Here is a 115,343-nt window from a genome sequence, read left to right on the forward strand (position 1 = left end):
TGGGCCCGGCGGGCTCCCCGCTGGAGGCCGTGGCGCTGCAGGCGTCGGCCGTCTACGTGCCGGTGCCGGTCACCGGGCAGTCGCGGTCCAACCTGTGGCTGCTGAGCGTCCCGCCCATCGTGGCGGCCGCGGCGCTGCGGCTGGTGCAGGCCGACGCCGACCTGTTCGAGCGGGTGGCGAGGTCGCTCGAGGACATCGCGCACCGGTGCCGGCCCTCCAGCGAGTCGTTCATCAACCCCGGCAAGTCGCTGGCCCTCGACCTGGCCGAGACCGTGCCGATGGTGTGGGGGGCGTCGCAGGTGGCGGGGGTGGCGGCGTACCGGATGGTCTGTCAGCTCGCGGCGAGCGCGAAATATCCCGCAGTGCACGGCGAGCTGCCCGAGGCCGGCCACCATCAGGTGGCGGCGTTCGACGGGCCGCTGGCCGAGCGCGACATCTTCGCCGACACCTCGGGCCGCACGCTGAGGCTCGTCGTGCTGCGCGACGTCGAGGAGCATCCGCAGGTGACGCGGCGGCGCGAGGCGGCGCTGCGGCTGGCGGGCGAGCGCGACGTGCCGGTCACCGAACTGGCCGCCGAGGGCGTGCATCCGCTCGAACGTCTCGCCTCTCTCATCGCGTTCGGCGACTACGCCAGCACCTACCTGGCGCTGGGATATGACGTCGATCCCGCGGCCGTATCCGCAATCACTGAGGTCAAAGCGAGAATTACCCCATAGGATCCTCTTCCAAGAGTTTGACGTGATCTTATGAGTGGAGAAGATCGGTGAGCGCGAGCGGCGGAACTAAAGCAATCATCGCGGCATTGTCCGCGAACTTGGCGATCGCCGTGGCCAAGTTCGTGGCCGCGGTCTTCACCGGTTCCTCGTCGATGCTGGCCGAGGGCATCCACTCGGTCGCCGACTCGGGCAACCAGGTGCTGCTGCTGGTCGGCGGCAAGCGGGCGGCCAGGGCCAGCACCCGCGAACATCCCTTCGGCTACGGCCGCGAGCGCTACTTCTACGCGTTCGTGGTGGCCGTGGTGCTGTTCACGATCGGCGCGGCGTTCTCCCTGTACGAAGGCATCCACAAGATCTCCGACCCGCACCAGGTCGAGTCGCCGATCTGGGCGTTCGCGGTGCTGATCTTCGCGATCATCGCCGAGACGCTCTCCTTCCGTACGGCGGTCAAGGAGTCCAACCCGCTGCGCGGAAACCAGTCCTGGATCAGCTTCATCCGGCGCTCCAAGTCGCCCGAGCTGCCCGTCATCCTGCTCGAAGACCTGGGCGCGCTGCTCGGTCTGATCTTCGCGCTGTTCGGCGTCACGATGGCGGTGGTCACCGGTGACGGCGTCTGGGACGGCATCGGCACGCTCATGATCGGCGTGCTGCTCGCCATCATCGCGGTCGTGCTGGCCATCGAGACCAAGTCGCTGCTCGTCGGCGAGGGCGCGTCCCCCGAGATGGAGACCCGGATCAGGGCCGCGCTGGAGAGCGCGCCCGAGGTGGAGCGGGTCATCCACATGCGTACGCTGCACCTCGGCCCCGAGGAGCTGCTGGTGGCCGCCAAGATCGCGGTGGAGCACAACGACACGGCGGCCGACGTGGCGCGCGGCATCGACGAGGCCGAGCGGCGCATCCGCGATGCGGTGCCGATCGCCCGGGTGATCTACCTGGAGCCCGACCTCGACCGGGCTCGCAGCACGAGCAACTCCTCCAGCTGACCCGCGGGTCAGCGGCGGGGCCTGGGGCCGAGCAGGCGCAGGGCCTTCTCCTTCTCGAAGTCGAGGGCCCGGCGCGGCGCCTGGATGCGCCCGATCCGCACCCCCAGGTCCCGTACGGCCGCCGCCACCGCGGGCTCGCTCAGCACCCGGAGCGCGAACGCCAGCTCGGCCGGCGAGACGTCGAACCGTTTCTCCAGCTCCACCCCCTGCGCCACGGCGGCCAGCTCGTCGGGGCCGAACCGTCTGTGCGCCCCCTGCTCCCTGACGGGCGGGAGCAGGCCGAGCGCCTCCCGGTATCGGAGCATTCGCGGGGACATGCCGAGCCGCTTGGCCGCTTCGGTGATGCGCATTCTTACATTCTTACGTCAGATTCGGCCTCCCCGGCGTGCATCGGCGTACGAGCGCCGCCTAGACTCGTCGGCGTCAACCATCCCGTGACGCGAGGGGACACCCGATGGACTTCAAGGTCGCCGACCTTTCACTTGCCGACTTCGGCCGTAAGGAAATCCGGCTCGCCGAGCACGAGATGCCCGGTCTCATGGCAGTACGCAAGGAATACGCGGCCTCCCAGCCCCTTCGCGGCGCGAAGATCATGGGCTCGCTGCACATGACGATCCAGACGGCCGTCCTCATCGAGACCCTGGTCGCGCTCGGCGCCGAGGTGCGCTGGGTGAGCTGCAACATCTTCTCCACGCAGGACCACGCGGCCGCCGCCGTGGTGGTCGGCCCCGACGGCACCGCCGAGGACCCCAAGGGCGTTCCGGTGTTCGCGTGGAAGGGCGAGACGCTGGAGGAGTACTGGTGGTGCACCGATCAGGCGCTCACCTGGCCTGACGGCACCGCCCCCAACATGATCCTCGACGACGGCGGCGACGCCACGCTGCTGGTCCACAAGGGCGCCGAGTACGAGAAGGCCGGCGCCGTGCCCCCGGCGACCGCCGACGACCCGGAGGAGTGGCACGTCATCATCGACCTGCTCACCCGCACGGTCGGCGCCGACAAGAAGTGGACGAAGATCGCCGAGAGCATCAAGGGCGTCACCGAGGAGACCACGACCGGCGTGCACCGTCTCTACGAGATGCACAAGAACGGCCAGCTCCTCTTCCCGGCCATCAACGTCAACGACTCGGTCACCAAGTCGAAGTTCGACAACAAGTACGGCTGCCGCCACTCCGTCATCGACGGCCTCAACCGCGCCACCGACGTGCTCATCGGCGGCAAGGTGGCCGTGGTCTGCGGCTACGGTGACGTCGGCAAGGGCTGCGCCGACGCGCTGCGCGGCCAGGGCGCCCGCGTGATCGTGACGGAGATCGACCCGATCTGCGCGCTGCAGGCGGCCATGGACGGCTTCCAGGTCACCACGCTCGACGAGGTCGTCGGCATCGCCGACATCTTCGTCACCTGCACGGGCAACTTCAACATCATCACCGCCGACCACATGGCGCGGATGAAGCACCAGGCGATCGTGTCCAACATCGGCCACTTCGACAACGAGATCGACATGGCCGGCCTGGCCAAGCTGCCCGGCATCGAGAAGCGCAACATCAAGCCGCAGGTCGACGAGTGGGTGTTCGCCGACGGCCACTCGATCATCGTGCTCGCCGAGGGCCGGCTGATGAACCTGGGCTGCGCCACCGGCCACCCCAGCTTCGTCATGTCCAACTCGTTCACCAACCAGGTGATCGCGCAGATCGAGCTGTTCACCAAGACCGAGGACTACCCGCTCGGCGTCTACACGCTGCCCAAGCACCTCGACGAGAAGGTGGCGCGGCTGCACCTCGACGCGCTCGGCGTCAAGCTCACCGAGCTGACCAAGGAGCAGGCGGCCTACATCGGCGTCCACGTCGAGGGGCCGTACAAGTCCGACCACTACCGCTACTGAGCGACCCCTTTCCTGAGCTCCGGGAGGTCCCCGCGCCTCCCGGAGCTCCCTGTTTCTTCGCTTCCGAGGCTGGCCATGGATCTCAGTGAAAGCGGCGAGCGGCAGATCTCCTGGGCCGCTCGTTCGATGCCGGTGCTGACCGCGATCGGCGAGCGGTTCGCGCTCGAACGGCCGCTCGACGGGCTGAAGATCGCGGCCTGCCTGCACGTCACCGCCGAGACGGCGGTGCTCATGGGAGCGCTGCAGGCCGGTGGGGCGGAGATCGCGCTGGCCGCGTCCAACCCGCTGTCCACGCAGGACGACGTGGCCGCGGCGCTGCGGTCGTACGGGATCGGCGTGCACGCCAGGGCCGGCGTCGACCGGGCGACCTACTACCGGCACATCCACGAGGCCCTCGACGTGGGTCCCGACCTGGTGCTCGACGACGGCTGCGACCTGGTCAACATCCTGCACACCGAGCGGCGCGACCTGCTCGACGGCGTGAGCGGCGGCTGCGAGGAGACCACGACCGGCATCATCCGGCTGCGCCAGATGGCGGCCGAGGACGCGTTGCGCTTCCCCGTGGTCGCGGTGAACGACACCCGGACCAAGCGCATGTTCGACAACCGGTACGGCACCGGGCAGTCCACCTTCGACGGCATCATGCGGGCCACCAACACGATGCTGGCCGGGCGCACGGTCGTGGTCGCCGGATTCGGGTTCTGCGGGCGCGGGGTCGCCGAGCGGGCCAAGGGGCTCGGGGCCCGGGTGATCGTCACCGAGATCGACGCCGTGAAGGCGCTCGACGCCACCTTGCAGGGGTACGAGGTGCGGCCCATGGCGCAGGCGGCGCTGATCGGCGACGTGTTCGTCACCGTCACCGGCAACCGCGACGTGATCAGGGCCGAGCACCTGTCGGTCATGAAGGACGGGGCGATCCTGGCCAACGCGGGGCACTTCGACGTCGAGATCGACGTGCGGGCGCTGGACGAGCTGGCCACCGAGGTGCACCGGGGGGTGCGGCCCAACACTGACGAGTACGTCATGCCCGACGGGCGCCGCCTCCTGCTGCTGGCCGAGGGCCGCCTGGTCAACCTGACGGCGGCCGAGGGGCATCCCGCGGCCGTCATGGACATGTCGTTCTCCGCCCAGGCGCTCGCCGTGGCGTGGCTGGCGGCCGAACGGGCGGGCCTCGCGCCCGGTGTCTACGACGTGCCCGAGGAGATCGACCACGAGGTGGCCAGGCTCAAGCTGGCAGCGGCCGGCATCGGCATCGACCTGCTGACGGCCGAACAGGAGGACTACCTCCACAGCTGGCGCGTCGGCTCCTGAGCGCGCTTACAGGGCGGCTTGCATGTCCTGCATGCGGCGGATCTCCGCTGCCTGGGTGACGCTGACGTCGCCGGCCAGCTCCTCAATTCTGATGTGGGTGCCGTTTGTCAGGACTTCCTCGGACATTTTGATCGCGCCGAGGTGGTGGTTGATCATGAGTTGCAGGAACTGGCGGTCGAAGTCCTTGCCCTTGGCCGCCTTCAGGGCGTCCATCTGTTCGGGAGAAGCCATCCCCGGCATGTTCTCGTGGGACGCGTGATGGTCGGGGACCTTCTGCTCCTGCTCGTGCAGCCACGTGGTCATGAAGGCGATCTCCGGCCCCTGCGCCGCCTTGATGCGGTCGGCGAGCGCCTTGAGCTTGGCCGACTCGGCGCGGTTGGGGGCGAGCAGGGCCATGTCCACGGCCTGGCGGTGGTGGACGACCATGTCCTGGACGTACTTGACGTCCGCCGCGTTGGGGGTGGCGGACGGTACGGCGGTGGCGGCCTCGCCCGGTGAGAGCGTCCTGGCCTGCTCGCCGGGCCGTCCGGGAGCGAGGACCGGAGCCGTCGAGTCAGCCCTGGGGGCCGGTGGGGTGGTGGAGCCGGCGGTGCACCCGGTGAGGGCCGCGATCAGGCCCACGATGACGACGAGCGCAGCGCGCACCCGACCTCCTGACTGATCTGGTCCAGATTGCGCACTCTAGGCGAAAAGTCCCGAGATGAGAAGGGGTCGAAGCGCAATAAAATTTGACATCTTGGACGCTGGTCAGGTCAGGCCCGAAAGGGTGAGGATGACGTAGATTTATGCCCCCTTTATTCGGAGGTTCCTCCGTGTTCTCCCTCCGCAGACCCCTCATCCTGGGTGCGGCGCTGATCGCGCTGGCAGGCGTCGTAGCGCCGGCCCAGGCTGCGGACATCCCGGCTCCCGGCGAGATCGTCATGAGCCCGAACATTAAGCACGTCACGAACGTGCCCAAGCCGGAAGCCCTGGCCGACATCCACACGGACATGGCCTTCCAGGGCGACTATGCCTATGTCGGCAACTACTCCGGCTTCTCCATCTACGACATCAGGAACCCCAAGAAGACGTCGCTGGTCAGCTCCGTGGTCTGCCCCGGCGGCCAGATGGACGTCTCGGTCTACGGAAACCTCCTGTTCGGATCGGTCGACTCCTCGCGCAGCGACGACTCCTGCACCAGCACCTCCCAGAGCGCCACGATCAAGGAGTCGTGGGAGGGCATCCGCATCTTCGACATCTCCGACAAGACCAACCCGCAGTACATCAAGTCGGTCGAGACGAACTGCGGCTCCCACACGCACACGCTGGTCCCCGACCGCAAGCGGCAGAACGTCTACCTCTACATCTCCTCCTACAGCCCGAGCGAGACGTTCCCCGACTGCAAGCCGCCGCACGACCTGATCTCGATCATCAAGGTGCCCCTGCGCGACCCGACGGCCGCCTCGGTGATCGCCACGCCCAACCTGTTCCCCGACGGCGGCTTCCCCGGCGTGCCCGGGTCCTACCCCGACGGCAAGTCGGCCACGACCGGGTGCCACGACATCACCGCCTACCCAGAGAAGGACATCGCGGCGGGCGCGTGCATGGGTGAGGGCGTCCTGCTCGACATCCGCGACCCCGAGCGGCCCCGCGTGACCGCGACCGCCAGGGACGAGACGAACTTCGCGTTCTGGCACTCCGCCACCTTCAACAACGAGGGCACGAAGGTCATCTTCACCGACGAGCTGGGCGGCGGCGGCGCGCCCACCTGCAACGAGGCCATCGGCCCGAACAGGGGCGCCGACGCGTACTACGACATCGTCCGCGGCGAGCTCGTCTTCAGGGGCTACTTCAAGATCGCGCGTCACCAGGACGACACCGAGAACTGCGTCGCCCACAACGGCTCGCTCATCCCGGTCAAGGGCCGCGACATCATGGTCCAGGCGTGGTACCAGGGCGGCATCTCGGTGATCGACTTCACCGACTCCAGCCGGCCGAAGGAGATCGCCTTCTTCGAGCGCGGGCCCGACAACACCGCTCCCGCGCTGTCCGGCGGGTTCTGGTCGGCGTACTACTACAACGGTTACATCTACGGCTCGGACTTCAACCTGGGCCTCGACGTCCTCAAGATCAACGACCCGCGGACCAACAAGGCCAACGGCGTCAAGACGGACCGGCTGAACGCCCAGACGCAGACGTCGTACCCCGAGCGCGGGCACGGCCACGGCTACTGACCCCCTCCAGGCGGCGGGGAGCCTCGGCGAGGGGCCCCGCCGCTTCCCCGTTCTCTCCGGTGACCCAGAAATCCCCGTTCAAGGAGGCTCCCGAGTGTCCCTTTCGCGCCGTTCCATCGTGGTGGCGGCAGCGGCCACCGTCTTAACGCTGGCGGGACTGCCCGCCGCCGCCGCGGACATTCCGCCCGCCGACGCCGTGGTCCACAGCCCGAACGTGACCCACGTGCTGAACATCCCGAAGCCCGACCCCATCGCCGGCACCATCAACACCGACATCGCCTTCCAGGGCGACTACGCCTATGTCGGCAACTACGGTGGCTTCTCCATCTACGACATCAGGAACCCGAAGAAGGCCAGGGCGGTCAGCTCCGTCGTCTGCCCCGGCGCCCAGATGGACGTCAGCGTCTACGGCGACCTGCTGTTCACCGCCGTCGACTCCTCGCGCAACGACGACTCCTGCAACAGCACCGGGCAGAGCGCGACGGTCAAGGAGTCGTGGGAGGGCGTCCGCATCTTCGACGTCTCCGACAAGACCAACCCGAAGTACATCAAGTCGGTTGAGACGAACTGCGGCTCGCACACGCTGACCCTCGTGCCGGGCAAGGGCCGCGACAAGAACAAGAACGTCTACATCTACGTCTCGTCGTACCAGCCGGCCGCGAACTTCCCCGACTGCGCGCCGCCGCACGACAAGATCTCGATCATCAAGGTGCCGCTGCGCGACCCGGCCGCCGCCGAGGTCGCGGCCACGCCCGTCGTCTTCCCCGACGGCGGCAACGAGACGCAGCCCGGCCTGCTGCTGCCCACCAGCGGCTGCCATGACATCACGGTCTACGCCGAGAAGGACATCGCGGCCGGCGCCTGCATGGGTGACGGCGTGCTGTTCGACATCAAGGACCGGCTGAACCCGAAGGTCACCGCCAGGACCACCGACCCGAACTTCGCGTTCTGGCACTCGGCCACCTTCAGCAACGACGCCAGGAAGGTCGTCTTCACCGACGAACTCGGCGGCGGCGGCGCGCCCACCTGCAACGAGGCCACCGGGCCGAACCGGGGCGCGGACGCCATCTACGAGATCGTCCGGGGCAAGCTCGTCTTCAAGAGCTACTTCAAGATCTCCCGCTACCAGGACGACAGCGAGAACTGCGTCGCCCACAACGGCTCGCTCATCCCCGTCAAGGGCCGCGACATCATGGTCCAGGCGTGGTACATGGGCGGCCTGTCGATCTGGGACTTCACCGACTCCAGGCGGCCCAGGGAGATCGGCTACTTCGAGCGCGGGCCGCGCTCGGACGGCGGCGGTGGCGGCATCTGGTCCGCCTACTACTACAACGGTTACATCTACGGCGCCGACTTCAACGAGGGGCTGGACGTCATCAAGATCGACGACCGGCTCACCGACAGCGCCAAGCACGTTCGTTTCGACCGGTTGAACACGCAGACGCAGGAGTCGTACAAGGACGGGCACGGGCACGGCCACTGGTGACGCCCCGTCCCTGACGTCAGCTGATCGCGCTCACTGAGGGGGCGCGAACCCGCCCGGAGTCGCCTGCGGCGGCTCCGGGGCGGGTGGCGGCGGCGGCGGAGCCTGCCGCTCGGCCGGCGCCATCGGCCCCGGTTGCGGGAACGGCGGCGCCGGCTGCGCGTATGGCTGCGGCTGCATGGGACCGGGCTGGGCCGCGTAGGGCGGCTGCGGCGCAGCGTACGGCTGCTGGGCGAGGCCCATGCGCTGCGTGAAGCGTTCCTGCTCCCGCCGCCGGCGCTCGGCCAGGACGGCGCTCAAGTAAGCGTGCGGCGGCACCCCGGCAGGGGCGGCCGGCGAGACGTAGGCCGCCGTCTGGGTGGCGATGCGCACCCCCATCTCGTGCTGGACCTGCGGCGACAGATCGTGCCATCGCGCCAGGTATTGCCGGGCGGCATGGGCCACCTCGTCCGGCAGCTGCGACAGCTCAAGCGTGGCGGCCCAGGCCGCGAGCTGCGGCGGCATCATGACCTGCTGCGCCCGGTCGCGCGGGGGCCGGTCGGAGATCACGATCGTGCCCGCGAAGATGTCGCCGAGCCGCTTGCCCCGCTGTGAGATCAGCGACGAGATCAGCGCGGGCGCCCCCGACAGCAGCCAGAACTCCAGCACGCCCGCCAGCCCCCTGAACAGCGCCTGGCGGAACCGCACGGGGCTGCCGTCGTCGCCGACCACCCGCAGCCCGAGTATCAGCTTGCCGATGCTGCGCCCCCTGGTGAGCGACTCGACGGTCACCGGAAAGCCGACGAGCACCAGCACCACCAGCGTGATCATGGCGGCGCCGAACATGGCGAAGTCGGTCACCGCGGCGAACATGCCCAGCAGCGAGTAGGCGGCGACCAGCAGGAGGACCTGCACCACCAGGTCGATGATGATCGCCAGGGCGCGCGTGGGCATCTGGGCCACGCGTACTTCGACGACGACGGCATCCCCGGTTACGACCTCGGACATATGTGGAGCCTAACGGCTCATCCGCGGTGATCGAGCGGCCAGAATGGTCGGGTGGACATCGATGCGTTCGTCACGGCACACCGCCCGGTCTGGGACCGGCTCGACCATCTGGTCAAGCACCGCTCGTCGCTGACCGGCACCGAGATCGACGAGCTGGTCGAGCTCTACCAGCGGGTGGCCACGCATCTGTCCATCGTGCGCTCGTCGTCCACCGACGCCATGCTCGTGGGGCGGCTGTCGGCGCTGGTGGCGCGGGCCAGGTCCGCGGTGACCGGCGCGCACACCCCCGCCTGGCGCGAGCTGACCCGCTTCTTCACCGTCTCGTTCCCCGTCGTGGCCTATCGGGCGCGGTGGTGGTGGCTGGCGAGCTCGCTGGCGTTCCTGGTGGTCTCGTGGGTGATCGCGGCGTGGGTGGCGGCCAACCCCGGCGTGCAGGCCACGATCGGCAGCCCCGACGAGATCGCCCAGCTGGTCAACGAGGACTTCGCCGACTACTACTCCGAGCACCCCGCCGCCTCGTTCGCGGGCCGGGTGTGGACGAACAACGCCTGGGTGTCGGCCCAGATGATCATGTACGCGTTGGTGCTGGGCCTGCCGATCCCGTACGCGCTCTACGCCAACGCCGAGAACGTCGCCGTCTCCGCCGGGCTCATGGCCTCCCGCGACAAGCTCGACATCTTCTTCGGCCTGATCCTGCCGCACGGCCTGCTGGAGCTGACCGCCGTCTTCCTGGCCGCCGCCGTCGGCATGCGGCTCGGCTGGACCGTCATCGACCCGGGCCCGCGCCGGCGGCTCGACGCGCTGGCCGAGCAGGGCAGGGCCGTGATGAGCGTGGCACTGGGGCTGGTCGTGGTGCTGTTCGTGTCGGGGCTGATCGAGGCGTTCGTGACGCCGTCAGGGCTGCCCACGTGGGCGCGCGTCGGCATCGGCGTGCTGGCCGAGGTCGCTTTTCTCGCGTACGTGATCGGCTTCGGCCGGCGCGCCGCCCGCCGCGACGAGACGGGCGACATCGAACGCGCACCCGACGTCGCCCCCACCGCCTGACCCTTCCTGACCGCCTGACCCTCCTAGAGGCGGCCGGCGGCCTTCAGCGCCAGGTAGGCGTCCGCGAGCGCGGGGGCGATGTCGTCCGGGGGCGCGTCCACGACCTCGACCCCGTGCCTGCGCAGCCGGGCCGTGATGCGCCTGCGCCCGAGCCTCGCCTGCTCGGCCGCCGCCGCGTCGTAGACCTGCTCGGCCGTGTCGCGGCGCTCGGCCATGGCCGCCACGCTCGGGTCGGACACCCCGGCCACCAGCACGAGGTGCCGCGAGGAGAGCTGCGGCAGCACCGGCATGAGCCCCTCGTCCATCGCCGCCGGGTTGAGGTCGGTCAGCAGCACGACCAGGCAGCGCCGCTTGGCCCGCGCGAGCACCGCCGCGACCATGCCTTGGGCGTCGGCCTCGACCAGCTCGGCCTCGATCGGCGCCATCACGTTGACCAGCGACGACAGCAGCTCGGTGCGGGACGCGCCGCTCACCCAGGCGCGTACGGCCCGGTCGTAGGCCAGGAAGTCCACCTGGTCACCGGCGCGGGCGGCGAGCGCGGCCAGCAGCAGCGCGGCGTCCATCGACCAGTCGAGGCGGGGCCAGCCCGGCGCGGGCGGCGCGTCGGGGCGTACCAGCAGGCCGCCGCCGCCCGGCTGCTCCCCGGCCAGCGGCACGGGGGCGGCGCCCACCCGGCCCGCCGAGGTGCGTCCCGTGTCGAGCACGATGAGCACGCGCCGGTCACGTTCGGGCCGCCACGTCCGTACGACGACGTCGTGCCGGCGCGCGGTGGCCCGCCAGTCGATCGAGCGCACGTCGTCGCCCACCACGTATTCGCGCAGGGAGTCGAACTCGGTGCCCTGGCCGCGGACGAGCGCCGGGTGCTGCCCGTCGAGCTCGCGCAGCCGGGCCAGGCGGGAGGGCAGGTGCTTGCGCGACAGGAACGGCGGCAGCACGCGTACGGTCCAGGGGGACTGATGGCTGCCCTGGCGGGCGGCCAGCCCCAGCGGGCCGACCGAGCGCACGGTCACCGCCACCGACGACCGGTCGCCGCGCCTGGAGGGGGAGAGCGTGATGGTGATCTTGCGGCGTTCGCCGGCCGGCACGTCGAGGGGCACCACCCGGGGAGCCGCGCCCGCGGAGGGCGGCCAGGCGTCCCTGAGCGCGCCGCGCACCCGCCGGCCGCCCGGGTTCTCCACCACCAGCTCCACGGTGGCCCGCTGGCCGAGCCGCAGCAGCGTGTCGCCCGAGCGGTGGAAGCGCAGCGGGCGTACGGCGCCGGCGAAGGCCAGGTCCACCACGATGCCGGCGGCCAGCAGCAGGCACACCCCGGCCAGCGCGGCCCCCGGCTGCGGCGCGAACAGCACCACCACGATCCCGATCGCCGCCAGCAGCCCGGCACGTCCGGTCAACGCCATCGGCACACCCGCCCTGCGAGTCCGGTGGCCGGCATCAGCGCGGGACCGGGACGGAGGCGAGGATGCCGTCGAGCAGGCCGTCGGCGGTCGCGCCCTCCAGCTCCGCCTCGGGGCGCAGCTGCACGCGGTGCCGCAGCGCGGGCCTGGCCAGCGCCTTGACGTCGTCGGGCGTGACGTAGGCGCGGCCTGACAGCCACGCCCACGCCCGCGAGGCCGCCAGCAGCGCCGTCGCGCCTCGGGGTGAGACGCCGAGCTGCAGCGAAGGGGAGCTCCTGGTGGCGCGGGCGACGTCCACGATGTAGCCGAGCACCTCGGGCGCCACGTGGACGGCGGCCACCGCCTCGCGCCCCGCCGCCAGGTCGGCGGCCGACGCGACGGCCTTGACCTGCGACAGGTCACGCGGGTCGAACCCGAGCGCGTGGCGTTCGAGCACCGCGATCTCCTGCTCGCGCGGCGGCAGCGGCACGGTCAGCTTCAGCAGGAACCGGTCGAGCTGGGCCTCGGGGAGCTGGTACGTGCCCTCGTACTCGACGGGGTTCTGCGTCGCGCACACCACGAACGGGTCGGGCAGCTCGCGCGCCGCGCCCTCCACGCTGACCTGCCGCTCCTCCATCGACTCCAGCAGCGCCGCCTGCGTCTTCGGCGGCGTGCGGTTGATCTCGTCGGCGAGTAGCAGGTTCGTGAACACAGGACCCTCGCGGAACTCGAACCGCGCGGTCTTCGTGTCGTAGATCAGCGACCCGGTCACGTCGCCCGGCATCAGGTCGGGGGTGAACTGCACGCGCTTGAAGTCGAGCGCCAGGGCGGCGGCCAGCGTACGGACCATCAGCGTCTTCGCCACGCCAGGCACGCCTTCCAGCAGCACGTGCCCCCGGCACAGCAGCGCGATGACCATCCCCGTCACCACCGCGTCCTGGCCGACCACGGCCTTGGACACCTCGGCGCGCAGCGCGCTCAGCGCCTCCCTGGCCGAGTCGCCGCCCTGCTGTGGCGCGCGGTATGTGCTGTCAAAGCTCACTGACGGTCCTTTCGATGGAGTCCAGATAGCGGGCCAGCGCCACCAGCCCCGCGTCGTCCTTTGGCGGCGGGCCGTAGAGCGCGTCGCCGACCAGGTGGGCGTCCTCGCCCGTACGGGCCGCGAGCGCGGCCACCACCTCGTGCCTGCCCGCGCCCGATGCGAGCCCCAGCCGGGGCGTCAGCCGGTCGATCGTGCCCGCGCGCAGGGCGTCCGCCGCGCGTTCGCGGGCGCGCCTGGCGCGGTAGAGCCGGCCCCTGCCCTCCACGGTCTCGGCGGCCCTGACCACGACGGGCAGCTTCTCCGCCACCACCGGGCCGAGGCGGCGGCCCCGCCAGAACGCGGTGACCAGCACCGCGATGGCCGTCATGTAGATGGCCCAGCGGATGCTGCCCGGCATCAGGTCGTACATCGAGGCGCCGCGCTCGCCCGGCAGGGCGGACGGCGGCGGGGTCTCCGGGCGGACGACCCAGATGACCGGCTTGCCGGTGCCGACCAGGTTGAGCGCCAGCGCGGCGTTGCCGTCCTCGGCCAGGCGCTGGTTGGTCATGAACGAGCCGTCGCCGACGACCGTGATCGTGCCGCCGCCGTACGGGTAGCGCACCAGCGCGTGCCCGTCGTCGGCCGGGTAGCAGGCGGTCGCGCCCGAGGGGCCGCGCAGCCGGAGACCGCCCAGGTAGGCGCTGCCCGCCGCGGTCGCCGCCGGCAGCCCGCACTCGGGCTCGCGCGACCTGGTGCGGGCCGCTTGGCCTGGCTCGACCTGGATCCCCGGGGCGAGCGCGCTCAGGCCCGGCACGGCGCCGACGATCACCCGGTCGCCTGGGACCCTGGCCAGGGCGTACTGGTCGATGTAGGTGGTGTCGGTGACCAGCAGCAGCCGGTCGCCCGCCGCCCCCTTGGCGGCCGCGGCCTGCGCGGTGTCGACCCGCTCGACGGTCACCCCCTGCTTGCGCAGCAGCTCGGCCAGCGCCTTGGAGCCGGAGAGCGAGGTGTCATCGGGGTCCAGCGGCCGTGACGGGCCCGAGTCGCCGGACAGCAGCACGGATAGCACCCCGAAGAGCACCGCGATGACGCCGAGCAGCACGAACAGCCGCCCGGCGCGCCAGGCGGAGCGCGCGGTCGGCGAGGTGGAGTAGGACGTGCCCGTGGTGGTGAGGCTCACGGGCGGGCCCCCGTCGGCCCAGCGGGGCCCTCAGGGCCGGTGGGGCCCATGGGGCCAGGGCCGGCGGGGCTGTCAGGGCCGGTGGCGGCCGTCACCAGGGGGACCGGGCGGGCTTGGCGGAGGCGGTCGTCCAGGCTCGCCATCGTCTCGTACGCCTCCCTGGTGCCCGCCGCCCCGCCGTAGGTCACGTCGTCGAACGAGCGGGCCGCGGCGGCGAGTTCCCCGGCGAAGCCAGGAAGCGCCTGGGCCGCTTCAGCCGCGAGCTCGTCGGCCGTGCGCCCGGGCAGACCGTCGACCAGCGCGCGTTCCTCCAGGTCGCGGGCGATGGCGCGGAGCCGCTCCTGCAGAGCCTCCGTCCAGCGGCCCTCCGCAGCGAGGCGCTCGGCGGCCTGGCGGTGCTGGGCCGCCGTCATGGCCTGCGCGCCGAACAGGGCGCCGTCAGGCGCCGCGTTGCGGCGGGAGGACTTGCGCAGCCGCCAGCCGATCAGCGTGATCGCGCCGAGGATGATCGCCGTGATCACGATGGCCGCGATGACGCCGCCCGTCGTGCCGCCGCCGGTGGCGACGTCGATGATGTCGCCGAGGAACTGCGTGACCCGCCGGTAGATCAGGTCGAGCAGCGGCTCCCTCGCGTAGTCGGGGTGGAGGAGCTCTTCCGCGGCCCGCCGCGCTGCCTCCTCCCGATCGATCGGGCTCACGACCGCGCGGAGTTGCTCGGGTGCCACAGCTCGTCGGCCGAGTCGTGCACCCAGCCCTGGCGCTGCTGCTCGATGGCCGCCGTCTGCAGCACGAGGTCGAACGCCTCACTGCGCATGCGGCGGTCGGCGTACAGCAGGCCGGACACGCCGGCTTCGAACGGGTAGGTCAGCATCGAGCCCAGCATGGTGCCGAGCGCCAGCAGCACGGCGGCCAGGACGGTGGTCGCGATCGAGTCGGCGCCGAGCATGCCGAACAGGGTGCCGGCCATCGTGAACGGCACGGTCAGGATGCCCGCCACGAGCCCGACCAGCAGGGTCGTGAGCAGCAGGATGCCGAACACCCGCCAGAAGTCGCCGGTGACGAGCTGCCACGAGCGGCGCATGGCGTCGATGGGCCCCCGGCCCTCCAGCACCACGGCGGGCGAGGCGAGCGCGAAGCGGGTCCTGAAGAACAGGTAGTAGCCGACGTACAGGATGAGGAACAGGATCGTCGCCCCGAACAGCCACCCGAGGTCGGACGCGCTGGCGTTGAGCGCGAGCGCCACCATGATCAGGGTGAACACGATCAGCGGCACGAGCATGATGACGGCCATCAGCCCCACCACGCCGAACAGCGCGGGCACCCGGCCCTTGACGAGCCGCCACGCCTCGCCGGCGCTGAGGTTGCCGCCGAAGACGGCCCGGCCGAGTATGCGGGTCAGCACGCCGGTCAGCAGCGTGACCACGACGAACTGCACGGCGTAGGAGATGAGCGTGCCGCCGTATTGGCCGATGACGCCGTAGACGCTGTTGAGCTGGGCCTCGGCGGCGCCGGTGGGGTCGTCGAGCGCGACGCGGGTGGCGTCGATCACGAACGCCTGCCCCACGGCCAGCGGGACGGCGGCGATCAGGGCGGCGATGGCCGACAGGCCGAGCACCGCCTTGGGGTTGGACCTGATCAGCTTGATCGTGCCGTCGAGGATGTCGCCGAGCCCGAGCGGGCGCAGCGGGATGATGCCGGGCCGCAGCGCCGGCGGGTGCGGCATGGGAGGGCCGTAGGGCGGCTGCTGCCCATAGTGCTGCCCGTGCTGCTGCCCGTGCTGCTGGTACGGCGGGGGCGGTGGGTAGGGGGCGTGCGGCCCTTGCGGCGCCTGCCGGTGCGGCGGGCCGCCATAGGGCCCTTGTTGCTGCGAGCCGGGCGCGGTCCAAGGGGAGGCCGGCGGGGCGCTGTAGGGCGGGGGCTGTTCGGCCGACCAGCCTGATGGCGTCTCGGGCGTGGGACCGTGACCGTCTGACATATCCCAATCCTGGCATGCTGGGCCGAGGGTTGCGTCACGGAGCGGAATCGCCGCCTCATCTTGACCGCATTGGTTGAGGAATCGGGGCAAGGTTCGCGTCCAGGGATGGCCGAAAGTCGCCTTGTTACCGCAGACTGAGATTGCGGTCGCGGGGGCGGACCTAAAATTCGCCTTTTGCAGGGCTCAGGTCACACTCATGGGCCGACCAAGGGTAACCTTCAGCGATCGTGCGGGTATGTCCCACAATGCGTAGAACGAATGAGGGGCCATGAAAGGTCGCGTGCTGGTCGTCGACGACGACGCCGCTCTCGCCGAGATGCTGGGGATCGTGCTGCGAGGGGAAGGCTTCGAGCCGTCATTTGTCTCCGATGGCGACAAGGCCCTCGACGCGTTCCGGGATACACGCCCGGACCTGGTGCTGCTCGACCTGATGCTGCCGGGAGCCGACGGCATCGATGTCGCGCGCAGGATCAGGGCGGAGTCGGGGGTTCCGATCGTCATGCTCACGGCGAAGAGCGACACGATCGATGTGGTGCTCGGCCTCGAGTCGGGCGCCGATGACTACATCGTCAAGCCGTTCAAGCCGAAGGAGCTGGTCGCCAGGGTGCGGGCGCGGCTGCGCCGCACCGATGAGCCGACCCCCGAGATCCTGCAGATCGGCGACATCACCATCGACGTGGCGGGCCACTCGGTCAAGCGCGGCGAGGAGACCATCAACCTCACGCCGCTGGAGTTCGACCTGCTGGTGGCGCTGGCCCGCAAGCCGCGCCAGGTCTTCACCCGCGAAGTGCTGCTCGAGCAGGTGTGGGGCTACCGCCACGCCGCCGACACCCGGCTGGTCAACGTCCACGTGCAGCGGCTCAGGGCCAAGATCGAGAAGGACCCCGAGCACCCCGAGATCGTCGTGACGGTCCGCGGCGTGGGCTACAAAGCCGGCCCGGCCTGACCCTCGTTCCGCTCCGCCATGCCCCCGACGACGAGACGTAAAACCCGCAGACGGACACTTCGCCAGATCCTCGGCGGCGTCCGCCGGCGGGTTCGGCGTGCGGCGGGCAGGACGCGCAGCGTCTGGCGGCGCTCGCTCCAGCTCCAGGTGGTCACCAGCACACTGGTGATCTCGGTGGTCGTCGTGGTGGTGCTCGGCACCTTCCTGTACGGCCAGATCTACCGCTCGGTCGTCGACAGCAGCACCCAGTCGGCCACCAACGAGGCGTTCACCGACCGGCTGCAGATCGCCGACGCGCTGGCCCCCGAGACCGACGACCCCGCCCAGTCCACCGACTCCGGCAAGCAGGGCGTGGTCAACCGGCTCGACGAGGTCATGAACACCGTCGCGGGCACCGGCGAGGACGGCTCGGGCAAGCGCTACGACGTGCTGATACTCAACCTGACGACCCCGGGGGAGTCGCGGGCGTCCGGCAACGTCGTGCCCGCCAACGTGCCTGAGGGGCTGAAGCAGAGCCTGCGGCGCAACATCAAGAACCACCGCTTCGACAAGACGGTCGCGTCGATCCAGACGATCAAGTTCTCCGGCGAGAGCCAACCGAGGCTCACGTTCGTGGTGGTCGGCGCCGTGCACCAGCCGGACGGCCGCAACTACGAGGTCTACCACTTCTTCCCGATGACCGAGGAAGAAGAGATGCTCTCCAACGTCCGGCTGGCCATCGTCGTGGTGGGGCTCGGGCTGGTGATGCTGCTCGCCGCCATCGCGTACCTGGTGGCCAGGCAGGTCGTCACCCCCGTACGCCTGGCCCGCCAGGCCGCCGAGCGCCTCGCCGCCGGCAAGCTGGACGAACGACTCAAAGTACGCGGCGAGGACGACCTGGCCAGGCTCGCGAACTCGTTCAACGAAATGGCCGCCAACCTCGCGCTCAAGATCCACCAGCTCGAAGAGCTCTCCCAGGTGCAGCGGCAGTTCGTCTCCGACGTCTCCCACGAGCTGCGCACCCCGCTCACCACCGTCCGCATGGCCGCCGACCTGCTCTACGACGCCCGCGAGGACTTCGACCCCATGGCCTCGCGCTCGGCCGAGCTGATGCAGGCCCAGCTCGAACGCTTCGAGTCGATGCTGGCCGACCTGCTGGAGATCAGCCGCTACGACGCCGGCGCCGCCACCCTCGACCTCGACCCCGTCGACATCCGCGACGTCGTGCTGCGCGCCATCGGCGACTCCGAGGCCCTCGCAGAGCGCCACTCCACCCGCTTCGAGCTGCGGCTGCCCAACGAGCCCTGCATGGCCGAGATCGACAACAGGCGGGTCGAGCGCATCCTGCGCAACCTGCTGTTCAACGCCATCGAGCACGGCGAGGGCCGCGACATCGTGGTCACCGTCGGCGCCGACCGCGACGCCGTCGCCGTCGCCGTACGCGACCACGGCATCGGCCTCAAGACCGGCGAGGAGACGATGGTGTTCGACCGGTTCTGGCGGGCCGACCCGTCGCGGGCCCGCACCATCGGCGGCACCGGGCTCGGCCTGGCCATCTCCCGCGAGGACGCCACCCTGCACGGCGGCTGGCTCCAGGCGTGGGGCCAGCCCGGCGAGGGCTCCCAGTTCCGGCTCACGCTGCCGCGCACGGCCGGGGCCGACCTCAAGGGCTCGCCGCTGTCGCTGGTGCCGCCCGAGATCGAGATGCGGCGCACGTGGCGGACCTCCATGACGCCCGTGCTCCTGCCCGCCTCCGCAGACGGGGCCGGTCATGACGAGGACTAGACGGCTGGCCGCGGTGGCCCTGCTCGCGGTCGTCGCCGTGCTGGCGGGCTCCGGGTGCTCGGTCATCCCGCCGAGCGCGCCGTACACGGTGAACGACGAGGGCGCGGGCGACCCGCTGACCAAGCCGTTCCAGCGCATGATCGCCATCGGGCCGCAGCGGGCCTGGGGGGCCATGGAGACGTTCAGGGGCCTGCAGAGCGCCATGGCCGCCTACCCCGAGGACCCGGCCGTCCTGCAGCAGTACCTGACGCCGCAGGCGCGGCAGAAGTGGAGCGCCGCGGGCCCTGTGACGGTCATCGAGGACCTGTACGAGGTCGTGCCGCCCGCCTCGATGGACGGCACCGAGCCCGCCATGAAGATCACCGTCAAGGGCCGGTGGGTGGCGCAGATCAACGAGGACGACTCGTACAAGCCGACCGCCGGGCCGTGGTCGCAGGACTTCGAGCTGGTCAGAGACCCGGGCGGCGGCTTCCGGGTCAACAGCCTGCCCCAGGGGCTGCTGCTGACCGCCGCCGACGTCGCCCGCGCGTACCGGCCGACCAACCTCTACTACCTCGGACGCGACGGGCAGCCGCCGCTCGTCGTCGACCGCGTACGCCTGCGGCTCAAGACCACGGAGACCTACGCGCAGACCGTGCTCAAGCGGCTGCTCAAGCCGCCGACCGAGGCCCTGCGCGGTGCGGTCACCACCGGTTTCCCGCCCGGCAGCGCGATCGAGTCGATCCGCTCGGGCGAGGAACGCGTCGTGATCAACCTCTCCGGTGACTTCGACGTGCTCGACCTGAGCGCCGAGGACGCCCTGCGCGCCCAGATCAGGCACAGCCTCAACAACAACGAGATCGCCAAGGGCCGCATCATCGAGGTCCAGGTGGACGGCGAGCCGTACATCACCGACCGCCCCAACACCGAGGACAGCTGGCTCGGCGACGGCGGCGAGCGAGCCTACTACGTCAGCCGCGGCGCCCTGCACTACCTCGGCCAGGACGGCGCCGCCGGCGCCGTCGCGGGGGCGGCGGGCGAGCAGCGCGACGGCTACTCCGACTTCGCCGTCTCCAAGGACGCCGGCGGCGTCTCGGTCGCCGCGCGCACCTCCACCGGCGTCTCGGTCGCCGGGCTCAGCCCCGACGGGCGCTGGCAGCAGGTCATCCAGGGCGGCGACCTCACGCCGCCGACCTGGCGCAGAGACGGCACCCTATGGACGTACGACCGCAAGAACGCCAACCTGCTGCGCTACGACCCCAAGAGCGGCCGGGGCCCCGACGTCGTCCCCACGCCCAAGCAGCTCGTCGGCCTGAACATCACCGGGCTGCGCATCGCCAGGGACGGCGTGCGCGTGGTGGTCACCATCGACGACGAGACCGTCCAGATCGGGGCGCTCATCGGCGAGGGCGGCGGGGTGGAGCTGGGCAACCTGCAGTCCTTGACCACCACCGAGGGCAGCGACCAGATCACCGACGTGGCCTGGGCCGACGACCTGCGGCTGCTGGTGCTGGTGGAGAGCAAGGCCGGGCAGATACTCAACGAGATCAACGTGGGCGACGGGCAGACCAGCGGCGTGCCGCTCAAGGACCGCGTCACCTCGCTCGCCGCCCTCAACGATCGGATCCTGGCGGCGGTCGGCAGCGGCGGCGACGCCAAGATCCTCGAGCTCAACCAGGACCGCCAGACGTGGACCGCCAAGATCGAGTCCGACGCCGCCGAACCCCTGTTCCCCCTGGGCTGACGACGCGCTGCCCGCAGCGGAACTGTCGGTGGCGGGGGGCATGCTGGGCCGCGTGCTGAGCGACGTACTCGATCTGGTGTTGCCCGCCTCCTGCGTGGGGTGCGGGGCGAAGGGGGCGTCGTGCTGTGCCCGCTGCCAGGCCGCGCTCACCGTCGCGCCCGCGCGGCGGATTCCCGTGCCGGCGCCGGCCGGTCTGCCCGACTGCTGGTCGGCGGCGCCGTACGACGGGGTGGTCCGCAGGATGATCCTGGCCTACAAGGAGCGGGGGGCGGTCGCGGTGGCAGGTGCGCTGGCCGACGCGATCGCGCTCACGGCCGTGATGGCGCTCGGGAGGGTGCAGGGCGGCTTCGCGGTGGTGCCCGTGCCCAGCTCGCGGCGGGTGCGCAGGGGAAGGGGGCACGACCCCGTGGGGCGGCTGGCGGTGCTGGTGGCGGCCCGCCTGCGGGCGTCCGGGCTGGCGGCCGAGGTGTGGACGGGCCTGGGGCAGGCGCGCGGCGTGACCGACCAGGCGGCCCTGAGCGGCACGGAGAGGGCCGCCAACCTGGCGGGGTCCCTTGAGGTCATGCACGCCGCGAAAACGCCTCCAGGAGCCTTTGCGCTGCTCGTGGACGACATCGTCACGACGGGAGCCACACTCGCCGAGGCGGCGCGGGCATTACGAGCGGCGGGCGTGCGACCGCCGCTGGCCGTGACCGCCGCCGCGACACGCCGAAGATCTTGAGGATTATTACGGTCACCGTCCGTGAGAAAAGATCGTTTTCACCAACTGTCCACGAGGTCACATGTCTCTGTCCTGTCACCCCTGTGCTCCACTTCGGACACACCGGACCTGCCTCCGCACAAGGGATCCCGACCGGTTGGCCGCCGCATCGCACGTCGCTTACCCACCCAGGGGAAATCACGGAAAGTGATCCTTCGGGCAGGGCTCCGGCTGACATTCGTGCTGGATGCGGATAGCGTTCTGACATGGCACCCGTTCGGGTCCGTGGTTGCGCAGGGTCGGGGTCCCCGGCTCTGCTAGCCGATGCCAGCCGCAGGCAAAACGGTCCACGTAAGGCGACTCTTTGTCGACCGATCACGGTGCGGCTTAGGGGTAAGTCCTGCCTTCCCGGGGGTCCAGATGTCCCCCGTCAGAAGAGAAGGGCAGTAGTGGCGACAGCGCTGCGAGACCCTCAGCAGGCGAATGTGGGGTCGAAGACCAGGTCGGCCGGGCGGGTGCCGCCCGAGAACCCGGTGACGCGACGTCGGAAAGGGGAACGGTGGGAGAAAGGCGAACAGTGCACCCCGTCCGGCGCACCCGTCGTCGGGCGCTCTTGCTCAGTCGTTAGACCGAAGGGGGGCTGTTGCATGGACATCATCGTCAAGGGCCGGCACACAGGAGTGAGTGAACGGTTCCGCGACCACGTGACGACCAAGCTGGCCAGGATCGAACGTCTGGACAACAAACTCATCCGGGTCGATGTGGAGGTGTCGAAGGAACGCAACCCGCGTCTCGCAGGACAGCGCGAGCGCGTGGAGCTCACCATTCACTCGCGAGGGCCCGCGATCCGCGCCGAGGCGTCGGCCGACGATCGCTTCGCCGCCCTCGACCTAGCCCTCGACAAGCTGGAAGGCCGCCTCAGGAGGCTCGCCGACCGGCGCAAAGTCCATCACGGCAACCACTGCCCGCCCTCCGTGGCGGAGATCACCAGGACACTCCCAGGCGCCGTCGAGCCGGCGCCGCGCGCCCAGACCGCCGTCCCCCAGCAGGCCGAGGCCGAAGAGGACGAGCGGCAGGAGAAAAGCGATCAGCTCTACGACGACATCGTCCCGATCGAGATGGACGGCGACGGGCCGCTCATCGTCCGCGAGAAGTTCCACCGAGCCGAACCCATGACCATCGACCAGGCCCTGCTGGAAATGGAGCTGGTCGGACACGATTTCTACCTGTTCCGTGACAAGGAGAGCGGGCAGCCGTGCGTCGTCTACAACAGACGCGGGTACAACTACGGCGTGCTGCGGCTCGTAGAGCCCTGATCGTGCGCTGAAAGATCTTCTCGACCACCCGAGAACCGCCGGGTACATGCCATCATGGCGGTCCAACGGCTCTGGCCCCCCGACGAGGAGGAGACGTGAGCGAGCTCAGTCAGGCGCAGGTGAGCGAGCGAAACGAGGGAATGTCAGGCGCGAGGCGGATCAAGGAGGCCTCGTGACCGAGTCTGACGAGTCCCGCACACAGGCGAGCGAGCCGATCCGCGTGCTGATCGTGGACGATCACGAGCTGATCAGGCGGAGCCTGGCACTGGCGCTGGCCGCGGAGCCTGACATCGAGGTGGTCGGTGAGGCGAGCGACGGGCAGGAGGCGGTCGAACTGGCCGATCGCCTCATGCCCGACGTCGCGCTCATGGACGTGCGCATGCCCCGGCAGGACGGCATCGAGGCCACGAAGGGCATCAAGGCCTCCGTCCCGAGCACTCGGATCATCATGCTCACGGTGAGCGACGAGGAAGAGGACCTCTTCGAGGCCATCAAGGCGGGAGCCACCGGCTACCTGCTGAAGGACGTCCAGATCAACGACGTACCCGCCGCGGTGCGGGGCGTGCACGAGGGCCAGTCGTTAATCAACCCGGCGATGGCGGCCAAGCTGATCAGCGAGTTCGCCAACATGAGCCGCAAGGAGGCCGAACGCCCGCCCCAGCTGCCGGTCCCCCGGCTGACCGACCGGGAGATGGAGGTGCTGCGGCTCGTCGCCAAGGGCATGAACAACCGGGAGATCGCCAAGCAGCTGTTCATCTCCGAGAACACGGTGAAGAACCACGTCCGCAACATCCTCGACAAACTGCAGCTGCACTCGCGGATGGAAGCCGTGGTCTACGCAGTACGCGAACGCATGCTGGAAATCACCTGACCCCACCCGCCACCCCCACCCCCTGTGACCAGCAGCCGAACGATCAACCTCCGGCTGGCGCACGGCGCCTGCACTCCGAGCTCGTGTGCAGCGAACGCCGCACCATGGCGTGTGCGTGCCAAAGGCCGCCCCAGGAGCCAGGCGCAGCGAACACCGCCTCCCGGCCGGCGTGTGCAGCCGCCGCACCCCGGCGGTGTGCGGAACGTACCGCACCTCGGGTCGTGCGCGGCCGGCGTCGCACCGGTTCGCGGCTCCCGCCCTTGCGGCTCGGCTCGTCCGGCTCTTGCACGCGTCCCCATCGCGTCTGCTGAGATCTCGTTGTGCGTTGCTGGTGTAACCCGCCTGTGCGCCCTCGCCGTGGGCCTCGCCCCGCAACGTCGATGAACCGACGCTTGCCATGGCCCGTGGTGCAGCCCAGCCCTTGAGGTGCGGCTGTGCAGCACACGGCCATGCCGTCCTATCCGTGGCGCGCCACTGGGCCCGGCCCCGGCGTGCGGTGCCGGCGGGCCGGGTCAGGGGGTGTTGAGGAGCGGGAGGAGCTCTGGGGGGTCGGCGCGTTCGACGCGTACGTTGTCGCAGCCGACCCATGAGGCCGCTGACCACAGGGCCTCGCGCATGGCGTCGGCCCACTTTCCTGCCGAGAGGCCCGGTTCGAGGCTGAGCCGGCGAGCCACCAGGGTCGAGCCTTCACGTGCCGGGTCGACTCGGCCGATCAGGCGGCCGCCGGCGAGCACGGGCATGGTGAAGTAGCCGTGGACGCGCTTGTGCTTGGGGACGTACAGCTCAAGGGTGTAGTTGAAGCCGAAGACCCGCTCGGTGCGGCCCCGATGCCAGATCAGGGAGTCGAACGGCGACACCAGCGTGGTGCGGTGGCGGCCGCGGGGCTCGGCGGCCAGGGCGGCCGGGTCGGCCCAGGCGTTGGGCCGGCCGCGCTTGCCCGGCCAGCCGGCGACGGTGACCGGCACGAGGCCGGCCGCGCCGCTGTGGAGGGCCTCGTCGAGGATCTCGCCGAAGCGGCCTCTGACGCGGATGAAGTCGGTGAGGTCAGTGCGGTTGGCGACGCCGAGGCTGCGGCCCGCGATGGCGGTCAGGCGGGTGATGCACTCTTCGTCGGACGGCTCCTCGGCCAGCAGCTCCGGCGGGACGGCGCGTTCGGCCAGGTCGTAGACGCGGCGCCAGCCGACGCGCCGGGTGCAGACCAGCTCGCCGATGTCGAGCAGCCACTCCAGGCCGATTTTGGAGTCGGACCAGTCCCACCACGGGCCGCCGTTCTTGGCGCCGCCCACGTCGGACGTGGTCAGCGGGCCGAACTCGCGGGCCTGGTCGAGCAGCTTCTCGACCCCGTCGGGGACCTCGTGCCAGCGCTGTTTACGCGCGCGGAAGGCCCGGCGGCGGAACGAGTAGAGGGGCCAGTGCTCGATGGGCAGGAGGCAGGCGGCGTGGCACCAGTATTCGAAGCTGAGCGCCGGGTCGTGCCAGTAGGCGCGCTCGACCGCAGGCCGGCCGACCGCGCCGAGCCTGGCGTAGGCGACCAGCTCGTGGGAGCGGGCGAGCACCGAGATGGTGTCGAGCTGCACGGCGCCCAGCCTGCGGAGCATGGTGTGCACCCCGCCCTTGCGCGCGTCGGCGCCGATCAGGCCCTGCGCGCGGAGGATGACGCGCCGGGCCTCGTCGGGGGTGAGGTCGGTGACGTCGCTCATGTCAGCGGGTCCGTACGGCGATGCATGCGAGCAATCTAGCGGCGGCCACCGACAAAACCGCCCGCCCCTGCACGGCTTGCCCCACGGCCCGGCCCCGGCTCAGGCGCTCGTGGGAGGCAGGACCTGCTCCCTCGCCGGTTCACTCCCTGAGAGGGCGGAGCCCGCTCATCGGGCGATCCTCCTGGCGCCGCCTGGGCGAGTGCCGCTGGTTGCCCAGGTGGAGCGGGGCCGGACAGCGCGGGTTGAGGACTCGCCGGAGGCGTATTCGGGGGGAATGGGGTGGTTTGGGGTAGGGGACACGCCCGGGTGTAGACGTAAAGGTCAGGATAGGGAAACGGCGGGCTACCCGGTGATCGGGCGCCCGCCGGTCGATGCCTGCGTCAGCGGTGGTCCTCGGCGCGCATCCCCACCCGGGGCGCGTCGATCACGACGTCGGTGAAGATGTCGAAGACGAGGGCGAGGATTCCGCCGACGACGAACACACCGGCGCCGATCCAGACGACCGTCCAGTTGTCGGCCGTCAAGCCGAAGCCGGCGACGACCGTTCCCACCAGCATCACGGTCACCGCGAGCCACGAGGACGCGCGCCCGCCGTGGCTGCCGAGATGCTCGGTTTGCTCCGACTTCTTCCCCTCAACCATGACTAATCCTTCCTTTGCCGGAAATCCCGCAATTGGTGCGAGCCGGCTCTCCACCGGCATACCCTCTGCCTTCCCCCCATTCTCCCAGACCCGTTCCGTGCCCTCGTCGGCACGGTGGCTGTGTCTGGTTGCGGAACCGCCTACGATGGCAGGCGGGGAAGTTTGTCTCGGCCTCTCCTCCTGGCGGCGCCGCCGGGGTAGACCTGCGAGGAGCTTTACATAAAGTGGCAGCCATTCTCGACAAGATCCTACGTGCCGGCGAAGGCAAGATCCTGCGCAAGCTCAAGCGGATCGCAGACCAGGTCAACTCCATCGAGGACGACTTCACGAGCCTGTCCGACGCGGAGTTGCGCGCACTGACGGACGAGTTCCGCCAGCGCCACGCGGACGGTGAGAGTCTCGACGACCTCCTGCCCGAGGCGTTCGCGACCGTGCGCGAGGCGGCCCGCCGCGTGCTCGGCCAGCGGCCCTACGACGTGCAGATCATGGGCGGCGCCAACCTTCACATGGGCAACATCTCCGAGATGAAGACCGGTGAGGGCAAGACGCTGACCTGTACGCTGCCGTCCTACCTCAACGCGATCGCGGGCAAGGGCGTCCACGTCATCACGGTCAACGACTACCTGGCCAAGCGTGACGCCGAGACCATGGGCCGCGTCCACCGCTTCCTCGGCCTCGAGGTCGGCTGCATCGTCTCCGGCCAGCAGCCCGACGAGCGGCGCAAGCAGTACGAAGCCGACATCACTTATGGCACCAACAACGAGTTCGGCTTCGACTACCTACGCGACAACATGGCCTGGACGCTCGACGAGTGCGTGCAGCGCGGCCACTTCTTCGCCATCGTCGACGAGGTCGACTCGATCCTCATCGACGAGGCCCGCACCCCGCTGATCATCTCCGGCCCCGGCGAGCAGTCGGGCAAGTGGTACCAGGAGTTCGCCAAGATCGTGCCCCGCCTGCGCAGGGGCGTCGAGGCGAAGAACCCGGGCGAGGAGAGCACCGGCGACTACATCGTCGACGAGAAGAAGCGCACGGTCGGCATCCTGGAGTCGGGCGTCGAGAAGGTCGAGGACTGGCTCGGCATCGACAACCTCTACAAGCCGGAGCACACCCACCTGGTCGGCTTCCTGAACAACGCGCTCAAGGCGAAAGAGCTGTTCAAGAAGGACAAGGACTACATCGTCGCCGACGGCGAGGTGCTCATCGTCGACGAGTTCACCGGCCGCATCCTGCACGGCCGCCGCTACAACGAGGGCATGCACCAGGCCATCGAGGCCAAAGAGGGCGTGAAGATCAAGGACGAGAACCAGACGCTCGCCACGGTCACCCTCCAGAACTACTTCCGCCTCTACGAGAAGCTGGCCGGCATGACCGGTACGGCGACCACCGAGGCCAACGAGTTCCACCAGACGTACAAGCTCGGCGTCGTCCCGATCCCGACCAACCGGCCGATGATCCGCAAGGACCAGCCCGACGTGGTCTACAAGACCGAGGACGCCAAGTTCAACGCGGTGGTCGAGGACATCAAGCAGCGCTACGAGGCCGGCCAGCCGGTGCTCGTCGGCACCACCTCGGTCGAGAAGTCCGAGCGGCTGTCCAAGGCGCTCAAGCGGCGCGGCGTGCCGCACGAGGTGCTCAACGCGAAGAACCACGCGCGTGAGGCGTCGATCATCGCCGAGGCGGGCCGCAAGGGCGCCGTCACGGTCGCCACCAACATGGCCGGTCGAGGCACCGACATCATGCTCGGCGGCAACTCCGAGTTCCGCGCCGACCTGGAGCTGCGCCAGCGCGGGCTCGACCCGGTCGAGACGCCGGAGGAGTACGAGAAGGCCTATGCCGAGGCGCTGGAGAAGGCGCGGGCGGCGGTCAAGGCCGAGCACGACGAGGTCACCAAGCTCGGCGGCCTCTACGTCCTCGGCACCGAGCGCCACGAGTCGCGCCGCATCGACAACCAGCTCCGCGGCCGTTCCGGCCGTCAGGGCGACCCCGGCGAGTCGCGCTTCTACCTGTCGCTCGGCGACGACCTCATGCGCCTGTTCAACTCGGCCAGGGTCGAGATGATCATGACGCGGCTCAACATCCCCGACGACCAGCCGATCGAGTCCGGCATCGTCTCCAAGGCCATCGCCTCCGCCCAGCACCAGGTCGAGCAGCAGAACTTCGAGATCCGCAAGGACGTTCTGAAGTACGACGAGGTCATGGACCGTCAGCGCAAGGTCATCTACGCCGAGCGCCGCCGCGTCCTCGAGGGCGCCGACCTGCACGAGCAGGTGCGGAGCTTCATCGGCGAGGTGATCGAGGGCTACGTCCAGGGCGCCACCGCCGAGGGCTTCGCCGAGGAGTGGGACCTCGAGAAGCTGTGGAAGGCGTTCGGCGAGCTCTACCCGGTCACCGTCCGCATCGACGACCTCATCGAGGAGGCCGGAAACCGCGAGGAGCTGACCGCCGAGCTGATCAGCGAGCGGATCAAGGCCGACGCGCTGGCCGCCTACGACCGGCGCGAGGAGGAGTTCGGCCCCGACACCATGCGTGACCTCGAGCGCCGGGTGATCCTTTCCGTCCTCGACCGCAAGTGGCGCGAGCACCTCTACGAGATGGACTACCTGCGCGAGGGCATCGGCATGCGGGCCTACGCGCAGAAGGACCCCAAGATCGAGTACGCCCGTGAGGGCTTCGAGATGTTCTCCGCCATGCTGGAGGGCATCAAGGAGGACTCCGTCGGCTTCCTGTTCAACCTCGAGGTCGAGGTCCAGGAGAACCCGATCGTCGAGGAGGAGGACGCCGCCATCGCGGAGACGCGCTCGATCATCGCGCGCGGGCTGCGCGGCCCGCAGCGGCCGGCCGAGCTCGAGTACACGGCGCCGGGTGAGCAGGGCGACGTCGAGCACGTGAAGGTGCGCACGACCTCCGAGGAGCGGGCGGCGTACGGCAACGTCGAGCGCAACGCGCCCTGCCCCTGCGGGTCGGGCAAGAAGTACAAGCGCTGCCACGGCGACCCGAAGAACGCCGCCTGAGCCGGTAAGGCGACTGCAGAACCCCCGCTCTCGCGAGAGCGGGGGTTCTCGCGTTCTCCGGCGTTTGGATGTCGGTGCGGGCCCGCTGCGCGCTGCGGTGTTCTCCGGCATTCGGATGTGGTGCAGGCCCGCTGGGCGGCGTTTCAGGCGGGTTCGACGTCGGTGCGGGCCCGCTGCACCTCGTGGCGTTTTCAGGCGGTTTCGACGTCGGTGCAGATCCACTGCATGCCGCGGCGTTCCAGGCGGAGGGCGAGGACGTGGTCGCGGGTGGTGCAGTGGATGACCGTGCACAGTTCGAGGGCGCCGTCGCGGGGTTCGGTCAGGTGGACGCGGCCGGCGAACGGCGGGCGGTCGCTGTTGTACATGCGGCCCGCCTTCACCAGGCCGCGGTAGGCGCTGTCGGTGAGCCGGTCGGCGACGCTCCCGGGCGGGCGGCGGCCGGCCAGCACCTCGGCCACGGCCTGGCTGAGGTGGCGCAACCGGCGCTCGTCGGGCGGCGTGCCCGCCGGGCCCCACACCATCGGAGGGCGGTCGAGGGCCAGGGAGCCGTGGGTGCTGGGGCCCTCGTCGTACGGCGCTGCGGCGATGGGGCTGAGGGCCATGCGAAACCTCCAACTCAACGGCGAAGAAAGAATCGTTATAAGGAGTTTTCGGTCCGGCCGAAGAATACAAACGGCACCAACTTCGGCGGGTGGGGGCGAGGTATGTCCGCCGATGCGGCGGAAGTCGGCAGGAAGTTGGAGTGGTCTTGGGTGGGCTTGATCATTTGCGGGCGGCGGCCCCGGTGTTTTAGAGCGTCCCCAAAGGTTTGGGGCAAGCAAATCAGGGAGTTTGCGCGGTGTCCTTATCCGGGGTGTCCGGTTCGCGGCCGGGAGTCGGCAGGTCGAGACGGCGGATGAGGACCGCGAAGAGGGCGTAGTAAAGGACGAAGTAGAGCACGCCGAACGCCAGGATCAGCGGCACGCCGTGGGTGTTGGACTTGGTGGCGTTCAGGGCCAGGTCGATGGCGCCGCCGGAGAACGTGAAGCCGAGCCTCGCGCCCAGCTCGGCCATCAGCGCCATCGACAGGCCGGTCAGCAGCGCGTGCAGGACGAACAGCACGGGCGCGACGAAGATGAACGCGAACTCCAGCGGCTCGGTGATGCCGGTGACGAACGCCGTCAGCCCGGCCGACAGCATGATGCCGCCGACCGCCCTGCGGCGATGGGGAGGCGCGGCCCGCCACATCGCGATGGCCGCGCCCAGCAGGCCGAACATCATGACGGGGAAGAAACCGGTCATGAAGATCCCGGCGCCCTGCTCACCGGCGAAATAGCAGTTGAGGTCGCCGGCCGCGTCCCTGGTGGCGCCGTGCACGCCGGCCCGGCACTCGGGGAGGGTGAACCAGACGATGGTGTTGAGGAAGTGGTGCAGGCCGATGGGGATGAGCAGGCGGTTGGCGACGCCGTAGATGCCGGTGCCGGCGGTGCCGTTCGCCGACAGCCAGTCGCCGACGTGCGAGAGCCCGTCGCCGATCGGGCGCCACGCCAGGCCGAACGCGACGCCGATGAGCAGCGCGGCGACGGCGGTGATGATCGGTACGGCCCTGCGCCCGCCGAAGAAGGCCAGCCAGGATGGCGGCTTGACGCGGTGGAAGCGCTGCCAGAGCAGGGCGGCGGTGAGGCCGATGACGATGCCGCCGAGGACGCCGGTCGGGTTCTGGGCGCCCAGGTCGAGCGCGGGGGTGCCGTCGTGCAGGGTGACGGCGACCTTGGTGTAGACGGCGCCGTGGCCGGCCTCGAAGAACAGGGTCTTGGTCACCCGGTCGAACACCAGGTAGCCGACCAGGGCCGCGAGGGCCGTGGAGCCGTCCGACCTGCGGGCGAAACCGATGGCGACGCCGACGGCGAACAGCAGCGGCAGGTTCTCGAACAGGGCGCCGCCGGCCGCCGCCAGCACGCCGGCCACGGGGAGGAGCCAGGGCAGGGTGCCGCCGAGGCCGTCCGCGCCGAGCAGGTCGGGCTGGCCGAAGCGGAACAGCAGCCCCGCGGCCGGCAGGACCGCGATGGGCATCATGAGCGAGCGGCCGATGCGCTGCAGCACCGCGAACGCCGCGGACGACCAGGCGGGCGGCACGGCCGTCGATCACCCCATTTCCCGCACCGGGCCGTACGCGCCCGGCGACGTGTCGCGGGGGATCGCCGGTTACCTCCCCTCGGCGAAGGCGAGGAAAACGCCGCCGCCCCTCGCGGCGTCGAGGTCGGGCTCGGGGTGCGGGGACGTGCCGTCCCGCGTTGGGCCGGGGGGAGCGCGCCGGGATCTGGGTGCCGGGGACATGCCGTCCCGGGCTGGGGTCAGGGACGGGCCGTCCCGTGGCGGTGTCAGGTTTCGCCGGAATCCACGTCGGGCTCGGGTTCGCGGCCGGGGGTCTGGATGTTGAGGCGGCGGATGAGGAAGGTGAAGACGGCGTAGTAGAGGACGCCGTAGACCGTGCCGATCGCCAGGATGCCCGCCAAGTTCTCGGTGTTCGACTTGCTGGCGTTCAGGAGCAGGTCGAGCAGGCCGGCGGAGAAGCCGAAGCCGAGCTGGCCGCCGATCAGGGTGGTCACCGCCATCGCCAGCCCGGTCAGTACGGCGTGGACCACCAGCAGCAGGGGCGCCACGAAGATGAACGCGAACTCGATCGGCTCGGTGATGCCGGTGACGAACGAGGCGAGCGCCGCCGACAGCATGATGCCGCCCACGGTGGCGCGCCGGTGCTTGGGCGCCGCCCGCCACATGGCGAGCGCGGCGGCCGGGAGGGCGAACATCATGATGGGGAAGAACCCGGCCATGAACTCGCCGGAGTGCGGGTCGCCGCCGAAGTAGCAGTTCCAGTCGCCGCCGAGGACGCGGCCGTTCACCTCGCACTGCGGCACGACGTACCAGACGACGGAGTTGGCGAAGTGGTGCAGGCCGAGGGGGATGAGCAGCCGGTTGATTAGGCCGTAGACGCCGGTGCCGATGGGACCGATGGAGGCGAGCGCCTCGCCGGCGTGGCTGATCCACTCGCCGATCACCGGCCACAGCCAGCCGAAGAGCACGCCGATGAGCAGCGCCGCGATGGAGGTGACGATCGGGACGAAGCGCCGCCCGCCGAAGAACGCCAGCCACGCCGGCAGCTTGATGCGGTGGAAACGCTGCCAGAGCAGCGCCGCGAGCAGCCCGATGACGATGCCGCCGAGCACCCTGGTGGGGTTCTGGAGGCCGTAGTTGATCATCTCTTTGATGCCGTCGGGCTGGACCTCCTTGATCAGGACGGTCTCTCTGATGTCCGAGCCGGCGAACATCACCTTCGTCACCCGGTCGAAGACGAGGTAGCCGACGACGGCGGCGAGCGCGGTGGAGCCGTCGGACTTGCGGGCGAACCCGATGGCGACGCCGACGGCGAACAGCAGCGGCAGGTTCTCGAACAGGGCTGCCCCGGCGGCCTCCAGCACCTCGGCGACCTGGCTCATCCAGGCCAGCCCCGCCACGTCGGCCAGGCCGCCCGGCTCGGCGCCGTTGGCGCCGAGCATGTCGGGCTGGCCGAAGCGCTGGAGCAGGGCGGAGGCGGGCAGGGCGGCGATGGGCAGCATCAGCGAGCGGCCCAGCCGCTGGAGCACGCTCATCGTGCGGGCGAACGGCGATGGCCGGGCGGCGGTGGTCTCGTTCACCGGGCGTTCCTCCGGGGGCATCTCTGCCGGGGACTGGGGGGTGTACGGCGCGGCGAACCCGGGCCGGCGTCAGCCCCGGCGGGCCGGCCCCTCCAGGAGGGTGCGCAACTGGTAGCGGTCGGCCCGGTAGGTGGACACGCCCAGCTCAGCGCACACCCCGCCGGAGAACGACCGGCGCTGCAGCAGCAGGACGGCGCCGCCCCGGGGGAGCTTCAGCAGGTCGGCGTCGCTGGGGTCGGCCAGGCCGCCGTCGATGGTGAGCTCGCCGGCGTCCATGACGAGCCCGTAGCGGCGCTCCAGCAGCTCGTACAGTGATTTATCCGACAGATCGTAGTCTGCCAGGTCGGGTGCGAGCTTGACCGGGATGTGCGCCCGCTCGATGGACAGCGGCTCGCCGTCGGCCGTCCGCAGCCGCTCGATGAAGTGCACCTCCTCGCCCGGCTGGATGCCCAGCTCCTTGGCCAGGTGGGCGCTGGCGCGCACCACGCGGCGGTCGAGGTCGCGCGAGCCGGGGATCATGCCGCGGGCCCGCATGTCGTCGGTGAACGAGGTGAGCTGCAGGGCCAGCTCGATCTTCGGCCGGGCGACGAACGTGCCCTTGCCCGGCACCCGGTGCAGCCGGCCCTCGGAGACGAGGTGGTCGACGGCCTGGCGTACGGTCATCCTGGACAGGCCGAAGCGCTGGCAGAGCTCGCGCTCGGACGGGATGGCCGCGCCGATGCCGAACTCGTCGCTGTCGATGAGGTCCAGCAGGATCTCGCGAAGCTGGAAGTATTTGGGCACCGGGCTGTCCGGATCGATGTGCGCCACGGATCCTCCCCTCGTCTCCGTCTGGGCTATGAGCTATGGTTCGTACTGGTCTAGTCCGGACTAGACCACCATAAGACGCAAAAGACGGTCAAGTCTGAAACCGCATGAGTTGAGGGAAGAGCGCGAGATGACCACCAAGATGCGCAGCGAGATCGCCGAGCAGCCGACCGCGTTGCGGAACACATTGGACTCCCTGCTCCCCAAGGCCGGCGAGATCAAGCCTCTGGGCGAGCAGACCCGGCAGTTGCTGTTCATCGCGCGCGGCACTTCCGACAACGCCGCAGTCTACGGGCGCTACCTGGTGGAGGCGCACGCCGGGCGGCTGGCGGCGCTGGCCGCGCCGTCGATCGCGACGACGTACAAGCGCCGGCTCGACCTCGACGGGGTGCTGGCCGTCGCGATCTCGCAGTCGGGACGCACCGAGGAGATCGTCGAGACGCTGAGCTGGGCCAAGGACTGCGGGGCCAAGACCGTCGCCGTGACGAACGGCGGTGACCAGAGCCCGCTCGCGCAGGCCGCCGACGTGGCCCTGTGCACCGTCGCCGGCGAGGAGAAGGCGGTGCCGGCGACCAAGACGTACACCACGCAGCTCGCCGCCCTCGCGGTGCTCGCCATCGGGCTGGGCGCCGACGTGGACGTGGACGACCTGCGGCGGGTGCCCGAGGCCGTCGAGAAGCTCATCGCGGAGCCCGGCGACCTGGACGCCGTGGTCGAGGGGTTGCTGGACAAGCCGGGCGTGGTCGTCTCCGGGCGCGGCCTGGCCTTCTCCACGGCGCTGGAGACCGCGCTCAAGCTCAAGGAGGCCTGCTACCTGCACGCCATGGGCCTGTCGTACGCCGACCTGCTGCACGGCCCCATCGCGGTCGTGGACGAGGACACCCCGGCGCTGCTGGTCGCCGCCGAGAACAGCCCGACCCTCCAGGGCACCGTGGCGCTGGCCGAGCGGGTGGTGGCCGCGGGGGCGGCGGCGTACACGATCGGCGGCGGCAGCGCGCTGGCGCAGGCGGGCACGGCCGCGCTCAACGGCCCCGACCTGCCCGAGTGGGTGGCTCCGATGGGCCTCATCGTGCCGGGGCAACTGCTCACCGAGGCGCTGGCCCGCCGGCTCGGCGTCGACCCCGACGCGCCGCGCGGCTTGAACAAGGTCACCCAGACCGACTGATCTAGCCTGGTCGGAGAGGTGACCCGAGGGAGGACCTGATGGCGGCGGACGTGAACGCGATCATCGCCGCGCTGGGCGGCGCCGGCAACATCATCGACATCGAGCCCTGCATCACCCGCCTGCGTACGGAGGTGCACGACGCCTCGAAGGTGGACCAGGCGGCGCTCAAGGCCGCCGGCGCGCACGGCGTGATGGCCACGGGCAACGTGGTCCAGGTCGTCGTGGGGCCGGAGGCGGACACCATGGCCAGCGACATCGAGGACATCATCGGCTAAGGGCGAGATCATGATGACTGTTCTCGCCCCGGTCGAGGGGGAGGCCGTGGGGCTGGCAGCCGTGCCCGATCCGGTGTTCTCGGCGGGCATGGTCGGCCCGGGAACGGCGATCGACCCGCTCAGGGGGCCGGGCGAGGCCCTGGCCCCCATAGCCGGAAAAATTATGAAACTGCATCCGCACGCGTACGTCATCGTCGGCGACGACGGCAAGGGCGTGCTCGTGCACCTGGGCATCGACACCGTGCAGCTCAAGGGCGAGGGTTTCGAGCTGCTGGCGTCGGAGGGCGACCGGGTCGCGGCCGGTCAGCCCGTGGTGGCCTGGGATCCCGCGGTCATCGAGGCGGGCGGCCGGTCGCCGGTCTGCCCCGTCGTCGCGCTCGACGCGCTGTCCGGCGCGGTCACCGGGGTCACGCTGGGGGCGGTGCACGCCGGTGACCAGCTCTTCGAATGGGCCTGAGCGCGCGGTTTCAGGCTTTAAGCGCAGTTTCGCGCCCATTAGGGGAATAAGAGCGGTCCGGGGGAGATGAACGGTCGTCGGCGGGGTCGCCGGACCCGTCACAATATTGTCGGTCGTCCGTTTTGGTGGCGATCGTACGAAGGTCCGGCTGGTCTGGACCGGCACAGAAGGAGGAACGACGACAATGGGTGAACGCAAGGTCACCGTGGCGGCGGAGGTAGGGCTGCACGCCCGGCCCGCGGCGACGTTCGTCCAGCGGGCCAAGCAGGCGCCGATGGAGATCACGGTCGAGAAGCCGCACGGTGGCGGGCCGGTCAACGGCAAGAGCATTCTCGCGATCATGGCCCTCGACGTCAGGCAGGGCGAGACCGTGGTGATCTCCGCTGAGGGCGAGGGGTCGGAAGAGGTGCTCGACGAGCTGGCCGCGATCGCCAGTACGCCATGAACCTGCGGGGGGTGGGGGTCAGCCCGGGCATCGGGCACGGACCCTCTTTCGTTCTGACCGTCTCCGTGCCCGAACCCCCCGAGGGCGCCACCTACACCGGTGAGGCGGAACAGGAGAAGGAGCGTGCCATGGTCGCGCTCCAGCAGGTCGCGGGCGAGCTGGAGGCCCGCGGCAACCAGGCGGGCGGCGAGGCCGAGGAGATACTCAAGGCCCAGGCGCTGATGGCCGAGGACCCCGGGCTGGTCGTGAAGGTGCGCACACTGATCGACCGCGGCCTGGCCGCCCCCAGAGCGGTCTTCGAGGCCTTCTCGAAATACCGGGACGTGCTGGCCGGATCCGGCGGATACCTGGGCGAGCGGGCCGCCGACCTGAGCGACATCAGGGACCGCGTGATCGCGCTGCTCTACGGGCAGGCGCTGCCCGGGCTGCCGGTGGCGCCGGAGGAGCCGTACGTGCTGGTCGCGAGGGACCTCGCGCCCGCCGACACGGCGCTGCTGTCCAGGGACGACGTGGTCGCGTTCGTCACCGAGGAGGGCGGCCCGACCAGCCACACCGCCATCATGGCCAGGTCGATCGGGGTGCCCGCGGTCGTGGCCTGCCCCGGCGCGACCCGCATCCCGCCGGGCGTCGAGGTGATGGTGAACGGCACCTCGGGCGAGGTCCGCGTGGCGCCGGAAGAGGCGGACGTGGCCGACGCGGTCGGCGCCGCCTCCGCCCGCCAGGCCGCGCTCGCGACGTGGACCGGTCCAGGCGCCACCGCCGACGGCCATCCCGTGCCGCTGCTGGCGAACATCGGCGGCCCGGCCGAGATCGACGCCGCGCTGGCCGCGGGGGCCGAGGGCATCGGCCTCTACCGCACCGAGTTCCTCTTCCTCGACCGCGCCGAGCCGCCGTCGATCGAGGAGCAGGAGCGGGCCTACCGGGCCGCGCTCGACGCCTTCCCCGGCGGCAGGGTCGTGGTGCGCACCCTCGACGGCGGCGCGGACAAGCCGCTGCGCTTCCTGCCCACGCCGGCCGAGCAGAACCCGGCGCTCGGGGAGCGGGGCCTGCGCCTGTTCAGGCGCGCGCCCGAGGTGATGGACGTCCAGCTCCGCGCCCTGGCCTCGGTCGCCGTCCCCGAGCTGCAGGTGATGGCGCCGATGGTGGCCACGGCCGAGGAAGCCACCTGGTTCGCCAGGGAGTGCGCCGACAAGGGCCTGCTCGACGTCGGCGTGATGATCGAGATCCCGGCGGCCGCGCTGCGCGCCGCCGACGTGATCTCCCAGGTCGACTTCGTCTCCGTCGGCACCAACGACCTCAGCCAGTACGCCTTCGCCGCCGACCGCGGTCTGGGCGCCGTCAGCGGGCTGCACGACCCCTGGCAGCCGGGGCTGCTCGACCTCGTCGCCCTGGTCGCCGAGGCGGCCTCGCGGGCGGGCAAGCCGTGCGGCGTGTGCGGGGAGGCGGCCGCCGACGCGGCGCTGGCCTGCGTACTGGCCGGGCTGGGGGCCTCGACGCTGTCCATGGCGCCGTCGGCGCTGTCCGGCGTACGCGCCGGGCTGGCCGCGCACACCGTGGAGCAGTGCCGTACAGCGGCGCAGGCGGCCAGGGCGCAGCCGTCGGCGGCCGACGCTCGCGCGGCGGCCCGCGTGCACCTGCCGGGGCTCGCCAGGCTCGGGTTGTAGCTGCGCTGAGAGCGAGCGCGGGGTCCGGGCGCGTCGTCGGATGGATACCTTTGGAGTCATGCTTCGACGGATCGGTACGACAGGGCTCCTGGTGATCGCGCTCACCGCGTGCGGCGGTGGCGGCGGAACGGCGGGGGCCGAGCCGACCGGAGGCAAGGCCGCCCCGCCCGCGCGCACCACGTCCGCGGTCCCGTCGGCGGCCCCGACGCCCGCTCAGAGCGAGGTCCAGCGGGTCCTGGCGCGGCTGACCACCGAGGAAAAGGTCGGCCAGCTCTTCATGCCCGTCCTCTACGGCACCACGGCCGGCTCCGCCTCGGGCGAGAACCAGGCGCGCTACTCCGCGCGCACCCCGGCCAAGGTGATCGCGAAATACCACCTGGGCGGCGTGATCCTCTTCCCCCACAACGTCAAGAGCACGAGCCAGGTCGTCGGCCTGACCAACGGCCTGCAGCGCGCCTCGGCGAAGGTGCCGCTGATCATCGGCACCGACCAGGAAAACGGTCTGGTGTCGCGCATGTCGGCGCTGATGACGAAGTTCCCCGGCGCGGGCGACATCGGCGACACCAAGGACACCGACCTGGCTCGCCAGGTGGCCAAGGCGACCGGCGAGGAGCTGCGGGCGCTCGGGGTCAACCTCGACTTCGCGCCCGTCGCCGACGTCAACGTCAACCCGCGCAACCCCGTCATCGGCCGCCGCGCCTACGACGACGACCCCAGGAGGGCGGCCAAGATGGTCGCGGCGGCGGTCAAGGGCTTCGGTGAGGCGAAGATCGCGGCCACCGCCAAGCACTTCCCCGGCCACGGCGACACCAGCGTCGACAGCCACACCGGGCTGCCGATCATCAAGCACACCAAGGCGCAGTGGGAGCGCCTCGACGCGCCGCCGTTCAAGGCCGCGATCGACGCGGGCGTCGACGCGGTGATGAGCGCCCACATCGTCTTCCCCAAGCTCGACCCGTCGGGTGACCCGGCCACGCTGTCCAAGCCGATCCTGACCGGCCTGCTGCGCGAGAAGCTCGGCTTCAAGGGCGTGATCTCCACCGACGCGCTCAACATGGCGGGCGCGCGCAAGAAGTACGACGACGGCGAGGTCGCCGTGCGTGCCGTGCTGGCCGGGGCCGACCTGCTGCTCATGCCCAACGACCTGCCCAAGGCCTACAAGGCGGTGCTGGCGGCGGTGAAGTCGGGCCGCATCTCCGAGCAGCGCCTCGACCAGTCGGTCACCCGGCTGCTGACGCTCAGGCACAAGCGCGGCTTCCTGGCCGAGGCGCCGGTGGCCTCGGCGGCGAAGGCGTCCGACGTGCTGCGCTCGTCGGCGCACCGCAAGCTGGCCGCCAAGGCAGGCGACTGACCGGAGTTATCGGGCTTTTCCGGACGCTCTACCCTAGAACGATGGTTACGGGTGTGCTCATCGACTGGGGTGGGGTGCTGACCACCAGCCTGTCCGACTCCATCGCGCGCTGGATCGCCGCCGACCGCATCGACGCCGACCGCTACTACACGGTGATGCGCGAGCTCATCGACCACGCCTACCGGGGCGGAGACGGCGACAACGTCGTCCACGCCCTCGAAAGGGGCGAGATCGACGGCGCCGCCTTCGAGCGCGACCTGGCCGCCCGGCTGCTCACCGTCGACGGCGTGCCGCCGGTCGCGGAAGGGCTGCTGGAGCGCATGTTCGCGGGCTTCGATCGGGTCGAGGCCATGTACGACATGCTCCGCGACGTCCGCGGCAACGGCGTGAAGACCTGCCTGCTGTCCAACTCGTGGGCCAACACCTACCCCCGCGACGACTGGGACGACCTCTTCGACGCCGTCGTCATCTCCGGCGAGGTCGGCATGCGCAAGCCGGAGGAGCGCATCTTCCGCCACGCGCTCGACCTCATCGGCCTGACCGGCGCCGACTGCGTGTTCATCGACGACATCGAGGCCAACATCACCGCCGCCGGCGCGCTCGGCATCAACGGCATCCACCACCGCGACGCCGCCACCACCATCGGGCAGCTGGAGGGCCTGCTGCGTCTCACCTTGCGGAAGTAGCCCATCACCACCGTCGTGACCAGGGACCATGAGTAAGGTGGCGATCGGGCTCCCGCCTGAGCGAGCCCCGCACGTTTGGAAAGGTTCGTCATGCGCGTCTATCTGCCGTGTACTCTCCCGGCGCTGGCTTCGGTGCTGAAGGCAGGAGAGGTGGGCCCGGCCCCGCTGACCGGCTACGCGGTGACCCCCGCGCTGATCGAGTGGTACGCATCGGGCGACACCGAGGAGCTCGAGTACGTCGCGCTCACCGAGGCCGCCCGTGCCTCGCTGCGGATGCTGGCCGCCGACCGCGCCGACGGCGTCGACGCCCCCGCCCGGCGGGTGGTGATCGCCGCCGAGGTGCCCGAGGGCGCCGTATCCGCGGGCGCCGCCCTGGAGGAGCGCGGGCGCGTCCGCCTCGCGCAGCCGGTGCCGATGGCCAAGGTGGCCGCCGTGCACATCGACGACCACGACGCGGTGCCCGACATCGAGGCGGCCATCGCCGCGCTGCCCGCCTCCGACGCGGGCGACGACGACGCCCGTTTCACCGTGGACGGCGCCGAGGCACACGAGCTCATGTGGTACGCGACCCAGGAAATTCCCGACCTTCTCGGTTGATAACGGAGAGATCACGGCTCGTGCGGCTCGCGCCTAGGTGTCGTCACGTCACGCTAAGGTCACGACGCAGCACAGTATGTCGCACTGAAGGAGTCGGTTCCACGTGAAGCGTCGAGTCTTGGCGGTCGCCATCGGAGCGATGGCCGTCCTGGCCGGCTCACCCGCAGCAGTCCAGGCGGCGTCCTACGACCACAAGGACCCGTACAAGTCGGGGTGCGGCACCACGGCCCGCGCGGTCCGCACGGCCACGATCTCCAGCCGCGTCCACGGCGAGGTGGGCACGATCAAGCTCATGTGGTCGAGCAGGTGCCAGACGAACTGGACGGAGATCAAGACGGGCACGTCCATGACCGGCACCGTCAAGGTCTACACCGCCGACGGCCGCACCGACTCCTTCCGCTTCAAGGCCGGCAACGGCGGCCGCCACTGGGGCAACATGCTCAAGGCCAGGCGCATCTGCGCCTGGGGCAGCGTGAGCGTCCAGTGGAACGGCGGCAGGGGCGGCCAGAACGCCCAGGGCACGACCAGCAAAGCCTGCGGCTGACCTGCGGGACACGCGGTCGCCCGGCGAAACGCCGGGCTGACCGGCTGGGTCGGTCGCTGACCCGCTTGCTTCGCCCGCACGGGCCGGGCCGGTGCTTCCCTTCGGAGGCGCGGCCCGCCGCCGTGCGGGCGCCGCCGTTTCAGGGAGGGGCCGCCCTCGGAATGTCATAGCGGGCATTTAGTCTTGGGTCCGACATGACACAGCACATCATCTGGGACTGGAACGGCACCCTTTTCCACGACATCGACGCCGTCGTAGGGGCCACCAACGAGGTCTTCAAGCCGTACGCGCTGCCCGCACTCACCGCCGACGGCTTCCGCGCGGTCTACACCCGCCCCATCTGGGTCGCTTACGAGCGCATGCTCGGCCGCCCGCTCACCGAAGGCGAGTGGGAGCGGCTCGACCAGGGTTTCCACGAGCACTACTTCCGGCTGGCCGAGGTGTGCCGGCTGGCCACCGGCGCCGAGACGATGCTGGCGGCCTGGACCGGCACCCAGTCGCTCTGCTCGATGGCCCCGCACGCCCACCTGGTGCCCAAGGTGGACTCGTTCGGCATCACCCGGCACTTCACCAGGATCGACGGCCTGCACGGAAGCACCGGCGGCGAGAAGGCCGCGCACATGGAGGAGCACATCAGGGCGCTGGACGTCGATCCCGCCCAGGTCCTCGTGATCGGCGACAGCGTGGACGACGGGCTGGCCGCCCGCCACGTCGGCGCCAGGGCCGTGCTCTACACCGGCGGCATGACGACCAGGCAGGAGCTGGAGAGCACCGGGTTCCCGGTGGTCGATCGGCTCGCCGACGCGCTGGACCACATCTGACGGCCCGTCCCTGAAGGCCGGCCGTCTGGCCGGCCTCTTCGGCGGCCCCTTCAGTGGCCGGTCATGCCGGAATCCACGTGGGTGAGGATGCCGGAGGCCGTGATGGCCTACCCTGCTGAGAGATCCTTCAGGAGGCCGCCATCAATCGCCTTGTGCTGTGGAACGTCGACCTGACGCTGGTCGACGTCGCCATCGTGAGCAGAGACGCCTACGCCGAGGCGTTCCGCGTCGTGACCGGGCGTCCGCTCGTCAAGCTCGTCCCTCCGCTCGGCCGCCCCGACTCCGAGATCGTCTTCGAGACGCTCGCCGTCAACGGGATCGTGGCCGAGGACGACCATCTGCCCAGGTTCCTCGCGGCGCTGGCCACCGCCTTCGCCGACCGGCGCGGGCGGCTGGCCAAGGAAGGGCGCATGATGGCCGGGGCCAAGGCCGCGCTCAAGGCCGTCTCCAGGCTCGACGGCGTCGTCCAGACCGTGCTCACCGGCACGATCAAGAGCAACGCCGTGCTCAAGCTCAAGGCGTTCGGGCTCGACAAGCACATCGACTTCGAGCTCGGCGGCTACGGCGAGGAGGTCTACCCCAAGGCGACGCTGCTCCAGGTCGCCCAGTCGCGGGCCAAGCAGCGGCTGGGCACGCCGTTCACCGCGGCCAACACCGTCGTGATCGGCGACTCCACCCGTGACGTGCAGGCCGCCAAGATCGGCGGGGCGGCGATGATCGGCGTCACGTCGGGGCGGTCGATGGCGTCCGAGCTGCGCGAGGCCGGGGCCGACGTGGTGCTGCCCGACCTGTCCGACGCCTCCGAGGTGGTGGCGGCGGTCGCGGCCCTGACCGCGCCCCTGGACAGCCGCGCGGTCTGACCCTCCCACGGCATGGGAAGACCGGCTGATCCCCGGGCCGGCGAGGTCCGTGCGCCCCAAAGGTCCGTGCGTCCCAAAGGTCCGTGCGTCCAAGAGGTTCCTGCGCCCCAAGAGGTCCGTGCGTGCCGGGTCAACCGAGGGCTTTGAGGAAGCGGGCGGCGATCGGGGCGGCGACCGCTGAGCCGGCGCCGCCGCCCTCCACGATCACCGAGAACGCCACGTCTCCCTTGTAGCCGATGAACCACGAGTGCGCGGGCGGCTCCTTGCCCGAGCCGTACTCCGCGGTGCCGGTCTTGCCCGCCGTCCCCGACGGGAAGCTGACGCCGTGCGCGGTGCCGTCGGTGACCACGGCGGGCATGAGGGCGCGCAGCGCGTCCACGACGCCCTTCTCCAGCGGGCGCGGCGTGTCGGGCTGCCGTCCGGGGATGCGCTCGCCGGTGACCAGCCGGGGCGGGATCCACGCGCCCGAGGCGATCGCGGCGGCCACCGAGGCCATGTTGAGCGGGCTGGCCAGCACCCTGCCCTGCCCGATGGCGGCGGAGGCGAGGTCGGTGTCGTCCTTGGGGTCGGGGAACTCGGCGCGTACGGCGGGCACGCCCGGCGCGATCGGCGTGCCGAAGCCGAAGCTCCTGGCCACCTCGGCGAGCCGGCCGCCGTTCAGCCGGTCCACGCTGAGCTGCCCGAACGTGGTGTTGCAGGAGTGCGCGAACGCGTTCTGGAACGTCAGCGTCCCGAAGTCCTCGTAGCCGGCGTTGTGGAACGGGAAGCCGCCGATGTTCTGCTCGGCCGGGCAGGTGACCCGCTGCCCCGGCTCGATGCCGCCCGCGACCAGCGCGGAGGCGGTGACCACCTTGAACGTCGAGCCGGGCGGGTACTTGCCCATGAGCGCCCTGTTGAACCCGCCGGGCGCGTTGACCACGGCCAGGATCTCCCCGGTCGAGGCCCGCAGCGCCACCAGCGAGACGGGCTTGTCCACGCCCTTGAGCGCCTGCGCGCCGGCGCGGTGCACCTTGAGGTCGAGCGTGGTCTGGATCGGCGGCTCGCCGTCCGTCTCCCCGGCCACGTTCCGTAGCAGCTCATCGCCCCGGTAGAGCCCGATGACGGTGTTCCCGCGCGCCGTGAACCGGTCGGGGAAGGTCTGCTTCATGCCCTCGACGAGCTGCTGCACGGAGCCGGGCGCCGACGGGTCGTTGACCTGGGTGCCGTCGGCGGCGAGCACGCGTACCGGCTCGGCGTCGCGCTTGACGGCCCGCAGCGACAGGCCCTTGCGAAGCTGCGGGTGCATGGTGGCGGGCGTCCAGGCCACCTTCCACGTACGGTCGCGCTCGACCAGGCGCAGCCGCCCGGTGTAGGCGAGGTCGCGCGGCCCGGACAGCGCGGCGCGGAAGGCGATGACCTCCTTGCCCTCGCTCAGGTCGCGGCGCTCGAAGTGCGCGGCGGTCAGCTTCAGCCCGGTGCGGAAGTCGCGGTGGGCGCGCTCGAAGTCGGCGGGCGGGTCGGCGACCAGGTTGCGCATGGTGGCGTAGTCCTGGGCGCTCCAGGCTGCCAGGTAGTGGTCGGCGGTCTCCTCGGGCGAGCCCTGGGTTCGCGTCACCCAGACGACGCCGCCCGCCACGACGACCGGGACCAGCAGCCCGGCCACGATCCAGGGCCATCGCCTGCGGCGACGCCTGCCGTAAATTCTCCCCGTTTGCGGTGCCATGCCGCAGAGAACACCAGATGGGGAGTAACGGTGTCCAATATTGATATGAGGGACGCGTAGTTATAAAAGTGGATATATTGGCTGGTCATGGACCTTGTCCGGCACCTGCGCTACTTCATCGTGGTGGCGGAGGAACTGCACTTCGGCAACGCGGCGATCCGGCTCGGCATGGCTCAGCCGCCGCTCAGCCAGCGCATCAAGCGGCTGGAGGAGGAGCTCGGCGTACGGCTGTTCGACCGCTCGGCCCGCCAGGTACGCCTCACCGAGCAGGGCAGGCTGCTGCTGGGCGAGGCCCGCGCGATCGTCACCCGCGTCGACCGGCTGCACGAGCTGGCCAGGCAGGGCGGCGGCACCGTGCTGAAGGTCGGCGTGCCGCCCGACCTGGCCGCGTCCGTGCTGGCCGCCCTGATCGCCGCCTTCCGCGCGGCCAGCCCCGACGTACGCATCGCGCCCGCCGAGATCTGGACCGCCGACCAGGTGGCGGCCCTGGCCGACGGCACGATCGACGTCGGGCTCGTCCGCCACCCGATCACCGCGCCAGGTCTGCGCTTCGGGCAGCTGCTCGTGCAGCCCCAGGGCGTGCTGCTGGCCGACAGCGACCCGCTGGCGGCCGTCGGCGAGGTGCACCTGGCCGACCTGGCGGGCCGCGAGCTGCTGCTGCCGCCCCAGGAGGGCGAGCCCGGCTGGCGGGGCGAGGTGCTGGCCGAGTGCCGCCGCCACGGGTACGTGCCCGCCCAGGTCCATGACGGCGCCGGGCTCGGGCTGGTGCTGGCCGGGGCGGCGGTGGCGTTCGGGCCGAAGGTGGAGCTCCCGGGGCTGGCCTGGCGGCCGCTGCTAGGCTCGCCGATCGCGAGCCGGGTCTCCACGGCCTGGCGCACGGCGACGGCCGCGACCACCGACTTCGCGGCCGTGGCCGTACGGACGTTGAAGGAGAGCGCCGGGATGACCGAGCAGGGCGCCGCGCCCCAGCGGCGGGTCAGCCGCAGACCGGGGATGCTGGCATGACCCCGCCCGACTTCGACGCCCTGTTCACCCGCGCCGGGGTGACCGGCTGGCTGTGCGCCGCCGACGTCGACACCGGCCACGAGCTCGGCCACGGGCCCGATGAGCTGCTGCCGACGGCGTCCATGTTCAAGGTGCCGCTGCTGGTGGAGTTCTGCCGGCAGGCCGACGCCGGGCTGCTCGACCCTGCCACTCAGGTCACGGTGCCCGCTGAAGGGCGCATCCCCGGGCCCACCGGGATCGCCGCGATGCTCGACGACGTGACGATCTCGCTGCGCGACCTGGCGTACCTCATGATCGCGGTCAGCGACAACACCTCGGCCGACACGCTGCTCGACCTGATCGGGTGCGACGCGGTCAACGCCATGCTGGACGGGCTCGGGCTGGCGCGGACCAGGGTCGTGCAGGGGGCGGGGGAGGGCAACGCGCGCATGCGGGACGACACCGGGCACGGGTGGCCGTACCTCGATCCCGAGGACATCGCCCGGCTCAGCGTGCTCGACCCGGCGCACACCAACCGCAGCACGCCGCGCGAGATGGTCCGGCTGTTCGAGCTGATCTGGCGCGACGAGGCCGCCTCCGCCGAGTCGTGCGCGTGGATGCGCAGCGTGCTCAACATGCAGGTGTGGCCGCACCGGCTGGCCTCCGGCTTCCCGTACGACGACGTCGCCGTCAGCGGCAAGACCGGCACCTACCCGACGCTGCGCTGCGAGTCGGGCGTCGTCGAGTACCCCGACGGCCACCGGTACGCGGTGTCGGTCTTCACCCGGTCGTTCAGCACGGCGTTGATCCAGCCGCGCGCCGACGCGGTGATCGGCACGGCCGCGCGTATGGCGGTGGACCACCTACGGAGGTAGCAAGTTATGGGGGACGCCGGGTATGACATTCCTCCGTACGGGCGACAGGATGATGACATGGTTGCTGAGGGCGAGCTTCTCTGGGAGCCGGGCGACGAGGTGGTCGCGTCGGCCAGGCTGACCCGCTATCTGAGGTGGCTGGGCAGGTCAGGCGGCTACGAGGACGCGTGGCGGTGGTCGGTCGAGCACCCCGGCGCGTTCTGGACGTCGATCTGGGACTACTTCGAGGTGATCGGCGAGCGCGGCGACGGCCCCGTGCTGTCGGGCACGATGCCCGGGGCGACCTGGTTCGAGGGCGCCTCGCTCAACTACGCCGAGAACGCCCTGCGCCACGACGAGGGCCCCGGCCTGATCTTCGTCAGCGAGGACGGCGGCCGGCAGGAGCTGAGCAGGGCCGAGCTGCGCGAGGAGGTCGCGCGGGTGCGGGCCGGGCTGGTCAGGCTCGGTGTCGGCCGCGGCGACCGGGTGGCCGGCTACCTGCCCAACATCCCGCAGGCGCTGATCGCGTTCCTCGCCACCGCCTCGCTGGGCGCCATCTGGTCGGCGGGCTCGCCCGACTTCGGCGTGCCGTCCATCGTCGACCGGTTCAAGCAGATCGAGCCGAAGGTGCTCATCGCGGTCGACGGCTACCACTACAACGGCAAGAGCTTCGACCGCTCGGCCGCGGTCAACGAGATCGCCGCCGCGCTGCCCTCGCTGCGGGCGACCGTGTGGATCCCCTACCTGGCCGCCGCCGAGGAGGGCAGGGCCCCGCAGCAGGCCGAACCGATCGGCGGTCATGCCGCCGAGGTGCCGCACGGCCAGGTGATCGGCTGGGAGGGGCTGCGGGCCGAAAAGGGGCCGCTGGAGTTCGAGCGGGTGCCGTTCGGCCACCCGCTGTGGATCCTCTACTCCAGCGGCACGACCGGGCTGCCCAAGCCGATCGTGCACGGGCACGGCGGCGTGGTGCTCGAGCACCTCAAGGCGCTCACCTTCCACCAGGACCTCGGCCCCGGTGACGTGTTCTTCTGGTACACCACCACGGGCTGGATGATGTGGAACTACCTCATCGGCGCGCTGCTGGTGGGGGCCACGCCCGTGCTCTACGACGGCTCGGCCACGCATCCGTCGCCGGCCGCCCTGTGGCGCATCGCCGCCTCGGAGGAGGTGACGTACTTCGGGGTGGGGGCGCCGTACATCATGGCCTCGCTGAAGGCGGGGCTGCAGCTGGAGGGGCTCGAGCGGCTGCGCGGGGTCGGCTCGACCGGCTCGCCGCTGCCGCCCGAGGGCTTCGCCTGGCTGGCCGGGCAGCTTCCCGGCACGCCGCTGGGGTCCTTCTCCGGCGGCACCGACGTGTGCACGGGGTTCGTCGGCGCCACGCTGCTGCACCCCATCAGGGCCGGCATCATCCCCTGCCGGTCGCTGGGGGCGAAGGTGGAGGCGTACGATCCGGCGGGCAAGCCGGTGATCGGCGAGGTGGGGGAGCTGGTGCTGACCCAGCCGATGCCGTCGATGCCGGTCCGCTTCTGGAACGACCCCGAGGGGCGGCGCTACGCCGAGAGCTACTTCGACGTCTACCCCGGCGTCTGGCGGCACGGCGACTGGATCAAGATCAACGGGGACGGCGGCTGCGTCATCTACGGGCGCTCCGACTCCACGCTCAACCGGGGCGGCGTCCGCATGGGCACCAGCGAGTTCTACCGGGTGGTCGAGCGCTTCGAGGAGATCGCCGACAGCCTCGTCATCGACACCGGCCAGCTCGGGCAGGAGGGCCGGCTGCTGCTCTACGTCACGCTGGCCGAAGGCGCCGAGCTGACCGAGCCGCTCGAACGCGAGCTGCGCGCCACCCTGCGCAAGGAGCTGTCGCCGCGCCACGTGCCCGACGAGATCAGGGTGGTGCCCGGCATCCCGCGGACGCTGTCGGGCAAGAAGCTAGAGGTGCCGGTACGCAAGATCCTCCTCGGCACGCCCGTCGAGCAGGCCGCCAACCCCGACGCCATGGCCAACCCCGAGGTGCTGCGCCACTTCACCGGCTCTTGAGGCCGAACAGGGGCAGGCACGCCTCCAGGTTGTGGAGCTCGAAACCGGGCTCCTCCCGCCATTCCTCCCTGTCCATACGGAAGCGGCGGGTGACGACCGGCTTGCCCTTGCGGTTGTGCAGGGTCGTGCCGTCCTCCCGGTAGCCGAGCTTGCGCGTGACGGCCAGCGAGGATGGGTTGTCCTCGAACGCCTCCGTCACCGCCGACCTCGCGCCCAGGCCGGCGAAGGCGAAGTGCAGCACGGCCTTGCGCATCTCGGTGCCCACGCCCTGCCCCTGGAAGCGCCTGCCCAGCCAGGAGCCGGTCTTGACCTCGCCGAGCACGGGGAAGTCGGAGGCCATGACGCCCTGGGTGCCGATGACCTGGCCCTCGCGGACGACGACGAACTCGATCGCCCAGTCGTCCTCGCTGAAGCTGCTCCAGGTGCCGAAACGGAACTGGATCGTCCGCCTGGCCCGCTCGGCCGGCTCGCCCTCGGTCCACGGGAAGAGGAACGGCATCTGCCCCTCGTCGTGGATGCCCTCTGCGGCGCGGTCGCCCAGCTCGTCGAGGTCCTCGAGGGACGGGACGCGGAGGGTGAGGCGGGGCGTGGTGATCGAGAGCTCGAAGAGCGGCCAGTTGCGCATGGCACGGGATGGTGCCAGACGTCCCGGCGGCCGCGCGACTCATTTTTCCGACAAAAGGGTATTTTCCTGAATCTAGATATTAGCCGCGTCTTTTCCTCAACAAAACCATGAATTCTCTGCTGTCTGGGTAGGCGTCGATTTATGACGATAAAGCTTCAGACATTCACCGTTCTCGCTCTGTCCGCCGGCGTCCTTCCCTTCATCGCGACCCCGCTGCCCGCCGCCGCCGTCACCGTCCGTCCCGCCGCCCCGCCACCCGCGGAGAGCGCCGAGCGGCCGGCGGGCGAGGAGACGGCGAAGGTCGAGAAGGTCGAGGAGGTCAAGAGCAAGCCGGTGCTGCTGCGCCCGGGGCACAGGGGCGAGGCCGTCCGCACGCTCCAGCGCAAGCTGCACAGGGGTCGCTACTACTTCGGCCGCATCAACGGCGTGTACGACGAGCAGACCAAGTTCGCCGTCTGGGCGTTCCAGAAACACAAGCGCATGATGCCGAGGAAGGAGGTCGGGCCGAAGATGCTGGCGGCGCTGGACAAGCCCGTCAGGCACAAGGTGCTGGTGCCGGGCGGCGCGCCCGACCGGGTGGAGATCGACCTGCGCAACCAGTTGCTGACCGTCTATCGCGACCGCAGGCCCGCGCTGATCTCGCACGTCTCCACCGGCGCCGAGGTGCGCTACTGCGAGAACGGGCGGTGCGGCAACGCCATCACGCCGACCGGGGACTTCCGCGTGCTGCGCCGCGCGCCCGGCTGGACGACGGGGCCGCTGGGGTCGATGTACAACTCCCTGTACTTCACCGGGGCCATCGCCATGCACGGCTCGACGAAGGTGCCGCTGCGGCCGGCCTCGCACGGGTGCGTGCGGGTGCCGCTGGAGACGTCCAAGCGGCTGTACCAGATGGTGAAGATCGGCGAGCCGGTGCACGTCCGGGGAAAGATTATGTGACCCGCCTTACGGTGAAATTTCGAGAAATATCGGGCTATTCCTCTCCGAGTCATCGCGCCATTCCCGGCGCGGACGTCCGGGCCGGGCGAAGCCCGGCGGGGCGCCGCGCCTTTCTCGGGTGCGTTCCCGATGAGACGCGGTGAACCCCGCCGGGCTCGTCAGCTCACGCCGTGCCGCCCACCCGCGAGATGCGCGGGATGCCGCCCACGCGGCTCAGGCGCGGCACGCTGTCCCCTGCCTTCTTCAGCACGCCGTCCTTGACCAGCCGCAGCGGCGAACCGGCCGGCTTGGGGCCGTCACCGGTGGTCTGCGCCAGGCGCAACGCCAGCGCCGGGCACATGTCGACCGCCCGCCTGGCGTCCTTGGCCATGAAGCCGGGGATCTTCCTGAACGACGGGAAGCCGTAGTCGTCCAGGTCCACGAACTCGGGCAGCAGGTGCGCGCACAGACCGTGGCCCTGGCAGCGTGACCAGTCGACCTCCAGCCGGTACTCGGGCTCCGGCTCACGCTCCGGCATCGGCAGCACGCCGCGTACCGGACGGCCGCAGGAGCCGTGCTCCAGGTGGATGGCGATCTCGTCCTCGAACGCGTCCAGCGCCGACAGCACGAACTTGGCCGTCCCGTCGGGGTGGAAGCAGGCGCCGCGGCGCTCCACGACGCGTACGGCGCGGCGGACCGCGTCCACGGAGCCGGTGCCCTCGGCCAGCGCGCAGATGGCCCTGGCGACGTCGGGCAGCCCGAGCCGGCAGGGGCCGCACTGGCCGGCCGACTCGGCCGCCAGGTACGAGGCGACCCTGGCCGCCTCGCCCAGCGGGCACGTGGACTCGCCGAGCGGCACGATGATCCCTGCCCCCAGGGTCGCCCCTGCCGCTTTCATGCCCTCGCGGGAGATGACGGCCGTCTCGACCGCCTCGGCCGACAGCCACGCGCCGTGATAGCCGCCGATCAGCACCCCGTCGCCGGCCTCCGCCTCGCACAGGGCGAGCACGTCGGCCAGCAGGGTGCCGGTGGGCGCCTCGATCACCGCGCCGTTGGCGGCGCCGCCGCTCACGGTGAGCAGGATCGTGCCGGGCTCCTTGGTGGTGCCCACTTCCGCGTACTTCTGGGGGCCGTACTCGGCCAGCAGCGCGAACTGCGCGTACGTCTCCGTGTTGGACAGCAGGGTCGGCAGCCCGTCCACGCCGCTCTGCGCGGCCCGCTTCTTCCTGCCCGGCGGGATGCCCTCCTCCCCGTTGACCGCACGGACGAGCGCGCCGCCCTCCCCGGAGATGAACCGTTCCTTGATCCCGACCACCCTGATCGGGACCCGGCTCTCGGCGCCTCCTGAGACGTTGGCGGCGCGGCGCTCGGCCACGGCGGCGGCGACGGACGCCTCGGCGACCTCGCCGCCGGCCGTGGCGACGACCACCTCGCGGGCGCCCAGCGCCTCGGCCGCCAGCACCGCGCCGTCCAGCACGAGGTGCGGGTTGCGGGTCAGCAGCATGGCGTCCTTGGAACTGGCGGGCTCCCCTTCCGCGCCGTTGACCAGGACGACGCTCTCGCCGGTGCCGGCGGAGTCGGCCACCGCCCGCAGTTTCCTGGCGAAGGGAAAGGCCGCGCCGCCCCGGCCCCGCATGTCCACCTCGTTGGCGTACGAGATGAGCTCGCCCAGTTCGCGTGGCTCCACGAGACCGTGGAGCGTGCGGTGGGCGGGCAGGTCGAGACGGCGGCAATGGTCCAGCCCGGCGGTCAGCCGGGCCGGACCCATGCGCAGCACCCGTGGGACGCGGGCGGGAATCACGAAGCCTCCTGGACGAGTGCGAACAGGGTCATCCCGCCTCCCGGTACCTGCGCCTGGCCTCGGCGAGGCTGACCGGCGCGTCGGCGCGGGCCGCCGCCGCGGCGGGCTGCCTGCTCTTGCCGGGGGCCTTGGCGGCGGGCCGTTCCGCGGGCACGCCCATGGGCGCGGCGGAGGTCACGGCGGGCCCCTCGATTCTTTCCGGTACGACCGGCGGCCTGCGGACCGTGGCCAGCACGCGCACGACCAGCGCGCCGCCGACCGCCGCCATGCTGGCCACGTACGACCAGGCCACCCAACCGGCCGGCGGGCGGCCGGCCGTCAATCCGTGCATGATGCCGATGGGCCAGGCCAGGTACGCGGCGGAATGGAGGATCCGCCACATCCACGGCCTGCTCCGTACGGCGAAGCGACCTCTCAGCATCCCCGTCGCCACGGCCACGACCATGAGGTCGAAGGCCAGGGTGCCGAATCCCACGTAGATCCCGGCGATGGGCACGACCGCCGCCCCCGGCGGCACGTGACCCAGGCTGATCATCAGCGTGATGTGCGTGATCAGGTAGGCCAGCCCGATGAGCGCGGTGGCTCGGTGCGCGAGCTGGGCCCTGACCCGGTTCGCCGGGGACAGGAAGACGCGTTCGGTGGTGAGCAGGCCGAGCGCGACGGTCGCGGTCAGCAGCACCAGGGCGAACACGCCCGCGTAGAACTCGAGGAAGCCCACCCCTTGGCCGAGCAGCGCGATGCCGCGTTCCGTCCTGGTCAGCGCGAACGCCGATAACAGGACGGCCGCGATCGAGGCGCTCGCCCCCAGCCGGACCTTCCTGGTGTCCAGCAGCGTGGGGGCGTGCCTGGGGTGTCGTCTGTGGAGCATCTATTTCCCTCCAAGGTCGGGTGAGGGTGCGACTCCGGAAGGCTGGGAGCCCGATGGTCCGGGCGGACGGTCAGATCAGCACCGGCGGCCCCGGTTGATGCAGGTGACGACGTTCTGCATCAGTCTGTCGGGCATCACGTTGACGAAGTCAGCGTGGTCGGTGACCGGGTTGTGCTTCTGCTCCGGGAAGGCGTCCAGGGCGAACGAGGGTCCCTGCGGCACCGCGTACGTGAGGGTCATGCGGAGTGCGGGTACCGCCCTGGTGCCCTGCGGGCAGGCGCCGTTCTGGTCAGGGAAGACGATGTGCGTGCGGTGGTTGGCGCTGTCGGTGTTCTGACCGTCCCAGCAACTGGGGAAGTCCAGGATACGAACGACCTGGCTGCCGCGCGGGCAAAGCGGATATTTGTCGGTAGTTATGCGATTTTGGAATCCCGTGCAGGTCCAGGCCGAGCGGGCGTTGGCGGTGCCGTTGGTGGCCGCCTTGGCGTCGCCGGTGATGATCCGCAGGAACCTCGGCATGGCCACGACCCTGGAGTTCGCGTTGCCGCGGAACTGCAGCTGCACCGAGCGGGCCCGCAGCACCTGGCCGACGTTGCCGTCCGGGTCATCGGCGTTCGCCTCAGACCTGCGGTCCCTGATGACCGGCCAGAAGTACGTGGACTGGTCGTTCAGCCGGCAGGTGGTGCCCGCCGCGGCCAGGCTCTCGTCGGTCGAGAACGCGTCGGTCGAGAGGTTGCCCACGTAGTCGTGCAGGTGGTGTGCCCCGTTGCTCACGCCTGGGGCGACGATGAAGTTGTCGGGGTTGTTGTGGCCATCGCGGTTGGTGCCGCACTGCGCGACGAACGTGCCGCGCGAGCCGCCCCTGCCGATGCGCGCGTCGAGGCGGCGCGGCTGGACCTGGCGGATGTCCACGAAGTCCTGCACGAACGGGCCGAGGCCGGCGCAGGGGTCAGTGGCGGTCGGGGAAGGAGAGGGGCTCTGTGACGGGTCGACACCGCCGTTGTCACCGCCGTTGCCATTCCCGTTGTCGTTCCCGTTCTCGTTTCCGTTGTCGTTGCCGTTCCCGTTGCTCGGGTCGTTGCCGTTGTTTCCGCCGTTGTCCCCGTTGTTATCGCCATTCCCGTTGTCGCCGTCGTTTCCGTTGTCGCCGTTGTCGTTCCCATTGTCGGCTTCGTCGTTATTTCCGCTGCCGTTTCCGCCGTTGTCTCCGTTGTTGCCGCCATTGTCCGGGTTGCCCTGGTTTCCGGTCGGGCTGGGGGTCGGGCTGGGCGATCTGGTCGGCTGGCGGCGGCGCGAGAAGGTGGTGGGGTCGTCCTGGTCGTCGGGGGACTGCGGGTCCACCGCGACGCTGCCGCCCTGCGGCGCCTGCTGGTCCTCCTCCCGGTTCTGCTGGTTCTGATCCTGCTGCCGGCCGAAGCGGCCGAACCGGTCGTCGTCGCGCTGGTTCTGTCCCTGCTGGTTGCCGCCCTGCTGGTTGCCGCCCTGCTGGTTCCTGCCCGGCTGCTGGGACTGCCGCCCCTGAGGTGACTGGCCACTCTGTGCAGGGTCGCAGGGCGCGGCGACCGCCGGCCCCACGCCGATGACGGCCGCGGACACCAGGCCGGTCGCCGTCACGGCCAGCGCGGACACGGCCGCGGCCATGCGTCTGGATCTCCTCATGTGCGTTTCCTCTTTTCAACCGCCATTGACGACGGGTGGAGCGGGTGAGGGCGTGGGGGCTTCCGGAAGCCGCTGGTGATCCACCAGACCCGTGGACTCCAGGTACGCCATGTGGCGCATCACGTAGTTGATGCCTTCCTGGGCCAGCTTTCGTACCTCGGAGTTGCGGGTCCCGGACCGCACGCCCGCCACGACGGAGAACACCTTTCCGTGCGCGTCACGCAACAGGTTGGCGAAGTCCTTGTCGAAGGCAGGGCCGCTCTCCGCCGCCAGCTGGGCCATCCAGCGCTGCTGGTCGGGGTTGGGCTCGTCGGGCAGGGCCACGCCGAGCTTCTTGGCGGCCTGGCGGACCATCAGGTCGAGCTCCTTGTGCTCGTCCCTGATCAGCTTCCCGACTTCCTTCACGCGTTGGGACTCGGCGCGGGTCTGGGCGTACTCGCCGACGGGCATCTCCCAGAGGCCCGCCTGGCGTACCTTGATGAGCAGGTCGACGTCGGCGGCCGTGAGCGGGCCCGACGACCGCTGCGTCCACTGAGCGGACGCGGGGTCGATCGCCGGGGGCATGACCAGCGCGATCGTCGCGGCGGCGGCAACCACGAAGCCGCCGAGCATGAACAACTCGCCGCGCAAAAGCCTGTGCATGGTCGGAGGTACGCGGGCGTACCCGCAAAGGTTCACGTATGGTCGGAGATAGTTAGAAATGACTGGAGTTATCGGAGTGGCTACCGCTTGGATAACGAAGGTGTAAAGATGTGCCCCGTGCTAGGTCACCTCGACGGCAGGTTCGAGAGTGCGGATGCCGAGGCGGAGCACCGCATCGCGGTGCTTTACCAGGAGTTCGGCGGCCCTCTGCTGCGCCACGTACGCAAATCAACAGGTAACGACCTTCAGTGGGCTGAAGACGTCGTGCAGGAGACGATCGTCAGGGCCTGGCGAAACTCGGCAAGACTGCAATGGGAACCGAGCCTCATATGGGCGTGGCTGCTGACCGTGGCCCGTCGCATAGTCATTGATGGTCGTCGGCGGAAGAGCGTCCGGCCGCAGGAGGTCGAGCCGCCTGAAGTCGACATGATGTCGGTTCCGGATGGATCGGAGCGAGCGTTATCGGCGATGGTCGTCGCTGACGCGCTGCGGTCCCTGTCTCCGGAACACCGCGAAGTCATTGAGCAGACCTACCTCCGAGACCGTACGATAAGTGAGGCGGCGGAGATTCTGGGGATCCCGCCGGGCACGGTGAAGTCCCGGCTCTACTACGGGATCCGGGCTCTCCGTGAGCTGCTGCGGGACAAGGGGGTAGCCGGCTGATGCACGAAGAGGTGGCCGCCTACGTCCTCGGCGTCCTCGATGAGGAGGAGCACGAGGCGTTCGAACGCCACCTCGAAACGTGCGAGCGCTGTCAGGCGGAGCTGGTCGAGCTCGCCGAGGTGCCAGGGCAACTCGACGAGCTCAAGAACGACCCCTCTTCGACCTCCGGCGACGACCCGCCGATGTCCTCCATGTCACGTTGACGTTTATCCCCTTTTCGGGTGATATCGGTAGGGCAAGGCGTCACGCCCGGCCGCACGTGGCCGGGCGGTCAGGGGAGGTGTTCGGTGGGCATCGACGGTGATGCGCCCGGCCCTCCACGCCGGCGGTTCGGCGAGGAAGGCGGTCTGCTCTCCTACGGCGACTACCTTCGCCTGCCCGAGCTCCTCGACCAGCAGCGGCCGCAGTCCGCGGCCCCTGACGAGCTGCTCTTCATCACCACCCACCAGGTCTACGAGCTGTGGTTCAAGCTGCTGCTCCACGAGCTGGAGTCGGTGCGCTCCGCCATGTTCGCGGGCGAGCTGTGGCTGGCCAGGCACCTGTTCAAGCGGGTGCACGCGGTCGAGCGGGTGATGGTCGAGCAGGTCGAGGTCCTGGAGACGATGACCCCGCAGGACTTCCTGGCCTTCAGGGCCGGCCTGGCGCCCGCGAGCGGGTTCCAGTCGGTCCAGTTCAGGGAGCTGGAGTTCCTGTCGGGGCTGAAGGACGAGCGCTATCTCGGCTCCTTCAGGCACGCGAGCGAGGACGAGCTCGCCCGGCTGCGCCGCAGGCTCACGGAGCCCACGCTGTGGGATGCTTATCTGACCGCCCTCTCCCAGCGTGGCCTGCCGGTCTCCGACAGCGAGATCATGGACTCGCTGCTGGCCGTGGCGAGGGACCGCGGGTCTCACGACGACCTGTGGCAACTGGCCGAAGACCTGCTGACGCACGACGAGACCGCCGCGCTGTGGCGGATGCGTCACGTCCAGATGGTCGAACGCCAGATCGGCACCAAATCGGGCACAGGCGGCTCGACCGGTGCTCCCTACCTGCGCGGCAGAACCCGCCTGCACTACTTCCCGCTGCTGTGGGAACTCAGGGCCTGGCTATGAACAGCCATGGCGAACCCTCACAAAGGAGTGAGAGCGAAATGCCGCTCGACGAGGCCAAGGATGAGCTGCTCCAGCGAGCCGCGGAAAGATGCGCGGCGAGCAGTGGGCACATGAGCGCCGAGGAGGCGCTGTCCTTCCTGCGGCTCTACTATCGACACGTCGCGCCGGAGGACCTGCTCGACCGCAACCCCGTTGACGTCTACGGCCCCGCGATGTCCCAGAGGCAGCTCGCGGAGGTCCGCCCCCAGGGCAGGGCGGTGGTCCGTGCCTACACCCCCACGATCGAGGAGAACGGCTGGGACCCCGGCCACTCCGTGGTCGAAGTGGTGACCGACGACATGCCGTTCCTGGTCGACTCCGTCACGATGGAGATCGACCGCCACGACCTCGGCACCCACCTGGTCGTCCACCCGCAGATGCGGGTGCGCCGCGACATGACCGGCCGGATGCTCGGCCGCGACCAGGAGGACGTCACCGGCCAGATGCTGGTCGAGTCGTGGATCCACATCGAGGTCGACCGGCAGTCCGACCCCGAGGTGCTCAAGCGGCTCGAGGCCGACCTGCTGCGGGTGCTCGCCGACGTGCGCCACACGGTCGAGGACTTCGCGAAGATGCGGGCCCTGGCCGTACAGACCGCCGAAGACCTGAGCATGAACCCGCCGCCGCTGGAGCCCGCCGAGGTCGAGGACAGCATCGACCTGCTGCGCTGGCTCGCCGACGGGCACTTCACCTTCCTCGGCTACCGCGAATACCGGCTGGAGCACACCGACGAGGGCGAGATGCTGCGCGCGCTGCCCGGCGCGGCGCTCGGCATCCTGCGCGACGACAAGGCCGGGTCGGAGAGCTTCGCCGCGCTGCCTCCCGAGGTGCGGGCCAAGGCGCGCGAGAAGCAGCTCATGATCATCACGAAGGCCAACTCCAAGGCCACCGTGCACCGGGCCAACTACCTCGACTACATCGGGGTGAAGCTGTTCTCGGCGGACGGCGAGGTGATCGGTGAGCGGCGCTTCCTCGGCCTGTTCACCCACATGGCCTACAACGAGTCGATCTCCCGCATCCCGGTGCTGCGCCGCAAGCTGGCCGACGTGCTCGACCAGGCCGGGCTCGCGCCCGACAGCCACGACGGCAAGGACCTCATCGAGATTCTGGAGACCTTCCCGCGCGACGAGCTGTTCCAGACCTCCGTCGACCAGCTGCTGCCGATCGCGCTCGGCGTGCTGCGGCTGCGCGAGCGCAAGCAGGTCAAGCTGTTCCTGCGGCGCGACGACTACGGGCGCTACATCTCCTGCCTGGTCTACCTGCCGCGCGACCGCTACACCACCAAGGTCCGGCTGAAGATGCAGGAGGTGCTGCTCAAGGCGCTCGGCGGCACGTCGCTCGACTACAGCGCGATGATCGGCGAGTCCGTGCTGGCCCGGCTGCACGTCGTGGTGCGCGGCGAGCGCGGCAGGCAGCTGCCCGCGCCCAGCGTGGACGTCGAGGAGCTGGAGGCCCGCCTGGCGGCCATCACCCGCTCCTGGGAGGACGACCTCGCCTCCGCGCTGACCGAGATGACCTCCGAGGAGGAGGCGCCCAAGCTCATCAAGCGCTACGCCTCCGCCTTCCCCGAGGGCTACAAGGCGGACTTCCCGCCCAAGGTGGCCGTGGTCGACCTGCGGCGGCTCGAAGAGCTCGTCGAGGCGGGCGACGGCGACAAGGTCGGCATCAACCTCTACGAGCCGTACGACGCGGCCGAGGGCGAGCGGCGGCTGAAGATCTACAAGATCGGCTCGCCCATCTCGCTGTCCCGTGCCCTGCCGCTGATCCAGCGGCTCGGGGTCGAGGTCGTGGACGAGCGGCCGTACGAGGTCGACCGCGACAACGACCCGCGCACCAAGAACGCCTGGATCTACGACTTCGGGCTGCGCTACACGCCGGCCGACGGCGTCGGCAGGGACGAGTTCAAGCGGCTCTTCCAGGACGGGCTCAACGCCCTGTGGACCGGCCGGGTGCAGGCCGACGACTTCAACGCGCTCATCCTCAGCGCCGGGCTGACCTGGGAGCAGGTCGAGATCCTGCGGGCCTACGCCAAATACCTGCGGCAGGCCGGCAGCACGTTCTCGCAGCCGTACATGGAGGGCGTGCTCAAGGGCAACGTCAGGGTGGCCAGGCTGCTGGTGCGGCTGTTCGAGGCCAAGCACGACCCGCGGCGCGGCGAGGACGTCCGGGTCGATCTCGTGGAGGCGCTCAACGAGGAGATACTCGGGGCCCTCGACGAGGTGGCCTCGCTGGACGAGGACCGCATCCTGCGGGCGTACCTGGAGATGATCCAGGCCACGCTGCGCACCAACTACTTCCAGACCGTCGACGGCGTGCGCAAGCCGTACATCTCGCTGAAGTTCGACCCGCAGGCCATCAGCGTGCTGCCACTGCCCAGGCCGAAGTACGAGATCTTCGTCTACTCGCCCCGCGTCGAGGGCGTGCACCTGCGCTTCGGCAAGGTCGCGCGCGGCGGCCTGCGCTGGTCGGACCGGATGGAGGACTTCCGCACGGAGATCCTCGGCCTGGTGAAGGCGCAGATGGTGAAGAACACCGTCATCGTGCCCACCGGCTCCAAGGGCGGATTCGTCGTCAAGCGGCCGCCCACGTCAGGCAAGCGGGAGGACCTGCTCGCCGAGGGCGTGGCCTGCTACCGGATGTTCATCTCCGGCCTGCTCGACGTCACCGACAACCTCGTGGACGGCAAGGTCGTGCCGCCGCCCGACGTCGTCAGGCACGACGGCGACGACACCTACCTCGTCGTCGCCGCCGACAAGGGCACCGCGACGTTCTCCGACATCGCCAACGGCGTGGCCAAGGAGTACGGCTTCTGGCTGGGCGACGCCTTCGCCTCCGGCGGCTCCATCGGCTACGACCACAAGGCCATGGGCATCACCGCCCGCGGCGCGTGGGAGTCGGTCAAATACCACTTCCGTACGATGGGCGTGGACGTCCAGACGGCCGACTTCACCGTGGCCGGCGTCGGCGACATGTCGGGCGACGTCTTCGGCAACGGCATGCTGCTGTCACAGCACATCCGGCTCGTGGCCGCCTTCGACCACCGGCACATCTTCGTCGACCCCTCGCCCGACGCCGCCCGCTCCTACGCCGAGCGCCGCCGCCTGTTCGAGCTGCCGCGCAGCTCGTGGGAGGACTACGACGCCAAGCTGATCTCCCCGGGCGGCGGCGTCTTCCCGCGCACCGCCAAGTCCATCCAGATCACCCCGCAGATGCGCGAGGCGCTCGGCATCCCCGCCGGCATCGCGTCCATGGCGCCCAACGACCTCATCAGCGCCATCCTGCGGGCCCCCGTCGACCTGCTCTGGAACGGCGGCATCGGCACCTACGTCAAGGCCAGCTCCGAGTCCCACACCGACGTCGGCGACAAGGGCAACGACGGGCTCAGGGTCAACGCGTCCGAGCTGCGCTGCAAGGTCGTCGGCGAGGGCGGCAACCTCGGCTTCACCCAGCTCGCCCGCATCGAGTTCGCGCTCAACGGCGGGCTGGTCAACACCGACTTCATCGACAACTCGGCCGGCGTCGACACCTCCGACCACGAGGTCAACATCAAGATCCTGCTCGACCAGGTCGTCCGCGACGGAGAGCTGACCGACAAGCAGCGCAACCAGGTCTTCACCTCGATGACCGACGAGGTCGCCCAGCTGGTGCTGCGCGACAACAAGGCCCAGAACGTGGTGCTCGACGCGGCCCGTACGCAGGCCGTCGAGATGCTCCACATCCACGCCCGCTACCTGCGCAAGCTCGAACGCGACGGGCTGGTCAACCGGGAGCTGGAGTTCCTGCCCTCGGACAAGACGCTCGCCGAGCGGCGCCAGGCCAGGCTGGGGCTGACCTCGCCCGAGTTCTCGGTGCTGCTCGCCTACACCAAGCTGGTGGCCGACGCCCAGCTGCTCGGCTCCGACCTGCCCGACGACCCCTACCTGGCGTCGTGGCTGGTCGACTACTTCCCCTCCGCGCTGCGCGAGCGGTTCAGGCCGTACATGGACGAGCACCCGCTGCGCCGCGAGATCATCACCACCCGCGTGGTGAACGAGCTGGTCAACTCGGCGGGCACCACGTTCATGTACCGCTTCGGCGAGGAGACCGGCGCGTCCACGCCCGACATCGTGCGGGCCTACCTGGTCGCGCGCGAGGTGTTCGACCTGCCCGGCTTCCACCGGGCGGTGGAGTCGCTGGACAACCAGGTCGACACCGCCACCCAGATCGCCATGCTGCTGGAGGCCCGCAAGCTGGCCGAGCGGGGCGCCCGGTGGCTGCTGGTCAACCGGCGGCCGCCGCTCGACCTCGCCGGGTCGGTGAGCTTCTTCGACAAGGGCGTCAACGGGATCATCGGGCACATACCCAAGCTGCTCACCGGGCCCGACCTGGCCGCCTTCGAGGAGCGCCGCGACGCGTTCGTGGCCCGCGGGGTGCCCGACGACCTGGCCGAGCGGGTGGCCGCGATGGTGCCGGCGTACTCGACGCTCGACCTGGTGGAGATCTCGTCGCTGACGGGACGCCCGGTCAACGAGGTGGGCGAGGTCTACTTCGACCTGGCCGACCGGCTCCAGCTCTCCCGGCTGCGCGAGCGCATCATCGCGCTGCCCCGCGACAACCGGTGGAACTCGATGGCCCGCTCGGCGCTGCGCGACGACCTGTACGCCGCGCACGCCTCGCTCACCCGCGACGTGCTGGCCCACAGCCGGCCCGGGCTGTCTCCCGAGGAGCGGCTGGCCCGCTGGACCGAGGCCAACTCGGCGGCGGTCGCCAGGGCCAGGCAGACGCTGTCGGAGATCTGGGAGAGCGACAACTTCGACCTCGCCACGCTGTCGGTCGCGCTGCGCGCCATCCGTACGCTGGTGGCCGCCAGCAACCTGCCCCACACGGAGGCCTGAGAAGCGCGGGGGCGGGCTCACCGGCCCGCCCCCTCCTACTGTCCTGACGCGCGGGTGAGCGCCCCGTCGTGGGCGATCACGGGCGCGGGCGCCGGCTTCGTCAGCGGCGGCACGGCCGTGGCGTACTGGTGGGTCTCGGTCAGCTTGAGCGAGCGGCGCAGCACCGGCGTGCTGATCGCCCAGCGCGCCGAGTCGGGCACCGGGATGTAGTCGTCCTCGGCCGTCTTCGTCTGGGTGGACGTGGTGCGCGACAGCGAGTATTGGATCAGCGCGCCGCCGTCCTCGGTGCGCAGGGCGTAAACAGGGAAGTTGTCGGCGCTGAAGATCGAGTCGTAGCTGAACCCGTCGCTCTTGGCGCTCTCGCGGCGCTCGGCGATCTGCTCGGCCACCTCGGTGGTGTAGGGGCCGGCCGCGAGCAGGCCGTCGGTGACGCCCGCCTTGCCCGTCTCGGCCACGCTGGCGTGGACGGGGCCGATGAACTGCGGGCTGATGGTGACGCTCTTGTCGTCGGCGGCCACGGCCGTGGCGTAGCCCTCGTCGTCGAGCTCGATCGGTGGCAGCTCCTGGCCGGGCAGCAGCTCGGCGGCCGAGCTGAGCCGCCAGCGGTCGAACTTGACGAACGTCAGCAGCGTCGGCGCGTCGTCGCGCGTCACCAGCACGCTGAACCACGGCGAGCCCGCGCCCTCGTCGAAGCGGGGGACGTAGAACGTGGGCGAGCCCCACTGGTGGCGTGGCGGAGTGTAGCCGGAGGAGAGGTAGGCGGCCTGGATGAGCTGCCACTGACCGCCCGTCGTGATGTCCTGCACCTGCAGCAGCCGCCCCTGGAAGTCGCCGGGCACGTTGCGCAGCAGGTCGTCGGTGCGGGTGTAGGCGGCGAACTCCTCGGCCGCCTCGGCCTGGGTGACGGCCGGCGGCTCGGGCGACTTCGACGGCGTGGAGGTGGCCGCGGCAGGGGTGGAGGGGGCCGGGCGGGCATCGCCGGAGCAGGCGGTCACCGCGGCGAGGAGGCCGGCGGCGAGCGCCAGCACCTTCCGCCGACCGTATGCACGCACCTCGCCATGTTATTCGGGCCCGCGTGGGTCGCGTACCCTTGGGAGACGTGGCAGGCATCGATCCGGCAGAAGAGATCAACGAGCTTCGGGGCACGCTCCGCAGCATCCAGGACGTGCTCGACCTCGACGCGATGCGCAAGCAGATCGAGGAGCTGGAGCAGCAGGTTGCCGCCCCCGACCTGTGGGACGACCCCGACCAGGCCCAGAAGGTGACGAGCCGGCTCTCCCACCTCCAGGGCGAGCTCAACAGGGTCGACGGCGTCGCCAGGCGCCTCGACGACCTGGCGGTCCTCTACGAGCTGGCGGCCGAGGAGGCCGACGACGACACGCGCGCCGAGGCCGACAAGGAGCTCGAGTCGCTGCGCTCCGACATCGGCGCCCTTGAGGTCCGCACGCTGCTGTCGGGCGAATACGACGCCCGCGAGGCGCTCATCACGATCAACTCCCAGGCCGGCGGCGTCGACGCGGCCGACTGGGCGGAGATGCTGCTGCGCATGTACCTCCGCTGGGCCGAGCGCAAGGGCTACGCGACCGAGGTCTACGACACCTCCTACGCGGAGGAGGCCGGCATCAAGTCGGCCACGTTCACGATCAAGGCCCCCTACGCCTACGGCACGCTGCGCGGCGAGCACGGCACCCACCGGCTGGTCCGCATCAGCCCCTTCGACAACCAGGGGCGGCGGCAGACCTCGTTCGCCGGGGTCGACATCGTGCCCGTCGTCGAGCAGACCGACCACATCGACATCAACGAGGACGAGATCCGCGTCGACGTCTACCGGTCGAGCGGCCCGGGCGGCCAGGGCGTCAACACCACCGACTCCGCGGTGCGCATCACCCACCTGCCGACCGGCATCGTGGTCTCCTGCCAGAACGAGCGCTCCCAGCTGCAAAACCGCGCCACGGCGATGAACGTGCTGCAGGCCAAGCTGCTGGAGCGCAAGCGGCAGGAGGAGGCCGAGAAGATGTCGGAGCTGCGCGGCGCCTCCACCACCTCGTGGGGCACGCAGATCCGCAACTACGTGCTGCACCCTTACCAGATCGTGAAAGACCTGCGCACCGCCACCGAGGCCGGCAACCCGTCAGCGGTGCTCGACGGCGACCTCGACGAGTTCATCGAGTCGGAGATCCGGTGGATGCGGCGCCAGGAGTCAGGCGCCGAGCAATAGGTGCTCGGCCGCCAGCGTCAGCAGGAGCAGGGCGACGAGCAGCAGGCCGATGAGGGCGGGTGACAGCCCGGCGAAGCCGTGGTTGTGCATCCGCTCCCGGTTGGCGCGGCACAGGGGGCAGCGTCCCTCGATCACGGGGTGGGCGCACTGCGCGCATACGAGGTGTTCGCAACTCATGACAGCCCCAAGTCTAGCCGCACAATCGTTTTGTTTCCGTTATGGACGTTCCATGCCAGTCTTCCCCCTAGACTGTCGTCTGGCCAATCGGAACGTCGATCATCAGTAAAGAAGACGTAACCGATGGTCGCCCGGCGGGAAGTGGGCATATGCCACCCTCGCTTCCGTCCTGACCCCTAGACTGGCATGCCGTGATGCTCTCGTGATCCATTTCGATAATGTCACCAAGGTCTACGCGAACCAGAACCGGCCCGCCCTCGACCACGTATCCGTTGACGTGGACAAGGGTGAGTTCGTGTTCCTCGTCGGTCCCTCGGGATCAGGCAAGTCCACGTTCCTGCGTCTGATCCTGAAGGAGGAGCGGCCCAACTCCGGCGCGATCCACGTCGCCGGCAAGGATCTGGCCCGCCTCTCCAACTTCAAGGTGCCGCACCTGCGCCGCCGCATCGGCTGCGTCTTCCAGGACTTCAGGCTGCTCCCGAACAAGAACGTCTACGAGAATGTGGCGTTCGCGCTCGAGGTCATCGGTAAGCCGCGGCGGTTCATCCGCAAGGTGGTGCCCGAGGTCATCGAGCTGGTCGGCCTCGAAGGCAAGGCGCACCGCATGCCCGACGAGCTGTCCGGCGGCGAGCAGCAGCGCGTCGCCATGGCCCGCGCCTTCGTCAACCGGCCGATGATCCTGCTGGCCGACGAGCCCACGGGCAACATCGACCCCGCGACGAGCATCGGCATCATGAAGGTGCTCGACCGCATCAACAGGACTGGCACCACGGTCGTCATGGCCACGCACGACGCGGCCATCGTCGACTCCATGCGTAAGCGTGTCGTGGAGCTGGAGGACGGCAAGATCGTCCGTGACCAGTCGCGTGGCGTGTACGGCCAGGCGTACTGACAGGGAGCTGCAGACAAGACATGCGGGCGAATTTCATCTTCTCCGAGGTCTGGATCGGCCTCCGTCGCAACCTGACCATGACGATCGCCGTGATCATCACGGTGGCGGTCGGCATGGCGATGCTGGGCGTCGGTCTGATGATCAACACCCAGGTCGGCCTGATGAAGGGCTACTGGGACGACAAGGTCGAGATCTCCGTCTTCCTGTGCAAGAAGGGGACGGCCATACCGGACTGCAAGGGCAAGGCGGTCACGCCCGCGCAGATCAAGGCGCTCGAGACGCACATCAAGGGCACCAAGGGCGTCAAGGAGGTGTTCTTCGAGGACGAGGCCGACGCCTACCAGAACTTCAAGCAGTCGTTCTCGTCCACGAACAAGGCGCTGGTCGACGCGACCAAGGTCGAAGACCTGCCGCAGTCCTTCCGGATCAAGCTCCAGGACCCCGACAACTACCAGCCGGTGATCCAGGCCGTGACGGGCCAGCCGGGCGTGGCCCAGGTGATGGACCAGAAACAGCTCATCGCCCCGTTCTTCGCCATGCTCGACAAGCTCGCCTTCGCGGCGCTGACGGTCGCCATCATCCTGGTGCTCGCGGCGGCGCTGCTGATCGGCAACACGGTGCGGCTGTCGGCGTTCAACCGGCGCCGTGAGACGGGCATCATGCGGCTGGTCGGCGCCTCCAACCTCTACATCCAGCTGCCCTTCGTCATGGAGGGCGTCATCGCCGGCCTCGTCGGCGGGGTGTTCGCGGCGGTCATCCTGATCTGCGCGAAGGTGTTCCTGTTCGAGGAGATCGTCGGCTTCTTCGGTGGCGCGACGGCTCAGCTCGGCTGGAACGACCTGGCCCAGACGATCACCATCACCATGATCATCGGTGTCGTGATCTGTATCCTGGCCTCGTTCGTGACGCTACGTCGCTATCTGAGGGTGTAGCGGTGCGCATGGGCGCCGGGCACCCCGGGCGCCGGTAAAGTCGAAGCATGCCACGTGAGACCGGGCGGAAGGTCATCGCCCAGAACAAACGTGCTCGGCACGACTACCACGTCGAGGACACTTTCGAGGCGGGTCTCGTGCTGCAGGGCACCGAGGTGAAGTCGCTACGCGAGGGCCGCGCCTCGCTCGTCGACGGCTACGCCATGATCGACGGCAACGAAGCGTGGCTGCTCAATGTGCACATTCCCGAATACTCGCAGGGCACGTGGACCAACCACACGGCCCGGCGCAAGCGCAAGCTGCTGCTGCACAGGAAAGAGATCGACAAGCTCGCCGCCAAGACCAAGGAGGGCGGGCTGACGATCGTGCCGCTGACCCTCTACTTCAAGGACGGCAGGGCGAAGGTCGAGATCGGCCTCGCGCGCGGCAAGAAAGACTGGGACAAGCGGCAGTCGCTGGCGGAGCAGCAGGCCAAGCGGGAGATGGCCCGCGCGCTGCGCTACCGCAACCGATGAGACGGCGGCACTGCGACCGATGCGATCGATGAGAGGCCGACCGATGCGGCGCGCCCGCCGCATCCTGGCCGCGACCGCCACGCTGGCGGTCGCGAGCACCACCCTGACCGGCTGCTTCGAGGAGTCGTCGCCGCACGACGCGGTGCGCGACTTCCTCGTCGGTTGGCAGTCGGAGGACTACGAGCTGGCCGCCGGCCGCACCGACGGCGATCCCGCCAAGGTGCGCAAGGCGCTCGAGGACGCCAAGCTCGAGCTCGACGCCGCCTCCTTCCGCTTCAAGATCACGGGCATCAGCGTCGCCGGCGACGAGTCCACGGCCGACTTCCACGCCGAGGTCGACCTGGGGGAGAACAACCCCCTCTGGGAGTACGAGAGCAAGCTCCCGCTCCACCTGGTCGACGGCGCCTGGAAGGTCCGCTGGTCGCCCTCGGTGCTGCACCCCCAGCTCAAGGAGGGCCAGCGCTTCGCGGTCGACACCGAGCCCAAGCCGCGCCAGCCCGTCCTCGACCGGGCCAACGACCCGCTGCAGAGCGACACCGTCCTCTACGTCGCCGGGGTCGTCCCCGACAAGCTGGGCGAGCGGGCCGAAGAGGTCGTCGCCAAGCTGTCCGACGTCACCGGCTACGCCCAAGACCGGCTGCTGAGCCGGGTCAGGTCGTCGCCGCCCGACAAGTTCGTGCCGCTGGTGACGTTCGGACGCTCCCGCTACCAGTCGATGCAGGCCAAGCTGAGCGCGATCGACGGCATCGAGATCGACGCGCAGGAGCAGCCGGTCAACCCCGACGCACCTCGCCAGATCGTCGGCACGGTCAGCGCGCTCACGCCCGAGACCGAGCAGAAGCTAGGCGGGCCGCAGCGGGCCGGCGACTCGGTGGGCAGGAGCGGGCTGCAGCAGGCGTACCAGGACTATCTGACGGGGTCCACCGAGACGAAGGTGATCACCCTCGACCTCAAGACCGGCCGGCAGGTCGCGCAGCTCGAGGAGTGGCGCGGGCGGCAGAACGTCTCGGTCAAGACCACGATCGACCGCACCGCGCAGGCGTCGGCCGAGCAGGCCGTGGCCGAGACCCAGACCAGCGCGCTGGTGGCGGTGCAGCGCGACACCGGCGAGATCCTCGCGGTCGGCACCAAGGGGCTGCACCAGGAGCGCCATGCGCTGGCGGGCAAGTTCCCGGCCGGCACGGCGTTCTCCATCGTGGCGGCCGACGCGCTGCTGAAGGAGCAGGTGAGCCCCAAGCAGCGGCTGGCCTGCCCGCAGGAGCGCACGGTGGGCGGCGCCAAGTTCGCCAACGCCGCCAACAGCACGCCGCTGCCGGCGTCGGCCACGTTCCAGGAGAACTTCGCGAAGGGCTGCGTGACCGCGCTGGCCTCGCTGGCCCGCCGCGTCTCGGCCGAGGGGCTGCTCAAGAGCGCGCAGACGCTGGGCTTGGAGCAGCCGTGGCGGCTGCCGCTGAAGTCGTTCAGCGGCAAGCTGCCGAAGCTGTCCAGCGACGCCGACAAGGCCAAGGCCATCGCGGGCCAGAACGTCCAGGTGAGCCCGCTCAGCATGGCTCTGGTGGCCGCGGCGGTGGCCTCGGGCACCTGGCGGCCTCCCGTGCTGGTGACCGAGCCCAGGACGCCCGACGCGACCGCCACGGCGCCGCCGGTCACCCAGCCCGCGCCGCAGCAGCTCGACCCGAAGGTGCGCGCGACCCTGCAGACGATGATGCGGGCCGGTGCGGCCGGTACGCCCGCGCAGGCGGGCAAGGGCAAGGTCTACGGCATCGCGGCCACCGCCCCCGAGGGCATGACCTGGTGGGTCGGCTGGCAGGGCAACGTGGCGATCGCGGTGCTGGCGAAGAACCACGACGCCAGGGCCGTGGCGGGCGACTTCTTCGCGGGCCTCGCGAACTGACGCCGCCGGGATGACGCCGGGATGACGCCGGGAACGGCGCCGCCGAATGACGCTGTGAGTGGCGCTGTGAGTGGCGCTGTGAGTGGCGCTGTCGGCGGTGTTGCGGACTGAGTGTGAAAATGTCCGGACGGTGAGCAACCATCCGGGTGGCCGGTCGCGTCTTACTGAGTGACTGGGCCCGCTCGGGGGGTTGCGGTCCCAGTCGCCGTGATGAGACAGGACTTCATCTCGGGGGAAGTCCTGCCGTCCGGACCGGCTCGACCCTGCCGGTCGGCCCCCGGGAGCACGTGCCTCAGTGCCGGGCTCCCGGGGGTTTCGGCATGTGTGGGGGCGATGGCGCCGTGGGAATTAAGTTGGCGCCGAGGGTGTTGTCCGATGTACATTCCTGTTGCGCCGCCCCTCGCGGGGTCGGCGGTGACGGTTGACAACTGCACAGGGGGTGACTGGCTTCGACTTTGGCCTTGCAAGCCAGGTGAAGCGGGCCGAGGACTGCGGACATAACCTCGTTAATCCTGTGACCGCAAACAACAAGTGCCAATTCCAAGAGCACTGTGGCTGCCAGGGACTCCCTGGCGCTCGCTGCCTAAGCAGCGAAACCACTGTCAGCCCGGGAGCGCCTTCGGCCCGGGATCTGGCATCGCTAGAAGGCTCCACCGCTCGACCCGGCCACGGGGGAGAGCGGGAAAGCAAACAGTGGCTGAGCCCGTCGGCGACTCGCCTGCGTGATCGCCGGGGCTGAGAAAAGCACAGCAGGCTGCGCCCGGAGAAGCCCTGACTTGAGGTTGAAGGACGCGGGTTCGATTCCCGCCACCTCCACCAGTCTCGCGACAGGCCCGGTTCCCGTAGGGAGCCGGGCTTTCGTGCGTTTAAGGACCGGTCTGGTCACAGATCTGCCACTCCGTCACTACTCATTGCACTACGTGTGCCAAGGTGTTGCTCTGACATTTTTCTGTGCTGGAGTGGGGTTGAAGCGTGTCAAGGTTCGACTGGCGCCATTCGGTGTTCGCGCCGCTGGTGGGGCTGCTGGTGTCAGCGGTTTTGCTGATGACGGGGATGGTCCGGCAGCTGTTGCAGTTCGTGGGGGCGACCACGGCGCCGGGGGCGGCAGAGCTGGTGGTGACGCTGATCTTCGCGGTGTTCCTCACCACCGTGCTGCGGATCGTGCGGGCCGTGCCGGACATCCGCCGCGAAGCGGCCGCGACGGCGCGCGCCGCGGCCAGCGTGCAGTCGGTGCGGCCGAGCGATGACACGCTGGTCGGCAAGCGTCTGCGGCTGTTCAGGGAGGCCGCGGAGGCCGGTGGCGACGCCGAGGCGGTGCTGACCGCCCGCTCCGCGCTCGACGACGGTGAGATGGCCAACAAGCACCACATCGACCACGCGCTCATCTGGGCGCTGCCGGTCTTCGGCTTCATCGGCACGGCCCTCACCATGGCCGCGATGGTCGGCTCGTTCTCCAGCGCCCTCGACAGCCGTGGCGACCCCGGCGTGCTGATCACCGCGCTCAAGCAGCACGTGCTGCCCGAGCTGGCCTCCGCGTTCGGCGTCACCATGATCGCATTGTTCCTGAGCGTGCTCGCGTTCGGCGCGATGACGCTGATCGAGCGGTCGGAGCGGGCCGGCGTGGCGGCGGCCGACGAGGTGTTCCTCATCTACCTGGCCCGGCTGCCCGGTGGCAAGGGCGCGGCGCCGGCCGCGCCCGCCGGGTCCGAGCTGCGCGGCCTGACGCAGGAGCTGGCGCAGTCGCGTGACAGGACCGAGGAGCTGATCAAGGGGCTGGACGCGCTGCGCACGGCGGTCGAGCGGCAGAGCGCCGCCGAGAGCAAGCCGCAGAAGTACACGCTGGTGAGGGAGCAGTGAGGAAGCAGGCCAGCCGGTCGTTCGCGCCGCCGCTCGACCTGCGGTTCATCGACCTGTTCATGGCGATCGTGCTGGCATTGTCCTTCGTGGCGATCATGCTGACGGTCGTCGCGCGGATGCTGCCCACTGAGGAGTCCGCGCAGCCGCCGCGCCGCCAGCAGACCATCGCGCAGCTCGAACGCAAGCTTGAGGAGTCGGAGCAGGCGCGGCGGGCCGCCGAGGCGGAGCTGCGCGCCACCAAGGAGCAGATCTCCGAGCAGACCGCGTTCGCGCTGCCGTGGTGGCTGATCGGGTTCTGCGCGCTGCTGGGAGTGCTCACGGTGTTCATGAACTGGCGGGTGCGGCTGTGGAACAAGGGCAGCCTGCCGCGCTGGTGGACGTGGGCGCTGGTCACCGTCGTGGTGGCGGTGGTCACGGTGGTGATCAGAGAGCTCAGTGACGGGCAGGGCTACCTGCTGCTCGCCGAGATCCCGTGGTGGGCGGCCGACGTGCTCTGCCTGGGGCTGCTGCTGGTCGCGTACGTGCTGATCACCGACATCCGCGACAGGCAGGTCAAGCTCGGAGAAATCAAGGCGAGATACGCGCCGGATCGGTAGTAGGGTTCCGGACGGGCTGGCCGCGGGACTCCGGTGCGACTTCCGGAAACCGCCTGTACCGCGACTCTTCGCAGCTCGCGCCCCCATTCCCCGGCCAGCTCCGCGACCGTCCCGGGGAGCCATGGAGACCTACGCCGACCTGATCGAGTGCGAGGACGTGCTGCTCTTCGCCAACGCCGCGATGACCGCGACCGGCCAGCGCGAGTTCCACAGCGAGGCGGGCCGGCAGCGCCTCTCCCTGAGCTTCCTGCACGACTACATCCACACCAACTATCCCGATCTGTACGCCGCCACCCTCGCCCTCGACATCAACGACCACAACGCCGCCCTCATCATCGCGGGGCTGCTGCGGCGCAAGGGCGGCGTGGGCCACGAGGCGCGGCTGATCGCCTGGCGGCTCGGCCGGATGAGCCCGCCCCGCGTCTACCGGCTCTTCAGGGAGCTGCGGCGGGCGGGCGTCAACAACCGGCGCACCCGCGCGCTCGTCCGCGACTGGCTGGCCGCCCGGCCCGACCTGGCCTTCGACGCGGTGAAGTACCGGGCGGGGGTCAGGTCCGCGGTCCGGCACGCACACCTTGAGCTGCCGGGGGAGCTGGGCGACTTCCTGTTCACGCCGTTCCGCCGGGCTCACTACGACACGCCCGTGCTGGAGGCGTGGCGGCGGGCCCACTACGACAAGAACGCCCTGTACGAGCTGCCGTACACGGTGGCCGAGGGCTTCGCCGCCCGCCACGGCGTCGACAGGGCCGCGTTCCTGGAGACGATCGCGCCCCGGCTGACCCGCCTGGAGCGGCTGCGGCTGAGCGGGGCCGCCGAGCGCGCCGGCACCCGCACCGGCACCGCCGCTGACCTGGCCGCGCTGCCGCTGGTCAGGGTGGCCTCCTACGTGCTGTCGCTGGCGGCGGACGTCCGCGAGCGGCGGCGCGACGAGCTGGTCGCGGCGCTGCGGGCGTCGGCGGCCAGGGCGGCGGGGTCGCGCGCCGGCACCTGGGGGAAGGTGGCCGCGGTGCTGGACGACAGCTTCTCCTCCTTCGGCTCGCCCGAGAAGCGCCGCCGGCCGCTCGCGGTCGCGCTGGCCTGCCACTACCTGCTGGAGGCGCTGGCCGGCGACTACCGCGCCCTGTGGCTGTCCGGCCGTGCCGACCCGCTCAAGGTCCGCCCGACCGGGCCGACCCCGCTCGGGCGGCGCGTCATCGACGCCCTTGAGCAGCGGCCCGACCTGCTCGTCATCGTCTCCGACGGCTGGGACAACGCGCCGCCCGGCCTCGCCTCCGAGGTGCTGCGAGTGTGGCGGCGCACGCTCGACCCGGCCGGCGAGGTGGGCATCGTGCACCTCAACCCCGTCTACGACGCCGAGCACTTCGAGGTACGGCGGCTGTCCCCGGTCGTGCCGACCGCCGGCATCAGGGACGCCGAGGACCTGCCCGCGCTGGTGGAGCTGGCCAGGTTCGCGGAGGGGCGGAGCGGGGCGGCCGAGCTGCGGGCGTACCTGGCGGAGCGGGCGGCACCCGCGCTGGAGGCACGATGATCGACCTCACCGGGCTGGAGACGCGGCCCGCCCAGACCTGGGGCGCCCTGCGGCTGGTGCCGCTCGTCCGCCGCACGCCCATCGAGGACCTGCGGTTGCACGCCAAGGTGTACGGCGACGAGCCCACCGTGGTCGCGCTGCCCGACAGGTCGCTCTACACCGCGTACGTGCCGCACGCGTTCGTCGCGTCGTGGACCGGCGACGGCACCCCCGCGGCGGCGTACGGCACCCAGCTCGGGCAGCCGCTGCGGCACGTGCCGATCAGGATCAGGCGCAGGATGGCCCGCAGGGCCGACAAGAACCGCCTGCGCTTCTTGCCGCTGCACCTGGCCATGGAGGGTTTCCTCGCGCTCTGCTTCGGTGGCCCCGAGCTGGCGTGGGAGGAGTGGTCGCGCGAGTCGCTGCGGCACGGCCTGTCGCCGCGGGTCGAGGAGGCCTACAGCGGGGCCGAGGTGCGCGGCCTGGAGGACGCGCTCAAGGTCTTCGAGATCCATCCCGGTCAGTGCGGGCTGCTGCTCTACGCCGGTGACACGCTGGCCTCGGCGTTCGTGGCGCCGCATCCCGAGGACTACCGGGCGCTGCACCCGACGCTCGTCCGCGACATGTACGGCGACCTCATCCACGAGTACGCCCTGTTCTTCCCGGCGCGCGACTTCACCGGCACGCTCGACGCCGCCGCGATCTCCTCACTGGCCGACCTGCGGGCCGCGGCCGTCCGCGTCGAGCGGGAGTGGGCCGGTTTCCACGACTCCGTGATGGCGGCCGGGCTGCTCCGCGCCCCCGAGCGGGTGCAGGAGGTCTACCGGATGGGCCGGTTCACGCTGAGCCGGTTCCTGCCCGCGTTCGAGCGCAAGGCCGAGAACCACATCGGGGAGATGATCAGCGACGGCGAGGGGCGTACGGCGTATCTGAAGACGTTCCGGCTGTCGGAGGCGCAGGTCAGGCGCGGCCACCTGCTGAGCGAGCTGGCCGCGCACGGCTGGCACATGGGCGAGACCGCCGCCGCGCTGCGCATCAGCGAGCCCATGCTGGGGATGCGGCTGCGGCGGGCCGGGTTCGGGCACCTGCTGCGGCAGGACGTGCTGGACGGCTACCGCAAGGCGCTCAATGACGGCACCCGGCGTACTCGTCGAGGCGGAGCAGCATCGCCGCCAGCATGAGCGGGAACATGCCGACGTGCGAGACGAGCATGAGCACGTCTCCGTCGATGACGCCCGTCCACAGCAGGGGGAAGAGCGGCACGGCCGGCGCGAACATGATCGCGCACATCTCCAGCGTGGGCGCCCAGCGGTGCCCGCGCACCCGCATCCAGGCGCCCATGCCGATGGACATGTCGAACGCCATCGCCAGGTACCAGAGCTCGGGCTGCTCGGCGAGGGAGACGCCGAGGCCGACGGCGGAGCGGAGCATGCCGATGAGGAGCATGCCGGCGAACATGGCGATGATCATCTCGACGTAGTGGAGGGCGAACCTGCCCCAGCGGCGCCCCGTGGGCGTGGAGGTGGTGGTGGTGGTGGTCGTCGTCGTCATGCCTCGACTGTCGCCCTCAGCGGTGGCGGGGCCCAAGGGAAGCCGTCCGGCAGGTCCGGATACTTGGGTTCCTTGTCCTTCGGACCTACAGTCGTGCCATGGATCGACGACGGTTCGTCGTGGTGGCGTACGAGGCGGCCGAGCTGCTCGACATCGCCTGCGTCACCACGACGCTGGAGAGCGCCAACTGGCACGGCGCGTTACCGTACTACGAATACCGCGTCGCCACCCCCGGCGGCCACCCCATCACCACCGGCACCGCCCTCCGGCTCGACGCGCAGCTCGCCCTCGAACGCGTCACGGGGCCGCTCGACACGCTGCTGATCTCCGGCGGCATCGGCCACGAGGACGCCGCCGCCAACCCCCTCGTCGTCGCCCACGTCAGGCGGCTGGCCAGGGAGAGCAGGCGGGTGGCCTCGGTCTGCACCGGGGCGTACGTGCTGGCCGCCGCCGGGCTGCTCGACGGCCGGCGCGCCACCACCCACTGGAAGGAGGCGCACGTGCTGGCCGGCCGCTTCCCCGGGGTGACCGTCGACCCCGACCCGATCTTCATCCGCGACGGCAACGTCTCGACCTCCGCCGGCATCACCGCCGCGCTCGACCTCACGCTCGCCTTCGTCGAGGAGGACAACGGCCCCGAGCTGGCCAGGACCGTCGCCAGGAACATGGTCACCTACCTCCAGCGGCCCGGCAACCAGGCCCAGATGAGCATGTTCGTCGAGCCGCCCTCGCCCGCCAACAGCCTGGTCAGGCGGATCGTCCAGCACATCTCCACCCACCTGCGCGACGACCTCGCCACCGCCACCCTCGCGGCCGAGGCCGGGGTCAGCGAGCGGCACCTCACCCGGCTCTTCCTCAAGCACCTCGGCCAGACCCCCGGCCGGTACGTCCGCCAGGCCCGCACCGAGGCCGCCGCCCACCTGCTCGCCACCACGTCCCTGCCGATGGCCGCCGTCGCCACGCGCTGCGGGTTCAACTCCGCGGAGACGCTGCGGCAGGCCTTCATCGACCGGTACGGCATCTCGCCGTCCCGCTACCGGTTGTCGCAAGCCGCCGGGTGAGTGCCCGGATCTGGCTAATGTGTCTGCGATGAACGACGACCGGGTCATAGGCGGGTACGCGCTGCGGCGCCTGCTCGGCCGGGGCGGCATGGGCGAGGTCCACCTCGCCACCACGCCGACCGGCGGCCTGGCCGCGGTCAAGCTCATCGACCCGGCGCTGGCCAGGGATCCGGCCTTCCGGCGGCGCTTCGAGCGCGAGGTGGCGGCGGCGCGGCGGGTGGCGCGGTTCTGCACCGCGCCCGTGCTGGACGCCGGCCTCGACGGCGACGTGGTCTACCTCGTCACCGAATACGTCAAAGGGCCCGATCTGGCGCGGGCCGTGCGCGAGCAGGGGCCGCTGTCCGGCGGCAACCTGGAGGCGCTGGCCGTCGGCATCGCCACCGCGCTGAGCGCCATCCACGGGGCCGGGGTCATCCACCGTGACCTCAAGCCGGCCAACGTGCTGCTGTCGCCGCTCGGGCCCAAGGTGATCGACTTCGGCATCGCGCAGCTCGCCGGGCACGACAGCCTGGCCAGCCAGGCGATGCTCGGGACGCCCGCGTTCATGTCGCCCGAGCAGGTGCGCGGCGAGCCTCTCACGCCCGCCGCGGACGTGTTCGCGTGGGGCGGGGTGATCTTGTTCGCCGGTACGGGGCGGCTGCCGTTCGGCGGCGGGGCGCCGGCCGAGGTGCTGTACCGGATCACGCAGGACGAGGCCCGGCTGGACGGGCTGGACGAGGGGATCCAGGGGGTGGTGCGGCGGGCCCTCGCCAAGGATCCCCGGGTGCGGCCATCCGCTCAGGAACTGCTGGGTGACCTGGTCGGGGGGACGCGGCTGGCGGCGGCCACCGAGGTCGTGGAACGGACATGGACCGGCTCAGTAGCGCCGGCGGCCGGCGGGGCGGCTGGTGTGGGCTCTGGGGGTGCGGCCCCAGGAGGTGCTGCGGCCTCCAAGGCTGCTCCCTCTGGGCGAGCGCGGTGGCGGCGATGGCCTTGGGTGGTGGCCGGTGGGGTGGTGGTTGCCGGGGTCGTTGCAGGCGTGACGTTGCCTGGGGTGCTTGCTGCGCCTCGGTGGCCGTATGAGGCCGGGTTCGAGGCTTGGGACACCGGGGTGTCCGAGGGCGGGAGTGCCCGGCCGGCGGGGTCTGGTTATGAGTTGAGCGTCAAGCCTGGGTGGCGGTTGTGGAAGTCGGCGCCCGTGGCGGAGCCGCAGGAGGGTGTGGTCGTCAGCGCCACCGCCAGGCTGCGAAGCGGGGCCGGTGCGTATGGCGTGTGGTGTCACGGGTCGGCTCGGTCGGGTGATCGGTACGAGTTCGGGGTTGACGGCATGGGCAAGGTGTCGATCGTCAAGCGGCGTACGGGCACCGACGGCGTCACCCTTTATGGGCCCACTGCCGTGCCGAAGACGGCCGCCTACCGGGTCGTCGCCGAGTGCGGGAGCGGTGGGGACGCGGTCGGGCTGCGGCTGTGGGTGAACGAGCAGCTGGTCGCGCAGGTGTCCGACGGCGACTCCCCGTACGGGCCTGGCGAGGCGGGTGTGCATGCGGCGTCCGCTCCCGGCCAGACCGTACACGTGAGCTTCGAGTCGTTCGCCGCCAGGCCGGTGGCCGGCACGTGAGCGTGCGCTTCGGCCTGCTGGGGCCGCTGCGGATCGACGGCGGGCAGTCGCCCGGCCCGGCCAAGCACCGTACGCTGCTGGCCGCCCTGCTGCTGTCGGCGGGCGAGCAGGTGCCGGTCGAGCGGCTGCTGTCGGCGGTGTGGGACGACCGGCCGCCGGCTTCGGCGGAGTCGGTGCTCAGGGTGTACGTCAGCGCGCTGCGCAAGCTGGTGGCCGGGATCCGTACCGTGGCCGGTGGTTACCTGCTCGACGTCGAGCCGGACGACGTGGACTGTCACCGGTTCGAGCGGCTGGTCGCCGAGGCGCGGCGGGCGCGGGCGGCGGGGCAGGTGGCGGGGGCGGCCGAGGAGTTCCGTACGGCGCTCGGGCTTTGGCGTGGGGAGGCGCTGGCCGGGGTGGAGTCGTCGGTGCTGCGCCGGGCGTACGGGGTGCCGCTGGAGGAGCTGCGGCTGACCGCCGTGGAGGAGCGGGTCGAGCTGGATCTGCAGCTTGGCAGGGGCGCCGAGGTGGTGGGGGAGTTGCGGGCGCTGACGGGTGCCCATCCGCTGCGGGAGCGGGCCTGGGTGCGGCTCATCGACGCGCTGCACCAGGCGGGGCGCCGGTCGGAGGCGCTGGGGGCGTACCAGGAGGCGCGGCGGACGCTGGTGGACGAGCTGGGGCTGGAGCCGGGCGACGAGCTGGTGGCCGCCCACCAGCGGGTCCTCAATGGCGATCACCCGCCTGGCTACGGCGGTCTCCCCGCTGGTCAAGGCGGGTTTCCCGGCGGTCAGGGCGGTTTCCCCAGCGGTCAGGGCGGGTTTCCCGTCGGACATAGGGGCTTTCCTGTGGGGCCGGGTGGCGGGTGGGTGGATGAGTTGCCGCCGGACATTTCCGACTTTGCTGGGCGGCGGCAGGTGCTCGACTGGATGGCGCGGACGGCGGCTGAGAACGCCACCACACCCGTCCACCTCGTGCTGCACGGCCCGCCGGGGTGCGGGAAGTCGGCGGTGGCCGTGCATGCGGCCTCCGTGCTCGACCGCCCCGACGGCCGCCTGTACGCCGCGCTCGGCTCCCGCCCTCCCGGTGCGGTGCTGGAGGATCTGCTGCGTTCGCTCGGTTGCCCCGACGGCGCGGTGCCGCCGGGGCTGGACGACCGGGTGCGCCTCTACCGCAGCACGACCGCCCGGCGCCGACTGCTCGTCGTGCTGGACGACGCCGCCGACGAGGCCCAGGTGCGCCCCCTGCTGCCCACAGGGCCGGGCAGCATCACCCTGGTCACCAGCCGGTCGCCGCTGGCCGGGCTGGAGGCGGCGCGGGCGTACGAGCTGGGCCTGCTCGACGAGGACGAGGCCGTCGCGATGCTCGCGGGCGTGGCAGGTGCCGAGCGCGTGGAGGCCGAGCCTGAGGCCGCGCTGCGCATCGTCCGGCTCTGCGGCCACCTGCCGCTGGCGCTGCGCATCGCCGGCTCCCGGCTGGCGAGGAGGCCGGGCTGGACGCTCGACCACCTGGCGGGCCGGCTCGGCGACGAGCGGCGCAGGCTCGACGAGCTGAGCGCGGGCGACCTCGCCGTACGCGGCAGCCTCGCCCTGGGCTACCGCGGCCTGCCCGACCCCGAACGGCTGCTGCTGCGCCGCCTGGGCGCCCTGTCGGCGCGGGACTTCGCGCCCTGGGTGGCGGGCGCCGACCTGGAACCGCTGGTGGAGGCGGGGCTGCTGCAGTCGCGCGGGCTCGACGAGGCAGGCCAGGAGCGGTACGGCTGGCACGACCTCACCCGCCTGTACGCCGCGGAACGCCTGGCCGAGGAGGACGGCGGTCCAGGCCCGGTGCTGGCCTCGCTGGCGGGCGAGATCCTGGAGCGCACCAGGCAGGCCAGGGCCGCGCTGCTCCCGGCGGAGCCGGGCACCGGCCGTACCGAGGTGCGCCCGCCCGCCGCCGGCCTGGAGACGGGCCGGCTGCGGCAGGAGGCGCGGTGGCTGAGCGCCGAGCGCCGCTTCCTGGTGGCGACCGTGCACGACTTCTTCCAGTCAGGTCTGTACGAGGCCGCCTGGCGCCTGGCCTTCTACCTGACGCCGCTGTTCGCGCTGGGCGCCCACCACGACGACTGGCACGCCACCACCGCCACCGGCCTCGACGCGGCGAGGGCCGCAGGGCACCGGGAGGGCGAGGCGCTGCTGCTGCGCGGCCTGGCCGACCTGCACAGGACCGAGGGGCGTACGGAGCCGGCCGCGGCGGCGTTGCGGGCGGCCCAGCCGCTGGTCGAAGGGCTGGAGCTGGCCCGGGTCACGCTCAGGCTCGGCCTGGTGCACGCGGCGCGTCCCGGTGGGGGCGGCGAGGCGGAGCGGGCGTTCGTCCGGGCGTTGCAGGTCTTCGAGGAGCAGGGCGACCGGCGGGGACGGGCGGACGCGTTGCGCGCGCTCGGCGCCCTGCGCGGGGACGAGGGGATGCTGGGGGCGGGGCTGGCGGCGTACGAGGAGCTGGGTGATCCGCGCGGTGCGGCGGAGGCGCTGCTCGACCTGGGCAGGCTGCACCTGCGGGAGGGGCGGATCGCGCGGGCGCGCGAGTGCGTGGAGCGGCGGTTGCGCGTCAACCGGCGGCTGGGCGACCGGCTGCCCGAGGCGGTGGCGCTGCTGGTGCTGGCTGAGGTGCTGACGGCCGTGGGCGACTTCGACGCGGCGGTTGAGACCGTTATGAGAGCTATGGCAGAGTTTGACGCTCTTGGCGATGGCCAGGGCAGGGCCGAGGCAGAACGGCTCGCACACGAGCTTCAGAAGCGGCGTGAACTGCGCATGTGACGCGACTATGCGGATACTGAACGCCGCCTCCCTAAGGTGAGGCCCACAACCCCCGACGACGAAGGTGACCACACGATGCGAAAGTTGTTCGCGCCGGCTGTCGCGGCGCTCGCGCTGGCGGGCTGCGGCATGATCCCCGGCCCGCCCGGCGCCGGTGGCGGCGAGGAGCGGCAGACGCAGACCGCCGCCCAGGAGCCCGCCCAGCAAGCCCAGCCGACCCAGACGCCCACCCAGGCGCCGTCCCAGACGTCGACCGGGTCAGCCCAGCAGGCGCCCGCCCAGGACACCACCGTGATCGCCACCCGCGAGGCCAAGACGGGCGCGGGCGACATGTACGGCGCCGCCCGGGTCGACATCACCTCCCTGCGCCGCCAGGGCAAGACGGTCAGCCTCACCTGGACGGTCACCGCGACCGACGGCAAGGTCAACCTGCACAACGGCATGGGCAGGTCGGCGCTCGACTTCACCGTCTCCAACGTCTCCCTGATCGACCCCGTCAACGCCAAGCGCTACCGGGTGGCGCGCAACGGCACGAGCGAGGACGCCGAGTGCGTGTGCTCGGGCACGCAGGGGCAGTTCCTGGAGTCGGGCGAGGCGTCCACGCTGTACGCCGTCTTCGCCGCCCCGCCGCCCGACGTCACCAAGGTCAACGTCGAGATGCCGATGATCGGCGTGCTCAGCGATGTTCCGATCTCTTAGCGTCGCGCTCGCCGTCACCCTGCTGCCCGCGCTGTCGCCGACGCCCCCGCCCAGCGTGCCCGCCGACGCCACCGGGGTCGTCGAGGACCTCGTGCTGCCGGTCGAGGACATCATCGGCGAGGTCGAGTCCATGGACGGCACCGAGAGCGAGACCACCCAAGGGCGCCAGGTGACCGTGGCGGTGACCAGCGACGTGCTGTTCGCGCTCGACAAGTGGCAGCTCGCCGCCAAGGCGCGCGACCGGCTCGCCAAGGTGGCGCGCAAGGTGCGGACGGAGGGGGCCGGCGGGGTCGTCAAGATCGAGGGGCACACGGACGACCAGGGCACCGACGCCTACAACCGTTCGCTGTCGCTGCGCCGCGCCCAGTCGGTCGAGCGGGCCATGCGCGGGCTGCTCACCGACGCCGGCGTGACCCTCCAGGCGCGGGGGTATGGCGAGAGCCGCCCCAAACTGCCGAACGTGGTGGACGGCAAGCCGGTGGAGGCCAACCGCGCCAAGAACCGCCGCGTCGAGATCATCTTCACCGCCGGACAGTGACCCCCGGCCCCGTCAGCGGGCTCGCGCATGGCTGATCGAGGGCGACGGCCCCGAGGGGCCGCGCCGAGGGCCGGCAACCCGGAGCCCCAAGGGCCGGCGGGCCGGGCCGCCGTCTCGGGCGCCGTCTCGGCTGTCGTCTCGGGCGCCGTCTCGGGCGCCGTGGAGTGGTGAGCCGGGCTCAGTCGGCTTGGAGTTGGCCGAGGGTGACGGTGACGGTCTCGTCGGTGCCGTCGGCGCGGATCAGGGTCACCTTCGCGCGGGCGCCGGGCCGGAGGGTGGTGATGATCTCCGCCAGGGCGGCCATGGTGTTCGTGGGCTTGCCGTTGATCGAGGTGATCACGTCGCCGGGCCGGATGCCGGCCTTCTCGGCGCCGCCGCCGCGTTCGACGCTCGCCACCCCGACCCCGGCGGGCTGGCCGTCCGAGCCGATGACCGTGCTGCCGCGGATGCCCAGGGCGGCGCGGTGGCTGTTGGTGACCTTGCCGTTCTTGACGATCTGGCGGGCGATGTCGGTGGCCGTGTTGCTCGGGATGGCGAAGCCGATGCCGGGCGCGGCGCCGCCGCCCAGTTGCGGGTCGGTGGCGGCAAGGGTCGGGATGCCGATCACGCTGCCCGACAGGTCGACGAGCGCGCCGCCGCTGTTGCCCGGGTTGATGGCGGCGGAGGTCTGGATGGCGCCGGCGATCGTGGCCCCGGGCGAGCCGGGGTCCTGGGGTTCGCTGACCGTACGGCCGAGTGCGGAGACGATGCCGTTCGTCACGCTGCCGGACAGCCCGAGCGGGTTGCCCATGGCCAGCACGATCTGTCCGACCCGCACTTTGGACGAGTCGCCGAACCTGGCCGGCCGCAGCCCGTCCGCCTTGTCCACCTTGATCACCGCGAGGTCGCCCGCGGGGAACGACTTGACCAGCCGGGCCGACCGCGGCGCCCCACCCGTGGCGATGGTGACGGTCATCTGCGTGGCCTGGCCGACGACGTGGGCGTTCGTGACGATGTGTCCGCTGCGGTCGAACACGATGCCCGAGCCGAGCCCGACCTTCGTGTTGATCTGCACGATGGACGGCAGGACGTCCGCGATCACCTTCTCGTACGCCGCCTCCAGGCCCTGCGGCGCGACGGGATGGGACGTCGCAGGGGACGGCGAGGTGGGCCTGGTCGCGGTGGGCGTGGTGGCGCCCGTCGTGGTCGGGGGAGGGCCGCAGCCTGTCAGCAGCACTGCGGCGGCGGCCAGTCCTGCGGCGATCTCCCTCATGGGAAGGTGAACTGCCCAGCTCACCCCAAAAGATACGCCTCCCTGACATTTCTCCTGCTGAGCTTGCCGGTCGGGGTGCGGGGCAGCGACTCGCGATACTCGATCACCCGGGGGTGCTTGAGCCTGGCGAGACGGGGCGCGCAGTGGCGCAGCAGCTCGGCCGTGAGCTCGTCCCCCGCGCTCACCCCGGCGGCCGGCTGCACCAGGGCCACCACCTTGTGCCCCCACTCCGGGTCGGGCACCCCGATCACGGCGACGTCGGCCACCGAGGGGTGTTCGAGGAGCGCCGCCTCGACCTCCGCCGGGTAGATGTTGACCCCGCCGGAGATGATCAGGTCGGTACGCCGGTCCAGCAGGAACAGGTAGCCGTCCTCGTCGAGGTAGCCGATGTCGCCCGGCGTGTACGCGCGTCCGCGCATCGTCGAGGCCGTCTTGCCGGGGTCGCCGTGGTACTCGAACCGGTTGATGCCGCCGATGTAGACCAGGCCGGGAGAGCCCGGGGGCTGCTCCTCGCCGTCCTCGCCGATGATCGTGAACGTCATCCCGTCCAGCGCCCTGCCCACCGTGCCCGGCCTGGCCAGCCACTCCTCCGACGACACCATGGTCGCCACCGCGGCCTCCGTGGAGCCGTAGTACTCCCACAGCACCGGGCCCAGCCAGTCGATCATCGCCTTCTTGGTGGCGGGCGGGCAGGGGGCGGCGCCGTGGTAGAGGTGGGTGAGGGACGACAGGTCGTACTTCTCCCTGTCCGGTACGTCCAGCATGCGGTGGAACATGGTGGGCACCATGAACGCGTTCGTCACCCGGTGCCGCTCGATCAGCTCCAGCGTGGCGGCGGCCTCGAACCGCTCCGGCGCCACGATCGCGTGCCCGAACTGCAGCGCCATCATCGCCTGGCCGTACGGGGCCGAGTGGTAGAGCTGCGAGCACACCAGGTGCACGCCGTCCATCGGGAGCTCGAAGTGGCGCCAGCTCTTGCGCATGAGGATCGGGTACAGCTCCTCCGGCGTCAGGTCCAGCAGGCGGCGGCGGACGCCTTTGGGGCGGCCTGTCGTACCGGAGGTGTAGAGCATCATCGAGCCCGCCTTGCGGAGCGGCGGTGGCGTGGCGGGCCGGCCTTCGATCAGCTCGGGCACCGTGAGCGCGTCCGGGGAGATCACCGCCTTGGCCTGGCAGTCGGCCACGATGTAGTCGATCTCCTCGGTGGTGAAGTGCCAGTTGACGGGGACGAGGTAGACGCCGATCTGGTACGTCGCCAGCATCATCGTCAGGGCGTCGAGCCCGTTTTTCAGCACGGTCACCACGCAGTCGCCCGGTCCCGCGCCGCGCGAGGTCAGGCCGTTGGAGGCGCGGTTGACGCGGTCGAGCAGCGCGCCGTAGGTCGTGCCCTGGTCGCCGAGGAGGGCGGGGCGTTCTGGGTCGTGGGCGGCGATCTCGTAGAAACCCCTCATGTTCGCTGACATTACAGAATTAGATTCTGCTGGGGGAATAGGGGAAATATCGTGCTCGCCGGTGACGTAACCTCATGGCCATGGCGGACGACGGCGAGCAGACACCTACGTATGACCCACCCACCACCCCGTTCCGCAAGATCGTCCTGCCCGCCGAGGAAACGGTAAAAATCTCCCTCCCGACCCCCGGCTCCAAGCCCTCCACCCCGACCAAGGACCCCAAGTCCCCCGCCAAGGACTCCGGGCCGGCGGGGGATGCGGCTCCGGGCAAGGGCGCCGCTTCGGCGAAGGGCACGGCACCGGGTAAGGGCACGGCGTCGGGCGAAACTGCAGCCCGGCCCAAGGGCGCCGGTTCTGGGCAGGGCGCTGGAGCGGGGAAGGGCGCGGCGTCGGGTAAGAGTGCGGCGCCGGGTGAGGCTGCCGCCCCGGGCAAGGGCGCCACGCCAGGGAAGGCTGGCGAACCGGGCAAGGGTGCCACGCCAGGGAAGGCAGGCGGGCCGGGCAAGGGTGGCGGTGCCGCTAAGGACACGGCCTCGGACAAGGCGCCCGCCTCGGCTGAGGGTGCGGCGCCGCGCAAGAGCGGTGGTGCGGGCCCGGCCCAGAGCGCTCCGGCCGGTAAGGCTGCGGGCCCGAGCGGTGGACAACCAGCGGCCTCCGAACCAGGTGCCCCCTCAGGCAAGCCCGCCGCCCCCGCTAAGGGTGCGACACCGGGCAAGAGCGCGGTCTCGAGCGGTGGCGCGGGGTCGGCTCAAGGTTCTGTTCCGGGCAAGGGTGCTGGTTCCGGGCAGGGGGCTGGCGGTTCGGCCGCGTCGCAGGGTGTTGCGGCGGGGGCTGAGGCTGGGCAAGGGGCTGCGGCGCAGGAGGAGCCGGGGCGGCGTGGGGCGCCGCGTTCGGTGCCCTCGCAGGATCTTGGGCGAAAGGTTGCGCCCATCACCAAGCCTGACGCCAAGCCGGTGCAGGGTGTGCCGCCTTATGCGTCGCCCAGGCCGGGCTCGGGGCCGAACCCCGTGCCGCCGGGTGCCGGACCGAGCGCGGTGCCGCCGGGCGCCGGGCCTTACCCCGTGCCGCCGGGGCCTGGGCCGAATGTCGGGCCTGGGCCGCAGTCAGGGCCCTATCCGGGTCCGCCGCCGGGGCCTGGGCCGCAGTCGGGGCCCTATCCGGGTCCGCCGCCTGGGGCAGGGCCGCAGTCAGGGCCTCATCCGGTACCGCCGCCGGGGGTGGGGCCCTATGCCGGGCCTGGGCCGCAGTCAGGGCCGAATCTCGTGCCGCCGCCTGCGTCGGGGCCGAACCCTGTGCCGCCGCCTGGGGTGGGGCCGTATCCCGGGTCTCAGCCGCACTCGGGGGGCCATCCCGTCCCGCCGCAGGGGGCGGCTCTTCACATCGGCTCTGGGCCGCATTCAGGGCCCCATCCTGTGCCGTCGCCGGGTCCTTATGCGGGGCCGATGCCGGGGTCAGGGCCCCATCCTGTGCCGCCTGCCGGGCCGGGGGGCGCGGCCGTTGGTGGGCAGGAGCAGCAGTTCGGGCAGCCTGGGGTGCGGGCGTTGGTGCCCCCGCCGCCCAAGCGGCGCCGGCTCGGGGATATTCCGATCAAGGTGATTTACCTGTTCGGGGCCATCCTGGCAACGGTTCTGGCTGTTCTGCTGGTGTTCGTGGTGTTCTCCGGGGATGTGCCCAACCGAGAGCAGGAGCAGGTCGTGCAGGTGGCGCCGGTGCCTACGACGCCGACGCCGTCCGCGTCCGCGTCCGCGAGCCCGACGGCGACCGAGACGCCGATCGTGTTGCCGCCCGTCCCGGCGAGCAAGAAGTACGCCGCGTTCTCCGGCACGGCGTCCGCGGTCACGGGGACGATCACCGACAAGAAGTCGGGCATCAGCTACCCGAGGCTGGCCGCGCCGTGGACGGCGAAGTCGTTCTCGCCGTTCTCGATCGCCCAGCGCATCGGCAAGGTCGCGGTGCCGCACACGGTGGTCGCCTCGGCGATGCTCCCGGGTGACGCGCCGGAGAAGAAGCCGTCGTCGAACGCCGACTACCGGGCGATCGCGACGCAGGCGGCCCGCTGGACGATCCGCACCCAGTATCCGAAGGGCGCGACGCTGGACGAGTGGACGGCGTCGAAGAAGATCCCGGTGGGCAAGGGCTGGACGCTCGGCTACAAGGTGACGTTCACCTCGGGCGGCAAGAAGCAGGTGGCGCAGGCGATGGTGACGGTGATCGAGGTGGGCAAGACGAAGCCGGCGATGCTGATGGCGTCGATCCCGGAGGCGAACAAGGCCCGCTGGCGCGATCTGAACACGCTCGCGGAGCAGGTTCGTCCACTCTGACCGAGAGGCAGAAGCATCCTCTAGAATATGGTTCTGGGCATGACTCGGACCTGGCTGGAGGATGAGTAATGGCGATCGGTTTGAGCGAGGAGCACGAGGCGCTCCGCGAGTCGGTGAGCGGCTGGGCCGAGCGGAACATCCCCTCGGAGCTGCTGCGCGCGGGCACCGAGGGGCGTCCGCCGTTCTGGGCGGGCCTCGCCGAGCAGGGGCTGCTCGGCCTGCACGTGCCCGAGGAGCACGGCGGCTCCGGCTACGGCCTGCTGGAGGCGGCCGTCGCGATCGAGGCGCTGGCCGAGCGGATGGCGCCGGGCCCGTACGTCCCGACCGTGCTGGCCAGTGCGGTCATCGGTGCCTCGAAACGTCCCGAGCACCTGGAGCAGTACGCCGACGGCACCCTGACCGCCGCCGTCGCACTGACCGGCAGCCTGACCGGCACGCGCACGGAGGACGGCTCGCTGGTCGTCTCCGGCACCGCCGAGCCCGTGCTGGGCGGCTCGCTGGCCGACTCGCTCGTGCTGCCCGTCACCACCGACGACGGCGAGGAGTGGGTGCTGGTCGAGGCCGCGTCGGCCACCGTCACCGAGCTGAAGTCGCTCGACCTCACCAGGCCGGTCGCCAAGGTCGAGCTCGACGGCGTGCGGGTGCCCGCCTCGGGCATCCTGGGCGGCGTGCAGCGCGCCGACGTGCGCGGCATCGCGGCGATCCTGCTGGGGGCCGAGGCGGCGGGCCTCGCGTCGTGGTGCGTGACGGCCGCCTCCGAGTACGCCAAGGTACGCGTCCAGTTCGGCCGCCCGATCGGCCAGTTCCAGGGCATCAAGCACAAGCTGTCGCGCATGCTGGTCGCGCTGGAGCAGGCCCGCGCCACGGTCTGGGACGCCACCCGCGCCGAGGGCAAGGAGCTGGAGTTCGCCGCCGCCGTCGCCGGGGTGATGGCCCCCGACGCGGCCGTGCGGTGCGCGAAGGACGCCGTCCAGACGTTCGGCGGCATCGGCTACACCTTCGAGCACGACGTGCACCTCTACTACCGCCGCGCGCTCACCCTGCGCGCGCTGCTCGGCTCGTCGGCCGAGTGGGCGGGCACGGTGGCGGAGCTGGCGCTCGCGGGCGTGTCACGGGAGATGGAGATCGACCTGCCGGAGGGCGCGGAGGAGCTGCGCGAGTCGATCCGGGCCGAGATCGCGGAGATCGCCGGGCTGGAGGGCAAGGAGCAGAAGCGGGCGCTGGCCGAGCGCGGCTTCGTGATGTCGCACCTGCCGAAGCCGTGGGGCCGCGGCGCCAAGCCGCTGGAGCAGGTGCTGCTCGCGCAGGAGCTCAAGGCCGCCAAGGTACGCCTGCCCAACATGATCATCGGTGCCTGGGTGGTGCCGTCCATCGTCGCGTACGGGACGCCTGAGCAGCAGCAGCGCTTCCTGCCCAAGACGCTCAGCGGCGAGATGATCTGGTGCCAGCTCTTCTCCGAGCCGGGCGCGGGCTCCGACCTGGCCTCGCTGCAGATGAAGGCGGAGAAGGTCGAGGGCGGCTGGAAGCTCAACGGCCAGAAGATCTGGACCTCGGTCGCGCACGTCGCCGAGTGGGGCATCTGCATCGCCCGCAACTCCAGCGAGGGCTCCAAGCACGAGGGCATCACGTACTTCCTGGTGGACATGAAGGCGCCGGGCGTGACGGTCAGGCCGCTGACGGAGATGACCGGCGAGAACCTGTTCAACGAGGTGTTCCTCGACGACGTGTTCGTGCCGGACGACCTGGTCGTGGGCGAGGTGGGCCAGGGCTGGAAGGTGGCGCGCAACACGCTGTCCAACGAGCGCGTGTCGCTGTCGTCCGGCTCGGGCGGCACGGGCGCGTCGGTGCCCGACCTGCTGGGCCTGGCCGGGCGGCTGGGCAGGGAGCTGACGCCGGCCGAGAAGCAGCGGGTGGCCGAGGTGGTCTGCGAGGGCCACTCGATCAACGCGCTGTCGCTGCGGGTGACGCTCAAGCAGCTGGCCGGCAGCGAGCCGGGCGCGGACGCCTCCGTACGGAAGCTGCTGTCCACCTCGCACGCGCAGCACGTGTCGGAGACGGCGGTGGAGCTGCTCGGGACGTCCGCCGTGGTCGCCGCGGACATGAAGCTGGGCGACGCCGGCTACTGGAACAGGGCGGTGCTCGCGACCCGCGCCATGACGATCTACGGCGGCACCACGGAGGTGCAGCTCAACATCATCGGCGAGCGCATGCTGGGCCTGCCGAGGGACCCCGAGCCCGGCAAGTAGCGGGGGAGAGGCCCGGTCATCCCAGGGGGATGGCCGGGCCGTCCTCGTCGGGGGCAGGGCGGCCGATCCTGATCTCGCCGACGCAGGCGTCGGGGCCCAGCGCGCGCAGGAACAGGTCGGCTCCCTGGCCGTGGACCTGGGCGTACGTCGTGCCCAGGTCCTTGCCGGCGGCGGCCTGCGCGTGGCCAGGGCCGCCGAGCCGGACCGCGAGGGTGGTCGGGGCGGCGTTCAGGTAGGAGATCTGGGCGGTGTGGACGCCGCCGGGCAACGGGGCGGGCAGCCGGAAGCGCACCTCATCGGCCCCGACCGGTACGCACGTGCGCTGCGGCACCCGCAGCCCGCGCACGGTGACCGGCCGCAGCCGACCGCGCGCGTCGAACGTCAGCGGCTCGCGCAGCGGCCCGTTCAGCTCGTCGACCCAGGTGACCGGCCACGGGCGGGGCACGCCGAGGAGCTTGGAGTGCCGGGCGTACTCGTGGAAGAAGACGGGCGCGGCGACCTCGGGCGGCACGTACGTGTCCAGCACCACCGTCCCCGAGGGCACCTGGGACAGCGCCCGCTCGGCCGTCCGCACGTAGTCGCGCACGGTCCGGCCGAGCGGCCGGTCGGCGTACGCGGCGACGGACCAGACCGAGCCGGCGGCGACGACGGCGGCCAGCGGCACCCAGCCGAGCCGCCATCGAGGCAGGGGCCGTGACCAGGGACGTTCCTCGCCGTCGAGCGGGATGAAGGCGAGCCCGGCGGCGAGCGCCACGACGGTGGCGGTGGCGGCGAGGTAGCGCAGCTCGTGGCCGAGCACGCCGGGCCCGAGCACCTCGATCCTGCCGAGCAGCACCGGCACCACGTCGGCCAGCAGGAAGTAGAAGAGCAGCGTCAGCCAGGCGGCCCAGGCCCGCCGCCGATGCCGCAGCGACACCGCCACCACGACGGCGGCGACGGCCAGCCCGGCCCAGGCGAGCGGCTCCGGCGTGGCCGCCATCGCGTAGTCGTCGCCGATCGGCCGCCACTGCCAGGGCCCGCCCAGCGCCGACGGCACCAGCGCGCGGACGCCGAGCACCCACGCGAACGCGGCCGCCGTCCCCGGATCGGGCAGCTCGGGCGTCTGGGTGGCGTCGTTGAGCTGCACGGAGCCGTAGAGCCCGGTGAAGAACACGGCCGCGTACGCGGAGAGGATCACCGCGTACGGCACCCAGGCCCGCCACAGCCGCCACCACCCGCGCGGCGCCAGCCAGAAGACGGTCACCACCAGCATCAGCACGGGGATGAACGCGGCCTTGACGAAGAACAGCAGCCCGAACACCGTCCACGCGCACGCCGCCACCAGATGCCGGGCGCGCCCATGACGCACGTAGAGCACGTGGGAGGCCAGCGCCATCGGCAGCGCGAGCTGCAGCGGCAGTGTCTCCAGCACGGCCGCCCACCACGACAGCGACGGCACGGTCATGGGCGTGATCAGGTAGAGCCCGAGCGGCACGAGGATCGCCGGCCGCGGGCCGAACAGCACCCACAGCAGCCGCAGCATCGCCAGGCTCGCCCCGGCCTGCAGCGTCATCGTGGTGGCGTGGGCGAGCAGCTCGTTGTAGCCGCCGAGCCTGGACATCGCCCACGAGATGCCGAAGCCGCCGGGCAGCAGGTGGCCGACGTCCACCCACATCAGGTAGTCCCAGGTGAGGCCGCTCTCCTGGCCGCGCATGATGTAGTGGAAGTCGTCCTGGCGGAAGAACGTCCGCCTGACCAGCTCGTACTTCCACACGAGCTGCACGGCGACCATCACCAGGCCGGCGGTCAGCACGGCGTCGCGCTCGCGCAACCGCTGCCACATGGTCGTCATCCCCGTCCTCCCCCGGGCGCAGCGTAATCACGGGACCGGCCGCGAAGGAATGATCGTGTCCCGGTTGTGATGTCATAGCGGGATGTCTCACCCCGCCCGTGCCGGGCTCGCCGCCGCCCTGCTCGGGCTGGTGCTCGGTTGCGTGGCGCTCGGCCCGGCGCTGGGCTGGGGGTTCGTGCTGGTCCAGGACATGGTGTTCGTGCCTGAGCCGGAGTTCTCGCGCTTCACGTTCGGGCTGGCGGGCGGGGCGGCGCGGGTGGTGCCCAGCGACGCCGTGGTGACCGCGCTGGCGCAGGTGCTGCCGGCCGAGCTGGTGCAGAAGACGATCCTGCTGGGGATCTTCGTGCTCGGCTGCTCGGGGGCGGCGCTGCTGGCGCCGTCGGGCTCGCTCGGGCCGCGCCTGGTGGCGGGGGCCTTCTACGTGTGGAACCCGTACGTCGCCGAGCGGCTGCTCATCGGGCAGTGGGCGCTGCTGCTCGGGTACGCCGGGCTGCCCTGGGTGGTGCGGGCGGTGTGGTCGGGGTGGTCGGGGCGGCGGCTCGCCCTGGCGATGCTGCCCGCCGCCGTGGGCGGGTTCGCGGCGATGACGGTGACCGCGATCACCGCGCTGCCCGCCGCCGTGCCGCGCCCGCGAGTCGTCGCCAAGGTGGCCGTGGTGCTGGCGCTGTTCAGCCTGCCGTGGCTGGTGGTGACGGCGCTGCGGCCGTACGGGATCGAGGGTGACCCGGTGGGGGTCGCGGCGTTCGCGGCCAGGGCGGACACGCCGTTCGGCGCGGTGGGCAGCCTGCTGTCGCTGGGCGGGATCTGGAACGCGTACGCGGTGCCGTCCGGCTACGAGAGTCTCGTCGGCGCGGTGGCCAGGCTGGTGCTGACGCTGGCGGGGGTGGCCGCGTTCCTGTGCAGCCGGTTGCCGCACAAGTGGGGGCTGGCCGGGGCCGCCGCCGCCGGGCTGGCGGTGGCGTCCGTGGGGGTGAGCGGGCCAGGGCGGGCGGCGTTCGCGTGGCTGATCGGCGTGTGGGGCGGGTTCGGGGTGTTCAGGGACGCCCAGCAGTACGTGGCGCCGCTGGCCCTCGTGGCGGCGCTCGGGCTGGGGCTGCTGGCCGAGCACGTGGCGGGCCGCAAGGCGTGGGTGGGCGCGCTGGTGCTGGTGCCGGTCGCGGTGCTGCCGACTCTCGCGTGGGGCGCGCTCGGGCGGCTGGACGCCGTGCGCTACCCCGACGGCTGGACGGCGGCGCGCGAGGTGATCAGGCGGGACCCGGAGCCGGGGGAGGTGCTGGTGCTGCCGTTCGAGTCGTACCGGCGCTTCCCGTGGAACGGGCACCGGGCGGTGCTCGACCCGGCCCAGCGTTTCTTCGCGGTGGCGGGGCGGCGGGTGGTGACCAACGACGCCGTACGGGTCGGCGACCTGGTCGTCGGCAGCGAGGATCCTCGTGCCCAGGAGGTAGAACGCGTACTAGTAGGACCTTCACCGGACCTCCGGGCGGCAGGATTTCGCTACGTGATAGTCGACGCGGGGACAGTTGCGGAGCGCCATCGTTTCGACGTGTGGCTACGGAGCGCGAAGGTCCTGGTCGATACCGGTGACCTGCGCTTGTATCGGTTCGACGGCCAGGTGGCGGCCCGCTGACCTCGATCGGTACCCTCATCAACGGCTTTGTTAGAGTTTCGCCTAGCTACTTCCCAGTAGCAAGAATTGGTTCTAGGTTTGGGGACGCCCGCACCACCCGCCCGCTTCAGGAGGAACCCCCGTGATCAAGATCCTCTTAGCAGCGATCATCGGCGTCGCCGTGGCGGCACTCGTGGCCACGGTCACCACGGTCTCCTTCACCGGCGCCACGGCCACGCCGGTCAACCAGCCGCTCTACAACTACGGCGACCGGTAACCCCAAGCGCCATGGCACCCTCTCCGCTTGGGGGCGAGGGGGCGAGCCGGCGACCACTGCTCGAGATCGTCATTCCCGCGTACAACGAGGAAGGACGACTACCCGGGGGGCTCCTGCAGCTGTGCGCGAAGCTTGCCCGCATGCCGTTCCCCGCGTCCGTCATCGTCGTGGACAACGCCAGCACCGACCGGACGGCCGAGATCGTCTCGGGCTGGCCGCGCGGGCCCGTCCCCGTCCGGCTCGTCCGCTGCGCGACCCCCGGTAAGGGCGCCGCCGTCCGCGCCGGGCTGCTCGGCACCACCGCGCCCTTCGTCGGCTTCTGCGACGCCGACATGGCCACCGACCTCGACGCCATCGACCATGCGCTCGGGCTGCTGCTGTCCGGCGAGCGCGTGGTGATCGGCTCGCGGGCGCACCGCGACTCGCGCGTGGAGAACCGGCACAGCCGGATCCGCGAGCTGGGCGCGTACGGCTTCCGCGCGCTGGCCGGCGCGCTCGTGCACGGCGTCAGCGACACCCAGTGCGGCTTCAAGTTCTTCGACGGCGTGCTCGCCCGCGAGACCGCCGGGCTGCTGCGCACGCCCGGCTTCGCCTTCGACGTCGAGCTGCTCGCGCGCTGCGTCGAGCGGGGCGGCCGGGTCTGCGAGATCCCCGTGCGCTGGCGGGACATGCCGGGGTCCCGGTTCTCGCCGGCCAGGCACACCTTCGGCATCGTGCTGGAGCTGGGCCGGATCTGGCTGCGGCTGCGCACGAAACCCGGCTCCGCCGCCCGGCCGGCGTGGGAGCCGCCGCTCGACCCCGTCGGATATCCGTGAAGATCGCCGTCGTCAACTGGCGTGACCCCTGGCATCCCCAGGCGGGTGGCGCCGAGACCTTCGCCTGGGAGTCGGCCCGCCGTTTCGCGCGGGCCGGCCATCAGGTGTGGTACGTCACCGCGCGCGCTCCCGGGCAGCGCCGCCGCGAGCGGGTGGAAGGCGTGACTTTCGTGCGGATGGGCGGGGTCTTCACCGTCTATCCGCTGGTGCTGGCCTGGCTGCTGCTGCGCAGGGGGCGCTTCGACGCGGTGCTCGACTGCCAGAACGGCATCCCGTTCTTCACCCCTTGGGTGGTGCGGCGGCGGACGCGGGTGGTGTGCGTGGTGCACCACGTGCACGACCGGCAGTTCGGGGTGCACATGCCGGGGTGGCTGGCGGCGTTCGGGCGGTTCCTGGAGGGGCCGGTGTCGCGGTGGAGCTACCGGCGGCACGCGAGCGTCGCCGTCTCGCCGTCCACCGCGCTCGCCATGCGCGAGCGGCTCGGGTGGCGCGGGCCGGTGCACGTCATCCCGAACGGGGTCAGTGTCGCTCGACCTGGGCCCGTCGCGAAGAGCCCTGAGCCGCGGGTGGTCTGCCTCGGGCGGCTGGTCGCGCACAAGCGGGTGCACCTGCTGCTGGACGCCGTCGCCGAGTTGCGCTCGGCCCGGCCCGGCCTGGTCGTGGACGTCATCGGCAGGGGACCTGAGGAGGACGCCCTGCGGGCCCGGCTGCCCGAGGGCGTCACGCTGCACGGTTACCTGCCCGAGGACGACAAGGCGCGCCTGGTCGCGCGGGCGTGGCTGCACGTCAGCGCCTCCCAGGGGGAGGGCTGGGGGCTGAGCGTGCTGGAGGCGGCCGCGCTGGGCGTGCCGACCGTGGCGTTCGACGTGGACGGGCTGCGCGATGCCGTACGGCCTGGTGAGACCGGGTGGCTGCTGCCCGAGGGGACCGGGCTGGCCAAGGGGATCGCCGCCGCACTCGACGAGCTGGACCACACTTATACCGTGAAATGTCGGAAATGGGCTGACCGCTTCTCCTGGGACCGCACCGCCGACCGCCTCGCCGCCCTCCTGCGCGGCGACGACCCCGGCGCGGACCCCGCCTTCGGCGGCCTGAGCGGCGGCCCCCGCGAGGGGCGCGGTGGCGTTCCCGGCGGCGGCTGGGAGCGCTCATGACCCCAGCCGCCAGGCCGCCCGCGACCGGGCGGATGAGGACGCTGCTGCCCACCCGGCTGCCCACCGACAAGCTGGTGGCCGGGCGGCGGACCGGGGCGGGGCGGCCGGTCGGGGAGGCCGCGCGGCACCGCCTGTGGCTGCTGCTGTGCTGCTTCGGCTTCGGCCTGCTCGCCTTCACCACCCGGCCGGGCCACCTCATCTCCGACACCAAGATGGACCTCGCGCTCAACCCGGTCGGCTGGCTGGAGCGCGCCGCCCACCTGTGGGACCTGCAGCACTTCGGCCAGCTCCAGAACCAGGTGGCCGGCTACATCTTCCCGATGGGGCCGTTCTTCGCGCTGGGCGAGCTGGCCGGCGTCGAGCCGTGGGTGACGCAGCGGCTCTGGCTGACGCTGCTCATGTGCGTGGCCTTCCTCGGCGTCGAACGGCTGGCGGGACGGCTCGGCATCGGCTCGCCGGGCACCAGGATCGCGGGGGCGCTGGCGTACGCGCTGGCTCCGCGCACGCTGTCGATCATCGGCGAGATCTCCGTCGAGTGGCTGCCCGCCGCGATGCTGCCGTGGATCCTGCTGCCGCTGCTCACCGCGTCGGAGACCGGCCAGCGGGCGCGCGGCGCCATCAGGTCGGCGCTGGCGGTGGCGCTGTGCGGCGGCGTCAACGCGGTCGCGGTGCTGGCCGTGCTGGTCGCGCCCGTGCTCTACATCCTCACCAGGCCGCGTCCCGTGCCGCGCTGGCGGCTGCTCGGCTGGTGGTCGGGCGCGGTGGCGGTGGCCACCCTGTTCTGGTCGCTGCCGCTGCTGCTGGTCGGCCGGTACGCGTTCTCGTTCCTGCCGTACACCGAGACCGCGGGGACCACGACGGCCGTCACCTCGCTCACGAACGTGCTGCGCGGCGCCTCCGACTGGGTGCGTTACCTGCCGCTCAACGGCGTGCTGGAGCAGCCGCCCGGGTTCAGGATCGCGACCGCGGCCTCGATGGTCGTGGTCACGGGCGTGATCGCGGCGCTCGGGCTCGCCGGGCTGGCCCGCCGCGACCTGCCGGCCAGGGGGTTCCTGGTGGCGATGTTCGTGGTCGGCGTGGTGGCGCTGGTCGCGGGGCACGCGGGCGCGCTGGAGCCGGTCACCGCCGAGCCGGTGCGCTGGCTGCTCGACGGGCCGCTCGCGCCGCTGCGCAACCTGCGCAAGTTCGACCCGCTGGTCCGGCTCGCGCTCGCCCTCGGCCTGGCGCACCTGCTGGTCAAGGCCAGGATGCCGGTCCGTACGGTGGCCGTCGTCGCCTGCGCCGCGCTCGTCGTGCCCGTCTTCAACCAGGGCCTGGCCGCCCCCGGCGACTTCGAGGACGTGCCCGCCCACTGGCGCGAGGCCGCCGCCTGGCTGGACGCCAACGCGGGCGACGACGGCGTGCTGCTCGTGCCGGGCGCCAAGTTCGGCGAGTACGTCTGGGGCCGCCCGATGGACGAGCCGCTTCAGGCCCTGACCACGGCCCGCTGGACCACCAGGAAGATCGAGCCGCCTGGCTCGGTCGGCCTGACCCGGCTGCTCGACGCCATCGACCAGCGCCTGACCTCCGGCCACGGCTCGGCCGGCGTGACCGCCGTGCTGCGGCGGCTCGGCGTGCGCCACCTGCTCGTCAGGAACGACCTCATCCGCCAGAACCTCCAAGGCGCCTGGCCGTCGCGCGTCTACGAGGCGCTGCGCGAGTCGCCGGGCATCACGAAGGTGCGCTCGTTCGGCGAGCCGGTCGGCGACAGGGAGACCGACGACGCGGTCAACGCGCTCGACCCCGCCTTCCCCGCGCTCGACCTGTACGAGGTGTCGGACGCCGCCGACCTGGTCACCGTGCGCCCGGCGGCCGACGCGCTGGCCGTGCGGGGCGGGCCCGACTCCCTGCTCGCGATGGGCGATCTCGGCCTGCTGGGCGACGAGCCGGTGCTGGTCAACGGCGACGCGGGCACCCGCGAGGCGCCCTCCGTGGTCAGCGACGCGCTGCGGTTGCGCGAGCGCTCGTTCGGCGAGTTGCGGACGAACTGGTCACCGACCCTCACGGCCGACAAGAAACGCGACTTCGACGGGGTCAGGGCGCTGGACCTGCTGGAGAAGGGCTGGCTCGACGAGGCCGCGGTCGCCGAGTACGACGGCATCGCCGGCATCAGCGCCTCCTCCTCGGTCGCGGACCCGTACGCGCCGGCCGGGATCAGCAGCGCGGGACGCGGCCCGTACGCGGCCATGGACGGCAACACGAAGACCGGCTGGGAGACCGACGGCACCAAGGCGCCCCGGGGCGAGTGGCTGCGGGTGGACCTGCGGGGACGGACGCGCATCCCGTACGTGAACGTCATGTTCGCGCCCGACCTGCTGCTCGGCCAGGCGGTCTCCCGCGTGGCGGTGGAGACCGAGTCGGGCGGTCTGGTGCAGGACGTCGCCCGTACGACGGACCCGCAGCGGCTGCGCGTGCCGGACGGGCCGACGAGCTGGGTGCGGCTCAAGGTCGCCGGCACGGCGTCGGAGACGTGGACGTACGGCCAGCGCATCGGCGTGGTCGAGCTGTCGATCCCCGGCGTCACGGCCGGCCGCACGATCCGGTTGCCCGGCCAGGGCGGCGACGCGTACGTCATGGACCGCGGCCTCGACGAGCGGCCCGCCTGCATGCGCAACCCGCAGCGCTGGGTCTGCAACGAGGTCGCGCTGGCCGAGCAGAGCGAGGAGACCGGTTTCGACCGGACCTTCCGCGCCGATGCGGCTTCGAGCGTGACAGTACGGGGAACGGCGGTCCTGCGGGACTCTGAGCTGATCGACCGCTACACCCGCATCCGTGCGGACCTGACCACGGTGACCGGCTCGTCCCAGCTCAGCGATGACGCCGTGGTCGCGCCCAGGTCGGCGTTCGACGCCGACGACAGCACGACGTGGATCCCCGGCGCCGACGACAAGGAGCCCACGCTCACCGTGGCGTGGCAGGGCAGGAAGACGATCTCCCGCGTCCAGATCGGCCGCCCCGGCGGCGACCAGGCGCCGCTCGACGTGATCGTCACCGGCGACGGCGGGGCCGTGCGCGGCGGGCGGGTGGACGAGCACGGCATGCTGACGTTCAAGGCGATGAAGACGAGCCGGCTCAAGCTCCGCTTCACCCCCTTCTCGCAGCGGCTGCAGGTGACCGAGCTGGTCATCCCCGGCGTGGACCCGGTGGGGCGGCCCGCTGACGTGCCGCTGCGGCTGGCGTGCGGGTTCGGCCCGGCCATCGAGGTGAACGGCCGCAGCGTCCCCACCAGGGTCACCGGCACCCACGCCGACCTGCTCGAACAGCGGCCGGTGCGGATCACGGGCTGCGAGAGGGCGTCGCTCGCCGCCGGCGACAACCGGGTGCGGGTGGCGGGCTGGGACCCGTACGCGATCGACGCGCTGGTGGTCGGGGCGCTGCCCGAGCGGCCCGCCGGCGTGGCGGGGTCGGCGGTGCCGAGCACGTGGACGCCGTCGCAGCGCGAGGTCGCCGTCAGCGCGCCCAAGGACGCCTTCCTCGTCGTCAACGAGAACTTCAACGCCGGCTGGCGGGCGAGCGTCGGCGGCGAGACGCTCAAACCGGTCAGGATCGACGGCTGGAAGCAGGCGTGGGAGCTGCCCGCCGGCACTTCGGGCACGGTCCGGCTCGACTACCTGCCCGACCGGCTCTACCGGCTCGCGCTGCTGCTGGGGCTGGCCGGGATCGCGCTGCTCGCCCTCGCCGCCCTGGTGCTGCGGGGGCCGCGGCCCGAGCACGTACGCGAGACCGCTCCCGCCTCGGCCGCCCGGCTGTCGCGGCCGCGGGCGCCGCTCGTGGCGGTGGCGGCGCTGGCGTTCGGCGGCTGGACGGCGAGCTGGCCCGGCATGCTGGCGGTGCTCGGCGCGGTGCTGGTGACCCTGCTGCTGCGGGCCAGGCGGTGGCCCGCGCACTGGGCGGCGGCCGGCGCGTTCTGCGTGGCGGCGCTGTCCCTGGCCGCCGGCATGACGCTGCGGGACCACGGGATCGACGTGGAGGTGCTGATGGACCACGTGCCGCAGCTCGCGTCATGCGCGGCGGTCGGCGTGCTGTTCGGCCAGCTCGTCACGGAGCCGGCGCGGCCGGCAGCGCCGCGCGAGCTGCCGGCGGCGAGGCAGGTGCTGACCGGTGTCGGCTGAGCTTGAGCGCGCTCACCTCGATCAGGTGGTAGCTGCCGACGCTGAGCAGCACCGTCACGATGAACGAGGTCACCGCGACGCTGGTGAAGTCGGCCTGGAACGGCTGCGCGCCGGTCAGCTTGAGCTGCAGCGTGATCACCGGCGCGTGCCAGAGGAAAAAGCTGTAGGAGATGCGGCCCAGGTAGCTCGCGACAGGGTTGCCGAGCACCCGGTTGCGCAGCGAGCCGGGCCTGGAGGCCAGCGCGAACGGCGCCACCAGCAGCACCGCGACCGCCGTCTCCAGGCTGAGCCGCCACAGCGACTGCCCCAGGGTGGGCAGCACGAGCGTGCGCGGGCCGGCCAGGTCGGTGCTGAGCAGCGCGTACAGCAGGCCGGCCAGCACCAGCAGCTGCGGGGCCAGCGAGTCGATCACGCGGCTGTGCCCGATCCACACCGACAGCACCGCCATCGCCATGCCGCAGCCGAAGAACACCAGGTGGTACGGCAGCAGCAGGGCCAGGTCGGGCTGCCCGGACAGCCGGGCGACGACCACGGTGACCACCGAGATGAGCGGCAGCACCGCGATGCCGACGAGCAGGCGCACCGGACGGTTGCCGCCGCGCGCCCACCGGTGCAGCGCCCAGCCCAGCACAGGGAGCAGCACGTAGAAGGACATCTCGATGGGCAGCGTCCACATCTGGTAGAGGCCGTCGGGCGTCGGGTCGGCGGGGAAGAAGTTCTGCGCGAGCAGCATCCACTTCAGCCAGCCGGTCCAGTCGTACGACGCCCACGCCCACAGGGCGAGCGCGCTCACCAGCCAGTAGACGGGCATGACGCGCAGCACCCGGCGCCACAGGTAGCCGAGCGGCCGGGGCCGTGGCGTATCCTCGATCACCGCGCGCGCCCACGGGCGGTAGAGGAGCAGGCCCGACAGGAGGAAGAAGATGGGGACCGCGATGCCCAGGCGGCTCATCAGCCAGTGGAGCATGCCGTCGCGGTACATCACGCCGGTGTTGCTCCCGACGTGCAGCAGCCAGACGCCGAGCGCGGCCACCGCGCGGATGCCGTCGAGTGCCGCGTCCCTGCCCTTCATCGCTGCTCCCATGTCCCGTCGCCGATTGCGGCAACCACGATAGAACCTGTTTCTATCGATTTGGTTGCGGTGGTTTGCCCGCCGCTGACGGGCCGCACCCCCTGTCATACTTTGATGCTCGACGATCGCACCGAACGACAACATGTTCTACAATGCGGAGGCCTCGATGGGTCGCATCTCAACGCTCGTCCTCATCGGGTTCGGGGCTTTCTTCATCGCGCTGGCGCCACTGCTGAAATTCTGGGCGGCGGGCCAGATCATCTCCGCGCCGGCCGACCAGTTCGGCATCTCGCGGCTGGAGGCCAAGAACGCCCAGTACTTCTCGCTGCAGGACCTCAAGGTGCTCACCGGTGACCTCGACATCATCGTCACCACCCGCGGTGACGTGAAGGAGGCCACCAATGACCGGGTGGTCTGGGACGAGGCCACGGTCGTCAACGACGTGACCAACAAGCGGCCCCAGATCGACGTCTCCGAGCGGCGCAGCGCCTTCGACCGCTACACCGGGGTGGCGCTCAACTGCTGCGGGTCCAGCGTCGAGAAGGCACCGGTCACGCTGGAGGGGCAGGTCTACAAGTTCCCCTTCGACGTGGAGAAGAAGACGTACAAGGTGTTCAACGCCACCGCGCAGAAGGCGTTCGACGCCACCTTCGTCCGCGAGGACAAGGTCAACGGCCTGCCGGTCTACGTCTTCGAGCAGACCGTGCCCCCGACCAAGACCGAGACCCGCACCGCGCCCGCCAATGTGCTCGGCATCACGGGCACCACCGGTGACGTGCAGGTCGACCGCTGGTACGACGGCAAGACGACGTTCTGGATCGAGCCGGTCACCGGGTCGCCGGTACGGCAGGAGGTGCAGCGGCACGAGGTGCTGAAGACGCAGGACGGCGTCGAGCGCTCGGCGGCCTTCGTCGCGACCGCGAAGATGACCGAGAAGACGGTCGACGACCTGGTCAAGAACGCCCAGAACGGCAAGAACATGATCAACCTGCTGCGGAACGTCATCCCGCTGGTGTTGCTCGTGATCGGTGTCGTGCTCGTGGTGGCGGGCGTCATCGTGGGACGCCGCGCGCCGGCCGAGTGACCTCTCCATAAGGGGCCCGTTCGCTTGAACGGGCCCTTTCCCCTTGACCGGACACCCTGACTAGAACCAGTTATATATGTAGGTTACTCACCGGTACCAGACGAAAGGTTCTAGCCTAGAACGCGTTGCAGTTCGCCGCTTTCCAGACGTATTGTCGGGCCATGCGGACACGCGTCACGGACATGTTCGGAATCGAGCTCCCGATCTTCGCGTTCAGCCACTGCCGGGATGTGGTCGCCGCCGTCAGCAAGGCCGGCGGCATGGGCGTGCTCGGCGCGCTCTACTTCACCCCGGAAGAGCTCGAGATGGAGCTCAAGTGGATCGACGACCACGTGGACGGCCGGCCGTACGGGGTGGACGTCGTCATGCCGGCCTCGTACGAGGGGGCCGACTTCGCGCCGGAGGAGCTGGTCGGCCGGCTCCAGACCATGATCCCCGACGGGCATCGGGCGTTCGTCGAGGGCCTCCTGGCCAAGCACGGCGTGCCGCCCCTGTCCTCGGACGCCGACCCTGGCCGGGTGCTGCTCGGCTGGACCGACGCCACCGCCCGCCCCCAGGTCGAGGTCGCCCTGCGTCACCCCATCGCGCTGCTCGCCAACGCGCTCGGGCCGCCGCCCGCCGACGTGGTCGAGCTCGCCCACGCCCACGGCGTCAAGGTCGCCGCCCTCGCCTCCACCCCGCGCCACGCGCTCAAGCAGGTCGAGGTCGGGGTGGACGTGGTGGTCGCCCAGGGCACCGAGGCCGGCGGGCACACCGGTGAGATCTCCACCATGGTGCTCATCCCGCAGGTCGTGGACGCGGTGGACGTACCGGTGCTGGCGGCGGGCGGCATCGGCAACGGCCGCCAGATGGCCGCCGGGATGGCCCTCGGGGCCGAGGGCGTCTGGACGGGCTCCATCTGGCTCACCGTCGAGGAGGCCGACACCCCGGAGATGGCCCGGCGCCGCATCCTCGCCGCCACCTCCCGCGACACCGTCCGCTCCCGCAGCTGGACCGGCAAACCCGCTCGGCTCCTCAAGAACGAGTGGACCGAGGCATGGGAGTCGGAGGAGTCACCGGGCACGCTCCCGATGCCGTTGCAGTTCATGCTGGTATCAGACGCTCTGCGGCGCATAGGCCGCTCGGACGCCGCCGAACTGGCCACCTTCCCCGCCGGCCAGATCATCGGCGTCATGAACCAGGTCAAACCCGCCAAGGACGTCGTCTTCGACCTGGTCTCGGAGTACGCCGAAGCACTGGACCGCCTCCAGCACCTCACCTCCGACTGACCTCACACCGGCACGACGGTGACCATGCTCTCAAGTCCCACGAAATCGTCCGTGTTGCGGGTGTAAAGCGGGAGTCCCCGGCTGGAGGCGATCGCCGCGATCATGAGGTCCATGCGCCGCGGCCTGGGATCCCGCTTGGCTGCGAGTGTGAGCGCGACCAGGCTGCCATAACGGGCCGCGGCCTTGGAGTCGAAGGGAAGCGGCTCGAAATCGACGGCGGCGATGCCGAGCTTTTCCATGCGGGCGGCCCGGGACGCTTCGTCCTTGGCCATGGCCACGCCTTGATGCAACTCGGCGAGCGTGATGGTGGTGAGTTCCGGCTGCTTCGGAAGGGCCTCGGGCGAGATCTTCGCGAGGTCGACGTACACGCACGTATCGATGACGCCCGTGGCACGGCGCTCAGCCACGGTGCCGCTCCCATGGGTCGTCGCCCACGCGGTCCTCGCCGTCGAAGAATTCATCGGCCTCGCGACGCATCTCGGCGTAGTCCACCTCCGGCAGGAGACGGTGCTTGGCGACCAGTTCCTCCGAGCTCAGTCGCCGCTTTCGTGGAAGCGGGCGCAGCTCTGCGATTTCGATGCCGTTGCGGGTGATGTGGAAAACCTCACCCGCTTCGACCTCGTCCATAACGGCGGCGGAGTTGTTGCGGAACTCGCGTTGGCTGATGATCTTCAACACGCACCTCACGTAGCCGCGCGTAGCACCGGGTGCTACTTGGTCAGTATAAGAGCATCACTGGCCCTGGTAGAAAGCGGGGCGTTTTTCGCGGAAGGCGCGGGTGCCTTCCTTGGCGTCCTCTGAGCCGATCACCGGCCAGCCCAGTTCGTCCGAGACCTTCAGGGCCTCCTGTTCCGGTAGGCCCAGCGTGTCGCGGTAGGTGCGGAGGATCGCTTGGACGGCCAGGGGGCCCGAGCTTGCCACGTCGTCCGCCAGTTCGCGGGCCGCCGCCAGTGCCTGGCCGTCCGGGACGACGCGGTTCACCAGGCCCATCGACAAAGCCTCCGCGGCCGTGATGGCGCGGCCGGTCAGCAGGAGGTCCATGGCGTGGCAGTACGGGATCTGGCGGGGGAGGCGGACGGCGCTGCCGCCCATCGGGAACAGGGCGCGCTTGGCCTCGAAGAGGCCCAGGGTGGCCGACTCGGCGACCACCCGCAGGTCGGTGCCCACCAGGAGTTCGGTGCCTCCGGCGACGGCGTAGCCCTCGACCGCGCAGATGACGGGCTTGGTCGGCAGGTCCTCGCGGAGCAGGCCCTTCCAGTGGAAGTTGGGGATCTGGGCGGCCCTGGCCTGGACGTCGGGGTCGCTCGACGGCTGTCCCATGGCCTTGAGGTCGGCGCCGGCGCAGAACGTGCCCTCGGCGCCGGTCAGGATCGCCACCCGGATGCCGGGCTCCTCGGAGGCGTACGCCCACGCCGAGGCCAGGCCGACCAGCATGTCGGAGGAGAGCGCGTTGCGGGCCTCCGGCCGGTTCATGGTGACGGTCAGGACGTGCCCGTCGCGTTCGATCCGGCAGTGCGGCGTGCTGATCGGCAGGAGCTCCACGGGTGCCTCCGAAGTCGCTAGATCAAGCGCTTGCTACGAACTTTGGCCCAGGATACGCTCCCACCAGCAAACGAGAACAGGTTCCTGTTTTGCCCGCCCACAGCTGAGGAGATCAGATGGGCACGCTCGGTTTCTGGAGGCTCGCGCAGGCGGATCCCGAGTGGATCGCGGCCGTGGACCCCGACGGCACCCAGCACCGCGCGGGCGACCTCCTCGCCCGCTCCAACCGCCTCGTGCACGGGCTGCGCGCGCTCGGCCTCCAGCCGGGCGACGGCATCTGCGGCCTGGTGCCCAACGGCGCCGAAGGCCTCGTCCTCTATCTGGCGGCGCTGCAGGCGGGCTGGTACTACACGCCGGTCAACTGGCACCTGACCGGACCGGAGATCGCGTACATCGTCTCCGACAGCGAGGCCCAGGCGTTCTTCGTGCACCCGCGCTTCCTCGCCGAGGGCATTCGCGGCGCCGAGGCCATCGCGCCCGAGCGGCGGTTCCTGACGGAAGGCGAGGCCGGCGGGTTCCGTCCGATGGGCGAGCTGGCCGGCGGGCAGCCGGACACCGCGCCGGAAGGCCGCACCGCCGGCGCCACCATGCACTACACCTCAGGCACCACCGGCAAGCCCAAAGGCGTCAGAAGGCCGCTCAGCGGGATGGATCCGGACGACGCGGCCGAACTGATGACGTTCCTGCTCACGTTGTTCGGCATGACGCCGGGCCGCCCGAACGCCCACCTCGTCACCTCGCCGAGCTACCACACGGCGGTGACCCAGTTCGGCGGCACCGCCCTGCACATGGGGCACACGCTCGTCTACATGGACAAGTGGGACGCCGAGGAGATGCTGCGGCTGTGCGAGCGCCACCGCATCACCAACTCGCACCTGGTGCCCACCCACTTCAAGCGGCTGCTGGCGCTGCCGGAGAAGACGCGCGCCGCGTACGACCTGTCCTCGCTGCGCTGGATGATCCACGCCGCCGCGCCCTGTCCCGTACCGGTGAAGTGGGCGATGCTCGACTGGTGGGGCGACTGCGTGTACGAGTACTACGCGGCCACCGAGGGCGGCGGCACCATCGCCGCGCCCGAGGACTGGAAGGCGCACCCCGGCACGGTCGGCAAGGCGTGGCCGATCAGCGAGCTGCTCATCGTGGACGACCAGGGCGAACCGGTGCCCACCGGCACCCCGGGCACGATCTACATGAAGATGATGGGCGCCACGTTCGAGTACAAGGGCGACCCCGACAAGACCGCCGCGAACCGCCTCAAAGACCACTTCACCGTCGGCGACATCGGTTACCTGGACGAGGACGGCTTCCTCTACCTGTGCGACCGCAAAGCCGACATGATCATCTCAGGCGGGGCCAACATCTACCCGGCCGAGATCGAGAACGAGCTCATGGTCCACCCCAAGGTGGCCGACGTGGCCGTGTTCGGCATCCCCGACGAGGAGTGGGGCGAGCAGATCAAGGCCGTCGTCGAGCCCGCGCAGGACGCCGAGCCGGGCCCCGAGCTGGAGGCCGAGCTGCTGGCCTCGCTGGAGGGCCGCCTGGCCAGGATGAAGTGGCCCAAGAGCATCGACTTCATCGCCGAGATGCCCCGCGAGCCCAACGGCAAGCTGCTCAAACGCAAGCTCCGCGCCCCGTACTGGGAGGGACACGACCGTGCCATCTGATCCGCTGGTCGCGCAGCACGTCCTGGAGTTCCCCGGCGGCTACACGCGTACGACGGGGCCGGTGATCGGCCGCTTCCTCAGCGAGTTACGCGCCCGCCGCCTGGTCGGCGTGCGTACGGCGGAGGGCCGCGTGCTGGTGCCGCCCCTCGAGTACGACCCCGCCACCGGCGAAGCCGTCACCGGCGAGTACGTCGAGGTCGGCCCGGCCGGCACGGTCACCACGTGGGCCTGGGTGGACGAGCCGCTCCCTGGACACCCGCTCGACCGCCCCTTCGCCTGGGCGCTGATCCGCCTCGACGGCGCCGACACCGACCTCGTGCACGCCCTCGACCCCGGCAACCCCAAGGCGCTGCGGCAGGGCATGCGGGTCTGGCCGGTGTGGCGCGACCGGCCCAAGGGCCACATCACCGACCTGTCGCACTTCGTCCCCGAGGTCACCCAGATCGTCTCCGACGTCCGCGCCGAATACCGCCTCCAGGCCGGTGGCGCGCTGCGGGTCTTCCTCGAAGGCGTCGAGCGAGGCGTCCTCCTCGGCGGGCGCTGCGAGCGCTGCGCCAAGGTGTACGTGCCGTACCGGGCGGCGTGTCCCGAATGCGGCAGCGCCCTCCCGGACGCCTTCGACGTGCCCGACACCGGGACGATCACCACGTTCGCCATCAACAACCTGCCCGACCCGCGGGCCCCGCAGGTGCCGTTCGTGTCGGCGTACATCCTGCTCGACGGCACCGACATCCCCATGATCGCGCTGGTCGGCGACGTGCCCGCCCACGAGGTGCGCCAGGGCATGCGGGTCAGGGCGGTCTGGGTGCCCGAGAGCGAGCGCACGGCGTCCATGGCGAACATCCGCTGGTTCGCCCCCACCGGTGAGCCCGATGTGGAGCTGTCATGAGAGATGTGGCCATCGTCGCGTTCGCCCAGACGCGGCACACCGATCACGACACCGGCCTGAGCGAGCCCGAGCTGATCAGCCCGGTCATCAACGAGATCAAGGAGCGCACCGGGCTCACCAGGTTCGGCTTCACCTGCTCGGGCAGCTGCGACTACCTCGCGGGAGCGCCGTTCTCGTTCGTCTCGGCGCTCGACGCGCTCGCCGCCTGGCCGCCGATCTCGGAGAGCCACGTCGAGATGGACGGAGCCTGGGCCCTGTACGAGGCGTGGGTCCGCCTCCAGCACGGCGACGTCGACTCGGCGCTGGTCTACGGCTTCGGCAAGTCGTCGCTCGGTGACCTGCGCACGATCATGACCCTGCAGCTCGACCCCTACTACCTGGCTCCGCTCGGCCTCGACCAGCTCTCCTACGCCGCGCTCCAGGCCGCCGCCGTCGGAGCCGACCCGGGGGAGCTGGATGAGATCGTCCGGCGGAGCAGGGCGGACGGGCGCGGCAACCCGTACGCGCTGGATCTGCCCGAGCCCGAGCCGGGCGGCGAGGACTACGCCGTGCGGCCGCTCAGGAAGATCGACGTGCCGCCCGTCACCGACGGCGCGGCGGCCGTCGTGCTCGCCGCCGGCGACCTGGCCAGGCAGCTGTGCCCCAGCCCTGCCTACATCACCGGCATCGCCCACCGCATCGAGCCCCACTACCTCGGCCTGCGCGACCTCGCGCGGTCCGGCTCCGCCGCCGACGCCGCCCGCGCCTCCGGGGTCGCCAAGGGCCCGGTCGAGGTGGCCGAGCTGCACGCCCAGTTCCCGCACGAAGAGGTCATCCTGCGCGAGGCACTGGAGCTCGGCGGCGACACCCTCGTCAACCCCTCGGGCGGGCCGCTCGCCGCCAACCCCGTCATGGCCACCGGCCTCATCCGCATCGGCGAGGCCGCGCGGCGCATCCACGACGGCGCCGCCCGCCGCGCCGTCGCCCACGCCGCCGCCGGCCCCTGCCTGCAACAGAACCTCGTGACCGTCCTGGAGGCCCGATGAACAGGTGCGCGGTCATCGGCGTCGGCCAGACCCGCTACACCACCAAGCGGCGCGACGTCTCGCTCGCCGGGCTCGTCCGCGAGGCGGCGCAGCGGGCACTCGACGATGCCGGGCTGACGTTCAAGGACATCGACGCCGTGGTCGTCGGCAAGGCGCCCGACCTGTTCGAGGGCGTGATGATGCCGGAGGTGTACCTCGCCGACGCGCTCGGCGCGGCCGGCAAGCCGCTGATGCGGGTGCACACCGCGGGCAGCGTCGGCGGCTCCACCGCCATCGTCGGCGCCTCGCTCGTCCAGGGCGGCGTGCACGACCGGGTGCTCGTCGTCGCCTTCGAGAAGCAGTCGGAGTCGAACGCCACCTGGGCCCTGTCCACCCACCTGCCCTTCAGCTCGTCCCTCGTGGTCGGCGCGGGCGGCTACTTCGCGCCGCACATCCGCGAGTACATGCGCAGAACCGGCGCACCCGGGCACATCGGCACGCTCGTCGCGGTCAAGGACCGGCTGAACGCGCTGAAGAACCCGTACGCGCACCTCAAGATCCCCGGCATCGACCAGAAGATGGTCGAGTCGACGCCCATGCTCTGGGAGCCCATCCGTTACCTGGAGACCTGCCCCTCCAGCGACGGGGCCTGCGCGCTCGTGCTGGCCTCGGAATCGGCCGTCACCGGCACGCCCGCCTGGGTGCACGGCGCCGCCATGCGCTCCGAGCCGATCTTCCGCGCCGGGCGCGACACCGTCAGCCCGCAGGCCGGCAAGGACTGCGCCGCCGACGTCTACCGCCAGGCCGGCATCACCGACCCGCGCAGGGAGATCGACGTGGCCGAGGTCTATGTGCCGTTCTCCTGGTACGAGCCCATGTGGCTGGAGAACCTCGGCTTCGCCGCCGAGGGCGAGGGCTGGAAGCTCACCGAGTCGGGCGCCACCGCGCTCGACGGCGACATCCCGTGGAACGCCTCGGGAGGGGTGCTGTCCAGCAACCCCATCGGGGCGTCGGGACTCATCAGGTTCGCCGAGGCCGCGCTGCAGGTGCGCGGCATGGCCGGCGAACACCAGGTGGACGGCGCCCGCACAGCGCTCGGCCACGCCTACGGCGGGGGAGCCCAGTTCTTCGCGATGTGGATCGTCGGACGGGAGAGACCCTGATGGAGTTCAACCACGCTGACCTGTTCGAGGGGCTCGCGGACACGATCGGGGAGCGCACGGCCGTCGTCTGCGGCGATGAGCGGCGCACGTACGCCGAGCTCGAGGCCGAGGCCAACCGGCTCGCCCACTACCTCATGGACCTCGGCATCCAGCCGGGACAGCACGTCGGCCTGCACCTCTGCAACGGCGTCGAGTACGTCGCCGGGCTGCTCGCCGCGCTCAAGATCCGGGCCGTGCCGATCAACGTCAACTACCGCTACGTCGAGGCCGAGCTGCTCTACCTCTACCGCGACGCCGACCTGCGGGCGCTCGTCTACGACGTCGAGTTCGAGCCCCGGGTCGCCGCCGTCGCCGGGCAGGCGCCGCTGCTCGACCACCTCATCGCCGTGGGCGGGCCGCCCTCGATCGGCGGGGCCGTGACGTACGGCGCCGCCCTGGAGCGCGGCCGGCCGGACCGCGGCTTCCCGGCCCGCTCCGGCCAGGACGTCTACATCATCTACACCGGCGGCACCACCGGCTTACCCAAGGGCGCGATGTGGCACGTCGAGGACCTGTTCATGGGGTTCGGCGGCGGCAACCCGTACGGCGAGCCGCGCTCCACGCCGCAGGAGGTCATCGACGAGGCGGTCAAGGCCGACCCCATGGTGATGATGGCCGCGCCGCCGCTCATGCACGGGGCCGCGCAGATGGCCACGTTCATCGCGTTCTGGATGGGCTCGACCATGGTGTACGTCCGCAAGTTCGACGCCGCCGAGGTCCTGCGCACCATCGAGCGGGAGCGCGTGACCACCGTGAACATCACCGGCGACGCCATGGCCAGGCCGCTCGCCGAGGAGCTGGCGACCGGGTCGTACGACGTGTCCTCGCTGTTCGTGATCAGCTCGACGGGGGCGATCCTGTCCGGCGCCGTCCGCGACCGCCTCCAGGAACTGCTGCCGAACGTCATGATCCTCGACAACTTCGGCTCCACCGAGTCCGGCTACACCGCCTCGGGCGTGGCCGGCTCCTCGCCCGAGAAGGGCCTGCGCTACCAGCCCAACTCCGTCGTCAGGCTGGCCGTCCTCGACGAGGAGAACCGGCCCGTCGAGCCCGGCTCAGGGCGGCTCGGCACCGTCGCGCGGTCGGGTCGGGTGGCGTTCGGCTACTACAACGACCCCGAGAAGACCGCGCGCACGTTCGTCACCTCCGATGACGGCACCCGGTGGCTGCTCACCGGCGACCTCGCCACCGTCGAGAAGGACGGCACGGTGAACGTCTTCGGGCGCGGCTCGCAGTGCATCAACACCGGCGGCGAGAAGGTGTTCCCCGAGGAGGTGGAGGCGGTGCTCAAGGGGCATCCCGGCGTGTTCGACGCGGTGGTGACCGGGGTGCCGGACGAGCGCTGGGGCAACCGCGTGGCCGCCGTCATCGAGCCGCGGCCTGGGGTGCCGGTGACGCCTGAGGAGCTGGACGCGCACTGCCGGACGCTGCTGTCGGGGTACAAGGTGCCTCGGACGTACGCGTTCGTGGACGAAATGGTCCGCTCCCCGGCCGGCAAGGCCGACTATCGGTGGGCTCGGGAAACCGCAGAAAACGTTTGAAGGCTTTCGCCTGGGCTGAACCCGAGTGGCTCAGGTCGTGTGGCGTAGTTCGTCCTGGAGAGCCTGGGCTTCTGGCGTCCTGCCGGCTTCCTCCAGGAGGGTCAGCCGTCGCTGCAGTACGTCGCGGAGCAGGCCAGCGGGGGCGTCGTCACCGGGGAGGCCGCGCAGCAGGTCGGCGGAGACGCGCAGCGCGGCGTCGGCGGCGTCGTCCCGGCCCAGCTCCTGCTGGCACATGCCGAGCCGGGCGTGCGCGACCGCCCGGGACAGCGGGTCGCGGGTCACCTGCGTACCGCGATGGAAGACCAGCCCGGCCTCCAGCGCCCGGCCCGCCTCCATGAGCGCGTCGCCCAGCATGAGCATCGCCCTGGACAGCAACCCGGCCTGCATGGGGTTGCCGGGCGAGAACCGTTCGAGCGCCGCCACCGCCTCCCGCAGCGGCTGCACCGCCTCAGCCGGCCGCTCCCGCATCCTGAGCGCCCCGGCCAGCGTCAGGCACGCGCCCGCCCTGCTGGTGTGCAGGGCCTGCGCGTTCGTGCCCGTGGCCAGCAACTGGTCGTAGATCGTGATCGCCTCACGCGCCCTGGCCTCCGCCTCGGCGCCGTCGTCCAGGCCGAGCAGGGGCAGCAGCTCGGAGCTCTGCGCCAGCGAGTCCGCCAGAACCGCCCGGTACGTCACGTCGCCCGGCATCTTTCTGGCCACCGGGATCAGGCCCTCGACCAGCGTGTTCGCCTCGGCCAGCGCGCCCAGCATCATGTGGCACCTGATCAGCCGCTGGGTGGCCAGCACCTGCTGGACGGTGCCCGGCTCGTGGTGGTCCGCGGCGATCCGAGCGTACTCGGCGGCCTCCTCAGGCCGTCCCTCCGCCAGCAGGTCGTCCGCGATGAGCGCGGCCGTCTCGGCGGCCGCCTGCGGCTCCGGCAACCGTCTGAACAACTTCAGTGCCTCCACGAGGTGCGCCGAGGCCTCCCGCCGCCGCCCGAACGCCCTCAGCACCCGTCCGCGCACCTGAATCGCCCGCGCCCGCACCAGCGGCAGCTCCCCGCCCGCCTCCTCGGCACGGTCCCCCTCGGCCAGCGCCCACGCGATCGCCTCCAGCGCCGCCTGCGGCCGGTCGAGCGCGGCCAACGTGGACCCGAGCCGCGCGAACACCGCCGCCGCGACACCCGGATCATCCAGCTCATCGCACAGATCAGCGGCCCGCTCGCCATGCGCCAGCGCCTCCACCGCCCGCCCCTGGTCGAGCAGCGCACCGGCGTAGTGGTGCAACGTCTCGGCCAGCGGACGCGGATCACGCTCATCAAGCAACGCAATGGCCTGCTCAAGCACGGGCAGTGCGGGTCGTGCGGCGGCGAGGGTGGCGAGGGCGTGGCCGAGGGGTTCGCGGTAGGCGGGGGAGACGGCGGCGAGCCCTCGGTAGACGCGGACGCACAGCTCGGCCACCTGCACCGCGCTCGCGGCGTCGCCCGCCCGCGCCGCCGCCGCGCCGAACGCCGTCAGGCACCGGCCGTACCGGCCGTGGGCGTCCGTCCCGCCTTCCGCGCTGAGCGGCACCTCACGTTCAAGCGCCTCGGTGAACGCGGTCAGCGGCCCCACCAGCCCGCCGACGTCCACGAGATCGTGCTCGGCCCCGTCGGCGAACCGACCGGCAGCCGCCAGCACCTCACCCGCGAACCCGGAAAGCGCCCCGATGAGCGCATCGAGCGCATCCGCCCCGGGCAGCGGACGAATACCAAGAATCCGCGCATACAACACAACCCCAGCCGCCGGCCCCTCCTGCTCCACCCGCAACCGCGCCAACCGCACCAGCGCCAGCACATGCACACCCATGAACTCACCCGGCACCCGCCCAGCCGGCCCCGCCGTTGCGGAGGGGTCCGGCGTCCGCCCGGCCGGTCCCGCCATGCGGCCCACGTTCGAGGGCTGTCCGGTGAGGCCCGCCAAGGGGGTTGCGTCCGGGGCCTGCGTGGTGAGGGCCGCCATCGCGGTGGTGCCCTCGGTGAGGCGGGCTTCGGCGGCGTCGGGTTCGTGCAGGTCGGCGAGGCACAGGCCGGCCAGCTCCAGGCAGGCGGCGGAGAGGAGCCGTTCGTCGTCGTTGCCCGGTGCGGGCAGGAGGCCGAGCGCTCGGTCGACGGAGGCCAGGGCGCCCTCGGGGTTCTGGCGGGCGAAGCGGATTCCGGCCTGCAGCCGCAGGGCGCCGGCCAAAGCCGATGGGCGGGCCGCGCCTTCGGCCACCAGGGACGTGTACAGGCCGACCAGGCGGTCGGCCGCCGCCTCCGCGTCCGAGGGGCAGTCCGCGCGGGAGAGGGCGACGGCTTCGAGGATGAGCAGCTCGCCCAGCTCGGCCCGGGCGCCCGCCTGCGGGCGGCTCGCCTCGATGGCGGTGAGCAGGTGCGGGATGGCCTCCTTGTAGCGTCCGAGACCGACCAGCGAACGGCCCAGCGCCGCCGCCACCATGCCCACGGCGATGGCGTGCGGGGCGGCGGGCGCGGCATGACGTTCGAGCAGCTCGGCCGCCTGCATGGCCAGCGCGAAGCCCTCCCCGGCCCGCCCCGTGTCCGCCCAGACCCGGGCAAGGTCCGCCTGAGCCGACAGGTACGCATGGATGCGCTCGATCTCCGGCGTACCGGCGCTTTCCACCGCCTCCCTGCACTCGGCGAGCCGCCGCTCCGCCCTGGCCACCGCCTCCTCGGGCCGGTCGAGCACCATCCGCAGCAGCCACGGCTCGTCGGCGGGCCGGTCCGCCTCTCCGCCCCTGCGCAGCCGGGCCCGAACCTCGGGGCCGTACCGGCGGTAGGAGGGGTCCTCGACGCCCAGCACGTCGTACAGCTCGGCCGCCATCTCCAGCTGGGCCAGCCCGTCGGCCGTCCGGCCCAGCCCGTCGAGGCAGAGGCCGAGCAGCCGCCGCCCCCTCGCCTGGATCGCCATGTGCCCCTCGGACGCCTCCACCGGCACGGCCATGGCCTCCTGCAACGGCCCGAGCGCGTCCTCAGGGCGGTCGTCGATCAGCAGCAGCTCGCCCAGGTCGAGCAGCCGGTCGGTCAGGGCGGGCCGGTGCTCGGCGGGGTCGAGCGTCACGAGGGCCCGCAGGTTCCGTACGGCCTCCGCCGCCGCCCTGATGGCCGCGTCCAGGTCGTCGAGTCCGGCGTGCAGCCTCGCCACCAGGCCGGCCGCCGACGCCAGCATCGCCCGCAGCTCCGGCTCCGCACCCGCCAGCCCCCTCAGCCGGGCCACCGCCTCACCTGCCGGAACGAGCGCTTCGGCCGGCCTGCCGTTGCCCTCCAGCCAGGCGGCGACAAGATGCAGCCGCTGCGCCACCTCCCGATGCGTCGGCGCCGCACCCCTGACCGCCGAGGTGACCGCCACCGCCAGGCAGGCGGCCAGCTCAGTCAGCACCTCAGCCGTACCGACCTGGTCGAACGGCATCAGCGGCTCCGGCCCCGCCACCGCCTCATGCCCCGCCCCCGCACCCCACTCCAGCCCACCCGCACCGGTCCCGGTGAGACCGCCCCGCCCGGCCCCACCCATCTCACCTGTGCCCGTCCCGGCAAGCCCACCCGCAGCGGTCCCCAGGAAACCGCCCCGCCCGGCTCCGACGAGGCCGTCCGAACCTGCCCTGGCAAGCCCGACCCCGATCGCCCCGGCTGTACCGCTCCCGCCGACCCCAGCAAGGCCGCCCCGAACTGCCCGACTTTCGCCTGCCCCACCGGGGGCACTTCCCCCTGGCCCGGTGAAAGCCCTCTCGCTGTCCGCGTGCGTCAGGCCGCTTTCACCGGGCGGAGCGGGGTCGCCCGCGCCTTCCCCGGTGCGGCCGCGTTCGCCCGGCCCGGTGGGGTTGCTCGCGTTCGCCCCGGTGGTGCCGGTGCCTGGGTCGGCGACGCCGCCTGGGCCGGCGTGGGCGTTCCAGGTGGGGCTGGGCTGGGGGCCGGTGCTCGTCCCGGTTTGGGCGAGGGTGAGGAGGGTGGTCAGGTGGGAGGCGAAGCCGGGGTGGCCGCCGGCGCCTTCGAACGCCGTCACCGCCTCCTCCAGCCGGCCGCTCTCCAGCAGCGCGCAGGCCACGTTGTACTGGGCCCGGGCGGCAGGCCCCGCGTAGCGGGGGTCGTCTTCGGCGAGGATGTGGAAGCGGGTCGCCGCCTCCTTCGCGGGCTTGATCGCCCCGCCCGCCTCGCCGCCCAGCAGCAGGTACGCCCCCAACCCGAACAGCGCCTCCGCCTGTCCCACCGCGTCCTCGTACGGGGGAGCGCCGGCGTACAGCTCCACGGCCTCCGCCGCCGCCGCGACCGCCTCGCCCACCCTGCCGACGGCCGCCAGCCCCCGCGACCACCACGCCAGGGCACCGGCCAGCGCGACCCGCTCCCCGGTCGCGCGCCGATGCCGCACGGTCAGCTCGGCGAGCGTCACGTCCAGCGCCCGCAGGCCGAGCCCGCCGTTGCGCAGCCCAGGACCGGCGTTCCCCGGCTGCGCCACGGGGAGGGCGGCCACCGCCTCGGCGAGCTGCCGGTCCCCGCCGCACAGGACCAGCGCCGCGTTGACCGCGTCGCCCAGCCTGCCGCCGGGATCGCCCACGGCCGCCGCGACCAGCCGGCCGATGCGGCTGGCGATCAGCGACCACAGCGCCGCCCTGACCCGTTCGCGACCGGCGGCGAGCCGCAGCACGTCGAGCATCCGTACGAGGTGCGCCGTCGTCCGTGCCTCGTGATCGTGGACGGCGAGGACGAGCGCGTCGAGATCCTCCGTCCCGTCCAGCAGCTGTTCGCCCACCACATCGAACCCCTGGGCCGGCACCCCCACCCGCTCCAACCACCGCGCCACCTCCTCGGCCACCCCGCCCTGCCGGTCCATGGAGGCGGCGCCGGGGTAAGCGGCGTCGTCGGGGTGGGCGCGGATGCCGGGGACGGCGGTCAGCAGGGCGGGGAGTTCGTCGGGGCGGGGGGCGGTGAGCAGCAGGACGGCCACCGCCTGTCGTCTCGCTGAGTGCCCGAGCCGCTCCGGCCCGCCCGGCCGATGGCCGCCCAAACCACCGAACCACGCGAACCCCTCCGACGGGTGGGCGATCGCGTCACCGTGTTCGTCCAGCCGGGGTTGGGGAGCGGTCGGTCGTTCGTCCTCGGGGTGGGGCTGCCACAGACGGGACCAGCGGGCCGACTCTCGGGTCAGGAAGCGGTCGATCAGGGTTGCGCCGCTGACCTGGGGGTCGCCGTCCAGGTGCAGTAAGGCCGCCAGGTGGACGTGGAGGGGGAGGCCGTATTCCGGGTCGTCGAGGCGGGGTGGGGTGGGGAGTCCGGCTCGGCCTGGGGCGAAGGCGCGCATGGCGGCCAGGGCGTGGTCTTCCCGCTCGGGGAGCGTCAGCGGGTGGGCGTTGAGCTGGATTCTCGTGGTGTTGAGGCGTCTCAGGCGGCCGCCTGCTGCTGTGTCGAGGCGGCGCCACCAGTCGGGGTCGCCGGGTTCGCGGGCCACCAGCAGAAGTCGTATGCGGGGGTTGCGGCCGTGCTGGGCCAGGCGGCGGATCAGCTCTCCCACCAGAGGGGCCGATGGCTCCGGGCCGTCCAGGACGACGAGGGTCGGTCTCAAAGCCTCCAGGCGGAGCACCTGTCCGGACGGAGGTGTTCTCAGGTCGCTGGGTGGTGGTGCGGAGAGGATGGCGGCGAGGGTGTCCAGTGGGAGGAAGCCCGCGTCCCAGCCGGCCGATTCCAGCTCGGCGCAGAGCTCGGCGGCCAGTCGGGTCTTTCCCGTGCCGCCTCGTCCGGTCAGTACGGCGATCGACAACGCCGCCGCCTCCGCGGCCCACGCGTGCAACTCCGCGAGCGGCGCCTCCCGGCCCAGGAACGGCACCACTGCATGCCGAGCAACCACGTCCGCCCAGTGGCCGCTCACCGAGACAGGCAGGGGGACGACCGGTGAGGCCAGGACGTCCGGGACGGGCGGTGCCGGTGGGGGGTTGTGGGCGGGGGGCAGCAGGGTGGGGAAGGCCACGGCGGGGGTCAGCAGGGTGGCAAGAGCCATGGCGGGGGTGCCGGGGATGGTTTCGAGGCGCCAGGGGGCGACGCCGGTCAGGTCGCGGAAGCGTTCGTCGGCGAGCAACGCGCTCACCGGGACGACGTCGAGACGGCGCGGCGCGTACCCGATGACCACGCCGACGATCTGCCCGGCCGGCTCGGCGAGCAGCGCGGCGCCGGGCAGCCCGTGCCAGAGCGCCGCCGGGCGGGTCTCGAAGCCGGGGCTGACCACGCGGGCCGTCAACGTCTTGGACACGGCGCTCGCGGGCGGCTCCACCAGCCCGGACACCGTCTCAGGCGCACGTGCCCCGCCCCGCTCCCCGGCCTGCCCGTAGCCGGACGCCGCGCAGCGCGCCGTCGCTCCCGCGACGCGGCCCCAGCGCGTGTGCTCGATGTCGGCCAGCGTCGCCCAGGCCGGTTCCGGTACGCGCAGCAGCACCGCGTCCGCGCCGCCCCGGCCCCGCCACACGGGCTCGGCCGGCAGCCAGCGGTCCGACCACGCCGGGCGTACGTGGCACGGCCCGCCCGCGTCCACGACCTGCCCGGAGGTCAGCACGAGATCGGCACCGATCGCGTACCCCGAGCCGGTCACGCCGACGACGTCGTCATGACCGGAGAAGACCTCGGCGACCCGTTCGAGCCCGAGGCTGTGCGGTGGCGTGTGCATGGGTCCGCCTATCAGCTACGTCCCGGCGTGCCTTCCCCCTGATCAGCGGCTGATCTAACTCACTATCGCACTATGGCCAGGAAATTTCCTGGCTTGTCACGCCTTCTCCGTCGTGAGCCACGCCGCCATCCCCAGGTACACGAGCCCGCTGCCCACGTCCAGCCGCCGCCGGGCACGGGCCGACCCGCGCAGCCGGCCGGCCAGGGCGGAGGACAGCAGCGCGTACGCACCGTCGGACGCCACCCCGAGCACCACCCACAGGAGCCCGAGCAGCAGGATCTGCGGCCCCACCGGCCCGGCCTCCGGGTGTACGAACTGCGGCAGGAACGCCAGGAAGAAGATGGCCGTCTTGGGGTTGAGCACGTTCACCACGAACCCCTCCCAGAACAGCCGCCGCCGCGTCTGCACCGGCAGCTCCACCGGCGTGTCGTCGTGGCCCCGGCGCATGAGCTTGCGTACGCCGAGCCAGAGCAGGTAGGCCACGCCGACGTACTTGACCACGGTGAACGCGGTGGCCGACGCGGCCAGCAGGGCGCTGATGCCGAGCGCCGCGGCGGCC

At 71.2% G+C, this 115,343-nt stretch carries 93 protein-coding genes and 1 other RNA gene (2 of these 94 only partly in view); 62 read left to right on the forward strand and 32 right to left on the reverse strand.

Translation table 11 applies throughout. The features are described 5' to 3' along the window. Both AB0K12_RS02755 and AB0K12_RS02760 read left to right on the forward strand, forming a co-directional pair. Window positions 1-716, forward strand: the 3' portion of a protein-coding gene (locus AB0K12_RS02755; RefSeq protein ID WP_364555127.1) for an SIS domain-containing protein. It extends 391 nt beyond the left edge of the window; the window shows 716 of its 1,107 coding nt (coding positions 392-1,107); the start codon falls outside the window, past its left edge; the stop codon is at window positions 714-716. A 47-nt stretch (window positions 717-763) separates the two neighbouring features. Beyond that, complete coding sequence (locus AB0K12_RS02760) at window positions 764-1,699, forward strand: cation diffusion facilitator family transporter (RefSeq protein WP_364555128.1); 936 nt, start codon at window positions 764-766, stop codon at window positions 1,697-1,699. Between the two features lie 8 nt (window positions 1,700-1,707). Here the strand turns inward: AB0K12_RS02760 and AB0K12_RS02765 are convergent, their stop codons facing one another. Beyond that, complete coding sequence (locus AB0K12_RS02765) at window positions 1,708-2,049, reverse strand: MerR family DNA-binding transcriptional regulator (protein ID WP_364365278.1); 342 nt, start codon at window positions 2,047-2,049, stop codon at window positions 1,708-1,710. Between the two features lie 104 nt (window positions 2,050-2,153). On the opposite strand from AB0K12_RS02765, the gene ahcY reads away from it, so the two are divergent. Both ahcY and AB0K12_RS02775 read left to right on the forward strand, forming a co-directional pair. Further along, window positions 2,154-3,581, forward strand: coding sequence for an adenosylhomocysteinase (ahcY, locus tag AB0K12_RS02770; protein ID WP_364555129.1), 1,428 nt, complete (start codon window positions 2,154-2,156; stop codon window positions 3,579-3,581). A 75-nt stretch (window positions 3,582-3,656) separates the two neighbouring features. After that, a complete protein-coding gene (locus AB0K12_RS02775; protein ID WP_364365284.1) occupies window positions 3,657-4,892 on the forward strand; it encodes an adenosylhomocysteinase in 1,236 nt (411 codons plus the stop codon). 6 nt (window positions 4,893-4,898) lie between these two features. Here the strand turns inward: AB0K12_RS02775 and AB0K12_RS02780 are convergent, their stop codons facing one another. Then, complete coding sequence (locus AB0K12_RS02780; RefSeq protein WP_364555130.1) at window positions 4,899-5,537, reverse strand: DUF305 domain-containing protein; 639 nt, start codon at window positions 5,535-5,537, stop codon at window positions 4,899-4,901. Between the two features lie 167 nt (window positions 5,538-5,704). Between AB0K12_RS02780 and AB0K12_RS02785 the strand changes: the two genes are divergently transcribed. Then, window positions 5,705-7,105 carry a hypothetical protein gene (locus AB0K12_RS02785; protein WP_364555131.1) on the forward strand — a complete coding sequence of 467 codons (1,401 nt, stop codon included), beginning with the start codon at window positions 5,705-5,707 and terminating at the stop codon, window positions 7,103-7,105. 94 nt (window positions 7,106-7,199) lie between these two features. Further along, a complete protein-coding gene (locus AB0K12_RS02790) occupies window positions 7,200-8,591 on the forward strand; it encodes a hypothetical protein (RefSeq protein ID WP_364555132.1) in 1,392 nt (463 codons plus the stop codon). A gap of 30 nt (window positions 8,592-8,621) precedes the next feature. Here the strand turns inward: AB0K12_RS02790 and AB0K12_RS02795 are convergent, their stop codons facing one another. Continuing rightward, window positions 8,622-9,575 (reverse strand): RDD family protein, encoded by a 954-nt coding sequence (locus AB0K12_RS02795; RefSeq protein ID WP_364555133.1) that lies wholly within the window; start codon window positions 9,573-9,575, stop codon window positions 8,622-8,624. Between the two features lie 51 nt (window positions 9,576-9,626). On the opposite strand from AB0K12_RS02795, the gene AB0K12_RS02800 reads away from it, so the two are divergent. Beyond that, window positions 9,627-10,619 carry a stage II sporulation protein M gene (locus tag AB0K12_RS02800; protein WP_364555134.1) on the forward strand — a complete coding sequence of 331 codons (993 nt, stop codon included), beginning with the start codon at window positions 9,627-9,629 and terminating at the stop codon, window positions 10,617-10,619. 23 nt (window positions 10,620-10,642) lie between these two features. Here the strand turns inward: AB0K12_RS02800 and AB0K12_RS02805 are convergent, their stop codons facing one another. From AB0K12_RS02805 to AB0K12_RS02825, 5 genes are read right to left on the reverse strand one after another with little or no spacing between them, the layout of a single operon-like run. Further along, window positions 10,643-12,016: a DUF58 domain-containing protein gene (locus AB0K12_RS02805; RefSeq protein WP_364555135.1), complete on the reverse strand. Its 1,374-nt coding sequence runs from the start codon at window positions 12,014-12,016 to the stop codon at window positions 10,643-10,645. Between the two features lie 34 nt (window positions 12,017-12,050). Further along, window positions 12,051-13,034, reverse strand: coding sequence for a MoxR family ATPase (locus AB0K12_RS02810; protein WP_355411391.1), 984 nt, complete (start codon window positions 13,032-13,034; stop codon window positions 12,051-12,053). Continuing rightward, on the reverse strand, window positions 13,024-14,193 hold the full coding sequence (locus tag AB0K12_RS02815) for a DUF4350 domain-containing protein (RefSeq protein ID WP_364555136.1): 1,170 nt from the start codon (window positions 14,191-14,193) through the stop codon (window positions 13,024-13,026). Before AB0K12_RS02815 ends, AB0K12_RS02810 begins: the two co-directional genes overlap by 11 nt. Next, entirely contained in the window at window positions 14,190-14,891 is a 702-nt protein-coding gene (locus AB0K12_RS02820) for a DUF4129 domain-containing protein (RefSeq protein ID WP_364555137.1), read from the reverse strand. Before AB0K12_RS02820 ends, AB0K12_RS02815 begins: the two co-directional genes overlap by 4 nt. Continuing rightward, on the reverse strand, window positions 14,888-16,168 hold the full coding sequence (locus tag AB0K12_RS02825) for a glycerophosphoryl diester phosphodiesterase membrane domain-containing protein (protein ID WP_364555138.1): 1,281 nt from the start codon (window positions 16,166-16,168) through the stop codon (window positions 14,888-14,890). Before AB0K12_RS02825 ends, AB0K12_RS02820 begins: the two co-directional genes overlap by 4 nt. A gap of 268 nt (window positions 16,169-16,436) precedes the next feature. Between AB0K12_RS02825 and mtrA the strand changes: the two genes are divergently transcribed. From mtrA to AB0K12_RS02855, 6 genes are all read left to right on the forward strand, one after another. Continuing rightward, on the forward strand, window positions 16,437-17,114 hold the full coding sequence (gene mtrA, locus AB0K12_RS02830) for an MtrAB system response regulator MtrA (protein WP_043620615.1): 678 nt from the start codon (window positions 16,437-16,439) through the stop codon (window positions 17,112-17,114). Between the two features lie 18 nt (window positions 17,115-17,132). After that, entirely contained in the window at window positions 17,133-18,878 is a 1,746-nt protein-coding gene (mtrB, locus tag AB0K12_RS02835) for an MtrAB system histidine kinase MtrB (RefSeq protein ID WP_364555139.1), read from the forward strand. Then, entirely contained in the window at window positions 18,865-20,601 is a 1,737-nt protein-coding gene (locus AB0K12_RS02840; protein ID WP_364555140.1) for an LpqB family beta-propeller domain-containing protein, read from the forward strand. Before mtrB ends, AB0K12_RS02840 begins: the two co-directional genes overlap by 14 nt. A gap of 52 nt (window positions 20,602-20,653) precedes the next feature. Then, on the forward strand, window positions 20,654-21,322 hold the full coding sequence (locus AB0K12_RS02845; RefSeq protein ID WP_364555141.1) for a phosphoribosyltransferase family protein: 669 nt from the start codon (window positions 20,654-20,656) through the stop codon (window positions 21,320-21,322). A 626-nt stretch (window positions 21,323-21,948) separates the two neighbouring features. Continuing rightward, window positions 21,949-22,617: a ribosome-associated translation inhibitor RaiA gene (gene raiA / locus AB0K12_RS02850; protein ID WP_364555142.1), complete on the forward strand. Its 669-nt coding sequence runs from the start codon at window positions 21,949-21,951 to the stop codon at window positions 22,615-22,617. A gap of 172 nt (window positions 22,618-22,789) precedes the next feature. Next, entirely contained in the window at window positions 22,790-23,488 is a 699-nt protein-coding gene (locus AB0K12_RS02855) for a response regulator transcription factor (RefSeq protein WP_364555143.1), read from the forward strand. Between the two features lie 512 nt (window positions 23,489-24,000). Here the strand turns inward: AB0K12_RS02855 and AB0K12_RS02860 are convergent. Beyond that, window positions 24,001-25,188 (reverse strand): crosslink repair DNA glycosylase YcaQ family protein, encoded by a 1,188-nt coding sequence (locus AB0K12_RS02860; protein ID WP_364555144.1) that lies wholly within the window; start codon window positions 25,186-25,188, stop codon window positions 24,001-24,003. Window positions 25,189-25,568: 380 nt separating this feature from the next. After that, window positions 25,569-25,889 (reverse strand): HGxxPAAW family protein, encoded by a 321-nt coding sequence (locus tag AB0K12_RS02865; protein ID WP_364555145.1) that lies wholly within the window; start codon window positions 25,887-25,889, stop codon window positions 25,569-25,571. 164 nt (window positions 25,890-26,053) lie between these two features. Here AB0K12_RS02865 and secA point away from each other — a divergent pair, with 164 nt between their 5' ends. Then, window positions 26,054-28,843, forward strand: a complete 2,790-nt coding sequence (secA, locus tag AB0K12_RS02870) for a preprotein translocase subunit SecA (protein ID WP_364555146.1) — start codon at window positions 26,054-26,056, stop codon at window positions 28,841-28,843. A 191-nt stretch (window positions 28,844-29,034) separates the two neighbouring features. Here secA and AB0K12_RS02875 read toward each other — a convergent pair whose 3' ends face one another. The 4 genes from AB0K12_RS02875 to AB0K12_RS02890 all read right to left on the reverse strand — a co-directional run bounded on the left by AB0K12_RS02875 (window position 29,035) and on the right by AB0K12_RS02890 (window position 33,327). Then, window positions 29,035-29,445, reverse strand: a complete 411-nt coding sequence (locus AB0K12_RS02875; protein WP_364555147.1) for an Rv3235 family protein — start codon at window positions 29,443-29,445, stop codon at window positions 29,035-29,037. A gap of 220 nt (window positions 29,446-29,665) precedes the next feature. Then, on the reverse strand, window positions 29,666-30,898 hold the full coding sequence (locus AB0K12_RS02880) for a PTS transporter subunit EIIC (protein ID WP_364555739.1): 1,233 nt from the start codon (window positions 30,896-30,898) through the stop codon (window positions 29,666-29,668). A gap of 305 nt (window positions 30,899-31,203) precedes the next feature. After that, a complete protein-coding gene (locus AB0K12_RS02885) occupies window positions 31,204-32,517 on the reverse strand; it encodes a PTS transporter subunit EIIC (protein WP_364555148.1) in 1,314 nt (437 codons plus the stop codon). A gap of 69 nt (window positions 32,518-32,586) precedes the next feature. Beyond that, a complete protein-coding gene (locus tag AB0K12_RS02890; protein WP_345396618.1) occupies window positions 32,587-33,327 on the reverse strand; it encodes a GntR family transcriptional regulator in 741 nt (246 codons plus the stop codon). A gap of 127 nt (window positions 33,328-33,454) precedes the next feature. Between AB0K12_RS02890 and AB0K12_RS02895 the strand changes: the two genes are divergently transcribed. The 11 genes from AB0K12_RS02895 to AB0K12_RS02945 all read left to right on the forward strand — a co-directional run bounded on the left by AB0K12_RS02895 (window position 33,455) and on the right by AB0K12_RS02945 (window position 42,189). Then, the gene (locus tag AB0K12_RS02895; protein ID WP_364555149.1) at window positions 33,455-34,489 is read left to right on the forward strand and encodes an SIS domain-containing protein; all 1,035 of its coding nucleotides are present in this window, start codon (window positions 33,455-33,457) and stop codon (window positions 34,487-34,489) included. A 38-nt stretch (window positions 34,490-34,527) separates the two neighbouring features. Next, window positions 34,528-34,764, forward strand: a complete 237-nt coding sequence (locus tag AB0K12_RS02900; protein WP_345396624.1) for a PTS glucose/sucrose transporter subunit IIB — start codon at window positions 34,528-34,530, stop codon at window positions 34,762-34,764. A 10-nt stretch (window positions 34,765-34,774) separates the two neighbouring features. Beyond that, a complete protein-coding gene (locus tag AB0K12_RS02905) occupies window positions 34,775-35,221 on the forward strand; it encodes a PTS glucose transporter subunit IIA (RefSeq protein WP_364555150.1) in 447 nt (148 codons plus the stop codon). Between the two features lie 184 nt (window positions 35,222-35,405). Further along, complete coding sequence (locus AB0K12_RS02910) at window positions 35,406-35,666, forward strand: HPr family phosphocarrier protein (protein ID WP_364555151.1); 261 nt, start codon at window positions 35,406-35,408, stop codon at window positions 35,664-35,666. Further along, a complete protein-coding gene (ptsP, locus tag AB0K12_RS02915; protein ID WP_364555152.1) occupies window positions 35,663-37,330 on the forward strand; it encodes a phosphoenolpyruvate--protein phosphotransferase in 1,668 nt (555 codons plus the stop codon). The genes AB0K12_RS02910 and ptsP overlap by 4 nt, the downstream gene beginning before the upstream one ends. Before the next feature lie 58 nt (window positions 37,331-37,388). Beyond that, entirely contained in the window at window positions 37,389-38,681 is a 1,293-nt protein-coding gene (nagZ, locus tag AB0K12_RS02920) for a beta-N-acetylhexosaminidase (protein WP_364555153.1), read from the forward strand. Between the two features lie 41 nt (window positions 38,682-38,722). Then, window positions 38,723-39,367 (forward strand): HAD family phosphatase, encoded by a 645-nt coding sequence (locus AB0K12_RS02925; RefSeq protein WP_364555154.1) that lies wholly within the window; start codon window positions 38,723-38,725, stop codon window positions 39,365-39,367. Between the two features lie 90 nt (window positions 39,368-39,457). Beyond that, window positions 39,458-39,964: a hypothetical protein gene (locus AB0K12_RS02930; RefSeq protein ID WP_364555155.1), complete on the forward strand. Its 507-nt coding sequence runs from the start codon at window positions 39,458-39,460 to the stop codon at window positions 39,962-39,964. 103 nt (window positions 39,965-40,067) lie between these two features. Continuing rightward, complete coding sequence (locus AB0K12_RS02935) at window positions 40,068-40,508, forward strand: DUF2690 domain-containing protein (RefSeq protein ID WP_364555156.1); 441 nt, start codon at window positions 40,068-40,070, stop codon at window positions 40,506-40,508. A 194-nt stretch (window positions 40,509-40,702) separates the two neighbouring features. Then, a complete protein-coding gene (locus AB0K12_RS02940; RefSeq protein WP_364555157.1) occupies window positions 40,703-41,329 on the forward strand; it encodes an HAD family hydrolase in 627 nt (208 codons plus the stop codon). A gap of 152 nt (window positions 41,330-41,481) precedes the next feature. Then, window positions 41,482-42,189, forward strand: coding sequence for a haloacid dehalogenase-like hydrolase (locus AB0K12_RS02945; protein WP_364555158.1), 708 nt, complete (start codon window positions 41,482-41,484; stop codon window positions 42,187-42,189). 130 nt (window positions 42,190-42,319) lie between these two features. Here AB0K12_RS02945 and AB0K12_RS02950 read toward each other — a convergent pair whose 3' ends face one another. Further along, on the reverse strand, window positions 42,320-43,891 hold the full coding sequence (locus AB0K12_RS02950) for a penicillin-binding transpeptidase domain-containing protein (RefSeq protein WP_364555159.1): 1,572 nt from the start codon (window positions 43,889-43,891) through the stop codon (window positions 42,320-42,322). Window positions 43,892-43,978: 87 nt separating this feature from the next. Here AB0K12_RS02950 and AB0K12_RS02955 point away from each other — a divergent pair, with 87 nt between their 5' ends. From AB0K12_RS02955 to AB0K12_RS02965, 3 genes are read left to right on the forward strand one after another with little or no spacing between them, the layout of a single operon-like run. After that, entirely contained in the window at window positions 43,979-44,896 is a 918-nt protein-coding gene (locus AB0K12_RS02955; RefSeq protein WP_364555160.1) for a LysR substrate-binding domain-containing protein, read from the forward strand. Beyond that, on the forward strand, window positions 44,893-45,750 hold the full coding sequence (locus AB0K12_RS02960; RefSeq protein ID WP_364555161.1) for a serine hydrolase: 858 nt from the start codon (window positions 44,893-44,895) through the stop codon (window positions 45,748-45,750). Before AB0K12_RS02955 ends, AB0K12_RS02960 begins: the two co-directional genes overlap by 4 nt. Before the next feature lie 57 nt (window positions 45,751-45,807). Further along, on the forward strand, window positions 45,808-47,769 hold the full coding sequence (locus AB0K12_RS02965) for an acetoacetate--CoA ligase (RefSeq protein WP_364555162.1): 1,962 nt from the start codon (window positions 45,808-45,810) through the stop codon (window positions 47,767-47,769). Here AB0K12_RS02965 and AB0K12_RS02970 read toward each other — a convergent pair. Then, window positions 47,756-48,394, reverse strand: a complete 639-nt coding sequence (locus AB0K12_RS02970; protein WP_364555163.1) for a GNAT family protein — start codon at window positions 48,392-48,394, stop codon at window positions 47,756-47,758. The two genes, AB0K12_RS02965 and AB0K12_RS02970, sit on opposite strands and share 14 nt — an antisense overlap. Before the next feature lie 141 nt (window positions 48,395-48,535). On the opposite strand from AB0K12_RS02970, the gene AB0K12_RS02975 reads away from it, so the two are divergent. Then, window positions 48,536-49,333, forward strand: coding sequence for a L,D-transpeptidase family protein (locus AB0K12_RS02975; protein WP_364555164.1), 798 nt, complete (start codon window positions 48,536-48,538; stop codon window positions 49,331-49,333). 163 nt (window positions 49,334-49,496) lie between these two features. Here AB0K12_RS02975 and AB0K12_RS02980 read toward each other — a convergent pair whose 3' ends face one another. The 4 genes from AB0K12_RS02980 to AB0K12_RS02995 form a co-directional block, all read right to left on the reverse strand. Further along, a complete protein-coding gene (locus AB0K12_RS02980) occupies window positions 49,497-51,080 on the reverse strand; it encodes an NADH-ubiquinone oxidoreductase-F iron-sulfur binding region domain-containing protein (RefSeq protein ID WP_364555741.1) in 1,584 nt (527 codons plus the stop codon). Between the two features lie 61 nt (window positions 51,081-51,141). Beyond that, complete coding sequence (locus AB0K12_RS02985) at window positions 51,142-51,981, reverse strand: ferric reductase-like transmembrane domain-containing protein (RefSeq protein WP_364555165.1); 840 nt, start codon at window positions 51,979-51,981, stop codon at window positions 51,142-51,144. Between the two features lie 75 nt (window positions 51,982-52,056). Next, on the reverse strand, window positions 52,057-53,640 hold the full coding sequence (locus AB0K12_RS02990) for a DUF1996 domain-containing protein (RefSeq protein WP_364555166.1): 1,584 nt from the start codon (window positions 53,638-53,640) through the stop codon (window positions 52,057-52,059). A 15-nt stretch (window positions 53,641-53,655) separates the two neighbouring features. After that, window positions 53,656-54,282, reverse strand: a complete 627-nt coding sequence (locus AB0K12_RS02995; RefSeq protein ID WP_364555167.1) for a DUF4142 domain-containing protein — start codon at window positions 54,280-54,282, stop codon at window positions 53,656-53,658. Window positions 54,283-54,390: 108 nt separating this feature from the next. On the opposite strand from AB0K12_RS02995, the gene AB0K12_RS03000 reads away from it, so the two are divergent. The 4 genes from AB0K12_RS03000 to AB0K12_RS03015 all read left to right on the forward strand — a co-directional run bounded on the left by AB0K12_RS03000 (window position 54,391) and on the right by AB0K12_RS03015 (window position 60,949). After that, window positions 54,391-54,945, forward strand: a complete 555-nt coding sequence (locus tag AB0K12_RS03000) for a sigma-70 family RNA polymerase sigma factor (RefSeq protein ID WP_345396666.1) — start codon at window positions 54,391-54,393, stop codon at window positions 54,943-54,945. Then, window positions 54,945-55,148: a zf-HC2 domain-containing protein gene (locus AB0K12_RS03005; RefSeq protein WP_364555168.1), complete on the forward strand. Its 204-nt coding sequence runs from the start codon at window positions 54,945-54,947 to the stop codon at window positions 55,146-55,148. Before AB0K12_RS03000 ends, AB0K12_RS03005 begins: the two co-directional genes overlap by 1 nt. Before the next feature lie 84 nt (window positions 55,149-55,232). After that, complete coding sequence (locus tag AB0K12_RS03010) at window positions 55,233-56,036, forward strand: tryptophan 2,3-dioxygenase family protein (protein WP_364555169.1); 804 nt, start codon at window positions 55,233-55,235, stop codon at window positions 56,034-56,036. Window positions 56,037-56,074: 38 nt separating this feature from the next. Continuing rightward, entirely contained in the window at window positions 56,075-60,949 is a 4,875-nt protein-coding gene (locus AB0K12_RS03015; protein ID WP_364555170.1) for an NAD-glutamate dehydrogenase, read from the forward strand. 35 nt (window positions 60,950-60,984) lie between these two features. Here the strand turns inward: AB0K12_RS03015 and AB0K12_RS03020 are convergent, their stop codons facing one another. Then, window positions 60,985-62,001 (reverse strand): hypothetical protein, encoded by a 1,017-nt coding sequence (locus AB0K12_RS03020; RefSeq protein WP_364555171.1) that lies wholly within the window; start codon window positions 61,999-62,001, stop codon window positions 60,985-60,987. A gap of 47 nt (window positions 62,002-62,048) precedes the next feature. Between AB0K12_RS03020 and prfB the strand changes: the two genes are divergently transcribed. After that, entirely contained in the window at window positions 62,049-63,167 is a 1,119-nt protein-coding gene (gene prfB / locus AB0K12_RS03025) for a peptide chain release factor 2 (protein ID WP_364555172.1), read from the forward strand. On the opposite strand, the gene AB0K12_RS03030 is transcribed toward prfB, so the two are convergent. Continuing rightward, entirely contained in the window at window positions 63,150-63,344 is a 195-nt protein-coding gene (locus AB0K12_RS03030) for a hypothetical protein (RefSeq protein WP_364365386.1), read from the reverse strand. The two genes, prfB and AB0K12_RS03030, sit on opposite strands and share 18 nt — an antisense overlap. A 202-nt stretch (window positions 63,345-63,546) precedes the next feature. Between AB0K12_RS03030 and ftsE the strand changes: the two genes are divergently transcribed. From ftsE to AB0K12_RS03075, 9 genes are all read left to right on the forward strand, one after another. Next, complete coding sequence (gene ftsE, locus AB0K12_RS03035) at window positions 63,547-64,236, forward strand: cell division ATP-binding protein FtsE (protein ID WP_091079803.1); 690 nt, start codon at window positions 63,547-63,549, stop codon at window positions 64,234-64,236. A 20-nt stretch (window positions 64,237-64,256) separates the two neighbouring features. Continuing rightward, window positions 64,257-65,168 (forward strand): permease-like cell division protein FtsX, encoded by a 912-nt coding sequence (ftsX, locus tag AB0K12_RS03040; RefSeq protein WP_364555173.1) that lies wholly within the window; start codon window positions 64,257-64,259, stop codon window positions 65,166-65,168. Window positions 65,169-65,215: 47 nt separating this feature from the next. After that, on the forward strand, window positions 65,216-65,683 hold the full coding sequence (smpB, locus tag AB0K12_RS03045; protein ID WP_345396689.1) for an SsrA-binding protein SmpB: 468 nt from the start codon (window positions 65,216-65,218) through the stop codon (window positions 65,681-65,683). 28 nt (window positions 65,684-65,711) lie between these two features. Then, window positions 65,712-67,577, forward strand: a complete 1,866-nt coding sequence (locus AB0K12_RS03050) for a penicillin-binding transpeptidase domain-containing protein (RefSeq protein WP_364555174.1) — start codon at window positions 65,712-65,714, stop codon at window positions 67,575-67,577. 435 nt (window positions 67,578-68,012) lie between these two features. Then, window positions 68,013-68,396, forward strand: a transfer-messenger RNA (tmRNA) gene (ssrA, locus tag AB0K12_RS03055). Window positions 68,397-68,549: 153 nt separating this feature from the next. Next, the gene (locus AB0K12_RS03060) at window positions 68,550-69,434 is read left to right on the forward strand and encodes a hypothetical protein (RefSeq protein ID WP_364555175.1); all 885 of its coding nucleotides are present in this window, start codon (window positions 68,550-68,552) and stop codon (window positions 69,432-69,434) included. Then, window positions 69,431-70,030, forward strand: coding sequence for a hypothetical protein (locus AB0K12_RS03065; RefSeq protein ID WP_364555176.1), 600 nt, complete (start codon window positions 69,431-69,433; stop codon window positions 70,028-70,030). Before AB0K12_RS03060 ends, AB0K12_RS03065 begins: the two co-directional genes overlap by 4 nt. A gap of 121 nt (window positions 70,031-70,151) precedes the next feature. After that, on the forward strand, window positions 70,152-71,558 hold the full coding sequence (locus AB0K12_RS03070; protein WP_364555177.1) for a hypothetical protein: 1,407 nt from the start codon (window positions 70,152-70,154) through the stop codon (window positions 71,556-71,558). Further along, window positions 71,555-72,718 carry a hypothetical protein gene (locus tag AB0K12_RS03075; protein WP_364555178.1) on the forward strand — a complete coding sequence of 388 codons (1,164 nt, stop codon included), beginning with the start codon at window positions 71,555-71,557 and terminating at the stop codon, window positions 72,716-72,718. Before AB0K12_RS03070 ends, AB0K12_RS03075 begins: the two co-directional genes overlap by 4 nt. Here the strand turns inward: AB0K12_RS03075 and AB0K12_RS03080 are convergent. Beyond that, window positions 72,663-73,088 (reverse strand): hypothetical protein, encoded by a 426-nt coding sequence (locus tag AB0K12_RS03080; RefSeq protein ID WP_364555179.1) that lies wholly within the window; start codon window positions 73,086-73,088, stop codon window positions 72,663-72,665. The two genes, AB0K12_RS03075 and AB0K12_RS03080, sit on opposite strands and share 56 nt — an antisense overlap. 98 nt (window positions 73,089-73,186) lie before the next feature. On the opposite strand from AB0K12_RS03080, the gene AB0K12_RS03085 reads away from it, so the two are divergent. The 5 genes from AB0K12_RS03085 (at window position 73,187) to AB0K12_RS03105 (ending at window position 79,754) form a co-directional block, all read left to right on the forward strand. After that, window positions 73,187-74,149 carry a GlxA family transcriptional regulator gene (locus AB0K12_RS03085; RefSeq protein ID WP_364555180.1) on the forward strand — a complete coding sequence of 321 codons (963 nt, stop codon included), beginning with the start codon at window positions 73,187-73,189 and terminating at the stop codon, window positions 74,147-74,149. A 28-nt stretch (window positions 74,150-74,177) separates the two neighbouring features. Next, on the forward strand, window positions 74,178-75,746 hold the full coding sequence (locus AB0K12_RS03090; RefSeq protein ID WP_364555181.1) for a serine/threonine-protein kinase: 1,569 nt from the start codon (window positions 74,178-74,180) through the stop codon (window positions 75,744-75,746). Next, window positions 75,743-78,517 carry a BTAD domain-containing putative transcriptional regulator gene (locus AB0K12_RS03095; RefSeq protein WP_364555182.1) on the forward strand — a complete coding sequence of 925 codons (2,775 nt, stop codon included), beginning with the start codon at window positions 75,743-75,745 and terminating at the stop codon, window positions 78,515-78,517. Before AB0K12_RS03090 ends, AB0K12_RS03095 begins: the two co-directional genes overlap by 4 nt. 75 nt (window positions 78,518-78,592) lie before the next feature. Further along, entirely contained in the window at window positions 78,593-79,216 is a 624-nt protein-coding gene (locus AB0K12_RS03100; protein ID WP_364555183.1) for a hypothetical protein, read from the forward strand. Then, the gene (locus AB0K12_RS03105) at window positions 79,200-79,754 is read left to right on the forward strand and encodes an OmpA family protein (protein ID WP_364555184.1); all 555 of its coding nucleotides are present in this window, start codon (window positions 79,200-79,202) and stop codon (window positions 79,752-79,754) included. The genes AB0K12_RS03100 and AB0K12_RS03105 overlap by 17 nt, the downstream gene beginning before the upstream one ends. Window positions 79,755-79,932: 178 nt before the next feature. Here the strand turns inward: AB0K12_RS03105 and AB0K12_RS03110 are convergent, their stop codons facing one another. Together AB0K12_RS03110 and AB0K12_RS03115 are read right to left on the reverse strand one after the other, a co-directional pair. Further along, window positions 79,933-81,006: a trypsin-like peptidase domain-containing protein gene (locus AB0K12_RS03110; RefSeq protein WP_364555185.1), complete on the reverse strand. Its 1,074-nt coding sequence runs from the start codon at window positions 81,004-81,006 to the stop codon at window positions 79,933-79,935. Between the two features lie 20 nt (window positions 81,007-81,026). After that, on the reverse strand, window positions 81,027-82,457 hold the full coding sequence (locus AB0K12_RS03115) for an AMP-binding protein (protein ID WP_364555186.1): 1,431 nt from the start codon (window positions 82,455-82,457) through the stop codon (window positions 81,027-81,029). A 1,532-nt stretch (window positions 82,458-83,989) separates the two neighbouring features. Here AB0K12_RS03115 and AB0K12_RS03120 point away from each other — a divergent pair. Both AB0K12_RS03120 and AB0K12_RS03125 read left to right on the forward strand, forming a co-directional pair. After that, window positions 83,990-84,778 carry a hypothetical protein gene (locus AB0K12_RS03120; RefSeq protein WP_364555187.1) on the forward strand — a complete coding sequence of 263 codons (789 nt, stop codon included), beginning with the start codon at window positions 83,990-83,992 and terminating at the stop codon, window positions 84,776-84,778. A 68-nt stretch (window positions 84,779-84,846) separates the two neighbouring features. After that, window positions 84,847-87,024, forward strand: coding sequence for an acyl-CoA dehydrogenase (locus AB0K12_RS03125; RefSeq protein WP_364555188.1), 2,178 nt, complete (start codon window positions 84,847-84,849; stop codon window positions 87,022-87,024). Between the two features lie 16 nt (window positions 87,025-87,040). Here the strand turns inward: AB0K12_RS03125 and AB0K12_RS03130 are convergent, their stop codons facing one another. Then, complete coding sequence (locus tag AB0K12_RS03130) at window positions 87,041-88,855, reverse strand: hypothetical protein (protein ID WP_364555189.1); 1,815 nt, start codon at window positions 88,853-88,855, stop codon at window positions 87,041-87,043. An 82-nt stretch (window positions 88,856-88,937) separates the two neighbouring features. On the opposite strand from AB0K12_RS03130, the gene AB0K12_RS03135 reads away from it, so the two are divergent. From AB0K12_RS03135 to AB0K12_RS03155, 5 genes are all read left to right on the forward strand, one after another. Then, a complete protein-coding gene (locus AB0K12_RS03135; RefSeq protein WP_364555190.1) occupies window positions 88,938-90,482 on the forward strand; it encodes a hypothetical protein in 1,545 nt (514 codons plus the stop codon). Window positions 90,483-90,603: 121 nt separating this feature from the next. Beyond that, complete coding sequence (locus AB0K12_RS03140) at window positions 90,604-90,738, forward strand: hypothetical protein (protein ID WP_281394582.1); 135 nt, start codon at window positions 90,604-90,606, stop codon at window positions 90,736-90,738. Window positions 90,739-90,749: 11 nt separating this feature from the next. Beyond that, on the forward strand, window positions 90,750-91,553 hold the full coding sequence (locus AB0K12_RS03145; RefSeq protein WP_364555191.1) for a glycosyltransferase: 804 nt from the start codon (window positions 90,750-90,752) through the stop codon (window positions 91,551-91,553). Beyond that, window positions 91,550-92,707: a glycosyltransferase family 4 protein gene (locus tag AB0K12_RS03150; protein ID WP_364555192.1), complete on the forward strand. Its 1,158-nt coding sequence runs from the start codon at window positions 91,550-91,552 to the stop codon at window positions 92,705-92,707. Before AB0K12_RS03145 ends, AB0K12_RS03150 begins: the two co-directional genes overlap by 4 nt. Continuing rightward, window positions 92,704-96,858 carry an alpha-(1->3)-arabinofuranosyltransferase family protein gene (locus tag AB0K12_RS03155; protein WP_364555193.1) on the forward strand — a complete coding sequence of 1,385 codons (4,155 nt, stop codon included), beginning with the start codon at window positions 92,704-92,706 and terminating at the stop codon, window positions 96,856-96,858. The genes AB0K12_RS03150 and AB0K12_RS03155 overlap by 4 nt, the downstream gene beginning before the upstream one ends. Here AB0K12_RS03155 and AB0K12_RS03160 read toward each other — a convergent pair. After that, on the reverse strand, window positions 96,785-97,930 hold the full coding sequence (locus AB0K12_RS03160) for an acyltransferase (protein ID WP_364555194.1): 1,146 nt from the start codon (window positions 97,928-97,930) through the stop codon (window positions 96,785-96,787). The genes AB0K12_RS03155 and AB0K12_RS03160 overlap by 74 nt on opposite strands. A 166-nt stretch (window positions 97,931-98,096) precedes the next feature. Here AB0K12_RS03160 and AB0K12_RS03165 point away from each other — a divergent pair, with 166 nt between their 5' ends. Both AB0K12_RS03165 and AB0K12_RS03170 read left to right on the forward strand, forming a co-directional pair. Continuing rightward, window positions 98,097-99,014 carry a DUF3068 domain-containing protein gene (locus tag AB0K12_RS03165; protein WP_364555195.1) on the forward strand — a complete coding sequence of 306 codons (918 nt, stop codon included), beginning with the start codon at window positions 98,097-98,099 and terminating at the stop codon, window positions 99,012-99,014. A gap of 161 nt (window positions 99,015-99,175) precedes the next feature. Continuing rightward, window positions 99,176-100,282, forward strand: a complete 1,107-nt coding sequence (locus AB0K12_RS03170) for a nitronate monooxygenase family protein (protein ID WP_364555196.1) — start codon at window positions 99,176-99,178, stop codon at window positions 100,280-100,282. 2 nt (window positions 100,283-100,284) lie between these two features. Here AB0K12_RS03170 and AB0K12_RS03175 read toward each other — a convergent pair whose 3' ends face one another. From AB0K12_RS03175 to AB0K12_RS03185, 3 genes are read right to left on the reverse strand one after another with little or no spacing between them, the layout of a single operon-like run. After that, window positions 100,285-100,689, reverse strand: a complete 405-nt coding sequence (locus AB0K12_RS03175; RefSeq protein ID WP_364555197.1) for a type II toxin-antitoxin system VapC family toxin — start codon at window positions 100,687-100,689, stop codon at window positions 100,285-100,287. Next, window positions 100,682-100,960, reverse strand: coding sequence for a type II toxin-antitoxin system Phd/YefM family antitoxin (locus tag AB0K12_RS03180; RefSeq protein WP_364555198.1), 279 nt, complete (start codon window positions 100,958-100,960; stop codon window positions 100,682-100,684). The genes AB0K12_RS03175 and AB0K12_RS03180 overlap by 8 nt, the downstream gene beginning before the upstream one ends. Before the next feature lie 54 nt (window positions 100,961-101,014). Next, window positions 101,015-101,824 (reverse strand): crotonase/enoyl-CoA hydratase family protein, encoded by an 810-nt coding sequence (locus AB0K12_RS03185; protein ID WP_364555199.1) that lies wholly within the window; start codon window positions 101,822-101,824, stop codon window positions 101,015-101,017. Between the two features lie 116 nt (window positions 101,825-101,940). On the opposite strand from AB0K12_RS03185, the gene AB0K12_RS03190 reads away from it, so the two are divergent. From AB0K12_RS03190 to AB0K12_RS03210, 5 genes are read left to right on the forward strand one after another with little or no spacing between them, the layout of a single operon-like run. Then, window positions 101,941-103,488: an acyl-CoA synthetase gene (locus AB0K12_RS03190; protein WP_364555200.1), complete on the forward strand. Its 1,548-nt coding sequence runs from the start codon at window positions 101,941-101,943 to the stop codon at window positions 103,486-103,488. Beyond that, window positions 103,478-104,377, forward strand: coding sequence for an OB-fold domain-containing protein (locus AB0K12_RS03195; RefSeq protein WP_364555201.1), 900 nt, complete (start codon window positions 103,478-103,480; stop codon window positions 104,375-104,377). The genes AB0K12_RS03190 and AB0K12_RS03195 overlap by 11 nt, the downstream gene beginning before the upstream one ends. Further along, entirely contained in the window at window positions 104,374-105,402 is a 1,029-nt protein-coding gene (locus AB0K12_RS03200) for a lipid-transfer protein (protein ID WP_364555202.1), read from the forward strand. Before AB0K12_RS03195 ends, AB0K12_RS03200 begins: the two co-directional genes overlap by 4 nt. Further along, window positions 105,399-106,544 (forward strand): thiolase domain-containing protein, encoded by a 1,146-nt coding sequence (locus tag AB0K12_RS03205; protein ID WP_364555203.1) that lies wholly within the window; start codon window positions 105,399-105,401, stop codon window positions 106,542-106,544. The genes AB0K12_RS03200 and AB0K12_RS03205 overlap by 4 nt, the downstream gene beginning before the upstream one ends. Continuing rightward, window positions 106,544-108,124 (forward strand): acyl-CoA synthetase, encoded by a 1,581-nt coding sequence (locus AB0K12_RS03210; RefSeq protein WP_364555204.1) that lies wholly within the window; start codon window positions 106,544-106,546, stop codon window positions 108,122-108,124. Before AB0K12_RS03205 ends, AB0K12_RS03210 begins: the two co-directional genes overlap by 1 nt. Before the next feature lie 30 nt (window positions 108,125-108,154). Here the strand turns inward: AB0K12_RS03210 and AB0K12_RS03215 are convergent, their stop codons facing one another. Both AB0K12_RS03215 and AB0K12_RS03220 read right to left on the reverse strand, forming a co-directional pair. After that, window positions 108,155-114,784, reverse strand: a complete 6,630-nt coding sequence (locus tag AB0K12_RS03215) for a tetratricopeptide repeat protein (RefSeq protein WP_364555205.1) — start codon at window positions 114,782-114,784, stop codon at window positions 108,155-108,157. 96 nt (window positions 114,785-114,880) lie between these two features. Beyond that, window positions 114,881-115,343: the 3' portion of a LysE family translocator gene (locus AB0K12_RS03220; RefSeq protein WP_364555206.1), read on the reverse strand. The gene runs 164 nt beyond the window's last position; 463 of the gene's 627 nt are visible here — the last part of the coding sequence; the start codon falls outside the window, past its right edge; the stop codon is at window positions 114,881-114,883.

This window comes from Nonomuraea sp. NPDC049419 (assembly GCF_040676995.1).
GTDB lineage: Bacteria > Actinomycetota > Actinomycetes > Streptosporangiales > Streptosporangiaceae > Nonomuraea > Nonomuraea salmonea.

Coding starts and splice junctions, on each gene's coding strand:
- AB0K12_RS02765 (WP_364365278.1), bottom strand. CDS start 2,049: ATGCGCATCACCGAAGCGGCCAAGCGGCTCGGCATGTCCCCGCGAATG.
- ahcY (WP_364555129.1), top strand. CDS start 2,154: ATGGACTTCAAGGTCGCCGACCTTTCACTTGCCGACTTCGGCCGTAAG.
- AB0K12_RS02775 (WP_364365284.1), top strand. CDS start 3,657: ATGGATCTCAGTGAAAGCGGCGAGCGGCAGATCTCCTGGGCCGCTCGT.
- AB0K12_RS02795 (WP_364555133.1), bottom strand. CDS start 9,575: ATGTCCGAGGTCGTAACCGGGGATGCCGTCGTCGTCGAAGTACGCGTG.
- AB0K12_RS02805 (WP_364555135.1), bottom strand. CDS start 12,016: ATGGCGTTGACCGGACGTGCCGGGCTGCTGGCGGCGATCGGGATCGTG.
- AB0K12_RS02825 (WP_364555138.1), bottom strand. CDS start 16,168: ATGTCAGACGGTCACGGTCCCACGCCCGAGACGCCATCAGGCTGGTCG.
- mtrA (WP_043620615.1), top strand. CDS start 16,437: ATGAAAGGTCGCGTGCTGGTCGTCGACGACGACGCCGCTCTCGCCGAG.
- mtrB (WP_364555139.1), top strand. CDS start 17,133: ATGCCCCCGACGACGAGACGTAAAACCCGCAGACGGACACTTCGCCAG.
- AB0K12_RS02840 (WP_364555140.1), top strand. CDS start 18,865: ATGACGAGGACTAGACGGCTGGCCGCGGTGGCCCTGCTCGCGGTCGTC.
- raiA (WP_364555142.1), top strand. CDS start 21,949: ATGGACATCATCGTCAAGGGCCGGCACACAGGAGTGAGTGAACGGTTC.
- AB0K12_RS02860 (WP_364555144.1), bottom strand. CDS start 25,188: ATGAGCGACGTCACCGACCTCACCCCCGACGAGGCCCGGCGCGTCATC.
- AB0K12_RS02865 (WP_364555145.1), bottom strand. CDS start 25,889: ATGCCGGTGGAGAGCCGGCTCGCACCAATTGCGGGATTTCCGGCAAAG.
- AB0K12_RS02875 (WP_364555147.1), bottom strand. CDS start 29,445: ATGGCCCTCAGCCCCATCGCCGCAGCGCCGTACGACGAGGGCCCCAGC.
- AB0K12_RS02880 (WP_364555739.1), bottom strand. CDS start 30,898: ATGATGCCCATCGCGGTCCTGCCGGCCGCGGGGCTGCTGTTCCGCTTC.
- AB0K12_RS02895 (WP_364555149.1), top strand. CDS start 33,455: ATGACCACCAAGATGCGCAGCGAGATCGCCGAGCAGCCGACCGCGTTG.
- AB0K12_RS02900 (WP_345396624.1), top strand. CDS start 34,528: ATGGCGGCGGACGTGAACGCGATCATCGCCGCGCTGGGCGGCGCCGGC.
- AB0K12_RS02905 (WP_364555150.1), top strand. CDS start 34,775: ATGATGACTGTTCTCGCCCCGGTCGAGGGGGAGGCCGTGGGGCTGGCA.
- AB0K12_RS02910 (WP_364555151.1), top strand. CDS start 35,406: ATGGGTGAACGCAAGGTCACCGTGGCGGCGGAGGTAGGGCTGCACGCC.
- ptsP (WP_364555152.1), top strand. CDS start 35,663: ATGAACCTGCGGGGGGTGGGGGTCAGCCCGGGCATCGGGCACGGACCC.
- nagZ (WP_364555153.1), top strand. CDS start 37,389: ATGCTTCGACGGATCGGTACGACAGGGCTCCTGGTGATCGCGCTCACC.
- AB0K12_RS02925 (WP_364555154.1), top strand. CDS start 38,723: ATGGTTACGGGTGTGCTCATCGACTGGGGTGGGGTGCTGACCACCAGC.
- AB0K12_RS02930 (WP_364555155.1), top strand. CDS start 39,458: ATGCGCGTCTATCTGCCGTGTACTCTCCCGGCGCTGGCTTCGGTGCTG.
- AB0K12_RS02940 (WP_364555157.1), top strand. CDS start 40,703: ATGACACAGCACATCATCTGGGACTGGAACGGCACCCTTTTCCACGAC.
- AB0K12_RS02950 (WP_364555159.1), bottom strand. CDS start 43,891: ATGGCACCGCAAACGGGGAGAATTTACGGCAGGCGTCGCCGCAGGCGA.
- AB0K12_RS02955 (WP_364555160.1), top strand. CDS start 43,979: ATGGACCTTGTCCGGCACCTGCGCTACTTCATCGTGGTGGCGGAGGAA.
- AB0K12_RS02960 (WP_364555161.1), top strand. CDS start 44,893: ATGACCCCGCCCGACTTCGACGCCCTGTTCACCCGCGCCGGGGTGACC.
- AB0K12_RS02965 (WP_364555162.1), top strand. CDS start 45,808: ATGGTTGCTGAGGGCGAGCTTCTCTGGGAGCCGGGCGACGAGGTGGTC.
- AB0K12_RS02970 (WP_364555163.1), bottom strand. CDS start 48,394: ATGCGCAACTGGCCGCTCTTCGAGCTCTCGATCACCACGCCCCGCCTC.
- AB0K12_RS02975 (WP_364555164.1), top strand. CDS start 48,536: ATGACGATAAAGCTTCAGACATTCACCGTTCTCGCTCTGTCCGCCGGC.
- AB0K12_RS02980 (WP_364555741.1), bottom strand. CDS start 51,080: ATGGGTCCGGCCCGGCTGACCGCCGGGCTGGACCATTGCCGCCGTCTC.
- AB0K12_RS02985 (WP_364555165.1), bottom strand. CDS start 51,981: ATGCTCCACAGACGACACCCCAGGCACGCCCCCACGCTGCTGGACACC.
- AB0K12_RS02990 (WP_364555166.1), bottom strand. CDS start 53,640: ATGAGGAGATCCAGACGCATGGCCGCGGCCGTGTCCGCGCTGGCCGTG.
- AB0K12_RS02995 (WP_364555167.1), bottom strand. CDS start 54,282: ATGCACAGGCTTTTGCGCGGCGAGTTGTTCATGCTCGGCGGCTTCGTG.
- AB0K12_RS03000 (WP_345396666.1), top strand. CDS start 54,391: ATGTGCCCCGTGCTAGGTCACCTCGACGGCAGGTTCGAGAGTGCGGAT.
- AB0K12_RS03005 (WP_364555168.1), top strand. CDS start 54,945: ATGCACGAAGAGGTGGCCGCCTACGTCCTCGGCGTCCTCGATGAGGAG.
- AB0K12_RS03015 (WP_364555170.1), top strand. CDS start 56,075: ATGCCGCTCGACGAGGCCAAGGATGAGCTGCTCCAGCGAGCCGCGGAA.
- AB0K12_RS03030 (WP_364365386.1), bottom strand. CDS start 63,344: ATGAGTTGCGAACACCTCGTATGCGCGCAGTGCGCCCACCCCGTGATC.
- ftsX (WP_364555173.1), top strand. CDS start 64,257: ATGCGGGCGAATTTCATCTTCTCCGAGGTCTGGATCGGCCTCCGTCGC.
- smpB (WP_345396689.1), top strand. CDS start 65,216: ATGCCACGTGAGACCGGGCGGAAGGTCATCGCCCAGAACAAACGTGCT.
- AB0K12_RS03050 (WP_364555174.1), top strand. CDS start 65,712: ATGAGAGGCCGACCGATGCGGCGCGCCCGCCGCATCCTGGCCGCGACC.
- AB0K12_RS03070 (WP_364555177.1), top strand. CDS start 70,152: ATGGAGACCTACGCCGACCTGATCGAGTGCGAGGACGTGCTGCTCTTC.
- AB0K12_RS03075 (WP_364555178.1), top strand. CDS start 71,555: ATGATCGACCTCACCGGGCTGGAGACGCGGCCCGCCCAGACCTGGGGC.
- AB0K12_RS03080 (WP_364555179.1), bottom strand. CDS start 73,088: ATGACGACGACGACCACCACCACCACCACCTCCACGCCCACGGGGCGC.
- AB0K12_RS03085 (WP_364555180.1), top strand. CDS start 73,187: ATGGATCGACGACGGTTCGTCGTGGTGGCGTACGAGGCGGCCGAGCTG.
- AB0K12_RS03090 (WP_364555181.1), top strand. CDS start 74,178: ATGAACGACGACCGGGTCATAGGCGGGTACGCGCTGCGGCGCCTGCTC.
- AB0K12_RS03100 (WP_364555183.1), top strand. CDS start 78,593: ATGCGAAAGTTGTTCGCGCCGGCTGTCGCGGCGCTCGCGCTGGCGGGC.
- AB0K12_RS03105 (WP_364555184.1), top strand. CDS start 79,200: ATGTTCCGATCTCTTAGCGTCGCGCTCGCCGTCACCCTGCTGCCCGCG.
- AB0K12_RS03110 (WP_364555185.1), bottom strand. CDS start 81,006: ATGAGGGAGATCGCCGCAGGACTGGCCGCCGCCGCAGTGCTGCTGACA.
- AB0K12_RS03115 (WP_364555186.1), bottom strand. CDS start 82,457: ATGAGGGGTTTCTACGAGATCGCCGCCCACGACCCAGAACGCCCCGCC.
- AB0K12_RS03125 (WP_364555188.1), top strand. CDS start 84,847: ATGGCGATCGGTTTGAGCGAGGAGCACGAGGCGCTCCGCGAGTCGGTG.
- AB0K12_RS03130 (WP_364555189.1), bottom strand. CDS start 88,855: ATGACGACCATGTGGCAGCGGTTGCGCGAGCGCGACGCCGTGCTGACC.
- AB0K12_RS03135 (WP_364555190.1), top strand. CDS start 88,938: ATGTCTCACCCCGCCCGTGCCGGGCTCGCCGCCGCCCTGCTCGGGCTG.
- AB0K12_RS03145 (WP_364555191.1), top strand. CDS start 90,750: ATGGCACCCTCTCCGCTTGGGGGCGAGGGGGCGAGCCGGCGACCACTG.
- AB0K12_RS03155 (WP_364555193.1), top strand. CDS start 92,704: ATGACCCCAGCCGCCAGGCCGCCCGCGACCGGGCGGATGAGGACGCTG.
- AB0K12_RS03160 (WP_364555194.1), bottom strand. CDS start 97,930: ATGAAGGGCAGGGACGCGGCACTCGACGGCATCCGCGCGGTGGCCGCG.
- AB0K12_RS03165 (WP_364555195.1), top strand. CDS start 98,097: ATGGGTCGCATCTCAACGCTCGTCCTCATCGGGTTCGGGGCTTTCTTC.
- AB0K12_RS03170 (WP_364555196.1), top strand. CDS start 99,176: ATGCGGACACGCGTCACGGACATGTTCGGAATCGAGCTCCCGATCTTC.
- AB0K12_RS03190 (WP_364555200.1), top strand. CDS start 101,941: ATGGGCACGCTCGGTTTCTGGAGGCTCGCGCAGGCGGATCCCGAGTGG.
- AB0K12_RS03200 (WP_364555202.1), top strand. CDS start 104,374: ATGAGAGATGTGGCCATCGTCGCGTTCGCCCAGACGCGGCACACCGAT.
- AB0K12_RS03205 (WP_364555203.1), top strand. CDS start 105,399: ATGAACAGGTGCGCGGTCATCGGCGTCGGCCAGACCCGCTACACCACC.
- AB0K12_RS03210 (WP_364555204.1), top strand. CDS start 106,544: ATGGAGTTCAACCACGCTGACCTGTTCGAGGGGCTCGCGGACACGATC.
- AB0K12_RS03215 (WP_364555205.1), bottom strand. CDS start 114,784: ATGCACACGCCACCGCACAGCCTCGGGCTCGAACGGGTCGCCGAGGTC.